The 81,558-nt window shown below is 45.4% G+C and carries 76 protein-coding genes, 1 pseudogene and 1 riboswitch (1 of these 78 cut by a window edge); of the genes and pseudogenes, 65 read left to right on the forward strand and 12 right to left on the reverse strand.

Annotated features, from left to right (window positions below; translation table 11 throughout):
* Nucleotides 1-870: the 3' portion of an aminotransferase class I/II-fold pyridoxal phosphate-dependent enzyme gene (locus tag RTR76_RS10180; RefSeq protein WP_312520124.1), read on the forward strand. The gene continues 312 nt to the left of window position 1, outside the view; 870 of the gene's 1,182 nt are visible here — the last part of the coding sequence; its start codon lies off the left edge, out of view; it ends in the stop codon at nt 868-870.
* 54 nt (nt 871-924) lie between these two features.
* Here the strand turns inward: RTR76_RS10180 and RTR76_RS10185 are convergent, their stop codons facing one another.
* Complete coding sequence (locus RTR76_RS10185; RefSeq protein ID WP_312520127.1) at nt 925-1,842, reverse strand: phosphotransferase; 918 nt, start codon at nt 1,840-1,842, stop codon at nt 925-927.
* A gap of 420 nt (nt 1,843-2,262) precedes the next feature.
* Between RTR76_RS10185 and RTR76_RS10190 the strand changes: the two genes are divergently transcribed.
* The 29 genes and pseudogenes from RTR76_RS10190 (at nt 2,263) to RTR76_RS10330 (ending at nt 27,054) form a co-directional block, all read left to right on the forward strand.
* Entirely contained in the window at nt 2,263-2,562 is a 300-nt protein-coding gene (locus RTR76_RS10190) for a BMC domain-containing protein (RefSeq protein ID WP_312520130.1), read from the forward strand.
* Nucleotides 2,563-2,591: 29 nt separating this feature from the next.
* Nucleotides 2,592-2,882 carry a BMC domain-containing protein gene (locus tag RTR76_RS10195; RefSeq protein WP_312520132.1) on the forward strand — a complete coding sequence of 97 codons (291 nt, stop codon included), beginning with the start codon at nt 2,592-2,594 and terminating at the stop codon, nt 2,880-2,882.
* Between the two features lie 47 nt (nt 2,883-2,929).
* Nucleotides 2,930-4,417: an acetaldehyde dehydrogenase (acetylating) gene (locus tag RTR76_RS10200; RefSeq protein WP_312520135.1), complete on the forward strand. Its 1,488-nt coding sequence runs from the start codon at nt 2,930-2,932 to the stop codon at nt 4,415-4,417.
* Nucleotides 4,418-4,485: 68 nt separating this feature from the next.
* Nucleotides 4,486-7,029 carry a choline trimethylamine-lyase gene (cutC, locus tag RTR76_RS10205; RefSeq protein WP_312520138.1) on the forward strand — a complete coding sequence of 848 codons (2,544 nt, stop codon included), beginning with the start codon at nt 4,486-4,488 and terminating at the stop codon, nt 7,027-7,029.
* Between the two features lie 69 nt (nt 7,030-7,098).
* Nucleotides 7,099-8,115, forward strand: coding sequence for an EamA family transporter (locus RTR76_RS10210; RefSeq protein ID WP_312520141.1), 1,017 nt, complete (start codon nt 7,099-7,101; stop codon nt 8,113-8,115).
* Nucleotides 8,116-8,430: a hypothetical protein gene (locus tag RTR76_RS10215; protein ID WP_312520144.1), complete on the forward strand. Its 315-nt coding sequence runs from the start codon at nt 8,116-8,118 to the stop codon at nt 8,428-8,430.
* A 9-nt stretch (nt 8,431-8,439) separates the two neighbouring features.
* Nucleotides 8,440-9,429, forward strand: a complete 990-nt coding sequence (cutD, locus tag RTR76_RS10220; RefSeq protein WP_312520147.1) for a choline TMA-lyase-activating enzyme — start codon at nt 8,440-8,442, stop codon at nt 9,427-9,429.
* Nucleotides 9,430-9,452: 23 nt separating this feature from the next.
* On the forward strand, nt 9,453-9,806 hold the full coding sequence (locus RTR76_RS10225; RefSeq protein WP_312520149.1) for a BMC domain-containing protein: 354 nt from the start codon (nt 9,453-9,455) through the stop codon (nt 9,804-9,806).
* Nucleotides 9,803-10,258, forward strand: a complete 456-nt coding sequence (locus RTR76_RS10230) for a EutP/PduV family microcompartment system protein (RefSeq protein WP_312520151.1) — start codon at nt 9,803-9,805, stop codon at nt 10,256-10,258. Before RTR76_RS10225 ends, RTR76_RS10230 begins: the two co-directional genes overlap by 4 nt.
* Nucleotides 10,259-10,345: 87 nt before the next feature.
* Nucleotides 10,346-10,984: a hypothetical protein gene (locus RTR76_RS10235; protein WP_312520154.1), complete on the forward strand. Its 639-nt coding sequence runs from the start codon at nt 10,346-10,348 to the stop codon at nt 10,982-10,984.
* Nucleotides 10,972-11,814, forward strand: coding sequence for an ethanolamine utilization protein EutJ (gene eutJ, locus RTR76_RS10240; RefSeq protein WP_312520157.1), 843 nt, complete (start codon nt 10,972-10,974; stop codon nt 11,812-11,814). Before RTR76_RS10235 ends, eutJ begins: the two co-directional genes overlap by 13 nt.
* Nucleotides 11,815-11,831: 17 nt before the next feature.
* A complete protein-coding gene (locus RTR76_RS10245) occupies nt 11,832-12,143 on the forward strand; it encodes a BMC domain-containing protein (protein WP_312520159.1) in 312 nt (103 codons plus the stop codon).
* Nucleotides 12,140-12,400 carry a EutN/CcmL family microcompartment protein gene (locus tag RTR76_RS10250; protein WP_312520162.1) on the forward strand — a complete coding sequence of 87 codons (261 nt, stop codon included), beginning with the start codon at nt 12,140-12,142 and terminating at the stop codon, nt 12,398-12,400. Before RTR76_RS10245 ends, RTR76_RS10250 begins: the two co-directional genes overlap by 4 nt.
* Nucleotides 12,401-12,421: 21 nt before the next feature.
* Nucleotides 12,422-13,759: a 4Fe-4S dicluster domain-containing protein gene (locus RTR76_RS10255; protein ID WP_312520165.1), complete on the forward strand. Its 1,338-nt coding sequence runs from the start codon at nt 12,422-12,424 to the stop codon at nt 13,757-13,759.
* Nucleotides 13,752-14,300 (forward strand): BMC domain-containing protein, encoded by a 549-nt coding sequence (locus RTR76_RS10260; RefSeq protein ID WP_312520167.1) that lies wholly within the window; start codon nt 13,752-13,754, stop codon nt 14,298-14,300. Before RTR76_RS10255 ends, RTR76_RS10260 begins: the two co-directional genes overlap by 8 nt.
* 37 nt (nt 14,301-14,337) lie before the next feature.
* On the forward strand, nt 14,338-14,994 hold the full coding sequence (locus tag RTR76_RS10265) for a cupin domain-containing protein (protein ID WP_312520170.1): 657 nt from the start codon (nt 14,338-14,340) through the stop codon (nt 14,992-14,994).
* Between the two features lie 11 nt (nt 14,995-15,005).
* Nucleotides 15,006-15,269, forward strand: a pseudogene (locus RTR76_RS20895) (BMC domain-containing protein); the annotation flags it as partial.
* Between the two features lie 423 nt (nt 15,270-15,692).
* Nucleotides 15,693-17,198: an acetaldehyde dehydrogenase (acetylating) gene (locus tag RTR76_RS10275; RefSeq protein ID WP_312520174.1), complete on the forward strand. Its 1,506-nt coding sequence runs from the start codon at nt 15,693-15,695 to the stop codon at nt 17,196-17,198.
* Nucleotides 17,191-17,832 carry a phosphate propanoyltransferase gene (locus RTR76_RS10280; RefSeq protein ID WP_312520176.1) on the forward strand — a complete coding sequence of 214 codons (642 nt, stop codon included), beginning with the start codon at nt 17,191-17,193 and terminating at the stop codon, nt 17,830-17,832. Before RTR76_RS10275 ends, RTR76_RS10280 begins: the two co-directional genes overlap by 8 nt.
* Nucleotides 17,833-17,858: 26 nt before the next feature.
* On the forward strand, nt 17,859-18,149 hold the full coding sequence (gene eutM / locus RTR76_RS10285) for an ethanolamine utilization microcompartment protein EutM (RefSeq protein WP_312520178.1): 291 nt from the start codon (nt 17,859-17,861) through the stop codon (nt 18,147-18,149).
* Nucleotides 18,150-18,494: 345 nt separating this feature from the next.
* Nucleotides 18,495-19,688, forward strand: coding sequence for a histidine kinase (locus tag RTR76_RS10290; RefSeq protein WP_312520180.1), 1,194 nt, complete (start codon nt 18,495-18,497; stop codon nt 19,686-19,688).
* A 2-nt stretch (nt 19,689-19,690) separates the two neighbouring features.
* A complete protein-coding gene (locus RTR76_RS10295) occupies nt 19,691-20,443 on the forward strand; it encodes a response regulator (protein ID WP_312520183.1) in 753 nt (250 codons plus the stop codon).
* Between the two features lie 226 nt (nt 20,444-20,669).
* Entirely contained in the window at nt 20,670-21,173 is a 504-nt protein-coding gene (locus RTR76_RS10300) for a hypothetical protein (RefSeq protein ID WP_312520186.1), read from the forward strand.
* A gap of 185 nt (nt 21,174-21,358) precedes the next feature.
* On the forward strand, nt 21,359-23,020 hold the full coding sequence (locus RTR76_RS10305; protein ID WP_312520188.1) for a LytS/YhcK type 5TM receptor domain-containing protein: 1,662 nt from the start codon (nt 21,359-21,361) through the stop codon (nt 23,018-23,020).
* On the forward strand, nt 22,998-23,762 hold the full coding sequence (locus RTR76_RS10310; protein ID WP_312520191.1) for a LytTR family DNA-binding domain-containing protein: 765 nt from the start codon (nt 22,998-23,000) through the stop codon (nt 23,760-23,762). The genes RTR76_RS10305 and RTR76_RS10310 overlap by 23 nt, the downstream gene beginning before the upstream one ends.
* 346 nt (nt 23,763-24,108) lie before the next feature.
* Nucleotides 24,109-24,540: a biotin/lipoyl-containing protein gene (locus RTR76_RS10315; protein ID WP_312520194.1), complete on the forward strand. Its 432-nt coding sequence runs from the start codon at nt 24,109-24,111 to the stop codon at nt 24,538-24,540.
* A 58-nt stretch (nt 24,541-24,598) separates the two neighbouring features.
* Nucleotides 24,599-25,756: a sodium ion-translocating decarboxylase subunit beta gene (locus RTR76_RS10320; RefSeq protein WP_312520197.1), complete on the forward strand. Its 1,158-nt coding sequence runs from the start codon at nt 24,599-24,601 to the stop codon at nt 25,754-25,756.
* 14 nt (nt 25,757-25,770) lie between these two features.
* The gene (locus RTR76_RS10325; protein WP_312520199.1) at nt 25,771-25,914 is read left to right on the forward strand and encodes a hypothetical protein; all 144 of its coding nucleotides are present in this window, start codon (nt 25,771-25,773) and stop codon (nt 25,912-25,914) included.
* A 174-nt stretch (nt 25,915-26,088) separates the two neighbouring features.
* The gene (locus RTR76_RS10330) at nt 26,089-27,054 is read left to right on the forward strand and encodes a hypothetical protein (protein ID WP_312520202.1); all 966 of its coding nucleotides are present in this window, start codon (nt 26,089-26,091) and stop codon (nt 27,052-27,054) included.
* Nucleotides 27,055-27,483: 429 nt separating this feature from the next.
* Here RTR76_RS10330 and RTR76_RS10335 read toward each other — a convergent pair whose 3' ends face one another.
* Nucleotides 27,484-28,386: a LysR family transcriptional regulator gene (locus tag RTR76_RS10335; protein ID WP_312520204.1), complete on the reverse strand. Its 903-nt coding sequence runs from the start codon at nt 28,384-28,386 to the stop codon at nt 27,484-27,486.
* 136 nt (nt 28,387-28,522) lie between these two features.
* Here RTR76_RS10335 and RTR76_RS10340 point away from each other — a divergent pair, with 136 nt between their 5' ends.
* The 5 genes from RTR76_RS10340 (at nt 28,523) to map (ending at nt 34,033) form a co-directional block, all read left to right on the forward strand.
* Nucleotides 28,523-29,065 carry a 4Fe-4S dicluster domain-containing protein gene (locus RTR76_RS10340; protein WP_312520207.1) on the forward strand — a complete coding sequence of 181 codons (543 nt, stop codon included), beginning with the start codon at nt 28,523-28,525 and terminating at the stop codon, nt 29,063-29,065.
* 3 nt (nt 29,066-29,068) lie between these two features.
* The gene (locus tag RTR76_RS10345; protein WP_312520209.1) at nt 29,069-30,463 is read left to right on the forward strand and encodes a [FeFe] hydrogenase, group A; all 1,395 of its coding nucleotides are present in this window, start codon (nt 29,069-29,071) and stop codon (nt 30,461-30,463) included.
* A 39-nt stretch (nt 30,464-30,502) separates the two neighbouring features.
* A complete protein-coding gene (locus tag RTR76_RS10350; RefSeq protein ID WP_312520212.1) occupies nt 30,503-31,027 on the forward strand; it encodes a 4Fe-4S dicluster domain-containing protein in 525 nt (174 codons plus the stop codon).
* A gap of 29 nt (nt 31,028-31,056) precedes the next feature.
* A complete protein-coding gene (fdhF, locus tag RTR76_RS10355; protein WP_312520214.1) occupies nt 31,057-33,189 on the forward strand; it encodes a formate dehydrogenase subunit alpha in 2,133 nt (710 codons plus the stop codon).
* A 97-nt stretch (nt 33,190-33,286) separates the two neighbouring features.
* A complete protein-coding gene (gene map / locus RTR76_RS10360; protein WP_312520217.1) occupies nt 33,287-34,033 on the forward strand; it encodes a type I methionyl aminopeptidase in 747 nt (248 codons plus the stop codon).
* Nucleotides 34,034-34,081: 48 nt separating this feature from the next.
* Here map and RTR76_RS10365 read toward each other — a convergent pair whose 3' ends face one another.
* The 5 genes from RTR76_RS10365 to RTR76_RS10385 are packed head-to-tail and all read right to left on the reverse strand — an operon-like array spanning nt 34,082 to nt 36,621.
* Nucleotides 34,082-34,540: an ATP-binding cassette domain-containing protein gene (locus RTR76_RS10365; RefSeq protein ID WP_312520335.1), complete on the reverse strand. Its 459-nt coding sequence runs from the start codon at nt 34,538-34,540 to the stop codon at nt 34,082-34,084.
* Entirely contained in the window at nt 34,465-34,773 is a 309-nt protein-coding gene (locus RTR76_RS10370; RefSeq protein ID WP_312520220.1) for an ATP-binding cassette domain-containing protein, read from the reverse strand. The genes RTR76_RS10365 and RTR76_RS10370 overlap by 76 nt, the downstream gene beginning before the upstream one ends.
* 12 nt (nt 34,774-34,785) lie before the next feature.
* On the reverse strand, nt 34,786-35,985 hold the full coding sequence (locus RTR76_RS10375) for an ABC transporter permease (RefSeq protein ID WP_312520223.1): 1,200 nt from the start codon (nt 35,983-35,985) through the stop codon (nt 34,786-34,788).
* A complete protein-coding gene (locus tag RTR76_RS10380; RefSeq protein ID WP_312520227.1) occupies nt 35,986-36,393 on the reverse strand; it encodes a DUF4418 family protein in 408 nt (135 codons plus the stop codon).
* Between the two features lie 48 nt (nt 36,394-36,441).
* On the reverse strand, nt 36,442-36,621 hold the full coding sequence (locus RTR76_RS10385; protein ID WP_312520230.1) for a hypothetical protein: 180 nt from the start codon (nt 36,619-36,621) through the stop codon (nt 36,442-36,444).
* A gap of 344 nt (nt 36,622-36,965) precedes the next feature.
* On the opposite strand from RTR76_RS10385, the gene RTR76_RS10390 reads away from it, so the two are divergent.
* The 11 genes from RTR76_RS10390 (at nt 36,966) to RTR76_RS10440 (ending at nt 49,675) form a co-directional block, all read left to right on the forward strand.
* Nucleotides 36,966-37,751: an ABC transporter permease gene (locus RTR76_RS10390; protein WP_312520233.1), complete on the forward strand. Its 786-nt coding sequence runs from the start codon at nt 36,966-36,968 to the stop codon at nt 37,749-37,751.
* Between the two features lie 36 nt (nt 37,752-37,787).
* Complete coding sequence (locus RTR76_RS10395; RefSeq protein ID WP_312520235.1) at nt 37,788-38,966, forward strand: PatB family C-S lyase; 1,179 nt, start codon at nt 37,788-37,790, stop codon at nt 38,964-38,966.
* Nucleotide 38,967: 1 nt separating this feature from the next.
* Nucleotides 38,968-40,134, forward strand: a complete 1,167-nt coding sequence (locus RTR76_RS10400; RefSeq protein WP_312520238.1) for an aminotransferase class I/II-fold pyridoxal phosphate-dependent enzyme — start codon at nt 38,968-38,970, stop codon at nt 40,132-40,134.
* A gap of 173 nt (nt 40,135-40,307) precedes the next feature.
* Entirely contained in the window at nt 40,308-41,714 is a 1,407-nt protein-coding gene (locus tag RTR76_RS10405) for an FAD-binding oxidoreductase (protein ID WP_312520241.1), read from the forward strand.
* A gap of 160 nt (nt 41,715-41,874) precedes the next feature.
* Complete coding sequence (locus RTR76_RS10410; protein WP_312520244.1) at nt 41,875-43,044, forward strand: MFS transporter; 1,170 nt, start codon at nt 41,875-41,877, stop codon at nt 43,042-43,044.
* 28 nt (nt 43,045-43,072) lie between these two features.
* Nucleotides 43,073-43,978, forward strand: coding sequence for a DMT family transporter (locus tag RTR76_RS10415; RefSeq protein ID WP_312520247.1), 906 nt, complete (start codon nt 43,073-43,075; stop codon nt 43,976-43,978).
* A gap of 111 nt (nt 43,979-44,089) precedes the next feature.
* Nucleotides 44,090-45,217 (forward strand): CCA tRNA nucleotidyltransferase, encoded by a 1,128-nt coding sequence (locus RTR76_RS10420; RefSeq protein ID WP_312520250.1) that lies wholly within the window; start codon nt 44,090-44,092, stop codon nt 45,215-45,217.
* Between the two features lie 14 nt (nt 45,218-45,231).
* Nucleotides 45,232-46,341: an iron-containing alcohol dehydrogenase family protein gene (locus tag RTR76_RS10425; protein WP_312520253.1), complete on the forward strand. Its 1,110-nt coding sequence runs from the start codon at nt 45,232-45,234 to the stop codon at nt 46,339-46,341.
* 72 nt (nt 46,342-46,413) lie between these two features.
* Nucleotides 46,414-46,497: riboswitch (cyclic di-GMP riboswitch) on the forward strand.
* A gap of 24 nt (nt 46,498-46,521) precedes the next feature.
* Nucleotides 46,522-46,878, forward strand: a complete 357-nt coding sequence (locus RTR76_RS10430; RefSeq protein ID WP_312520256.1) for a response regulator — start codon at nt 46,522-46,524, stop codon at nt 46,876-46,878.
* Between the two features lie 167 nt (nt 46,879-47,045).
* On the forward strand, nt 47,046-48,278 hold the full coding sequence (locus tag RTR76_RS10435; RefSeq protein WP_312520259.1) for a GDSL-type esterase/lipase family protein: 1,233 nt from the start codon (nt 47,046-47,048) through the stop codon (nt 48,276-48,278).
* A gap of 44 nt (nt 48,279-48,322) precedes the next feature.
* Nucleotides 48,323-49,675 carry an MATE family efflux transporter gene (locus tag RTR76_RS10440; RefSeq protein ID WP_312520262.1) on the forward strand — a complete coding sequence of 451 codons (1,353 nt, stop codon included), beginning with the start codon at nt 48,323-48,325 and terminating at the stop codon, nt 49,673-49,675.
* A gap of 141 nt (nt 49,676-49,816) precedes the next feature.
* Here the strand turns inward: RTR76_RS10440 and RTR76_RS10445 are convergent, their stop codons facing one another.
* Nucleotides 49,817-50,575 carry a DeoR/GlpR family DNA-binding transcription regulator gene (locus RTR76_RS10445; RefSeq protein ID WP_312520265.1) on the reverse strand — a complete coding sequence of 253 codons (759 nt, stop codon included), beginning with the start codon at nt 50,573-50,575 and terminating at the stop codon, nt 49,817-49,819.
* Between the two features lie 378 nt (nt 50,576-50,953).
* On the opposite strand from RTR76_RS10445, the gene RTR76_RS10450 reads away from it, so the two are divergent.
* The 14 genes from RTR76_RS10450 (at nt 50,954) to RTR76_RS10515 (ending at nt 70,862) form a co-directional block, all read left to right on the forward strand.
* Nucleotides 50,954-52,108, forward strand: a complete 1,155-nt coding sequence (locus tag RTR76_RS10450; protein WP_312520268.1) for an iron-containing alcohol dehydrogenase — start codon at nt 50,954-50,956, stop codon at nt 52,106-52,108.
* A 25-nt stretch (nt 52,109-52,133) separates the two neighbouring features.
* Entirely contained in the window at nt 52,134-52,979 is an 846-nt protein-coding gene (locus tag RTR76_RS10455; protein WP_312520273.1) for a class II fructose-bisphosphate aldolase, read from the forward strand.
* Between the two features lie 15 nt (nt 52,980-52,994).
* Nucleotides 52,995-54,014, forward strand: coding sequence for a 5-dehydro-2-deoxygluconokinase (gene iolC, locus RTR76_RS10460; protein ID WP_312520276.1), 1,020 nt, complete (start codon nt 52,995-52,997; stop codon nt 54,012-54,014).
* A 23-nt stretch (nt 54,015-54,037) separates the two neighbouring features.
* Nucleotides 54,038-54,847: a 5-deoxy-glucuronate isomerase gene (locus RTR76_RS10465; protein WP_312520279.1), complete on the forward strand. Its 810-nt coding sequence runs from the start codon at nt 54,038-54,040 to the stop codon at nt 54,845-54,847.
* Nucleotides 54,848-54,864: 17 nt separating this feature from the next.
* Nucleotides 54,865-56,727 carry a 3D-(3,5/4)-trihydroxycyclohexane-1,2-dione acylhydrolase (decyclizing) gene (gene iolD / locus RTR76_RS10470; RefSeq protein WP_312520281.1) on the forward strand — a complete coding sequence of 621 codons (1,863 nt, stop codon included), beginning with the start codon at nt 54,865-54,867 and terminating at the stop codon, nt 56,725-56,727.
* 16 nt (nt 56,728-56,743) lie between these two features.
* Nucleotides 56,744-57,640 (forward strand): myo-inosose-2 dehydratase, encoded by an 897-nt coding sequence (gene iolE / locus RTR76_RS10475; RefSeq protein WP_312520284.1) that lies wholly within the window; start codon nt 56,744-56,746, stop codon nt 57,638-57,640.
* Between the two features lie 164 nt (nt 57,641-57,804).
* A complete protein-coding gene (iolG, locus tag RTR76_RS10480; RefSeq protein ID WP_312520286.1) occupies nt 57,805-58,809 on the forward strand; it encodes an inositol 2-dehydrogenase in 1,005 nt (334 codons plus the stop codon).
* 134 nt (nt 58,810-58,943) lie between these two features.
* Nucleotides 58,944-60,695 (forward strand): pyruvate kinase, encoded by a 1,752-nt coding sequence (gene pyk / locus RTR76_RS10485; protein ID WP_312520289.1) that lies wholly within the window; start codon nt 58,944-58,946, stop codon nt 60,693-60,695.
* Between the two features lie 174 nt (nt 60,696-60,869).
* A complete protein-coding gene (locus tag RTR76_RS10490) occupies nt 60,870-62,249 on the forward strand; it encodes an MFS transporter (RefSeq protein ID WP_312520292.1) in 1,380 nt (459 codons plus the stop codon).
* A 34-nt stretch (nt 62,250-62,283) separates the two neighbouring features.
* Complete coding sequence (locus tag RTR76_RS10495) at nt 62,284-65,187, forward strand: metallophosphoesterase (protein WP_312520295.1); 2,904 nt, start codon at nt 62,284-62,286, stop codon at nt 65,185-65,187.
* An 89-nt stretch (nt 65,188-65,276) separates the two neighbouring features.
* The gene (locus RTR76_RS10500; protein WP_312520298.1) at nt 65,277-66,236 is read left to right on the forward strand and encodes a protein tyrosine phosphatase; all 960 of its coding nucleotides are present in this window, start codon (nt 65,277-65,279) and stop codon (nt 66,234-66,236) included.
* A 151-nt stretch (nt 66,237-66,387) separates the two neighbouring features.
* Nucleotides 66,388-67,341, forward strand: a complete 954-nt coding sequence (locus RTR76_RS10505; RefSeq protein WP_312520301.1) for a protein tyrosine phosphatase — start codon at nt 66,388-66,390, stop codon at nt 67,339-67,341.
* A gap of 20 nt (nt 67,342-67,361) precedes the next feature.
* The gene (locus tag RTR76_RS10510; RefSeq protein WP_312520303.1) at nt 67,362-68,759 is read left to right on the forward strand and encodes an aldehyde dehydrogenase family protein; all 1,398 of its coding nucleotides are present in this window, start codon (nt 67,362-67,364) and stop codon (nt 68,757-68,759) included.
* Between the two features lie 99 nt (nt 68,760-68,858).
* The gene (locus tag RTR76_RS10515; protein WP_312520305.1) at nt 68,859-70,862 is read left to right on the forward strand and encodes a methyl-accepting chemotaxis protein; all 2,004 of its coding nucleotides are present in this window, start codon (nt 68,859-68,861) and stop codon (nt 70,860-70,862) included.
* A gap of 116 nt (nt 70,863-70,978) precedes the next feature.
* Here the strand turns inward: RTR76_RS10515 and RTR76_RS10520 are convergent, their stop codons facing one another.
* The 3 genes from RTR76_RS10520 to RTR76_RS10530 form a co-directional block, all read right to left on the reverse strand.
* Nucleotides 70,979-72,106 carry a phytase gene (locus RTR76_RS10520; protein ID WP_312520307.1) on the reverse strand — a complete coding sequence of 376 codons (1,128 nt, stop codon included), beginning with the start codon at nt 72,104-72,106 and terminating at the stop codon, nt 70,979-70,981.
* Between the two features lie 62 nt (nt 72,107-72,168).
* Nucleotides 72,169-73,122 carry a protein tyrosine phosphatase gene (locus tag RTR76_RS10525; protein WP_312520309.1) on the reverse strand — a complete coding sequence of 318 codons (954 nt, stop codon included), beginning with the start codon at nt 73,120-73,122 and terminating at the stop codon, nt 72,169-72,171.
* Between the two features lie 60 nt (nt 73,123-73,182).
* Nucleotides 73,183-74,226, reverse strand: a complete 1,044-nt coding sequence (locus RTR76_RS10530) for a hypothetical protein (protein WP_312520312.1) — start codon at nt 74,224-74,226, stop codon at nt 73,183-73,185.
* Between the two features lie 530 nt (nt 74,227-74,756).
* Here RTR76_RS10530 and RTR76_RS10535 point away from each other — a divergent pair.
* From RTR76_RS10535 to RTR76_RS10550, 4 genes are all read left to right on the forward strand, one after another.
* Entirely contained in the window at nt 74,757-75,881 is a 1,125-nt protein-coding gene (locus RTR76_RS10535; RefSeq protein WP_312520315.1) for a hydrogenase small subunit, read from the forward strand.
* A 1-nt stretch (nt 75,882) separates the two neighbouring features.
* Nucleotides 75,883-77,763: a nickel-dependent hydrogenase large subunit gene (locus RTR76_RS10540; RefSeq protein WP_312520318.1), complete on the forward strand. Its 1,881-nt coding sequence runs from the start codon at nt 75,883-75,885 to the stop codon at nt 77,761-77,763.
* 13 nt (nt 77,764-77,776) lie between these two features.
* Entirely contained in the window at nt 77,777-78,496 is a 720-nt protein-coding gene (gene cybH / locus RTR76_RS10545; RefSeq protein ID WP_312520321.1) for a Ni/Fe-hydrogenase, b-type cytochrome subunit, read from the forward strand.
* A gap of 179 nt (nt 78,497-78,675) precedes the next feature.
* The gene (locus RTR76_RS10550; RefSeq protein WP_312520324.1) at nt 78,676-80,226 is read left to right on the forward strand and encodes a class I adenylate-forming enzyme family protein; all 1,551 of its coding nucleotides are present in this window, start codon (nt 78,676-78,678) and stop codon (nt 80,224-80,226) included.
* Nucleotides 80,227-80,293: 67 nt separating this feature from the next.
* On the opposite strand, the gene RTR76_RS10555 is transcribed toward RTR76_RS10550, so the two are convergent.
* Nucleotides 80,294-80,887 (reverse strand): methyltransferase domain-containing protein, encoded by a 594-nt coding sequence (locus tag RTR76_RS10555; protein WP_312520327.1) that lies wholly within the window; start codon nt 80,885-80,887, stop codon nt 80,294-80,296.
* 202 nt (nt 80,888-81,089) lie between these two features.
* Between RTR76_RS10555 and RTR76_RS10560 the strand changes: the two genes are divergently transcribed.
* On the forward strand, nt 81,090-81,558 hold a 469-nt coding region (locus RTR76_RS10560), incomplete at its 3' end, for a hypothetical protein (protein ID WP_312520329.1).

The following is an 81,558-nucleotide window of genomic DNA, read 5'->3' on the forward strand; positions in this document are numbered from 1 at the left end:
GTATGCAGTAATGTTTCTTACATCGCCGTTTACCGGTTGCTGCAAGAGTATTTTCCTGATAAATATGATATAGAAACTACATTAGTTGATACGGCTGATCCTGAGCAGGTTAAGGATGCGATTCGTCCTAATACCAGACTTATACATATTGAAACTCCGGGAAATCCAACAACCCGGGTAACCGATATTGCTGCCATTTCCCGGATCGCTAAAGAAGCAGGTGCTTTGCTTACTGTTGATAGTACGTTTGCGTCACCGTATTTGCAGCAGCCCCTTACTCTTGGTGCCGATTTGGTTATTCATAGTCTAACCAAATATATTAATGGTCATGGCGATGCAATGGGTGGTGCGGTTATTGGACGGAAAGAACTGGTTGATAAAATCAAGCGCCAGGCAATGGTCAATCTGGGAGGTGCGATTAGCCCCTTTAATGCCTGGATGATTATGCGCGGTGTGGTGACCTTGCCGCTGCGTATGCGGCAGCATAGTGAAAGTGCGCTCAAGATTGCTCAATTCCTGGAGAATTCTCCAGCAGTTTCCTTTATTGCATATCCCGGTCTTGCCAGCCACCCGCAGCATGAAATTGCCAAAAAGCAAATGTCCATGTTTTCCGGAGTCATTGCTTTTGGCCTGAAAGCTGATGTAGCAACTCATAATCAATTTGTTAACGCTCTTGCATTAATTGTACCTGCTGTTTCGATCGGACATGATGAGAGTTTAATGGTCTATACAGGACCAACCGATGAGAGAAATCACTTTTACCCGGCCGAGTTTCAAAATGGTCACCTTCGGTTTAGTGTAGGCCTGGAAGATGCAGACGATATCATTGCTGATCTCAAACAGGCTTTTAAAATTTGTGGTTTATATTGATAGTAAAAAGATCCCCCAATTCGCAATAATCGCGAATTGGGGGATCTTTTTCATTTAACCGTTTGTAACCATATCAGCAAGAGAACATTGCGATGATTGACTTGTAAGTTTACTGTTTTTGCGGAAGCGTTCATAACGGAGACAGCAGTATTCCAGAAAATCATCACCATTATAATGCCGGATTAAGGCCCAGGCAGTCCAAAGTAAATCCTGAGCCATCATGAAGCTTTTGAGTTTTAACTCTTCAACGGGGGTCAGTGGATGGCCAAAGTAGGCCTGGATTAAAAATTGAATAGCATCATCGGATAGTTTAGATTCCAGTATGTAGGCCGCCACATCCCAGCAGGGGTCGTTCATTCCGGAATACTCCCAGTCAATCAGGTAGGTTTTGTCCGCATGATCAATCATAAAGTTTTCCGGCACGGTGTCATTGTGACAGGGGACTAAAATTGTACTTTTAACATTTTCTTGTACAAAATTGACCAATTGATTTTTTAAGGGTTGATAATCAAAGAATAGATCGCCGTGCAGCTGCCCAATAAGCATTTCATATTTGGACAGCTCTTTTTGCCAATCAAAATGATTGGCAAAAGGAGTTGGGATTGAATGAATTTTTTTCATTACCAGCGAGACCGCTTCCAGGTTTTTTGGTGATCCTGGATCAGCAGCAGCCATATTTTGGCTGTTGGTTATGTAGGTACTGATTTTGATGCCGCTGTCTTCATCAAAGTAAATGCAATTTGAATTTACTCCGCATGCGGAGGCAATGTTATTATTGACCTTTTCTTGTTTCCGGTCAATGATTTGTTCCGTCATGCCACCGGGCTGGCGAATAACGTATTCGATACCTGCAATGTCCATTATATAGTTGTAGTTGGTAAGCCCGCCGGCAAAACGAGATTTATCAAATACAATACTTTCGTCTTTAAACACGGTGCGCAGCTTTTCCTGTACTACTGTTTCTATTCTCATATATAAGCTCCACCAAGCAATTAAAAACTTGGATTTTAGGATTTTTGATAATTTACTATAGCAAAAAAAAATAACAAAATCAATGCACAAAGCCTGGTGCAGCTAAGTTACCAATTGCTTAAGGCATTGGTAAGAACGAGAAACTGCAATAATCTTGCATTCGGAGAAAGAATGCACAAACGAGAGCAACAGAGGACAATATTTTTAAAATAAGTCATTAAATTGCAATTGGTTGTTCCTAGTAAGAACAATAATGCTAGCATTATATATTGATTTTTCAAAAAATAAAATTATGTATGTGATATTATAAAAAACGAAATTATCAATCAATTAGACGAAACAGAAAAGCTTATAGGTATTGAATGATGCGTTGACGCTAACTAAGAAATAGAAAGCTTACATAAAAAGGGAGGTGCACGAATGGAATACTTTGGAGAAGAGGCTTTAGGGCTTGTTGAAACAAGAGGAATGGTACCGGCAATTCAGGCAGCCGATGTGATGTGTAAAGCAGCGGATGTTGTGCTTGTTTCGTATGAGAATGTAGGCTCCGGACTCGTAACAGTTATGGTAAAAGGGGATGTTGCCGCTGTGCGGTCAGCCGTAGAGCAGGGAGCAGCAGCCGCTGCTGCAATCGGACAAATGACAGCTGCTCATGTTATGCCTCGTCCTATCAGCAGGGTAGGGAAAATAGTCTCGCAGCATGATATTGACAGTGTCTAAGCGTTAGGTAGTTAGAAAGGGGAATCTGTGTGGAGAGAAATGATGCGTTGGGATTCATCGAAACCTACGGCCTGGTTTCCGTTCTGGAAGCTGCAGATGCGATGTGCAAAGCTGCGGATGTAGAATTAATTGGCTATGAAAATGTGGCATCAGGGCTGATTTCGGTTGTAGTTCGCGGGGATGTGGGTGCAGTAAAAGCAGCTGTCGCTGCCGGTGTTAAAGAAGCCACAAAGGTGGGGCCAATCTATAGCTCTAATGTTATTGCCCGGCCCCATGCCGACATACAAAAAATTATTGCCAGATATGTTCTTGACTGGTGAGCATTCCCACATCATTTCAGCTATGTTGGGCACGGAGGTGATGGGAAATGAACAGAATCGACCATGATTTGCTCTCCATCCAGGAAGCTCGCATTCTTGTGGAAAATGCCCGGGAGGCGCAAAAGCTACTGGCTGCTTATCCACAGGCAAAGCTGGACAAAATTGTGGGACGCATGGCTGAGGAAGTGAATCAATATGCACGGGAACTGGCCGTTATGTCTCAGGAAGAAACAGGCTTTGGTAAATGGCAGGATAAGCTTGTTAAAAATGTTTTTGCAAGTGAGTTTCTGTATAAAAAGATCCGGGATATGAAAGTTGTCGGTATTATTAGGGAAGATAAAGAAAATAAAACGATGGATATCGGCGTACCGGTCGGTGTTATCGCTGCATTGCCTCCTGCAACTAATCCTGTTTCTACCACGATATATAAAACGCTGATTGCCATAAAATCAGGTAATGCCATTGTTTTCTCGCCCCATCCGAAAGCCCGGAAAACAATTGGGAAAGTGCTTGATATTTTAATACGTACGGCTGAGGGGTGCGGGCTGCCCCCCGGTGCTATCGGTTATCTGCGGACGCTGGCTGCGGACGGTACGGCTGAATTGATGAATCATAAGGATACTGCGCTGATTTTGCTTACAGGTGTTCCCAAGCTGGTCAGGGCAGCATATGCATCGGGAAAACCGACTATCTATGGCGGTCCTGGTAATGGACCGGCTTTTATTGAGCGCTCTGCAGATCTAAAAAAGGCGGTAACCGACATTATCGCCAGCAGGACTTTTGATTATGGAATTGTCTCAGCATCGGAACAGTCTATTGTTGCCGAGGACTGCATTGCTGAAGAAGTGCGGCAGGAGCTCAGGCGAAATGGTGGTTATTTTATGTCGCCTGAGGAATCAGAACAACTCGGCAAATTATTTTTCTTGCCTGATGGCAGGCTGAATCCGGAGTTCGTCGGCAGGTCAGCGGAAGTACTGGCTCAATGCAGCGGTTTGTCCATTCCTCAAGGTACGAAAGTATTACTATCTGAACAAAAATATGTATCAGCTGCCAATCCGTATTCACGGGAAAAGTTATGCCCCGTTCTGGCCTTCTATGTAGAGAAGGACTGGATGGATGCCTGTGAAAAATGTATAGAGCTATTGGTGAATGAAGGGCGGGGCCATACACTGGTGATTCATTCGAATAACGAAAGTGTAATTCGGGAGTTTGCTTTAAAGAAACCGGTATCCAGAGTGCTTGTTAATACTCCTGCCACCTTAGGGGGAATAGGGGCTACTACCAATCTCTTTCCGGCGCTTACCTTAGGGTGCGGTGCAGCGGGCGGCAGTACTACATCAGACAATGTTACGCCTATGAACTTAATCAATATCCGCAAAGTCGGCTATGGTGTGCGGCAAATAGAAGAGATATCTTCAGGCGTTATTGCGAAAGAAGCAACTGCTGCAAATAGGACTGCCGGCTTGAGCCAACAGTCGGTTGAAACGCAGGATTTACGGGAGCTGCTGAAACAATTACTTGAGCAGCTAACCTAGTACTCTGGATCAAGAAGGGAAGACCTAGCAGAGAATGTTCTGTTGATAGGGAAAGGATGGGCAAAAAGTTGAATATTCAAGAGTTTTCTCATAAATTTGCGGATGCAACAAAAAATTTGTCCCAGGAAGAAACGGCTGTCATTATGAAACTGTTCCAGGGCATTTCCCGGGAACTGTCTGCAAATAGCTCGAAAGCAGCCAGCACGGCTAAGTCGCCCGTATATGAAGGAGAAATTACTGGTCTGACACCGCGATTGGAACGGCTGAAGGAGGCCTATTTAAAGGTTAGGCCCAGTGTCAGTACATACCGGGCAAGAGCCTTTACCCAGGTGACTAAAGAAAATGCGGGACTGCCTAAGATTCTACTCAGAGCAAAATGCTTCAAAAAGGCCTGTGAGACTGCACCGCTGCTGATACAAAAAGACGAACTGATCGTCGGACATCCCTGCGGTAAGCCCAGAGCTGGTGCCGTGTCGCCCGATATTGCCTGGCGGTGGATCAGGGATGAACTGGATACAATGGCAACAAGGCCGCAGGACCCTTTTGAAATCAGCGAAGAAGATAAGCGGATTTTGCGGGAAGAGATTTTTCCTTATTGGGAAGGTCGAAGTTTGGATGAAATTTGCCAGACCCAATATGAAGAAGCGGGTGTATGGTCATTTTCCGGGGAAGCCTTTGTCAGTGATCTTTCCTATCATCAAATCAATGGCGGCGGTGATACTTGCCCTGGCTTTGATGTTATTTTAATTAAAAAGGGTATTGCAGGTGTCCGCCAGGAAGCTGTAGACAGACTAAGCAAGCTATCCATGGAAAATCCAAACGATATTGATAAGATCTACTTTTATAAAGCGGAGATTGAAACTTGCGACGGTATTTTAGCTTATGCTAAACGGCTCTCTGGCTATGCGAAAGAATTGGCTGACCAAGAGAGAGACATAACCCGGCAACATGAGCTTTATAAGATTGCTGAAATGCTGACTTATATTCCGGCTAACCCTCCCCGCACTTTTCACGAGGCCCTTCAGTCCGTCTGGACGCTCGAGTCCTTGTTCGTGGTGGAAGAAAACCAGACAGGTATCTCCGTAGGCCGTCTTGATCAATACATGTATCCCATGTTCCAGGCCGACCTGGAGGCGGGGCGTATCAATAAGCTGGAAGCCTTCGAGCTTTTAAGCTGCTTTATTATTAAATGTTCAGAAGTAATGTGGCTGTCCAGTGAACTGGGTGCCAAATATTTCGCCGGTTATCAGCCGTTTATCAACTGCACGATAGGCGGGCAGAAGCGAACTGGCGGCGATGCAACCAATGATCTGACTTATTTGATTATGGATGCCGTCCGTTTTACTAAGATGTACCAGCCGTCGCTTGCGTGCCGCATCCACAATCAATCTCCGCAGCAGTACTTAAAGAAGATTGTTGATGTAGTGAAAGCGGGACTGGGATTCCCTGCCTGCCATTTTGATGATACGCACATCAAAATGATGCTGTCCAAAGGCTTCTCCATTGAAGATGCGCGGGATTACTGCTTGATGGGCTGCGTTGAACCGCAAAAGTCCGGGAGGATTTACCAGTGGACCTCCACCGGCTATACCCAGTGGCCTATTGCCATTGAATTTGTTTTAAACCGAGGCAGGATGAAGTGGCACGGGACTACGGAAGGACTTGATACCGGCGATCTGGATACGATCAAGACTTACGCTGAATTTGATGAAGCTTGCAAAAAACAAATAGAGCATATTATTCGCTTATCTGCTGTGGGAACGATCGTCAGTCAGCGGGTACACCGTGATCTCGTTCCGAAGCCGCTCATGTCACTGCTAGTTGAAGGCTGCATGGAAAAAGGCACTGATGTAACAAATGGCGGAGCGCTTGTCAATTGCGGACCCGGTTTGATCTTCTCTGGTCTGGGAACCTATGCAGACTCTATGGCGGCTATTAAAAAGCTGGTTTTCGATGACAAAAAATATACGTTGAAACAAATCAGGGATGCATTGGATGCCAATTTTGCCGGCTATGAAACGTTGCGGACCGATTGCCTGAATGCTCCTAAGTATGGTAATGATGACGACTATGTTGACGGTATTGCCTCAGACATTGTCATCTGGACAGAGCGGGTACACAATACGTTTAACATGCTGTTTTCCCACTTCAGCCATGGTACTCTTTCTATTTCCAATAATACGCCTATTGGAGAGATTACCGGTGCTACAGCAAATGGCCGTTTTGCCTGGACGCCTCTCTCAGACGGCATCAGCCCCACACAGGGGGCCGATAAGCTGGGGCCTACAGCCATCATTAAGTCGGTAAGCAAATTAAGCAACGAGTCTATGAGTATCGGAATGGTACACAATTTTAAATTGCTGCGTGGCATTCTGGAAACACCGGAAGGTGAGAATGGGCTCATTACCTTGCTTAGAACAGCATCCATTCTGGGCAACGGTCAAATGCAGTTTAGCTATGTTGACAATGAAGTTCTGAAGAAGGCGCAAACTGAACCTGAAAAATACCGGGATTTGATTATTCGCGTAGCCGGTTACAGTGCTTACTTTGTTGAGCTGTGCAAGGAAGTGCAGGATGAAATCATTAGCAGAACAATGCTGGAACATTTTTAAATAGACTTGCATGTACGGAATATTTGGAGACGATGCTCTTCAGGTATTCCGTAAATATGGAGGGAGCACATGAATATAAACATACCGGTAAATCAGACGGCCCTTGTGATGAAACGGAAGCTGGATGCTCAGTTCGACCGGAAGGGAGTATTAATCGGCCTATTCAGCGGAGGTACCTGGGGCATTAACAATGTTGTTCTGGGTTTGGCTTTGACTCTCGTGCCTGCCCTGGGGGATAATGCTGCCCTGTATGCGATACCATTGGCCGCAGCCTGTCTGAATGACACGCTTGCCGGTCTCTGGCTGCTACTCTATAACGGCTGGGCCGGGCGGCTGCAGGAAATCATCCGCAGTCTTAAAACAGTACCGGGTCTTATGGTTTGCCTGGCGGCATTGCTGGGAGGCCCGGTGGCCAATAGCGGCTATCTTCTGGGAATTTCAATGGCAGGTCCTGCTTATGCACTGACAATCACCGCGTTATACCCCATCGTCGGAGCTATTCTTTCCCGTGTTTTTCTCAAGCAACATATTTTGCCCCGTGTTTGGTCCGGAATGCTGCTCTCCGTTGTTGGAGCTATTGTTATTTCCTATGTCCCGCCTGAAGGGGGAAACAGTGAACATTTTTATCTCGGTCTTATGTTTGCCGCATTAGCTGCTTTCGGCTGGGGGGCCGAAGCTGTTCTGGCCGTATTCGGCATGTCTATGATTGATCCTAAAGTCGCTATTAATATTCGTGAGCTAACATCCGGTTTGTGTATTGCCATTTTTATACTTCCTCTTGTCGGTGGCTGGGCGGTTATTTCCGAAGTTATTCTCCTGCCGGAAACAATTGGTACTTTTGCTCTTGCCGGACTGGCTGCAGGCGTATCCTACCTTGCCTGGTATACGGCAAACAGTAAATGCGGTGTAGCCAAAGGAATGGCGCTTAATGGAACCTACGTTATGTGGGGCGTTATTCTGTCAGTCATATTTTTGAGCCAGCCGCTTACCCAGAATTTAGCCATCGGCAGTCTCCTGGTACTAATTGGTGCGACGCTTGTGGCGATTAATCCAAAAGAATTCTTTAGTAAGGGTGGGGTGGAATAAATGATGGCTCCAGTATTACCATTGCGTTTTCGAATGCTCCATTATATTTCTACCGTTGACAAAACTTGCGCCGATGACATTATGGCGGCGCTAAAACCGGAATATGGCACGGAAAAACAGTTTACGAAAAATGTCTTTATCGAGCATCTCTTAGATATGAAAGCTAACTTTGTTATTGATGATCATGACGTGATGCTCAATAGCAAGGGGGAATTGATCATTTATTATTCCATCAATGAAGAAGGGAAAAGGCTTCTTGCAAAATATCTTCCCCAAAGCTGGCACCGGTCAAATACGATTTCTGCAGGCTGCTAAGGATGGTACATGATGAACAGGGAAACCGGCAGCATTTTGGAAAGGAAAGCTCGCATCTTTAATGTCCAGAAATACTCCATCTATGATGGACCGGGCATAAGAACGCTGCTGTTCTTTAAAGGGTGTCCGCTAAGATGCAAATGGTGTTCAAATCCTGAGGGACTGGAACGAAAATATCAGGTTATGTTCAGTGCAGATTTGTGTATTAACTGTGGCTGCTGCAACTCGGTTTGTCCGGTTAAGATTCACCGTTTTCGCACGGGGGAACTGGATGGGAAACAACTGACTGACCACCAGGCAGGCGTACACCACATTGATAGAAGCATTGACTGTGTAGGTTGCCGCAAATGCGAAACGATTTGTCCCAAGCGGGCATTATCAATTGCCGGTGCTGACAAAACCATTTCTGATGTATTGGATATCATTGAACAGGATGCGCTCTTCTACCTTAGTTCAGGTGGAGGAGTCACTCTTGGCGGTGGAGAGGTCACCGGACAGCCCGAATTTGCTGCAAACTTGCTGATGGAATGCAAGCGAATGGGAATTCATACAGCGATTGAGACCTGCGGCTATGCGAAATTGGACGCTCTGCTCATGGTAGCACCGTTTACCGATTTGTTTCTTTATGATGTAAAGCATATTGACCCGGAGCGGCACTTTGAACTGACGGGAGTGCGCAATGAGAGCATACTGGATAACTTAAGCGAGATTATTCGCCGTAAGTTTACTGTAAAGGTGCGCATGCCGCTCATTAGAGGCCTAAATGACAGTGCCGCCACCATTGTCCGCACATTGGAGTTTCTAGAAGCCTTTAAGGAATATAAGAACTTTCAGGGCATTGATTTACTGCCCTATCACAAACTGGGAATTAACAAATACAGACAGCTGGATATGCAATATGCTATCACAGAAGATGTCAGCTTTACAGATTCCCAATTAGAAGCAATTGAAAAACTGATCCAGAATTATGATTTGCAGGTCAAAGTGATCAGGCATTAATCGTCACCGGACGGAGGGGTACTATGAATCGAGCCGATGAAGGTGAGAAGAAACGAATTATCCAGGAGTATGTGCCTGGCAAGCAGGTTACACTGGCTCATATCATTGCCTCGCCTGTACAAGACATCTATGAGCGTCTGGGAATAGAGGGAAAAGGAGCGATTGGAATTTCAACGCTTACTCCCTGCGAGACGGCAATTATTGCTGCAGATATTGCGACAAAGACATCTAATGTGGAAATCGGTTTTCTGGACCGTTTTACAGGCTCGCTGGTCATCGCCGGTGATGTGGCAAGTGTTGAAGCCGCGATGATTGCTATTAACGATACGCTGGAGAAGATGCTCGGCTTTACTCCCGCCAGGATAACCAGGACATGAAAAAGCGGATTATGATTATTGGCCCCGGTCAATCCGGAAAATCCAGTATAAGCAATGTGTTAAACGAATCTGACAGGCCGCTGAAAAAAACGCAGGATGTCATATATGGAAAAAATACCATTGATACACCGGGAGCGTATATTGAGAATGCTTCCATGTACAAGTATCTCATAGCGACAGCGCAAACCGCTTCTTGTGTACTTATTCTTGTGGATCAATCCAGGCCGGTTGAAGTATATCCGCCCAGGTTTGCCAAAACCTTTACCTGTCCCGTCCTTGGCGTGATTACTAAGATGGATCTGGTTCCCGGTAATGAGGACTGGAGCCGCCGGCAGCTCCAAAAAATCGGCGTTTATGAACCATACTTCCTGATCTCTTTACTAGATAATACAGGCGTAAAAGAGTTGAAGGACTACTTATTTGGAAAAAAAGAAAGCTCTGAAGAAGACTGAGTTTCTTCATTATATATCAGGACGTTTGCTTCCTTGATATTACCGGGAAATATACGGGAAGGAATTTTTAGGAGAGGAGGATGTGCGGTGAAATTTGTTACAGAAATGGAATTGCGCAGTTTATACAAGACTGCCCCCTTTGCTGAGTATGTAATGGAACCTGCTAGTAAGCTGACACCGGGAGCACGTCAGTTTCTTACCGACCGGCGGATCGTACTTGAGCAGGCAGAAGATACCGGCAGTCAGGCAGTTAGCTGCCAAACCAAACCACTGGTGGCGCAGGAGAACTGGTCTATACTGAAACTTCGCAGCAGGATGGAAGGAATCCATTCTTTGTTTCTACTCACGGCTGCTGAAGTGCTGCATGCCGGTGATATTGCTTTATCAGAAGAAGTCCTGGCTGCTGCCAGAGGGTTTCGCAATGTCCAACAGGCTGAACTGGATCAGCTATCTCCAGAAATTAGTCAACAGGTTCTCAATCATTCTGAAAGCCGTCTCGATATTTGCGATTTTCATGTTGGGCTGAAAAATGGCAAAGTAATACTCCTCTTACATCATCTGCGAGCTTCCCTCCATGAACTTGAACCGGTACTACAAGAGTGTTACTGGAGTGAAGATCAGCAAAGCTGTATACGGCAAGAGCTTGTGGATGGGCTCAAACAGATTAGTACAATACTCTGCACAATGATGAAAAAGTGCCTGGGAGGACAGCAATGGAATCCGTAAATTCAGCTTTTCAATATTGCGATCAATTTGTTCATGATTTTGAGCAAGCCATTTCGTACCCGAAAGTGAAGAAATCCTCTGTTTACTACACCGGAGTAGATCTGGGAACCGCGTATATTGTACTGGCCGTACTTGATGAGCACTATCAGCCTGTTGCCGGGGCTTATCGGTTTGCCAATGTTGTAAAAGACGGCATGGTAGTCGATTATATTGGCGCAATTCGCATCGTCAGAGAGTTAAAGGATGAGCTTGAACAAAAGCTTGGCGCTGAACTGATTTACGCAGCCGCAGCACTGCCGCCTGGTACTTTCACGCTTGATTCAGGTGCGATTAAGCATGTGGTACAGGGAGCTGGTTTTGAAATAACGGCTCTGCTTGATGAACCGACGGCTGCTAATGCCGTATTGAAAATGCGCGATGGAGCCATAGTTGATATCGGCGGCGGAACCACAGGCATTGCTGTTGTAAAAGATGGTGAAGTCATATATGTAGCTGATGAAGCAACAGGTGGAACCCACTTTTCTCTGGTCATCGCGGGAGCCTATAAGCTTAGCTTTGATGCAGCCGATGAATATAAACGGGATTTCAAAAACCACAAGGAATTGCTGCCTGTCCTGCGGCCTGTTATTGAAAAGGTTTCATCCATCATCAGCCGCCACATTAGCCAATATGAGGTAAAAGAGCTTTATCTTGTTGGCGGTACCTGCTGCATGAGTGGAATCGAAGAGATTATTGCCAAGCAAACGGGTGTGCCTACGTATAAGCCGCTAAACCCTATGTTTGTAACACCTCTGGGTATTGCACTTAATTGTACCCGGGAAATTCTGTAGAAGGGAGTGCCTTTGACATGGAATACCGGATGATTAAATCCCCTTCTCAAGGCGCTATGGAGATACTGATGCGGCGAAAAAGCTCTCCCTCAGCCACTACGATTCAACGTTATGATGCGGTAGGCTTGATCCAGGGTAGATTGATTGATATGGTTTTTGCTGCTGATATTGCCGAAAAGGCAGCCGGAGTAATAGTAGAAGATATTAAAGGCCATTGCCCGCAAAACATGATTATGCTCGCCATCTTTGGTGATACGGCCTCAGTCGAAGCAGCCATGCAGGATATTCAAGATAAATTGAAACAACCCAAAGCGGGTGAAAAATTATGATAGCTGCCAAGATCATTGATAATATTTGGGCAACAAGAAAAGCGGATTCCCTTGTTGGGCTAAAATTTATGCTGGTGGAAGTCCTTGGCGGACTTGATGCCGGTCGACTCATGATTGCTGCCGATACGATTGGGGCCGGTATTGGTGAGCGGGTACTTGTCTGTACAGGCAGCTCGGCCCGTAAAATGCTGGACAGAGACAATATACCGGTTGATGCAGTTATCGTCGGCATCATCGATGAGGACTGTGTGTTTTAAACAACAGGGAGGTGGAGAAATTTGGATCTGCTGAACGTAATCAAAGCTGCCGGAATTATTGGAGCGGGAGGGGCCGGATTTCCTACTCATGCTAAACTGACTTCCAAAGCGGAGTATATATTGCTGAATGGGGCGGAATGTGAGCCGCTCTTACGTGTAGACCAGCAGCTGCTTGAACAATTCCCCGATCGAATTATCAAAGGCCTGGAAGCGGCGGGAAAAACGATTGAAGCCCGCAAAGCCGTAATTGGAATTAAGGGTAAGCATAAGGCGGCAATAGCTGTCCTCCGGCAAAGAATTGCCGCACTGGGACTTTCCGGTTATGTGGAGATTATGGAGCTAAGAGATTTTTATCCTGCCGGTGACGAGCAGGTTCTCGTTCATGAACTGACACAAAGAATCGTACCCGAAGCGGCGATTCCACTTAAGGTGGGCTGTGTGGTTATCAACGCGGAGACGGCACTGAATATATCCTGTGCTATGGAAGGCAGTCCTGTAACAGAAACGTATCTCACGATTGCCGGTGATATACCCTGTCCGGTAACAGTCAAAGTGCCGGTAGGTACCGCAATCAGGGAGGTAATCAGGCAATGTGGTGTGACAAATATCGAGGACTATGCCGTAATTGACGGGGGACCGATGATGGGGCCGGTTATGAAAGACATAGACGGATATGTCACTAAAAAAAGCAAAGGCTACATTTTGCTCAAGAAAGAGCATTTTCTTATTCGGAAAAAGTCAGTAGGTGTGGAGCAGGCAAGAGTAATCGGCAGGACGGCCTGTGAACAATGCCGCATGTGCACGGACTTATGCCCTCGTTATCTACTGGGACATAATATTCAGCCTCATAAAGTGATGCGGGCCCTGAGCTACAACCTGGAAGACCTAAAAGAGCAGCAAATTGCTCAGCTTTGTTGTGAATGCAATGCGTGCGAGCTGTTCTCCTGTCCGGCCAATCTTCATCCGAAATCGGTCAATATCCTATACAAGAAAAAGCTGGCTGAAAAAGGGTTAAAATATCAGCCATCCCAACTGGAACCGGTAACGCGGTCGGCTAGAGAATACCGCCTTATTCCCAGCAAGCGGCTGATTGCTAAAATCGGGTTGACTGCTTTCGATAGACCTGCTCCGCTGACGCAGATTGTGTTTCAGCCTCCCCAGGTCCGCATTGCTCTCAGCCAGCATATCGGAGCACCGGCTATAGCTGTGGTCACCGTCGGTGAGCAGGTAAAAGCCGGACAGGTGATCGGGAAAATCCCCGACGGCAGCCTCGGTGCGGCAGTTCACTCCAGTTTCGATGGAACTGTTGTTGAGCAGTCAGGCAACTCTATTGTGATAAAGGTGGGTTCCTATGTATAACGCAATAGGCATGATTGAGCTTACGAGTATTGCCAGAGGAATATATGCAACAGACCTGATGATCAAAACAGCTTATGTGGAAGTAGTTAGTGCGACGCCTGTATGTCCGGGAAAGTATATTGCGATTATCCGGGGCGATGTTGCCGCCGTTGAAAGCTCAGTTGCTGTTGGCGTGGAAACGGCAGCTGAATATCTGGTAGACAGCTTTATTCTGCCCAATGTTCATCCGGCTGTTTTTCCGGCTATTACAGCTACCACTATGCCTGACGGAATGGGAGCATTGGGTATTATGGAAGCATTTTCTCTGGCATCCATGATTATTGCGGCTGATGCGACTCTTAAAGCGGCTGATGTACAGGCGCTGGAACTTAGGTTGGGCAGCGGCCTGGGAGGAAAGGCATACTTTACTTTTACCGGGGATGTTGCTGCCGTTCATGCAGGGATTGAGGCCGGAAAAGCCACTGTTCTTGAAAAAGGGCTATTGGTCGATATTGAGGTAATTCCCGCGCCGGCCGAAAAATTATGGACAGCGCTATTCTAATATTACAAATACAAATCCGGTACAAGGAGGTGCTAACATGAAGAAACTTGTTTGTGCAAGTGAGGTGGAAGCAGCGGCAGAAAAGGGGCAAAAAACATTCTGCATAGACTGCAATACAATTATTACACCGGCCGCTAAGGATACGGCTCGGGAACGGGGCGTGGCGTTTACAACGGCTCCGGCAAGCAAAGAATCTGTTCCTCAGCAGGATAAAAGACAGGAGCAGGAGCTTGATAAAGCGGTAATCTATCAGGTTGTAAAAGCGGTGTTGGCCAGCCAATTACTGACTGGAGGTCCAGTTTGTCCTCCGCCTTTTCTTGTGGAAACTGAGCCCCAAAGCGGCTTGAAAGTGGTTCGAGGCAGAACGGTGCAATTTGAGAACTTTGATACAGGTAAGCCCGGTACTAACGTAGCGTATCGTGAAGTAATCAGTAAAACCGACTCTCAAATGAGCGCAGGCTTTCTGACTATTGAGCAATCCAGTTTTGACTGGGAGCTGAGCTATGAAGAAATTGATATTGTTCTCGAAGGAAGCTTGTCTGTCACCATTAATGGCGAAACGCATCATGCTACGCAGGGCGATGTCCTTTTCGTTCCCAAAGGGTCTACTGTTACCTGGAGCTCCTCGGGATATGTCAAGCTGTTCTACGTAACCTATCCGGCAAACTGGGCAGAGCTTATGCTCGGCCAATAGGAGGGTAAGATATGCTGGCGCTTGGCTTACTTGAAACCAGAGGACTCGTGCCTGCGATTGAGGCGGCTGATGTTATGCTTAAGGCGGCACAAGTGGAGCTCATAGGAAGAACCTTAACGGGCGGCGGTCTTGTAACGATTACCGTAACCGGTGACGTAGGTGCCGTTAAAGCTGCCGTAGAGGCGGCAGTAGCTGCGGTTGTAAAGAGGGAGCCCTTGTTGCTGGTATCTCATCATGTCATTCCCAGACCTCATCAGGAGCTTGAAAGCATACTCGTAAGGCCAGGCATTGCACCAAGGGAGGCAGCTTTGGTGGAGGAAATAGTATGGGCTCCGGTCGATGATGCAATAGGCAGTGGTGATAGGCTGGTAGATAGCGAGACTAGTCAGGAGAGCGAGCCTGTTCCAAAGGATGCGTTGCAGAATTTTTGCAAAGCAGAAGCGGATGATCTTAACCGGAAGTTTGGGCTCAACGAACTAATGGATGCACTGCACCTGCTATCTGTGGTCAAACTTCGTAACCTGGCAAGAGAATATAGAGAACTAGGGATAGCGGGCAGGGCTATATCCAAAGCCAATAAAGACTTGCTTCTTGAGCAGTTGAAGGAATATTACGAGAGGAGGAGTGAACGGTAATTTGTGTGCAATATCATGAATATGTAGCTGCTATACCGGTGTAACCGGTATGGGAGATGGAGGGTGACTACAAATTTGGAAAACTATGATTATGATTTACAGTCCGTGCAGGAAACTAGAAATTTAGCACGGCAGGGCAAACAGGCACAAGCTGAGCTTGCAAAATTCAATTGTGAGCAGATTGATAAAATTATCCGGAATATGGTGAAAGTGGCAGAAGAAAACGCTGTTCTGCTAGCGAAAATGGCTGTCGAAGAAACCGGCTTCGGTAAAGTAGAAGATAAGATTTTTAAAAACCGCTTTGCTTCTACTGAACTTTACGAGTTTATCAAGCCTATGCAGACTATTGGCGTCATTACAGACGACAAGGTTAAGAAAACGATGGAAATAGCCGAACCGGTAGGATTGCTGATGGGGATTGTTCCCTCAACAAATCCCACATCAACGGCTATCTATAAAGCAATTATTGCGATTAAATCACGCAATGGTATTGTCTTCTCACCTCATCCTTCTGCAGTAAAATGTACTTTGCAGGCTGCCAGACTCATGAATGATGCAGCAGTAGCTGCCGGTGCGCCGCCCAATATTATTGGCTGCATTTCGAAGCCTTCGATGGAAGCGACTAATGAACTGATGAAATGCAATGAAATTGCCCTGATCATTGCAACAGGCGGTTCCGCCATGGTCAAAGCTGCGTATAGCGCAGGGAAACCGGCGCTGGGAGTAGGCCCAGGCAATGTTCCGGCCTATATCGAAAAAAGCGCTAACATAGCGAAGGCAGTTAAAAATATTATGGCTAGCAAAACCTTTGATAATGGCACTATATGTGCATCTGAGCAATCGGTTATTGTTGAAGAATGCATTCGTGAGCAAGTGATAGAAGAGTTCAGACGCCAGGGCGGTTATTTTATGACTCCTGCCGAAACGGAACAGGTTGCTAAGAAATTGTTTGTTCGTGGGTCTGCTATGAATGCAAAAATGGTTGGCAGATCTGCCGAGGTCATTGCAAGCAGTGCAGGTGTTGCTATTCCTGCGGGCACAAAAGTTTTGTTAGGTGAGCAAAACGGCGTAGGGGAAGGCTATCCCTTGTCTTATGAAAAGCTGACGACCGTATTGGCCTTCTATACCGTGCAGGACTGGCATCAAGCATGCGATTTGTGTATTGCTTTATTAAATAACGGTGGTGTGGGGCACAGTCTTTCGATTCATACCGAAAATCCTGAAATGGCAATCAAATTTGCTGAGAAGCCTGTATTCAGAATACTGGTTAATACCGCATCCAGTCAGGGGGGCGTCGGTGCAAGCACCGGACTTTCCCCAGCCTTTACACTTGGCTGCGGGACCTGGGGCGGAAGTGCTACCTCTGATAATGTAACGCCCCTGCACTTAATCAACATTAAACGCATTGCTTATGGAATTAAAGATTTTACTGCAAGCACAAATACCGTTCCTTTAGCCTGCTCAGTGCAGCGCAGCAATCCGGGCGACATCAGTGACGATCAGATTATGACGGTTGTAAATGAAGTCATTTCGCTATTGAGAAAAAAAGGTGATTACCAGCATGGGTAAATATGATGCTTTAGTAGAGCTGCTGGTGGCAGCAATCAAAGAAGGGAGGGATGTAAAGCGGGATGCCAACTCCATACCGGTAGGCATATCCAACCGTCATGTTCATATTTCTCAGCCTGATTTGGACACTCTCTTTGGCAGGGGCTATCAATTGACAAAAATGAAGGATTTGTCCCAACCGTTGCAATATGCCTGCAAAGAAACGTTGACTATATGCGGTCCTAAGGGCGCCATTGAAAAAGTTCGTATTCTCGGTCCGGTAAGGCGAGAAACACAGGTGGAAATACTCCAGGCTGATTGTTTCAAGCTCGGTATAGCTGCTCCAGTAAAAATGTCAGGAGATTTGCGGGGAACTCCGGGAATTACGCTTATTGGGCCCCAGGGCAGTATCTTGCTAATGCAAGGAGTTATCATTGCTCAGCGGCATATCCATATGACTACGGAAGATGCCGCTTGCCTTGGTGTCGCTGATGGAGACCAGATAGCAATTCAAGTCAGTGGCCATCGCGGCGGGACTTATACGAATGTTGCCGTTAGGGCTAACAGCACATCGGCTCTTGAGTGTCACCTGGACACGGAAGAAGCGAATGCAATGAATCTTACAGCCACTTCGACAATAACAATAGTAAAATAAAATAAAAATTTTGGGAGGCAATAACAATGAGTAAAACAGAAGCTTTAGGATTAATCGAAACAAAAGGTCTGGTAGGGGCAATTGAAGCAGCAGACGCTATGGTCAAAGCGGCCAATGTGTATCTTATCGGCCGCGAATTCGTCGGCGGTGGCTTGGTAACCGTTATGGTACGAGGTGATGTTGGTGCAATAAAAGCGGCAACTGATGCCGGTGCTGCTGCTGCTCAGCGAGTGGGTGAGCTAATTTCCGTACATGTTATTCCTCGGCCTCATGGTGATGTAGAAATGATCCTTCCCTCTGCTAACAAACAGGCATAAGCATAAATCAGACAGACATACAGCAAAGGTCAAAATCTTTATTAAAGATTTTGGCCTTAGGCTTTTCTGCTTCCATACAACGGTTGTCTTAACGTAGGCAGGGCCTTCTGCTATTTACATTTTAATGAGGGTATTATAAAATTAATTTAATATTTTATATTTTGGAAAAACACTAAATAAGCGACAACTCTTTGGGTGTTTCTTTTTAAGTAATTCTGCGAACTTGATGGAATAACTTAATATTTATGCACGGTTAGTTGCTTACTAACTAATGAATTGACAGTAGTTGATTCTTTTTTGATATTAGGCAGATTGCAAGTTGGAAAAGGAATTTTGGCGGAACGTATGAATAAGACGGAAAAAAAGTTAAAAAAAATAATGGATGCTAACCTGTACTCTCGATATAGCGGGTTGTTAGCTTTGTCCAATATTTCACTACAAGTCATTGATACTAAGGGAGATATTCTGCTTGAATTTAATCCGGCTCCCGATTTCTGTAAATTAATTTGTCAGCCGGAAGAAACCTGCATTTGTGAAGACTACATTTCTCGGCTAAAGCCCGGCGAAAAAGACCGTTTTGTCTGTCGGTACGGACTGATCAATATTCTGCTGCCCATCGCCAGCAATAACCAAACTTTGGGGTATGTTGTAGGAGCGCAGGTTTATTCACCGGAAAGTGAATATCGCAAGTATCTGATTGATATCATGACAATTGCTAAAGAGCGAAAAATTGAACCTGAATTTATTGCTAAGTCAATTGCGGCATTAAAAACTGTCGAAGAAAATAAAATTGAAGTTCACGAACAACTGTGCAATCATATTGCGCAAAATGTATTTTATGATATTTCCGAAGACATTCCTACAAGTGATCCTGTTATAGCAAGGTTATCGATTGAAAAAGAAATGCTAGAAAAAAAGATTATTGATCTGGAAGCAAAAAATATGTCATTAGTCATTAATCCGCATTTCCTCTTTAATACGTTAAACTCAATTGCGCGGATTGCTTATTTTGAGAAATCCCATAAAACGGAAGAGTTGATTTATTGCCTTTCTGATTTATTGCGCTACAATTTAAAACAGGATGATGATCTGCATACTATCGGAGCCGAAATGGATAATATTGAAAAATACCTTTATATTCAGAAAACCAGATTTAAAAATCGCTTGGATTATGTGATTGATATTGCAGAGGATATCAAACCCCATCGAATACCGAATATGATTATTCAGCCTATCGTGGAGAATGCAGTTATTCATGGAATAACTCCTAAACGGGGCGGTGGGGCAATCACTATCTGTGCGGAAAAATATAAAAACGAGATTACGATTTCCGTTATTGATAATGGGAATGGGTTTCCCAAAGAAATTTTGCAAAGTTTACACCAGCCGGAGAATAAGCTAGGCATAGGCTTTCGCAGTACGGACCAGCGATTAAAGCGTTATTTTGGAGAGCATTATGGATTACGTGTGGTAAAGTCGGATTATAGTGGCAGTACCGTTACCATCTCGATTCCCACCAAACCCAATGTGAGGCGATAGTAATGAGCGTAGTTTTAATTGTGGAAGATGAATTACTGGAACTGGAATTCCTGGAGTCAATAGTGACTGACCTTCTTCCTAATGATCAAATTCTTACCTGTGAGAGTGGCATACAGGCTGTACAACTGGCAAAACAATATCGACCGGACATTATCGTAATGGATATCCTAATTCCTGAAATGAATGGATTACAGGCTATTCAAGAAATAAAGAAATTTCTTCCCCGGGTAGGTGTAATGATTTTATCCGCCTATTCGGATTTTTCCTATGCACAAACAGCAATTCGCTTGGGCGTTCAGGAGTATCTCTTGAAGCCCATAAAACCTTCGATTATTAATCAGGCAGTACATGACTTGCTGGCTGCTGCCACTGCATGTGAGGACGAAGCTTTTATAGAACCTAAGATCAATCAGATCTATTTCATTGAAAAATCGATAAAATACATTCATGACAACTTTAAACAAAAACTTCCTCTACAACTGGTCTCCTCTTACATTTATGTAAATCCGCAATATTTTAGCCGCATCTTTAAGAAAGAGGTAGGCGTCAATTATATAGACTATGTAAACAATTTAAAGATTGAGTATGCCTGTAAGCTGCTGGAAACAACTAGTTACCCTGCTTATCGCATTTCCAGTGAATGCGGCTTTACGGATCCTTCTTATTTTAACCGCGTTTTCGTACAACAGATGAAAATGACCCCTCATGCATACAGAAGAAAGCATTTATGTGAGAATGCAGAAAGCAATGGATGAGTTCACAGCATCATAAACAGCGAGGACGAAGAACCGGTACTTCATCTGCAAAGAGGAAAGACTGGTTTTTTTATTTGTGAGTGTCACGGGGACGGTTCTTTTGACAGCAATGAGGATGCTTGTTATAATAAACGTGCAATGCGGTTTGATGATACGCAAAAAGTGTGTGTCACTGGAACCGTCCCCGTGACAGTGTTGCGGGATTGTTAAAAACGAGGTGAATTACGTGACAAAGCATTGGAAACCGTTTGTAATAGGCGCGACGACTATGCTGGTGCTTTTTGCAGGCTTTTATATGTTTTTCATGGCATCACAGAACAAGCTGATTCATCAACAACCCTCTCCAACTAGCAATGCAGCTGTTCAGCCCGATGCAGTTACCATTACTCCATTGCCAACGCTGCGCCTAATCCGGGGCAATGAGGTTCCTTTTGAAGGGAAAGTGGAGCTCAAGCAAGCTATTGCCGGGCGTTTTGCCCAAAATGTGACGGTAGTAAGCTTTCAGGCTACCGGTGAGCATGCTGACAAATCAGTACTTAAAATTATTTGGGAAAACGGGGAAGAAGATAAGCTTTCTCCAGGCACGCAAAATAAAACATTTTCCCCTGATAAACGGGCGGTTGAAATATCGGTAAGCGGTTATAGTGTACATGAGAGGCGATTGTTTAAGGATTCTAACCGCAGCGGCACATTAACATGGGAAATTCGCTATGAACCTGTTGAGCAGTAACTAACTGAATGAATCATGGTTTGAGGGACTTGCTGATTAGCTGGCAAGTCTTTTTGCTTATTATGTTCAGTAGATCTTTTTTTCAAATTGTGATAAGGTAGAAATAAATTTCTAATAGAGGATGAACCGCTATTTTTGAAACATGGGTACCTAATTTAAACGAATTATTTGTTGGCTTATCCGTTATGCTGATCCTGGTATTTGGCCTTAGTAAAACGGCAATGTTTCGGCGCATTGTGATTAATAAAGGCACATCACTGACAGAGAAATGCGCTTTGGCGGTTTTCTTTGGTTTGTCAGGTATTCTGGGAACCTATATGGGGGTCTCTGTAGGAGATGGGTTTGCCAATACCCGGGCAGTTAATGTTATTGTTGCCGGACTGGTAGGCGGTAAAATTGCGGGCTTGGGCGCAGGCGTAATCGCCGGACTCCACCAAGGGTATCTCGATAATTTTAGCGCTGTTGGAAGCTCTGTCGCTACAATTCTGGAGGGATTATTTGCCGGTATAGTGGGTAATAATATTGCCCATGGTAAAGACAAATGGGCTTGTGCCTTAGCTGTGGGGATTATTCTTGAAGCATTTCATATGCTACTGCTGCTGCTGATTAATTGGCCTATTGATCACGGGCTGCTTTTTATATCACATATCGCTTTGCCCATGCTGGTAATAAATCCGCTGGGTATTTTAGCTCTGATTGCTATATTGGAAAGTGTCTTTCGTGAACAGGAGATGGTCGAAGGTTCAGCCGCCAGGTTAGTGCTGCAGATAGCTAGCAATACGATTACTCATTTGCGAAAAGGGTTAAATCGCGAATCAGCTGAAAAAACAACGCAAATCATTTTCGCCAGGGTGCCTGATTTAGCGGGTGTGGCAGTTACTAACCTCACCGAGGTATTAGCTTTCACCGGCAGAGAGTCAGAGTCGCATTATCCGGACAGCATAACAAGAAATATTCAACAATCCCTGGAGACCGGCGAATCGGTTTTAGCTCAGACGCATCAGGAAATTGGCTTTATAAGTCCTGACAGTCCGATTGGTTCTAAAATTGTTGCGCCGTTAAAGGATAAGGATGATGTAATCGGAACAATTGTAATATTTAAATTAGAAGAAAGAAGTATTACGCCCTTTGAAATTGAACTGATCAATGGGCTGGCACAACTTATATCCACTCAGCTTGAGGTCAGCAAAAGCGAGCATCAGTCGGCACTGCTTGCTCATGCAGAAATAAAGGCATTACAAGCACAAATTAATCCTCACTTCTTATTTAATGCGCTGAATACAATTCGCTATTATTGCCGCAAGCAGCCTGAGACAGCAAGAGAACTTTTGGTGCATTTAGGAAAGTATTACCGGGATAATATTGTGGCTCACGACGGGCTGGTGGATTTAGCAACGGAGATTAAGCATATACGGGATTATGTAGTCATCGAAACTGCCCGCTTTCAGGACAAGCTGCAAGTTATTTATCATGTTCCTGATGAATGCAATTGCCTGTTACCTCCTTTATTGCTGCAGCCCATTGTGGAAAATGCGATTAAACATGGATTGTATCCTAAGCGGGAAGGTGGAACTGTTACAATTGCCGCACAATTATGGGAAGATAAAATAGTGATTACCATAGAGGATAACGGAGTGGGTATGACACAGGAGCAGATCAGCGAAGTACTTAAACCCGATCCTGCACGGAATAATATTGGTCTTAGTAATGTCTATAGCCGCTTAAAAAGTATATATGGTGACGAATGCGGTTTCTTGATTGAAAGTGAACCAGCAAAAGGGACAAAAGTTACAATCACACTTCCAGTCGAGGGGGAGACAAAAGATGATAAAGATAGTCATTGTTGACGACGAGTATCCTGCTCGCGAGGAACTAAAGGATATGCTGGCAGAGATAGAAGGCGTAGATATTATAGCCGAGTTTGAAGACGGCATGGAAACCATTGATTTTCTGCGGAAAAATGATCATGCAGATGCTGTGTTTTTAGATATTCGCATGCGCCACAAAGATGGCATTGTTACTGCCTGGGAGATTTTACAATTACCTAAGCCTCCCCAGGTTGTTTTCATTACCGGATATGAAGATTATGCTGTTAAAGCCTTTGAATTAAATGCAGTAGACTACGTTCTCAAGCCTTACAGTTTGCAGCGATTGGAGCAGACTGTTGGTAAGCTGCGCAGCATGGCCTCTGTGAATCAGCTTGCTAATGAAAATACATTTGAGTTTCTCAGAAACAATCTTACAAATGAGCAGATGCGGTTATTTGTATGGGTCGGCGAGAAAATGGTTGTATTGCATGCGGATGATATTGTTTATATTAAAACAGATGAAAAAGGGAAACCAATGATTTATAGCAGTAAAGGTATCTTTATGACACGGTTAACCTTAAAGGAAATTGAGAAAACACTTTCACCTGTTCAGTTTGTCAGAACACATAGAAGTTATTTGGTTAATCTCAATAAAGTAAGTGAGGTTGTTCCGTGGTTTAATAATACGTATATGATTTCACTAGATGGGTATAAAGAGGAGCAGGTGCCTGTTGCCCGTCATTACTTGAATGATTTTAAAAGTGCCTTTAAAATTTTGTAGACATTGTTTATTTTTGGGGGGGCATCGCGAGCGCAGCGTGGCGATCTCCTTTGCAGAATTTACTTTTGTCGATAGTCAGACAGTTAGCTTAAGCAGCTAACTGTCTTTTTATTTGTTTACAGTATAAAATATGCATCTAACTGCCTGTTTTTATCATGTTATAGTGAAATGTATCCAAAATGAGCGAAAAATCGCTATAATTTTAATGCAATTCAATCGTAGTCTTTATGCAATCAAGCTCTTAATTGCAAAGGAGGTGCTGAATAAAATACGGGTGATATCGAACAATAACGATAATACCGCTGTTAGTTTGCGTAAGCAATAGTAAGATTGGAGGAAGCGAAACGTGAGAGTTTTCAAAGTAAATGTTAATGGTGTAGCTTACAATGTTGAAGTGCAAGAAGAAGGGGTCGCTATTGCCGCCGCTGCTGCTCCTGCCGCCGCTCCCGCACCAACGTCAGCTCCAGCCCCAGTTTCTGCTCCTGCAGCAGCACCTGTTGCCGCTGCAGCACCTGTTGCCGCTGCAGCACCGAAAGCAGCTGCTGCTGAAGTTGCTGCCGGTGATACCCCTATCAGTGCGCCTATGCCGGGGAAAGTAAGCAAAGTGATTGCTAAAGAAGGCTCAACTGTTAAGAAGGGCGATGTTATCATGCTGCTGGAAGCAATGAAGATGCAAAATGAAATCGGCGCTCCTGCTGCCGGTGTGATCAAGTCCGTAAACGTTGCTGCCGGTGAAAGTGTAAAACCTGGTCAGGTGCTGGCAGTTATTCAAGGTTAACTCAATACAAATCTGATTATCATAACAATCGCTATATTGCATTAGGAGGAAAATACCAATGGAAGCTTTATTTATACAATACCCATGGCTTAATGAATTGCTTATGGGCTTTATGGGCTTATCTTTTAAACATATCGTTATGTGGGCGATCGGTGCCATTCTGATCTGGCTGGCAGTAGCAAAAGACTATGAGCCTGCTCTGCTGTTACCAATGGGCTTTGGCGCTATTCTTGCCAACATTCCTCACTCTTCGGCAGTTTCTCAACATCCTGGTGAGGAAGGTTTCCTAGTTGTTCTTTATAAAATGGGTATTGCTAATGAACTTTTTCCTGTATTGATATTTATCGCTATTGGTGCTATGTGTGACTTTTCACCGCTTATTCGCCGTCCGTCGGTTATGCTGTTTGCAGCGGCCGCCCAGTTCGGTATCTTCACAACCGCTATTGGAGCAACTCTTGTAGGGTTTAGCTTCCCTCATGCAGCTTCTATCGGTATTATCGGTGCTGCTGACGGCCCGACTACTATTTATGTAGCTAGCCGCTATGCTGTTGATTTACTTGGACCACTTTCTGTTGCTGCTTATTCTTATATGTCACTTGTTCCGGTTATTCAACCGCCTGTTATCCGCGCTATTACCACTGAAGCAGAACGTAAAATCAGAATGGGCTTCGAAGGGGAAGAGCCAGTATCTAAAACAACAAAATTCCTGTTCCCTCTCATGATTGTTATCATTGCCGGTATCGTAGCACCGATTTCGGTTGCTCTGATTGGCGCGCTTATGTTTGGTAATTTGTTGAAAGAATCAGGAGTTACTGAAAATCTTTCCAATTGCGCACAAAACGAATTAGCTAACCTGGTCACTTTATTGCTTGGTATTACCGTTGGTGGTACTATGAGCGCAGACCGCTTCTTAACTTTTGATGTTGCATTGATTATGGCCCTCGGTGCAGTTGCCTTCGTATTTGATACTGTTGGCGGCGTACTGTTCGCTAAACTTCTTAACCTTCTCAGCTCCACTAAGATCAACCCGATGATTGGTGCCTGCGGTATTTCCGCATTCCCAATGTCCGGCCGTGTTATTGCTAAGATGGCATTAAAAGAAGATCCCAGTAATTTCATCGTTCAGCACGCAATTGGCGTTAACGTTGCCGGTCAGGTTGCATCTGTTGTAGCCGGTGGTCTGGTATTAGCGCTTATTCCGGCACTGAGCAAATAAAGGAGGTAATGTAAGTGAGTAATGCTACTAGCTCTGCAATTACAATGTTATTTGTCGCTTTACCTACGATGTTTTTCGTAATAGGCGTATTTATTCTTTCCACAAAGGCTCTTCATGCTGCATTTCCTGCACCTGTAGAAGCTGACGACGAAGAATAAGATTCTTCCCATATAGAAGAGAACTTTCAACAAATAAACACCGAATGGATTCGGTGTTTATTTGTTTATATAGCTGATTATCCATAAATTACATAGCCTATTAAATAGGAATAGCAGCCGCTGTTCGAGAATATTGTTACTGGCTTATTTACTGCAATTATGGAGGCTGTTTTCTTGCAATTATCAATGATAGTTAAAGCTGCTGGTCTAAGTGCATTTTTATTAACCATTACGGGCTTATCATCAGCCGCTGTTACAACCCCAGAGGATGGTACTACGGAAGTTTCGTTCAGTTCCTATCGCAGCCACGATCATACATTTTCACAGAACCGGAATGTCTCTGCATGGCAAAATATTAGCGGTTCCACAAGAGCCATGGTTCAAACAAGTGAAATCCAGCTAGGCGATGATAATACAAAACAATACGGCGCTATAAGAAAATTTGCTGCAGGTTTTTATTTTAGCAGCCTGAAATCCAGTACCAGCATATGGCTGGATCAATACGAAAGCGCCCGGGCTTCTGGTGGGTTTCGTATTGACAGCCGTTATTATGCAGATCGAAAAACCAGCATTGTTTGTGCAATCACAAAAATGCCGGTGATTGACCTGGATACTTTAGGTTTTCAGGGAAAGCCGCTGTTAACGACAGATAGCTATACCGTAAAGGCGGAGAGGGTTCTAACCGCGGACAAAGACTTTGCAATTGGTTTGACGCGAGGGTTGTATAGTGACGATAATAAAAATACTGCCTATTCCTTGCAATACGGGCAGACTGTATATGACCGGGGCCGGGACAGACTGCGAATCGGCGCCTATGGTTACAAGGTTAACTGGGATACTGTCAGCCAGTGGTATGGCAATCCTTTAAGCAGTAAGTCCTATGGCGTGACTACTGCCTATGGAGTACGCGATGGTAAGGGGCGTTGGACAACCACTTTTACCGGTGCATGGGGTGCCGACAATGATAATCCTATTGAGTTTTGGCCTTCGCTGCAATTGCAGTACCGGTATCAAGCTTCTGCCAAAGACAGTGTTATGATTGGTTTTGCCAGTGGGCTGCGTACAGATAAAGCAAGTGAATTAGAAGGTCTGCGCCATAATTATCGTCAGATCAATGCAGCTTATCAGGCAAATTGGTAGAATAGGGGCTGTCGTACTAAGAAATTAGTACGATGGCTTTTTTGTAAAAAAGATAATGGGGCTGCCTCAAATAGATGTTAAAAACCTTTTTGAGACAGCCCTCTTGTAATATGGGGAAAAATCTCGGGTTGTCCTTTTGTCATCGCCACAAAAGGACCAAAAAGGCTAGGCCTAGTCTTCCAATAGCCTTGGAAAAATGCCGACTTACTAAAATTCGTAAAATCGCTGTCGCTCAAACAGTACGAATTTCTTAACGTAAGCCGGCATTTTTCCATCCTTCGGACCGGCTATTTCCAGAAGGGCCAAAAGAACGGGAAAAAATTACGTAGGGACGGAAATCATTACTGAAATTGCCCTCTCGCAGATGTTTGGCTGTGGGCATAAACGGGGGCCGCATTGCTCTTTTTCTAAAAGACAATGCGGCCCCTTTTATAGGACAGACGGGGGACTTTGGCTGAGGGTAGTGAATAAGGTAAGAAAGTGGCGTGCGGCAGCTGACAACTGGCGGTTGCGCATCCAGATAACAGCGGCTGATATTTCAATAACAGGATCGACAATTGTTTTGAACACAAGATTAGTGCTGGGGATAAGCCCTATTGCGGCCCGGGGGACTACTGCAATGCCTACATCGGCATCTGCCCAGGCTAAGATCGGCATGATATCATCGCTCTTGCAAAGAAATTGAGGATTGAAATTAGCCTGTTGACAATGAGCTGTAATCATTGCTTCGTATTTGCGGTGAATCATCAAGGGCTTATCAGCAAGCTGGGAAAGGAGAATACAGTCTTGCTGCATTTCTGATGGATCGAGGCGATTCTGATGTATAGCGGCAACCAGAGGTTCCTTTGGCAGTTGAATGGATTCGTAGGTATCGGTGTCAAAAGAAAACCGGACTAACCCGATTTCAATCAAGCCCCCGTTTAGCAGCTCAATAATCCGGATCGACTCACCTTCCCATAACTCAAAATTTAAATTAGGATAGTGCGTATGGAAAATCCGGGCTACTTTAGGCAGTATGGTTGTGCCTGAAGAGGAGGCAGTTCCAATTGAAAGTGTTCCGTGTGTACCTGTTTCAATTGCTTTAATTTCTTTTTCCGTATTATCCATTAATTTAAGTAATTGTTCAGCCCGGTTTCGGAGCAGACAGCCAGCTTCGGTAAGTTGAATTCTGCGATGTCCCCGGATGAAAAGTCGAGTGCCTAAACTCTCTTCCAGTTGTTTCATCTGCCTGCTAAGCGGAGGCTGGGCAATATTCAGTCGCTGTGCGGCAGTTGTGATATTACCCTCCTGGGCGACTGCCAGAAAATATTGCATTTCGCGGATACTCATCATACTGATAGCCTTCCTTATCAAGTTTGCATACCTTTAAAGTATGGTAAATGAATATTTTTAGTATTATTAGTATAGCAGTAACTTTGCTATAATGGAAAGCAGAAAAAATATTTGTTATAGGGATGGAGGATATCAATTGAGTAGGCCTTTGAATTCATTTGTGATAGCAGATGCTAAAGCGTGTATTGGCTGCCGGGTCTGTGAAGTAGCCTGCGCTGTTGCCCATGCAGAAAAAACAGTAAAAACGGTAGGAGATTTTGATGCGCCTCTATTGCCGCGCCTTTACCTCGTTAAAACGCCAGAAGTGACCGTTCCGGTCCAATGTCATCACTGTGAAGATGCTCCTTGTGCTAAATGCTGCCCGGCTGGAGCAATTGGGAGGCAAAACAACAAAGTGATTATAAACGAGAAGACTTGTATTGGCTGTAAAAGCTGTATGATTGCTTGTCCATTTGGTGCAATAGAGCTGATTGTATCGCCTAGAACCCTAGAAAATCCAGAATTGCCGTCAGTTGTTGCCAGTAAATGTGATTTGTGCAATAACCGGTCCACGGGACCAGCATGTGTACAAGCCTGTCCCAGGCAGGCACTCACCCATGTTAATTTAGAGCAAGCAAGACGGCAGCGCCGTATTAAGGCAGCAAGCACAGCTGGTGAGCTCATTGGGTGGGAGGAGTAAACTGTGAAACAAAATAAATATGTTACAATAGATGCTGAAATTTGTACCGGTTGTCAGCGATGCTGTGAAATATGTCCTGTAGATGCAATTGAGGGCGAACAAGGAAAACCACAGACAATTAACAGTGATAAATGTGTTATGTGTGGACAATGTGTACAAGTTTGTAGTGCTTATGCGTCCTGTTTTGAGACGTATCAGGATTCCCCCCTCCACAGATTACAGGAACGCCGCATGCCGGAGATTGTCAGAGAGCCTTTATTTGCTGCTTACTATATTGGTGATATTCCTCAGGTTAAGCAGGCATTAGCCAATCAATCGCTGTTCACGATGGTGCAGTGTGCTCCGGCGGTACGTGTTGCAATTGCCGAGGATTTTGGTATGGAGCTTGGGAGTCTGGTACCTGGTAAATTAGCTGCTGCTCTCAGGCGCTTAGGGTTTAAGCGGATTTATGATACGAATTTTGCTGCTGATTTAACCATCATGGAAGAGGGCAATGAATTAGTTAAGCGCATTACGCAAGGGGAAGCTTTACCGATGTTCACTTCCTGCTGCCCGGCGTGGGTAAAATATGTCGAAGATGAGTATCCAGAACTGATAAAGCACCTGTCCAGCTGCAAATCACCGCAGCAGATGGCTGGAACCATGTTTAAAACGTATGGGGCAGCACTTGATTCGGTGGCTCCTGAAGCAGTTTATAGTGTAGCAATAATGCCTTGTACGTGTAAAAAAGCAGAAGCACTTCGGCCGGAAATGCAGTCTAGCGGTTTTCGCGATGTAGATGCAGTATTGACGACTAGGGAATTAGCCTATTTGATTAAAGAGGCGGGCATTGACTTTAACAGCTTGCCGGAAGAAAGCTTTGATGATCCACTAGGCTGTTATTCAGGTGCCGGTCATATTTTTGGTGTTACCGGCGGCGTTATGGAAGCCGCCATTCGCACAGCCTATGAGCTCATAACCCACAAGCCGCTGGCTGATATTAATGTGACCACAGTACGTGGTGGACAAGGTATTAAGAAAGTAACAATCAATGCCGGTCCGGTACAACTGAAGACAGTAGTTGTCGCAGGCCTTAAAAATGCAATACCATTGCTGGAAGAGTTAAAAAACGGAAAAGCGGATTTTCATTTTATGGAAGTAATGACCTGCCCGTCAGGATGTATCAGTGGCGGGGGCCAGCCTAAGCTGCTATTGCCTGAAGACCAGATAACAGCCCGGGAGCTGCGGGCTTCCAGTATGTACCACCATGATGAAGAACAGAAGTTTCGCAAGTCTCACGATAACCCGGCAATTAAAGAAGTATATGAAAAATTTCTGGGTGAGCCGCTGGGGCATCATGCCCATAAGCTATTGCACACTCACTATGGAGACAGAAAAAATCGGCACGAGGCTAAATAGCTGATATTATGCTGCCTAGAATGATGGGGAGGTAGGAATATGAATGATTTTGTAGTGGCAGACCCGAAAAAATGCATCGGCTGCCGTACCTGTGAAGTTGCCTGTGCGATGGCTCATGCCGGTGAAAATGCACTTGACCATTTGACCACAGATACGTTTTCTCCCAGACTGCAAGTAGTTAAAACGGCTAAAGTCAGTATGCCGGTGCAGTGCCGGCACTGTGAAGACGCCCCCTGTGCGAGAGCCTGTACTGTTCAGGCCATTGTGCAAAGCGGCAATTCGGTGCAAGTTGTTGAGGGGCGGTGTGTGGGCTGCAAGGCCTGTTTAATAGCTTGTCCTTACGGAGCAATTGAACTGATTGTTTCTGATACAGACGAAACCAATACGAGAGTTGAAGCGCTAAAGTGCGATCTTTGTGTGAAGAACGATAGTGGACCGGCCTGTATAAAAGTATGTCCGACAAAAGCGCTGCACAGAGTCGAGGGAGCGCAAATAGCTGGACGCTTGCGGAATAAGCGCCTGAAGGCAGCTCTGGGAGCAATCAATACGATTGGGTCAAACTAGCAGACCTATTTGCAGATGGAGGTTGTAAAATGGCGAAGAAAGTGTTAACTGTATGTCCCTATTGCGGCAGCGGCTGCCAAATTTATCTTTCCGTAGAAAACGGCAGTATTATTGGTGCTGAGCCAGGGCCGGGACGTACCAATGAAAGCGAATTATGTTTAAAGGGTTATTATGGGTGGGATTTTTTGAAAGATACCAAGCGACTGACGGCAAGGCTGACTAAACCGCTGATCAGGCGCACTCGTTCGGAGCAATTTGAAGAAGTATCCTGGGAGGAAGCAATTGAATTTGCCTCTTCCAGACTACAAAAGATAAAAGAGCAATACGGCCCTGATGCTATTATGGCTACGGGTTCAGCCCGGGGACCGGGTAATGAAGCGAACTATGTCATGCAAAAGTTTGTGAGAGCTGCATTAGGAACGAACAATATAGACCATTGTGCCCGCGTATGTCACGGTTCCTCTGTGGCTGGGCTGGCAGCAACTCTGGGAAATGGCGCTATGTCCAACTCTATTCCTGAGATTGAAGACACGAAATGTGTATTTATTTTTGGCTATAATGCGGCAGACTCCCACCCGATAGTTGCCCGTCGTATCTTGAAAGCGCAGGAAAAGGGGGCCAAAATAATTGTAACTGACCCCCGTTTTACCGAGCAGGCCCGGGTTGCCGACTTATGGCTGCCGATAAAAAATGGTACGAATATGGCTTTGGTAAATGCTTTTGGCAATGTATTAATTGAGGAAGGCTTGATTAAAAAAGACTACATAGCCAATTATACGGAAGGGTTTGAGGAGTATAAGAAAACGGTAGCTAAGTATACTCCGGAATATGTTGAAAAAATTACGGGAATACCGGCTAATGACATCCGTATGGCAATTCGCATGTATGCGAAAGCTCCCAGTGCCTTTATTCTCTGGGGAATGGGAGTGACCCAATTCGGGCAGGCGGTGGATGTAGTCAAAGGGCTGTCGTCGCTGGCGCTGCTTACCGGCAATCTGGGACGCCCCAATGTGGGAGTGGGGCCGGTTCGGGGACAGAATAACGTGCAGGGAGCTTGTGATCATGGGGCATTGCCTAATATGTTTCCTGGCTATCAGCCTGTAAAAGATAAAGCAAGCAGAACTAAATTTGAAAAAGCCTGGGGCGTGTCTTTACCGGATAAACAGGGCTATCATCTTACCGAGGTGCCACATCTTGTTAAAGAAAACAAGCTGAAGGCATATTACATCTTCGGTGAAGATCCGGTACAGAGCGATCCCGATGCGGCAGCAGTCCGGGAGTCGCTGGATAATATGGAACTGGTGATTGTGCAGGATATCTTTATGAACAAGACGGCTCTTCATGCCGATGTTATTTTCCCGGCCACATCCTGGGGAGAGCATGAGGGCGTGTATTCCTCAGCTGACCGCGGGTTTCAGAAATTTAATAAAGCAGTCGAACCCAAAGGGGATGTAAAGCCTGACTGGGAGATTATTTCGCTTATGTCAACTGCGATGGGTTACCCCATGCACTATAATAAGACTGAAGAAATTTGGGAAGAGCTGCGTCTATTATGCCCTATTTATGAAGGCGTGACATATGAGCGGCTCGAAGAGCAGGGGAGTATTCAGTGGCCGTGCCCAACTGTTGGCCATCCCGGCACACCGTATTTGTACGAAGGAAATAAATTTGATACGCCAAGCGGCAAAGGACTGTTGTTTGCGGCAGAATACCGTGCACCGAAAGAGCGCCCTGATGAGAACTATCCCTTAATCCTGTGTACTGTGCGGGAAATTGGTCATTATTCGGTACGAACCATGACAGGTAACTGCGCAGCCCTGCAGGTACTGGCCGATGAACCAGGATTTATTCAGATCAGCCCTGCTGATTTGATGAAGCTAGGTGTTAAAGATCAGGAACTGGTATGGGTATCTTCGCGGAGGGGTAAAGTTATCGCCAGAGCGCTGAGTACTGAACGGGTAAATACCGGCGCTGTTTACATGACATATCACTGGTGGATTGGTGCCTGCAATGAGCTGACGATTGACCATCTTGATCCTATTTCTAAAACACCGGAATATAAGTATTGTGCTGTTAAGGTTGAAAAAATTGATGACCAGGCAGATGCTGAAGAGTATGTACAGCGCGAATACAGCAAGCTCAAAAAGAAAATGTTTTGCTAAAAATGTGTATTTTACTCGCATTTCAAAATAAAGATGGTGTACACTAGGAGGGGTGACTATATATTATATACCGTAAGAGTAAAGTTGGAGGGGAACTATGATTATATTTAAATCAGCAAGAGAATTAGCAATCATGCGTGAGGCCGGATTGATTGTGGCCGAGTGTCATGCGCTTCTTGGTGAAAGAATAAAGGCAGGAGTATCCACTCTCGAATTGGATGAACTTGTAGAAGGTTACATCAGAAGAAAAGGAGCCATTCCCAGCTTTAAAGGCCATCACGGCTTTCCTGCTTCTATTTGTGCGTCAGTGAATGATGTGATCTGCCATGGGATACCGAATGGGCAGCCGCTGCAAGACGGGGATGTCATAACCATTGATATTGGTGCGAAGGTGAATGGTTATCATGGTGATTCTGCCTGGTCGTATGCGGTAGGGGAAGTATCGCCTGAAATTGAGAAGCTGATGAAAGTAACCAAGGAATGTTTATTTCTTGGCATTGAGCAGGCTCAGCCGGGCAAGCGCATCGGTGATATCGGGCATGTTATTCAAACGTATGCGGAAAGCCTGAAGTATGGAGTAGTAAGGGACTTCTGCGGTCATGGTGTGGGGCGGGAACTATGGGAAGATCCTGAAATTCCTCATTATGGTCATGCAGGCAAGGGCGCGCCAATTAAAGCGGGCATGACAATTGCGATTGAGCCGATGATCACCATGGGGCGGTGGCAGGTGAAAACAGATCCCGACGGGTGGACGGCCCGGACAATTGACGGCTCGATCTGCGTCCAATATGAGCATACGCTTGCGGTAACGAAAGAAGGGCCGGTAATTTTAACTCAGCTATAATAAAAAACGTATTACCTGAATATGCGCAGGTAATACGTTTTTTTATTTTTAGCCGCTGGCTGCTGCCGCTTGTCCGGTGCAGCTCGCTGCAGATAACCGGCCCTGGTGCAAATGCACGGTAAAGTCTGCCCGGGCCGCTAAATGCGGGTCGTGAGTGACGATAATAACGCTGCTGCCATTGGTACGTGCTTGCAGTAAGGAGTCGGCAACGCTGGCGGCCAGTGCCGGGTCAAGATCATTTGTTGGTTCATCAGCAAGCAATATTGCAGGTTTAAGTACTAAGGCTCTCGCTAAGGCCACCCGGCGCATCTGGCCCAGGCTGAGTTCCTGCGGCCGGTGATTCATCCGGTGTGTCAGTTCAAACCTGGCTAATAAACTGCGGGCGTATTTTTCAGCGTCTTTGCCGGACCTGGCAAACCAGGCAGGAAGCATCACGTTTTCCAGCGTTGTGAGCGAAGATACAAGGCGGGAACGCTGAAAGACAAGCCGAAATACTGGGCCCGTAATTTCGCTTGTTCTTCGGCAGAGGACTTTGTTATATCACGGCCATTTACAACCACTTTGCCGGATGTTGCCTGCTGCAGCAAGCCGATGATCGAGAGTAAGGTGGTTTTCCCGCTGCCTGATTGTCCGGTAAGTGCCAGCGCTTTTCCGGCTTCCAGCGTCAGGGAAATCTCTGATAGAATGGTATCTGTGCCATAGACCTTTGTAATCTGTTGAATTTCCAGCAAATGTCCCATATGTTCCCCTCCTTAATCGAATTCACCCCGGGTCATAGTCGTACTTGGATCAATTTGCCGTCCCCGGTATGATGGTAACCAGGCAGCCAGTGCTCCCATCAGCATATAAACTCCGGTAAGGGTGAGGGACAGCAAGGTCAGGAAGAACCAAGAAGGTGCTATGAAGGGAAAGGATTGATAGGCAGCGAGAACAATCAGCCCTGTCTGATATAAGGCTTCACCCAGAATAAGGCCGGTAAGTCCTCCTGCAAGCGTTATGAAAATTGCCTCACCGACAATAATGTAGGTTATATCACGGACGGAGGCTCCAATAGCTAAATAGAGGCCCCACTCGGCTTGCCGGTCCCACGTCAATGTGTAAAAGCGGGAAAAGAGCTGAAAAAGTGATGCGATAGCAGTCAGCGCGGCTGCACCGCCTAAAAGCAGCAGCAGTACAGTAAATTGATCATTAATGCGTTTCTTTACCTCTGCTGCCACAATGGTCTGAACGTAGCCAACTTGCTGAATTGTGCTCACAATTTCGTTAACATTGGCAGTGTCACTGACTTTTACCAGAACGGCAGATATGAGCCCCTCGGGAGGCCCCTGCTTCTCCCACACCGGTTTTAACTGCTTATTGGCACTGACTACCCGCCGGGCCTCGTCCATACTAACAAATAGGGAATAATCCAGAGTTGTACCCGTTTCCTCAGCAATAGCGACGATGTTGTACCATTTGCCGAGAATCGCAATCTTATTTTTAACCCAGGTGGGAATTTTGGCCCCGAGGATCACTTCATCTGCACTTAATTCGTTTTTGTGTATCTTTTTAAGCCATGGTCCGACAATCCAGTCACTTGCCGGATCATAACCCAGCATCCGGTTATTAGTACCGATATCATGGCAGTCTGCCGTCAGCGTATTAGTGAAAAACTGGGGTGTCGCAGTTGTGACACCCGGAATACTTCTTACGGCATCGAGGGTGTCTTTCGGCATATACGTATTGGCAATTGCTCCGCCGAATAAATAAAGACTGGGCTCGATTGTTAACCCACCTGGTATAATCACAATATCAGCACCCATGCGCTGCCTGGATATTTCCATGCCTGAATGAATACCTTTGTAAAGAGCGGTTATGCAAAAAATAATGGCGATGCTAATGGCTATCGCTATAATAATGGACAATGCTTGCAGCTTACGGTGGAGCAGGCTTTTCCAAATTAAAAAAGTCATTTAGCCGTCCTCCCGGGAGTTGCGAACCTGCAACCAGATAAGCAAGGCGCCCGTTACTGTAAATAAGCCACCGCCGAGTGTAACGAAAAATGTAGTTTTGTGGCAGGCGCCGGCATCGGGGCATATGCCGATAACCCAAGGTTGAGGCAACAGGAGGATGGTACTTCCCAGAAGCAAAATAACGATACCGTTCAGTAAACGAGCTTCTGTGCCGGTCAGCACAAAGAGGCTGCCTGAGAAAATGACTGCCAGCAGGGTAACGATAAACTCAGCCTGATAAGCATAATGGCAGAGCATAGGCTGTGAGCTGCCGGTAAGTCCTGTACAAACCGGAATTATTTTCGGCAAGGCTAAGAGCATAAGGCTGATCAGAAGTGCCACCCATGATAGAGTTTTGTAATGATTCATGTTAGTACCTCCTTGAAATAGGCAATTTACTCATGAGCCCTATTTACTTTATAGAGAGCAAAGCACTGACGCAGTTTGCGTTTGTTCAGGCAGCAGCTGACCATGCTGTGTCGGATTACCATGGTTAGGAGTTTGCCTGAAGGGAGCGCGGTTAAAGCCGGAATACAAAATGAGAATACCTGCTAGAAATAGTCCAATTGCAAAAACAGTGTAGCGCAAAAGTGTCATCGTAAAACCTCCTTTCAAAATAATAAAAGGCTAAGATTGCCCTTGAAGGGAATCTTAGCCTTTAGATTTGATCGTCTAATCAGCCAATAGCTTAGCACTATTATTTATAGGGTTGCTTGAATTGTTCTCATCCTAGCACATTGGCTGAAACCGTGTCAAGAAGAAATTGTAGAAGATCATGATTGACATGATAAATGCTATTGTGATACCATATTACCAAATTTCATTGTGCCGTTTAGCGCTGATCAGGTAACTGAAGGCGGATACTTTTCATTTCGGTGAAAAGTATCCGCCTTATATTTTCTCACAATTCTTTGTAGAGTCTGCTAGAATGGAGGAAGAACATGTTTCATGATGTCATTTGGAAAACACTATTTACACTACAGCGACTGCTGGCAATATTTCTTTTTCTGGCTCTTTGGGAGGCCCTGCCGCGCTTTGGCTTTGTTGATCCATTTTTTCTCCCGCCGTTGTCGCACGTTATTCAGGCTATCATAAAGATGGCGCAAACAGGCGAATTATTTCAGCATTTGGCAATCAGTCTGCGCCGGACACTTACCGGCTTTACACTCGGGCTCCTGGTTTCCGTGTCGTTAGGACTGCTTATCGGCTGGTTCAGCAGAGTGGAGCGCTTTGCTGATCCTTTACTGCAGGCTTTTCGCCAAACTTCGGCATTGGCCTTATTCCCAGTATTTATTCTGTTTTTTGGAATTGGAGAGATGTCAAAGGCTGCTATTATTTTTTGGGGTGTCCAATGGCCGATCTTGCTTAACACGATTTCCGGTGTAAAAAATGTAGATCCTCTGCTGATTAAATCGGCCCGTTCCATGGGGGCCTCACAACTGGTTATTTTCCGTAAGGTAGTACTCCCGGCGGCATTACCATCAATATTCACGGGAGCCAGGTTAGGCGCTACTTCAGCCATTCTCTTGCTGATTGCAGCAGAAATGGTAGGAGCAAAAGCCGGTTTGGGTTTTTTAATATTTGATGCTCAGCAGAAATTTCAAATTCCCCGGATGTATGCGGCAATTTTACTTATGTCTGTCATTGGCTATTTTGCAAACTATACACTGGTGAGGCTTGAAAAAAAATATACCGCATGGAAAGAAGAGCTTCGTCCAGGTAATTAATCTAACTAACATATATATGGAAAGGTGGTCATTATTTTGACAGCAAATCATTTTGATACGAAAATTAACCGTCATCAATCAGGCAGCGTAAAATGGGATGATGCTGATTTTTTGTTCGGAGCCGAAGGCGTGTTGCCTTTATGGGTGGCTGATACGGATTTTCTTGCTCCTGCTCCAGTGCTGGAAGCCATTCAAAAGCGGGCAGCTCATGGCGTTTTTGGTTATCCTTCACCCCGGCATCAAGGATTTAAGGCACTACAGGGGTGGCTGAAGAAGCGGCATAACTGGGAGCCGGATGAGGCGTGGATGGTGAGTACACCCGGCGTTGTTACAGCTCTATCCGTTGCAATCCAAACTTTTACGCAGCCAGGAGATAAAATTATTATACAACCGCCGGTCTATCCACCATTTTTTTCATCAGTACAACGCAATGGGCGGCAGATTATTGAGAATCCGCTTATCAATGAAGGTGGAAACTACCGGATTGATTTTGACGATCTCGCCCGCAAAGCGAAAGATGCAAAGCTGCTTATTTTCTGCAATCCCCATAATCCGGTGGGAAGGGTTTGGTCTAAAGAAGAATTAAAAGAATTAACTGCTATTTGCCTGCAAAATAATTTGCTAATTGTGTCCGATGAAATTCATAGTGACTTGATTTTACAAGAGCATCGTCATATCCCATTGAGTTCGCTGTCACAAGAATTAGCTGCCCGGATTATTACTTGCATGGCACCTAGTAAAACCTTTAATACTGCAGGCTTGTATACATCAACTGTGATCATTTCTGATGCGGAAGTACGTAAGCAATTTACGGACAGCGTGCAGACGCTGGGGATTGCAAAGAATAATGTTTTCGGTATAGCAGCGCAGGAAGCGGCTTATCTTTATGGCGAACCCTGGCTGGAGCAGTTGTTAGTTTATCTGGAAGGAAATGCCGATTTTTTAACCGGCTTTGTTGCTGAAAAATTACCGAAAATTAAAATCAAGAAGCCTGAAGGTACTTACCTCGCTTGGCTCGATTGCCGTGAGCTTGGGCTTACAGCAGATCAACTTGGCAGTTTTTTTGCTAATGAAGCCAAAGTGGGACTCAATAATGGTGCTACATTCGGTCAACAGGGGGAAGGCTTTATGCGTCTGAATTTTGGCTGCTCCCGTGAAGTGCTGCGCGAAGCCTTGGAGCGGATTGAACAGGCGTACAAAAAGGAGCGCTTCTAGTATGACAGAGTCTCTTTTAGCAGCCAGAACCGGACAAATTCAGCTGCCTGTATTTCGTGAAATCGCCGCTCTGGCTGCACAGCATAAGGCGATTAATCTGGCAGGAGGGACACCGGATTTTCCGGCGCCGGCCGTTGTGAAGCAGGCCGCTGCTCAGGCTATTGAGGCTGATCTGAATCAATATGCACTCTCCCATGGCGTAAAAGAATTGCGTGAAGGCATTGCGGCCAGGATACAACAGGAGCATCGTATAAGCGTTGATCCGGATACGGAAATCACCGTTTGCTGCGGCTCTACCGAGGCAATGACGGCAGCCTTACTGGCAGTAATTAATCCCGGAGATGAAGTCATTATTATAGAGCCTGCTTTTACCATTTATGCACCGGGGGTTATCTTAGCCGGCGGCCGGCCTGTGCCCGTCAAGCTGGAAGCGCCGGAGTTTAAGCTTGATTCGGGATTATTGGAACAAGTTGTTTCTTCCCGGACAAAAGCGGTTATTTTTAATTGTCCTCATAATCCTACTGGAAGAGTTTTTTCGAAGGAAGAGGTAGCGGGTGTTGCCGAGGTTTGTCTTAAGTATAATTTGGTGGCTCTTACCGACGAAATTTATGACGAAATTTTCTTTGACGGACTTGCTCCAGTACGATTATGGGCTCTGCCCGGTATGCGGGAACGAACGATACTGATTAATGGCTTATCAAAAACCTACAGTATAACCGGCTGGCGGTTGGGGTATGTAATTGCTCCGCCGGTGTTTACGCAGGCGATTAAAATTACGCATAACTACTTGTCACTCAGTGCGCCTGCCCCGCTGCAAACGGCTGCTGTTACGGCAGTTTGTTTACCTCAAAGCTATTATGAGGAATTGCGCAGGACATACCAGGAGAGGCGTGATTTGCTGTTAGCAGGCTTGAATCGTTTAGGATTTTCTTGTCTGAGACCGGAGGGCAGTTATTTTATTATTGCCCGCTTTGATCAGTTCTCCCGTCAGGATGATCTGGCGTTTGCGAGATTGCTGGTTAAGCAGGTTGGCGTGGCAGCTGTGCCGGTATCGGGCTTTTATACTCAGCCTGAGTCGAAGGACCGTTCCTTTTTACGGTTTGCTTTTTGTAAACAGGCAGAGACGCTGGTTGCAGCATTAGAGCGGCTGCAGCAATTAGTGTCTTGACCAAGTTAAATCTTAGTTTAGCCAGCGTATCTTTTTCCGCACTGCTGCGTTGTCGTCGCCTTACATATTCTCGATATGCGCGGACTCCTCCGCCTTGCATTGCAAAAAAATCTACACTGTCTAATTCTAATTCACAACTTTGTCAAGACACTATCAGGAAGGGAGGGGAACTGATGAAGCAGTACGGGATTGTATCTCCCTCAATAATTGAGGAATTGGCAGAAATAGTCGGCAGTGAATACCTGATCGGCGCCTCTTCTATTCCCGGGAAATATGGCTATGATGCGGGAACGCAGTCAGGAAGGCATTATTTGCCGGAGGTTGTGGTGTATCCTGCTGATACAAGGGACGTTGCGGCTGTTATTAAGGTTGCCAACCGTGAAAGAATTCCTGTTACACCTCGCGGCGGCGGCACCGGACTTGCCGGTGGTGCCGTAGCAGTTTATGGAGGAATTCTACTTGATCTTGGACGGATGAATCGCATCATGCATATTAATAAATCCGAGAAATATCTAATTGCTCAATCGTCGGTACCCACTATTGAAATACAACAAACTGCCTATCAGCAGGGGCTGTTATACGCCGGAGATCCCTGCAGCAGCGACGAATGCGTTATTGGCGGCAATATTGCTACGAATGCCGGCGGCAATTTAGCAGTCAAGTATGGAGTAACTGCTGACCAGATATACGAACTGGAAATCGTAACCGCCCAGGGAGAGATTGTCACTTTAGGCGGTCATTTGAAAAAGAATTCGACCGGCTACGGGTTGGTAAAAATATTTGCAGGTTCGGAAGGGACGCTGGGCATCATTACGCGGGCTACTCTTAAGCTGCAGCCACTGGCGCCCATTATTGTTAATTATGTAGCTGTATTTGCTGACTTAGCGGCTGCACTGGCTGCAGTTACCGCCATTCTGGATAAGAAAGTACCTGATATTATTTCATTGGAACTAATGGATCGCGGCACTGTTTTTGCGCTTGAGCGTTACCGTAAGGAGCTGCTTTTACAAGGACATAAGGGTGATGCGCTGATTATTCAGATAGAAGCACAGGATCAGGCTGAACTACAGATAAAATATAAGCTCCTCACACAAATCCTCGGCACAGTAGAGCATATTGCTTTTTTTGAAACGGATGGGACTCGCATTTGGCAGGCCAGGCGTATGTGGGGAAAGGCTAATCAAGCCGAAAAGCCAGTTAGCGTATCGGAGGATATTGTCGTCCCTGTTCATTCCGTTCTGCCGTTTATTGAGAGCTTTCAAACCTTTATTGCTTCTGCCGGATTTGAGTTTCGCATAGCCGGTCATGCCGGTGACGGTAATCTGCATTTGCGCATCATGCCTAATCGGGTAGCGCTTACGGAATGGGAAGATGCACTAGTCGAGTTTCGAAAAAAACTATATCAAGAGGTTTATCGTTTGGGAGGCCGTTTATCAGGAGAACATGGTATCGGTTTAAAGCGCAAGGCGCACTTAGCCGGTCTAATTGATCCAGTTGAGCTGACACTGATGAAAGCTATGAAGCAGGCATTTGATCCTAACAATATCTTAAACCCCGGAAAGATTTTCGATTTAGATTAAAGGAAAAAATAAGGTAATAGGTATAAAAACCCGCAAAATGCGGGTTTTTTGTTCTGATTTGAGTAGGATAGTGGCAAGGTTGTTTGTTGTAACTTAAAGAATATGGAGATATAATTAAATTTTAATCTTCTATTAGCCTATTTATTGTGAGGCGAAAAAAATGTCCGTCCTGGTACAACTATTTTCAAACAGGCAATTTCAAAGTATTGCTTTTGTACAGATGCTGACTGTTTTCAGCACTAATTTGTTGGCTCCCATTTTACCTGTCCATTTTAAACTGCAAGGACTAAGCGAATCGGAAATTGGTTTTATTATGGGGATTGTTTCCCTTGGCGCTTTGGTAGTCAGACCCTGGTCAGGGATGAGTGTTGACTTACGTGGCAGCCGCTGGACAATTCTTTTTGGCCAGATTTTGACGCTTATCGGCATTGCCGCTTTTGTATGGACGACTAGCTTTTGGCCGCTTCTATTACTGCGCTTTTATCAAGGAATTGCGATGGCTTTTTATGGAACCGGGTCCATTACCTTTGCCAGCTGCGTGGAAACACCGGAAAATACTTCAGCTGCGATTGCTTATTTTTCCTTATTTACGATGATTGGTTTGGGGATTGGTACAAGCGTTGCTCCTCTTGTCTATGGCAGCTTGGGATTTACACCGGTAATTGCAATTAGTCTGACTGCCGTACTGGGGGCACTGCTGTTTATGAAGGCTTACTCCAAACCGGTACCGCGCTGTGAGAGTGACCTGCGGGCACCTTTTCGGACAGTTTTAACAACAAAAGTAGTATTAGCTCCTTCTGTTTGCCTCTTTGCTTCCAATTTTGCGCTGGGAACAGCTTTTACCTTTGTACCTCTTTTATCGCTGACACAGGGGATTACTCATTATTTTGTGTTTTTTGTAGCCTTCAGTATTGCCGTAGTGTGCGCACGACTAGGGGTTCAAGCTATCAATAGCCGCTGGGGACCGGAACGAACCTCGATTGGTGCCAGCCTGCTCAATGCGCTTAGTGCGCTCCTGCTGGCAGTTTTGCCATCTATAGGTACCTATGCTGTAGCAGGGATTTTAATTGGTTTCGGATTCGGAATTGTTTATCCAACGTTAGCCGGATATTTAGTGCAGCACGTCAATCCTGCCAACAAAGGAACTGCACTTAGTATTCTGTCGGGAGCTGGCGATATTGGCAATGCTCTTGGCGCTTCCGTGCTGGGAATTGTGGCACAGACCATGGGCTTTACAGCTGTATTCGCAGGGGCGGCGTTGGTTATTATAGCCTGTACATATTATTTTTACAGCACTTTACTGATAAGACGACAGGCTGGTATGCACTAAAACAAGCAAGACAAGTGAGGCAAGACATATGAGAAACTGGCAGATATTGATTTTACTGGTACTTTGTAATTTGTTTTGGGCCGGCAATTATGTGTTTGGCAAATATGTTATTTCTGAAATAACTCCTTTATGGATTACTTTTTCGCGATGGGTATTAGCACTTTTTTTCTTGTTTCCTATAGCTTATTACTTCGAAAAAATGGAATGGAAATCGATCAAAGAAGAGTGGCTGTTATTAACCAGTATGGGGGTTCTCGGGATTATCGGCTATAATCTGCTGCTTTACTCGGCGTTGGCCTATACAACAGCAACGAATGCTGCGCTGGTAAGTGCTTTAAACCCGGGTATTATTGTTTTAGTTTCCGTTTTTCTTACAGGTGAGCGGGTTTCAAGATTACAGGCGGCAGGTTTTTTTCTTTCTCTTACCGGTGTGCTTATTATCTTGACAAACGGGGAATTAGCCCGCTTACTCCAGGCAAATTACAACCAAGGCGATTTACTCATGCTGGCAGCAGTTCTTATTTGGACGGCATATTCGCTGATCAGTAAAAAAATACAAACTCCGCCAATTACCGCCACAGCAGTGTCGTCGGCAATAGCCGTATTATTGATGGCACCGTTTGCTGTTTCACAGGGGATCAATTTTGCTGCTATTAAGCCATTAGCATTAGGCGGGATTCTTTACATCATTCTGTTCCCCTCTGTATGTTCCTTTGTATTCTGGAACTTGTCCGTCAAGGCAATTGGCGCCAGTAAGTGTGGTGTTTTCCTTAATTTAATTCCTGTTTTTACGGCGATAATCAGTGTAATACTTGGAGAGCGAATAACGCTTGCCCAGGTGCTCGGAGGCTTATCAGTCTTTATAGGGGTTTACCTGACAACAGGAATGCTGGACAGGCTATTGATTAAACAAGAAAAAGTGACAGAAAACTAGGACGTGTCTGCAACCTAGAGCACTGACCAATGACGAGTGATTTTTCGCCACCGTCAGTGGGTGGTCAAGACAGTCAGCAGATACGCCCTGGGTAAAGAGGTGGCAGGACAAATGTTAACAGAGCAAACTTTTGCTGAGACAGTAGCCGCAAACGGTGGGCGAGTTTATCGGGTTGGCGGATGCGTTCGTGATACCTTAATGGGAGTTGTTCCGAAAGATATCGATTTTTGTGTCGCAGGTATGGTAAAGAAAAACTTTAAGGTACTTTTTCCTGAAGTAGAAGAAATCGGCAAAAGTTTCCCGGTTTTTCGCCTGTTGATTGATGGTAAGAAATGTGAAGTCGCTTTTGCACGGACTGAGCGGAAAGAGGGCAGCGGCTATAAAGGTTTTAAAATTTCATCCAATCCCAAAGTAACAATCCAGGATGATCTATATCGGCGGGATACGACAGTGAACTCGATGGCAGTAGATTGTTTAACCGGAGAGTTGATTGATCCTTTTCAGGGGCGCCAGGATATTAAGGCCGGTATATTGAGGGCAACGAGCGGGCACTTTTCGGATGATCCGATGCGGGCTTTGCGGTTGGCAGGACAGTCAGCCCGTTTGGGCTTTACGGTAGAAGAAAATACGCTGGCTCTCGCCAGAGCTGTTCGCGATGAGCTTGCGGAAGAACCTTCCGAGAGGCTGATAGCCGAATTGACTAAGGTGCTGGAGGGAGCCCGGCTCCCTGCAGACTTTTTCAAGGTGCTGCATAAGGCCGATTTGCTGCAAATTGCCTTTCCGGAAATTGCGGAATTGTCTAGTCCGGTGTTTGACGAGACTATGGAACAGCTGGACCTGGCTGCCCAGGCAACACACGAGCCCAAATTGCGTTTTGCAGCTTTGGGTTTTACCTTAAGCAAAGAAACTTTGCTGCGATGGAACCACAGTATGACTTTACCTGGAGACTGGGTAGAGGCGGCAGCTATGGCCGGTAAGATAAAAGGGCTGCTGTCACAGCCTACCCCGGAAAATGTGGTGGCCGCAATTAATCAGTTAAGGCGTGGTTCACTTAGTATAAGCGAATTTGATATCCTTGCAAAAGGAGTGCGCTTGAATGTACCTGAATTAGGCCCACTGCAAGCTGCTATCTCGCTGCTGCCGGGTGAGGCGGTACCTAAGGACCTAAAGGGGAAGGAAATTGGTGAATGGTATAAAATTAAGCATATTGCCGCTATCCGGCAGATGCTCAACTTATAAAGGGAGGGTATAACATGGAGTTCAAATTTTTAATGCCAACAAAAGTTCTGTTAGGGGTTGGTTGCGTTGCGGGCAATAAAGAAGAGTTCAGCAAGCTGGGCCAAAAGGCACTGATTGTTACGGGGCGTAATTCTGCTAAGGCCAGTGGCGCATTAGCAGATGTTACCACTGTGCTCGATGAGCAGGCGATTGTCTGGGAATTATTTGACCAGATTGAAGAGAACCCGACATTCGCGGTGGTTGAAGCAGGTGGAGCAGCAGCCCGGCGGTTTAAGCCCGACATGATTATCGCGATTGGGGGAGGGTCTCCTTTAGATGCTGCTAAAGCGATTGCTGTGCTTGCAGTAAATTTCATTAGTGCCTCTGAGCTGTATAAAGGAGATTTTCAAGCCGCTCCGCTGCCGATAGCGGCAATTCCGCTCACAGCAGGGACCGGCAGCGAAGTTACACCCTATTCGATTTTGACGGATAGCGAGCGTCAGACGAAACGCAGCTTTTCTGATGTTCGTATTTTTCCGCAAATCGCATTTCTTGATGCCCGCTATACTCATACTCAGTCCAGAGCGGTTACTGTTAATACTGCGGTTGATGCGCTTTCCCACGCTATTGAAGGGTATCTGTCTAAACGTTCAACAGCGGTAAGCGATTGTCTGGCTCTTGAAGCCATCCGCTCCTTTGGGCGGGCTTGCAATGCTTTGGTTTTAGGAGAGTTTGACATATCCGTGCGGGAAGAATTGCTGTATACCTCACTGTTGGGGGGCGTTGTCATTGCTCAGACGGGAACGACGGCTGTTCACGCTTTAGGCTATTCTCTCACTTATTTTTATCAGGTTCCTCACGGCAGAGCCAATGGATTGCTGCTGGGAGAATATCTGCGCTTTAATGAACCGGTGGTACCGCAAAAGGTAGAAGCCGTTTTAGCTGCATTAGGGCTAAAGACAGTGGATGAAATGAAAGTGTTAATGAGCAGGCTGCTGCCAAGCAGGGAAGTTTATTCGCAGGAAGAGTTACATAAGTTTGTTGCTATTGCCAGTGAAGCAGCTAATATTGTCAATACTCCCCGGCAGCCCGGCAAAGAAGATCTATATAACTTATTGCTGCAGTCATTAACTTGTAAAGCTTAATAGACTAAATTTAGAAATTTTAGAAATTAATTGACTTTGTCTTTTAAAGACCGGATAATAGATTACAGATAATACCAGAATCGGCAAACTTATCGAAAGGTAAGGACGCAAAGCTATGGGTCTAAGGGTGCTGCCTATGATTGCCAGGTTGCCATCACTTATTGTAAGGTGGTGCTAATAATGTCTTGTCGTGTACTAGTCGTTGACGACTCGGCTTTTATGAGAGTGCGATTGCGCGAAATTCTAGAGTCTTCCGGTGCGACTGTAGTCGGAGAAGCGGCAAATGGGATAGAAGGAATTAAGAAGTTTCAAGAGTTAAAGCCCGATTTGATGCTGCTTGATATTACGATGCCTGACATAGACGGACTTACGGTACTAAAAGAGGTTCTGCAATTCGATTCTCAAGCTAAAATTATTATGGTTTCTGCTTTATCGCAAAAAAGTATTATTATGGAAGCTTTACAATCAGGCGCGAGGGATTACATTATTAAACCTTTGGATTTGCATAAGGCTAAAGAAGTTTTATCTAAGGTTTAACGCAGAAAGCTGTAATTTTAAATAAGCAGAGAAAAATAAGCTTTTTCTCTGCTTATTTTTATTTTGTTAGCTAATAACAACTTGAGCCTGCAAAAAATGCTGTAACGCTAAACGTTAGTCCCGGTAATATGATATACTGATCAAGAGGCTGGCAAGGAGGAGATAAGATGAAGATATTACGAATTTTACTAGTATGCATGTTCTTGTGTGCCGGTGCAAGTAATGGCTACGCACAGGAAAATAAGATACAACTACGTTGGGCAAGTGCCGAGGATGCTGTCATGTACGAGCTGGAAGTAGCTACAGTTCCGGTGCTAAAAGACCGGAAGGCACCGCAAGATAAAATTGCCTATCAAACGACAGCAATTTATACTCCAGGTGTTGAGCTTGATTCAACATTAGTCTCCGACAAAAAGTTATATTATCGAATTCGTCCATTGGATCTGGACAAGAAGGCTGTAGGACGGTTTTCTGTTCCGGTTCCTTTAGACCATGGCATTGTCAATCCCCAGTATCCAGCAGTGACGACTTACGGAAAAAAGAAGGTGCTTACGCCTCTGTATCCCGTTTATGCCTGGATTCCAGTATTACATGCGACGCGATATGAAGTGGAAGTTACCAACAGGCTGCCGGAGAATCCCCATGGGACAATGTCCTCAAGCTATCGCATCCGGAATTATTCGGTAGAGTCAGGTTTTGATTATTATGACACTGAAGCTTACCGGGTGGATGGTACATACTATTGGCGAGTAATTGCCTTTGATGGTGAAGGGGAAGCTATTGGTGGGTATTCCGATGCTGTTCCCTTCCAGGTAAAAACGGGAATACATAAATGGGCGGTTTTTGGCGATAGTATTACCCATGGCGGAGGGGCTGTTTCCAATCCGCCATCGGATGAAAGATTTGATTACTCGTCTTATCTACCCTTTCCGGTAAAAAATCTCGGCAAAAGCGGTGATACGGCATGGGCTCTGGCTGAACGTTTTGAAAGGGATGTCTTGCCTTTTCAGCCACAGTATTTGTTTATCTTAGGCGGCAGCAACAGTATCCGGGGAGGCACTACCGCAGGTGAGGTTATCGAATCACTGGACCTAATTAAACAAAAATGTCAGGATAATGGCATTACGCCAATTTTTCTTACCTTGCCACCGGTTAATCCTGAAAGGATAGAGCGGGTATTTAATCAGCCAACTGCTGATAACTGGCAGACAGAGTTACAACAAGTCAATGCATACGTGAAAAGGCAGCCTTACTATGTCGATATTTATGCCGGTTTGGCAGATGAGCGGGGCTTATTACCGGTTAGATATGCGCAAGACGGGTTGCACCCTGATATTTCGGGTAAAAAAGTAATGGCCCGTGCGGTGCAGTCTTTCGTAAAAAAATATAAATTCAAGTAATCTGCCAGTGAGCATTAACGCAGCTCACGGATTAGAGGGATACGATGAAACAAACCCATTCGCTACAGCAAAAAGCAGGGCAGTTATTAATCATATTACTGCCTATTTTAATCACCCAGCTTGCTTTATGTGGAATGAACTTTTTTGATACAATGATGTCCGGCCATGTCAGCCAAAATGACTTGGCCGGAGTAGCTATTGGCACGAATATCTGGATGCCGATTTTTACAGGAATTAATGGGATTCTCATAGCGGTTACGCCGATTATGGCTCAACTCTATGGTGCAGGGCGCAAAACAGAGATCCCTTTCGTCGTCTTGCAAGGCGTATATCTTGCTGTTGCCTTAGCAGTCACAATTATTATCTGCGGTATTTTTACAGTGAATCCGATTTTGATACTCATGCATTTGGAGCCTGCTGTTCAGTCGATTGCTTATCAATTTTTAAAAGCCCTTGCATTAGGGATTGTTCCTTTTTTTATATGTACAGTTTTACGCAGTTTTATCGATACTTTGGGCTATACCCGTGTGACAATGCTGATTACACTTAGCGCATTACCCATTAATGTTTTGTTTAATTACCTGTTGATTTTTGGAGTTCATGGGTTTCCAAAACTTGGTGGTATTGGAGCAGGATATGCAACTGCAGTTACATACTGGTACATCGCAATTGTTAGCTTTTTTATTATCAGCTATATGTCGCCGTTTAGGGAATATCGCATCTTTGCTACCCTTTACCGTCTTTCTATGCATGCTTGGAAAGAGCAAATTCGCATTGGCGTACCGATCGGTCTGGCTATTTTTTGTGAGACGAGTATTTTTGGTGCGATGGCATTTCTCATGGCCAAATTCGGTACAGTAACGATTGCTGCCTATCAGGCGGCACTGAATTTTGCATCCCTGGTTTATATGCTGCCACTCAGTATTGGGATGGCACTTACTATCGTTGTCGGTTTTGAGGTTGGTGCCAGACGTTTGCAAGATGCGCGGCAATACGGATATTTAGGTCTTGCTATGGCTGTTAGTCTAGCCGGGTTCTGTGCAGTGGGGCTATTCCTTTTTAATGCGGAGGTGGCCTCCTGGTATAGTACAGATGCTGAAGTACTTCAGTTAACGAAGCATTTTCTGATTTATGCGGCTTTCTTTCAACTCTCTGATGCTTTAGCAGCTCCTATTCAAGGTGTATTGCGCGGATATAAGGATGTAACGGTGACCTTTGTTATGGCGATGATCTCTTATTGGGTAATTGGTTTGCCAACGGGCTTTATTTTAGCCAATTACACTGAGTATGGTGCAACAGGCTATTGGATCGGGCTTATTCTGGGGCTGGCAGTTGGTGCAATTGCATTATCTGCGAGGCTGATAAAACGGCAGCGAAAGGAAATGCTGCTGCAGTGAAAAAAGGGGACTGCCGACCGACTTTAGCGCTCATTTACCAGAGGGAAAAGCTGTATTGCGTTACCTTACTAATAAAAAATGTCTTAGGGGATTTATTACCCTAAGACATTTTTTATTAGTAAAATATTTTTCATGGCGCGATTATGGCGGCGTAATTAGCTTAATGTTATTACTGTCAAAGAACTCTACAAATTCAATGCCTGGCTTTTCATTTGTAATAAAAACATGAATATCCTTTAAATCGCAATAGGTAGTTAAGGAAACCTTACCCAGTTTGGTGTTATCCGCTAATACGATAACAGTATCGCAGTTTTCTACCATGTGTTTTTTTATATCATATTCAAAGGACGATGAATTAGTGATGCCCTTGGCAATGGAAATCCCGGTGGAAGCCATAAAGGCTTTGGAAATATTGTATTTTTTTAGTGAGTTTACGGCATCCATGTCAACAAAAGAATTGGTTGTTCTAAATAATACGCCCCCTGTACAAAGAATGTTCAGGTTTGGATACGGCAGGGAGCTCATGATTACATTGAGGTTATTGGTAATAATGGTTAAATTTCGCACTTCTGCCAAATGAGGCATCATATGCATGGTTGTCGTTCCGGAATCAATATAAATGATATCGCCGTCCTGGACAAAATTACTGGCTAATTTGGCAATGATCTGCTTGGCGCTGATATTTTTTTCTTCCCGCGATTCAAAAGGCTCAGTGGTCTTCTTATCATTCAGGACGATGCCTCCATAAACCTTCTTAATAATCCCGGTGCTTTCCAGTTCATTAATATCCCGTCTCATGGTGTTTTTGGAAACATTGAATAGATTGCACAAATCTTCTAAAGAGGCTCGCTCATTTGCAACAATGTAATTCTTTAGGTCCTGGATTCTATTTTCCTTCAAACTCTCACTCCCATTCTATTTCTCCATTGGTACTGTGTCCAATTACTCCTAGATTATATATTGGATTTCCATTTTTTTCAAATAAAATTATTGAAGTCGCTTTAGACATGTTTATTATATAACAAACAAAATATAAAACAATAAAAATATGAAAAATAGCATAAAAATAAAACAATATTAATATAGATGTTACCAAAATATAATCAAGAAATAACAACAAAATTACCAAAAAGACAAATAAAATGTTGAAATTGTTTGAAAAGCATATTATAATACAAAAAGGAAAGGCAGATGATAGGACCGTATAGAGAAAGATGATCAAAATGTGATCAGAATGAAACAGAGTCAAACTGATTGAGGAAAAGAGGCGGTTTTAATTTGGCTAATTTGTTTTTATCTCCTCCGAAAATAATATCCGGCAGTAATGCATTAGAGCAATCGGGTGCCTTTTTACAAGGTTTGGGCAGTAAAGCATTAATTGTTACTGATGAAATTATGCTTAACATTGGAAATGTGCAAAAGTTAACCAAAGTATTGTGTGACAATGGCATTGAGTTTCAGGTGTTTGCTGAAGTTAATACTGAGCCTACCGATCAAATGGTCAGCCGGGGCGTTGCCGTATATCGTCAAAGTAACTGTGATTTTCTGATTGCCATTGGAGGGGGCAGCCCGATTGATGCAATGAAAGCAATTGGCGCAATGATAACCAATCAGGGTGCACTTGCTGACTATATGGGAAAAGAAATAAGCAATTCACCTCCCGGACTGGTTGCGATACCAACAACTGCCGGTACCGGTTCAGAAGCTACGCAGTTTACCATTATATCGGATACAAAAAACAATATAAAAATGCTCCTGAAGGGAGCCGTATTGCTTCCGAAGCTGGCAATTGTTGATCCGGCGCTCACCGTGTCGGCTCCGCCGCAGGTTACCGCAGCGACCGGACTTGATGCCTTAACTCACGCTATCGAAGCGTACACCTCCAGGAAAGCACAGCCGTTGTCAGACAGCTATGCGCTTTTTGCCTGTAAACGGATTTTTGCAAATTTACGTCAAGCTTATTCTGATGGTAATAATATTGCGGCAAGGGAGCAAATGGCACTGGCTTCCCTGGAGGCTGGTATTGCTTTTAATAATTCGTCGGTCACCATTGTCCATGGCATGAGCCGCCCTATCGGTGCTGTATTTCATGTGCCTCATGGAATTTCCAATGCAATGCTGCTGGGGGCATGTCTTAGTTTTGCCCAGACAGGAGCAGAGGCCCGGTTTGCCGGGATTGCCAGGACAGCAGGCTTTTGCCGGAAGGGGATGAGTGATAAAGAGGCGGCGGAAGAACTTATCAAAGAAGTTGTAAAATTGTGTGTTGATTTACATATTCCTAGTTTGGCCGAGTTCGGTATTGACCGGCAGGAGTTTCTGAAAAATACAGATAAAATGGCCGATGATGCTCTGCAGAGCGGCAGCCCTCAAAATACCTGGCGTGAAGTGAATAGAGCAGATATTATTGCGATTTATAAGAAGTTATGGGAATAAGAAGTTGTTTTAGGGAGGTAGCCAAGTGCCGTTAGTTACAATGAAAGAGGTAGTAGCAAGAGCAGATCATGCCGGCTACGGAGTAGGGTCCTTTAATGTGGTGAGTATGCAGACCATCATGGGCGCTATAAAAGCGGCCGAAGATGCCAATTCGCCGATTATTCTGCAGGCTGCAGAAGTAAGGTTAAAACATTCTCCCTTAAATTTGCTGGGACCTATGATGGTAGAAGCTGCCAGGAAAGCCAAAGTACCTGTTGCGGTACATCTGGATCACGGATCACAGCTGGAAATCATTAAACAAGCCTTGGCTATGGGATTTACTTCCGTAATGTATGACGGCTCTCATCTGCCGCTGGAAGAAAATATCAAAAAAACACGGGAAGTTATCAAACTGGCCAAAGAATACGGTGCTTCCACCGAAGGCGAAATCGGCAGAGTGGGCGGGAGCGAAGACAGTTCGGAAGACATAGAAATGGTGATCACCCAGGTGAAGGATGCGAGCAGTTTTTTTCAGCATACCGGAGTGGATACTTTGGCGGTGGCAATCGGTAATGTTCATGGCATCTATAAAAGTGAGCCTAAACTGCAGTTTCAGAGGTTGATGGAGATTAAGCAGGCCGTAGGCATACCGCTGGTTTTACACGGGGGCTCAGGCTTGACAAACAGTGATTTTCGCCGGTGCATAAGCTGCGGGATAAAAAAAATCAACGTACAAACGGCAACCTTAACGAATGTGGTAAGAAAAGTACGGAGTTTATTAAGTGAAACAAAGGAAGTTGATTATTTCACCTATCATCAGTGTGTAATTGATGCCGCTTATGAAAGTGTAGGCAGTCATATCGAAGCATTCCAAAGCGGTAACCAGGCTTAAAAGGAGTGGAAGAAGATGAAAACTATTCAGTTTGATGAAGCAAGAAAGCGGGACATTATTCCCCTGGGCAGAATCGCAATAGACTTTAATCCGGTGGATTTTAACCGCCCGCTGGAAGAAAGTACTACCTTTAAAAAATACCTGGGCGGATCACCGGCCAATATCGCTGTTGGCATGGCCCGGCTGGGGAAACGGGTAGGCTTTATCGGCAAGGTTTCCAATGACCAGTTTGGCAGGTTTGTTACCGGTTACTTTAAGCGGGAAGGCATTGATATTTCCCGGATTGCGATTGCCCAAAAAGGCGAATCACTAGGGCTGACCTTCACTGAAATATTGAGTCCTGCTGAAAGCAGTATTCTGATGTATCGCAATGGCGTAGCTGATTTGGCGCTGACGACAGAAGAGGTTGACGAGAATTATATAAAGGATTCAAAAGCTATTATTATATCCGGTACTGCCCTGGCAGCCAGTCCTTCCCGGGAAGCGGCCCTGCTAGCGGTAGAGTATGCAAAAAAGCATGGCACCGTAGTTATATTTGATGTTGATTATCGCAGTTATACCTGGCAGTCACCAGCTGAGATGGCTATATACTACGCAGCCGTAGCCCGGTTAAGTGATATTATTCTGGGATCAAGAGAAGAGTTTGATTTAATGGAAAGCCTAACAGCGCCTTTAGGCAGCAGTGACAGGGAGACAGCTGACAGGTGGATGGCCTATGACAATAAGATTGTTGTTATCAAGCACGGCAAGGCTGGCTCAACGGCTTATACAAATGACGGAGGCGTCTATAAGATCAAGCCTTTTCCTGTACAGTCATTAAAATCCTTTGGCGGCGGCGATGCTTATGCGTCAGCCTTTCTTTATGGTTTAATGGAAGGCTGGGATATCGTTGATTGTCTTGAGTTTGGCAGCGGTGCCGCATCTATGCTCGTTTCGGCTCACAGCTGCTCTGATGCCATGCCGAAAGCGGAAGAAATCCGTGAGTTTATCCGTAAGAAAAAAGAAGAGTTTGGTGAAATGGTGGCCCGCGGCTAATCAACTATTGAGGAGGGCAAGAAATGCTTAGAATCAGGCAGGAAGGGCCTTTTAAGTATGGCTATAATCCAATCACTGCAATGGATGAAATGAAAGAAAACACGCTGATGGATTTCGGAATATTGCGACTTGCCGCCGGCCAGACAGAGCAGATTTTCGATGCCAACAAGGAAAGCGCTGTTTTGCTTATCCAAGGAGAAGTTACCTTAGGCTGGGCCGGTCAGGAAAGAACAATCAGACGGTTGTCCTGTTTTGATGAGAATCCCTGGGTTTTGCATGTACCGAAAAACATGACAGTAAGAATTCATGGCATAGCAGGCGATTCCGAACTTAGCATAACCCAAACCACTCACAAGACCATGTTTGAACCGAAGCTGTATACGCAGGCTGAATGCCAGGCGGAAGAACGGGGCAAAGGAACGCTGCAAGAGGCATCAACGCGGATTGTACGTACCGTTTTTGACTACACCAATGCTCCTTACTCCAATCTGGTGGTTGGCGAGGTTATCGATTTTCCCGGTAAATGGTCTAGTTACCCACCGCATCACCACCCCCAGCCGGAAATATATTTCTATAAATTTTATCCTGAACAGGGCTATGGATTTTCCGAGTTAGGCGAAGAGGTCGTGAAACTTCGCAATAATGATACGGTGAAAATACTGGATGATGTCACTCACCCCCAGACTACTGCCCCCGGCTATGCGATGTATTATATCTGGGTGATCAGGCATCTTGCCGAAAATCCGTATAAAAGCCCGGAATATCCCGTGTTTAATCCGGAACATCTCTGGGTCACGGACAAAAATGCGAGAATATGGCCTGATAAAGTATGAGCAGAAAGGAGTACACCATGAAAACGATACGGCTTACCATGGGGCAAGCCCTACTCAGGTTTCTTGACAATCAATATGTGGAATTTGACGGACTGGAAAACAAGTTCGTTAAGGGCGTATTTACTATCTTTGGTCATGGTATCGTAGTTGGTTTTGGTGAAGCTCTGGAACAGTATCAGGGCGATATCATAGCTTACCAGGGAAAAAATGAGCAAGGCATGGCTCATGCGGCAATTGGTTATGCCAAGCAGAAGAACAGGCGCGAAATAATCGCCTGTACCTCCTCGATCGGACCTGGTGCGCTTAATATGATTACCGCTGCCGGGACTGCGACGGTAAACCGGATTCCGCTGCTGCTTTTGCCGGGAGACACATTTGCCTGCCGGCAGCCTGACCCGGTTCTTCAGCAAGTGGAAAACCCTACCAGTATATCCATTACAGCCAATGATGCCTTTAAGCCTGTTTCGCGGTACTGGGACAGAGTGGTGCGCCCGGAACAGCTGATGACAGCGATGATCAATGCCATGCGGGTATTGACCGACCCGGCCGATACCGGGGCAGTTACTATTTGCCTTCCTCAGGATGTGGAGGGCGAAGCTTATGATTATCCGGTAGAATTTTTTGCTAAGCGCGTTCATCATATAAACCGGCGAATTGCTTCACCAGGAGAAATTGCAAGAGCGGCAGCCGCGATTGTAAGTAAGAAAAAGCCTGTTATCATCTGCGGCGGCGGAGTGGTGTATTCCGAAGCGGGAAAACAGCTAAGCGACTTTGCCGAAAAATTTGGCATACCAATCGGGGAAACACAAGCGGGCAAAGGTATCATTCCCTGGAACCATGCGTTGAATTTAGGGGGCATCGGCGTTACCGGAGGCTATGCAGCCAATACGATTGCCGCACAGGCTGATCTGGTCATTGCGGTAGGTACGAGGCTTTCCGATTTTACCACAGCATCCAAATGGCTATTCCAAAATCCGAATGTTGAGTTCCTGTCAATCAATGTTAATTCTTTTGATGCTTATAAAATGAACTCGATGACGGTAATCGCCGATGCGAAGGAGGCGCTGCAGGCACTGACGGCGGTCTTGGAAAAGGATGGTTATCAGTCGCATTATACGGAGGAAATTGACAAGGCCAAGGCCGTCTGGGATGAAGAGGTTGATAAGTTATTTACCGCTGAATCAGCACAGGGGCTTTCCCAGACCCGGGTTCTGGGCGAAATAGCCAAGCGGATTGATGCAGATGCGGTTATTGTTGGCTCTTCCGGAAGCTTACCCGGTGATTTGCAAAGACTGTGGCGGCCGGTTCAGCCGAAAACGTACCATATGGAATATGGATTTTCCTGCATGGGCTATGAAGTCAATGCCGCACTTGGGGTAAAAATGGCAGAACCTCACAAAGAAGTATATTCGATGGTCGGTGACGGCAGCTTCCAAATGCTGCATTCCGAACTGGTGACAAGTATCCAGGAAGGCTGCAAAATCAATGTGCTGCTCTTTGATAATTGTGGATTTGGCTGTATCGAGAATCTACAGAATTCTCAGGGAATACCGTCTTTCTGTACCCAAACAAAATTTCGCGATCCCCAAACAGGGCGGTTAACCGGTAAGAATGTTCCGGTTGATTATGCGCAATGTGCCAGAGGATATGGTGCCGAGGCTTATACCGTAACGACGGTTGAAGAATTGGCGGCAGCGCTGGAAAGTGCGAAAAAGGCTGCTGTATCCACGCTTATTGATATAAAAGTGCTTCCCAAGACAATGACAGGCGGGTATGAGTCCTGGTGGCGGGTTGGTGTTCCGGAAGTATCGGAAAACAGCCAGGTCGTGAAGGCTTACGGACAGCTTGTAAAGGAAGTTGGTAAAACAAAAAAATTCTAGGTCCGGAGGTTTTGATATGTTTGATAAAAGCAAAGTAGCTTTAGGGATAGCTCCTATAGCATGGACGAATGATGATCTGCCTGAACTTGGCGGTGAAAACACCTTTGAGCAATGTGTAAGTGAAATGGCGCTTGCCGGATTTACGGGCAGTGAAGTCGGTAATAAATATCCCCGCGATACGGAAGTTTTAAAAAAAGCCCTGTCGCTGCGTGGTATAGCAATAGCCAGCGCCTGGTTCAGTTCCTTTTTAACCATCAAGCCGTATGAAGAGACGGCCGAAGCCTTTATCAGGCACAGGGATTTCCTGCATGAAATGGGCGCTAAAGTTATTGTTGTTGCTGAGCAGGGCCACAGTATTCAGGGAATTGCCGATGCGCCGGTCTTCGAAAAAAAGCCTTTTTTTACAGAAACCGAGTGGGAACGGCTGGCCCGGGGTCTGGAGAGCCTGGGAAAACTTGCCGTCGAGAAAGAGATGAAGCTTGTTTATCATCACCACATGGGGACTGGTGTCCAGACAGCAGCGGAAATTAACCGGCTGATGCAGATGACAGATCCCAGTCTGGTATACCTGCTATTTGATACGGGGCACCTGACATTTTCCGGGGAAAATCCGGAAGAAGTTTTGCTTACGCATGCAGGCCGGATTAAACATGTTCATTTAAAAGATATTCGCCGCGATGTTTTACAAAAGGTAAGCAAAGAGCAGCTCAGTTTCCTGGAAGCGGTAAAAGCAGGTGCGTTCACTGTGCCGGGAGATGGCATGATTGATTTTGAACCGTTATTTAACATACTCTGCAAAGCAAATTATCAGGGCTGGTTTATCGTTGAAGCGGAGCAGGACCCGGCTCTTGCCAATCCGCTGGAGTATGCGATCAAAGCAAGAAAATATATCCATGAGAAAACAGGCCTGTAAGCTGGAGCTGCTATTGCGTTAAGCAGTGGCCGTTTTAGGTGACAAGCCTGTTGCCGCATGAATAGCGATTTGTATAACAGCAGCTAGGAAAGGGGCAATTAGGAAGCTTGTTTTTAAATACAGCGGCCACTTGAAGGTAAAGCAAATTTTTAGGAGGTCAAAAGATGGGACAAAAGATCAAGGTAGGGGTAATTGGTGCCGGAAGAATTGGCAAAATTCACGCAAGCAATATTATTAAAAATTTTGCCGATGTTGAAGTAAAGGCAGTAGCGGATATCTATGCCGATGCCATCAAGGATTGGGCAGCAGAGCTAGGCATTCAGCATGTATATGCCGACTACAAAAAAATTATTGAAGATAAGGATATTGACGCCGTAATCATCTGCTCGTCAACCGATACGCATTCGCAAATCACCATTGAAGCCGCTCAGGCGGGTAAGCACATATTTTGTGAAAAGCCCATTGATTATGATATTGCCCGCATTCACCAGGCACTGGAAGCGGTAAAACTAGCTGGTGTTAAGTTTCAGGTCGGCTTTAACAGGCGTTTTGATCATAACTTTAAGAAGGTTAGAGAGTTAATACAAAACGGATCAATCGGCGATGTGCAGATTGTTAAAGTTATCTCCCGCGATCCCGCTCCGCCGCCTGCAGAATATGTAAAAGTATCGGGTGGAATGTTTCTGGATATGACCATTCATGATTTTGATATGGTGAGATACCTGACCGGCAGCGAAGTAACCGAAGTATATGCTAATGCCGCAGTTCTTGTAGATAAAGCAATCGGCGAAGCAGGCGATGTTGACACTGCGCTTATCAGTCTGAAATTTGCCAATGGCGCTATTGGGATGATTGATAATTGCCGGCAGGCTGTATATGGCTATGACCAGCGGGTAGAGGTGCTTGGAACAAAGGGCGGCATAACGGTAACGAATGATACGCCGACGACGGTGGTCGTAAGCACTGAGTGTGCAGTTACGGCAGATAAACCGAAATACTTCTTCCTGGAAAGATACATGGAGTCATTTGAAGCGGAGATGAAAGAGTTCTTCCAGAGCATTGTAACCAATACCGAACCGGTGGTGACCGGGATAGATGGATTAAAACCGGTGCTTATCGGATTGGCTGCCAAAAAATCGCATGAAGAAGGCAGGCCGGTTAAACTATAAGCTGCCTTTAATGACTGGCAATATCGCAGTATGGCTGGCAGACCTGGCGTAGATGTCCCGGACACTGTGAGCTGGCAGCTGCTAGCTGTACGGCGGACGGCAGCGGACTTTATAAGCAATAATGAGGTGAATGCTTGAAAAAAACGAAAATAGTTTGCACGATGGGACCGATGACCGATAAACCTGAGGTCATTGAGCAGATGATTACAGCCGGAATGAATGTAGCACGGTTTAACTTTTCCCACGGCACTCATGCTGAGCAAGGCTCCCGTATGAATTTGGTAAGGAGTGCAGCCCAAAAGGCAGGCATTCCAATCGGATTGATGCTCGATACAAAGGGGCCGGAAATGCGGCTGGGGTTGTTTGCCGGCGGCAAGGTTGATCTTATCGAAGGTAATTCGTTTGTATTAACAACCCGGAATGTAGCAGGAACAGCAGAAGTTGCTTCCGTTAATTTTTCCCGCCTGCATGAAGAAGTAAAGCCTGGTGACCGGATTCTGCTGTCTGACGGTCTTATCGGGCTGAAAGTGGAGGCAGTTGTTGGCGATAACATCACTACCAGCGTGCTCAACAGTGGTGTGATTGGTGACCGCAAGCGGGTTGCCGTGCCTGGAGTGGCGATTTCTTTGCCGCCGCTGTCTGAACAGGATATCCGGGATATTCAATTCGGAATAGACCAGAATGTTGATTTTATTGCCGCTTCCTTTATTCAACGTGCGGCTGATGTTCTTGCTATCCGCAGGATAGTAGAAGATGCTGCAGCAGATATAGCCATTATTGCAAAAATCGAAAATGCTGCCGGTGTAGAAAATATTGACGAAATACTGCAAGTAGCAGATGGAATTATGGTAGCCCGCGGAGACCTGGGCGTGGAAATTCCGGCCGAAGATGTACCATTAATTCAAAAGCAGCTGATAAAAAAAGCCAATGCTGCCGGTAAGCCAGTTATAACGGCAACCCAGATGCTGGAATCAATGATTCATAATCCCCGTCCTACCAGAGCGGAAGCAAGTGATATCGCCAACGCCATATTTGACGGAACGGATGCCATTATGCTCAGCGGCGAGACTGCCAACGGAAAATACCCGGTAGAAGCGGTTCAGATCATGGCAACAATTGCCCTGCGGACAGAAGCGGCGGTACTGCTTGATTATCAGACTGCAGTACAGGGGAGTTTCCAGGTGCGGTCAACAACAGATGCAATTAGCCACGCTACTGTCCAGCTTGCCTTTGAACTAGGTGTATCAGCCATTGTTGCAGCAACTGTTTCGGGGCAAACAGCCCGTATGGTATCCAAATACCGTCCGGCAGCAGTCATTGTAGCCCAAACACATAACATAAAAACTTTTCATAAATTATTATTATCCTGGGGGGTATACCCTGTTTTAGGACAAGAGGCTTTTTCCGGCGATGATATGGTTGCTGCTGCAGTTGCAAGTGCCTTACGCAGCGGCATTGTAAAACAGGGGGATTTGATTGTTATTACTGCCGGATTGCCTGTAAGCAGGAGTGGAACAACGAATATGATCCGCGTACATACCGTGGGGACTGTTCTGGCACAAGGTGTAGGCATCGGTAATAAAACAGTCAGCGGCCGGGTGTGTGTGATCCGGGACAGACAGGATATGCAGACTAAAAAAATTGCCGGGACTATTCTGGTGCTGACGAGTGTGGATGAAAGCATAGCTGCTCGGGCTGCTGAAGCTGATGCTATCGTGACGGAAGAGGGCGGTTTAACTTCACAGGCGGCAATCATTGGTATTTGTAAAAGCATACCGGTAATTGTGGGCAGTGAAAATGCGGTCGCCTTGCTGACCGATGGCATGACGGTAACAATTGATGCAGAGCATGGTTTGATTTATGAGGGAATTGTACAGGTCCGATAACCGGTAACAGGCATACACGACAACCCCGATATTCTGCAGAAAGGCTGAAAAGAATTCCGAATAGTCCAATTAGCCCGAATAGTAACATTTAATTTATTTGTGGATGAAATTAGCAATTTCCTCAGGTGAAATGCGCGCCAGAGGCGCGGATAGAATTAAGAAGGAGTGCGAAATATGAAGTTCTTAAAATGGTTTTTAACGGGTGAAGAAAAACCCCGGATTCAAGACCCTGAAACAATAAAACGAATGTTTACCAAAGCCCGCTGGCAGGGGCTTAGTGCGATGATAATCGGGTATGGAATGTACTATGTAGTTCGTATGACACTGGGAGTCGTAAAAAAACCAATGATTACGGAAGCCGGATTTACCGCCTCCCAATTAGGGACAATTGGCGCATGCATGCTGATTGCAATCGCTTTTGGCAAGTGCTTTAATGGTTTTATTGCCGACCGCTGCAATGTAAAGAAAATAGTGCCCCTTGGACTGCTGGGGGCAGCTGTAGTAAATATTATTTTAGGTTTTACACCTTATTTTTGGGTATTTGCATTTTTATGGTTTGTTAATGGCTGGTTTCAGTCCATGGGCTCGGCACCATGTATTGTGTCGCTGACCCAATGGTTTTCCAAGCGCGAGGTAGCGACACAATACGGTGTATTCAGCATTGCTCATTATCTTGGCGAAGGGGCGACATTTATAGGAACGGCATTGCTGGTAGTTCATTTTGGCTGGCGTTCCGCTTTTTTAATACCAGGTCTGATTTGTTTGTTTCTGGCATTTATTATGTATAAATTTATGTATGATCGTCCCCAGGCGTATGGCCTGCCTTCGGCCAATGAATATAAGGGCGAGGCCATCGAAGTAAAAAAAGAAAAAACCAAGACAACGAAGGAAGCGCAGTTAGAAGTAATCAAAAATCCTTATATCTGGTTAATTGCTCTGAGTGCTACCTTTTTGGGAATTGCCCGTTACTCGATGAACAGCTGGGGAGTCATCTTTCTGCAGGAAGCAAAAGCATATGATCTGGTCGCAGCCGGCAGTGTTCTGGCGATCACACCATTGATGGGCGGTTTGGGTTCTTTTGTATCTGGTTTTATCTCCGATAAGTTCTTCAAATCGAATCATGCCCTGACAACAATCGTCTTTGGCCTGATGATGCTGGCAGGCATAGTGGGCTTTTGCTACACTCCGCCAGGTCATCAGCTTTTGGATACAATCTGGGCGGCAGTTTTTGGCTTTGGCCTGGGTGTTATTCTTTGCTTTATCGGCGGCATGCTGGCAGTTGATCTTTGTTCGCAGAAAGCAGCCGGTGCGGCAATGGGGACAGTTGGCCTGCTGTCGTACGGCGGGGCGGCAGCACAGGATTTTATCAACGGGTGGATGATGGATGCCAGCATTAAAGTAATAAATGGCAAGACCATCTATAATTTTGACAATATTATTCTGTTCTGGATGGGGTCGGTTGCATTAATGGTTGTATTGATCATACCGACATTATGGGCTAAAAAAGCAGGGGCGAAGAATTTCGCAGAAGACGCGACAGGCTGTCAGCAATAATTTTTACTGACAGAATAGACAGGGGGAACTAACTTTGACCGGTCCTTATTTGCTTGCACCTACGCCAACAGGCATAACGATTGTATGGGAAACTGCCATGCCTGTACAAAGTAAGGTCTGCTACGGCAGCAATAATAATTTTGATAAAAAACTGGCTGTACAATGTGAGCGGGGAACCCCTTGGCAAGACAATAGCGAAGGAATTTGCCTATACCGTGCTGTCCTTACTGATTTGCAGCCTGATACCTTATATAACTACCGGGTAGAACTGGCAACAGGCGAAGTACAGCAGGGCACGTTTCAAACACTCAAAGTCAAGCCGGATAAAATTCATCTTTATACTATTAGTGATTCTCACGCTTTTGCAGTACATAATTACCTTACGGAGAGTGTGTTTGCATCACGGCCGGATTTTATTATCCATGCCGGTGATATTCCGATCGGTACAGGCTATCAAAAAGAAACCTTTGCAGATTTGTGGTTTAAGCCGGGGGCAGAACTGTTGAAGCATATTCCTGTTGTATACATTGATGGAAATCATGATGCAGGCCCTTATTTTAATGACTATTTTATGACGGCACAAAGAAATACCTATAAGGCATCTCCTAATGGGCTTCATTATTCCTTTGGTTATGGTAATGTTCATATTGTCATGATGAACAGCAATCCCTGGGGTCTTGCTGAAATGAATGCCGTCATGTCTAATCTGCCGGTGCCCGAAGATACCGTCATAACCGTTAAAGAGTCTTTACAGTGGCTGGAGGAGGAGCTGAAATCAGCTGCCGCAGTGCAGGCCAGGTGGCGCATCGTGATTATGCATCATCCCTATACAGATAATTTTTCCCATAAGCATATTGCCGGAATTGTGGAAAGGAACAATGTTAATCTCATGATCGGGGGCCATCTTCATTTTTACCAGAAAGGGGTCTCCATCAATCCGGCAGTAGGGGCTAACATTCTTTATATCACGCAGGGAAGCGCCCAGGACCTGGCCGGTGTAATTAATTACGGTCTGCCGCAGGAGCGAATATTGTCCGAATACCCGGAAATAATCGCGATGGGCAAGGGAATATACAGCACGCTGGATATCACCGATGATAAGCTGGTATATAAGACATACGGCATACCTGAAGGCGAAACGCAGCCTTGTGTGCTTGATGAAACTACGCTGGTACAGGAAGAGTGCCCTGTTTTATTAGCGAATGTGAGGATTAACGTCAGTCCGGACAAAAGAACAGTTTCTTTTGCCGGGACCGTTCAGAATACCGGCAAAGGGTTAGCTGCAGTTGCCGTAAAAGTGCTGGATAACCAACAGGAAAGAATAATTAATTTATTTGGTTTACCAGGTAGGGAACGGGTAGTTACGTTAAATGCCGGTGAAAAGAAAGAAATAGCCGGGACTGTTATGCTGCATAAGGCAGGCAAGCACGGCATTCAAATCGGTGGTGTGCTGCAGATGGTTGATGTGCCCGAAGCCAGCGCTGCTTTGCAACTGAAACATATGACTGCCCGTATTGGCCAGGGCGAAGCTGCTAATGTTGTTTTTGCTGCAATAGAAGTTAATAATCCGCACAATAGCAGGCAGCAGGCCGGGCTTGACTTTTATGTCAATGAAGCAGTTGCCGGTACCCGGCAAATCAGTTTGGCACCCTATGAAACTAAGCTTGCTGAGTTTGCTTACCGGTTCTCACAGGGCGGGGAATACCAGGTGAGAATAGGCGATGCAGCCGGTATGAAGATTCAAATTGAAGGTGCTATGAAAGTAACTCCGCTGGTCAAGGATTTGTCCGGCAGAGGCAACCACGGTATTATCAGGGGCAATCCGCAATTTATCAGCTTGCCCGATGGGGCAGTTGCATTAGCGCTGGAGCATGACGGCGATTATATTGAGATTCCTGACCATCCCAGCCTGCATGTCCGCAATGGCTTTACCGGCATGGTGTGGGCCAATATGCAGCATTTAGCCCGGGACGGCGAAAGGGATCATAATCCGCTGATGGTTAAAGGACCTGCTGTGGGCTGGGGCGTTAACTATTTACTCCGGATGGTCATTAAGAAAATCGGCGTGGCAGCCTGGGGCACTTGTCACGGTATTACCGAGTATGCCTGGGACGGGGGTAAAGTGCCGGTAGGACAATGGGCTCAGTATACCTCGGGCTTTGACCGTACAGGCGGCGGTACATCTTATATCAATAATGAAAAAGTGGCTGAGATTGCCGGTATCGGCATGAAAGCGGAATTGCGCTGCTGGGAAGGTTATCCGCTGTTTATCGGATATGCGGGAATGGGACACGTAATTAAGGAACTGAAACGGCCTAAATATTTCACTCATTTTCCCGGACAGGTGAGCCAAATCCGTTTTTACGCTGCGAAACTGTCGGCAGAGGAAAACAAATATGTAAATGACCATCCGGGAGAGCTCGGTCCGAAGGCTGAAGAGCTGCTGGTATGGCTTAACTTCAAGGATATTGAAACAAAGGGAGCACATACAACAGAGTGGCGCCGGCCGGCTCATTTTATACCTGATTACCGGGCAGACAAAAGACTGTGGAATTTCACTACTCTGACTGTAAATGCCCATATACCGGGAGCGGCTTCCATAACAGCCATCGTTGAGGTGTCGGACGACCAGGAGACCATCAAGAGCTCCAAACAAGTGCTGCTGGCTGACGGAGAAACAAGCTTTTCACTTGCTGATTTACCGCAGGCACAGTTCCTGCGAATAATAAGCTGCTTTTGCGCGGCCAGCGGTTCCGGCACAATGGAAATACCGGAATTGAATTGGTACAAAGTGACGGCCCGGTTGGAGAAGGAAGTTGTTCAGTTAAGCTGGGGAACCCGTGCCGAGTGGGAACAGGGCAGTTTTGCCGGAGCTGTCGGCTTTGAACCGCTAAACCGTACCAAGGTGATTGAAGAGTATACAGATGTAATTCACTAGCCTGCGCTTTTGGTCAACAAAAGTGGAAAGGAGGGGATGGCAGCAGCGAGGGCTTTCCCGGGATACTCACTAAAATGAGGAGGGGTCTTATGCACAGGATTTTATTTCGGAAAAGGGCCGGTCTTACCCTGTTTTTAACATTGCTGTTACTTTGTCAGATTTCATTCTTAGCAATGGCAAACGAAGCTCCGAAGGGGCCGGTATTAAAGGTTGACCGGCAGGATATTTCCCAATTGCCAAGAAACTTTAGAATCTCCAATGATCCGTTTAAAGCAACCTTAAAAGACGGCAGCATACCATCGCGAGCGGGTATGGATAAAGTCAGAGCATCTGCAAGCAGCATCTTTTCGGAAAAAGAATTTGAACAGGTTTTGGCAAAGCTTCCTGTCGCCAGTAACAAGGTTATTGTTGTGGATTTGCGTCAGGAATCGCATGGTTATCTGAACGGTACGGCAGTAAGCTGGTATGCCCCCAATAACTGGGGCAATGATGGTAAAACGCTTGCGCAGGTAAAACCAATTGAAAGGGAACTGCTTAATAATGCGTTAGCTAATTCACCGGTCACGATCTATAATTTTGACGATGATAAGAATGTGCTTACTACCAGCTTTCAAATGACGGTCAATAGCGCACGCACGGAAGAGGAAATGGTTAGATCTCATGGCGCCGGTTATTACCGGCTGGCCTTATCGGACCATTTCCGGCCGGAAGATCAATATGTAGATGAATTTGTTGAGTGGTACAAGCAACTGCCCAAAGATGCCTGGCTGCACATTCACTGTTTTGCCGGAATGGGCCGGACCACTATCTTTATGGCAATGGTTGATATATTGCAGAATGCCAAAAAGGTCAGCTTTGACGATATTGTTGGGCGGCAGGCGCTGATTGGTATTGTCGATCTTCGCGATATCGGGAATAAACAAAACTGGAAGCGTAAGGCTTATATCGAACGTCTGCAATTTACCAAGCATTTTTATGAGTATGTAAAACAAAGTCCTAAAGAATTTCCGGTGAAATACTCTGAATGGGCTAAAAATCATGACTATTAATATAAAATAAACTCTCTACAAGACTGTCGTTTGGCGGATAAAAGTGGCGGAACTCTTTTTACTCAAAGGAGTATACGCCATTTTTGTCCATTGGGGCTTATTGTTGCACCGTGCAAGGCCAGCGGAATTTAAAAAGGAAGGAATAGATAGTATGCCAAAAGGAGTATTCAGTAAAAGGTTAGTTTTGACAATCCTGTTCGTTGTGCTGCTGCTCTGCCAGGCTGCTTTGACGGCGTTGGCTGACGAGCCGCAAAACGGTGAAGTTATTTTAAAACTCGACAGGCCCGATGTTTTGCAGCTGCCCAAAGATTTTAGAACATCCAATGATGCCTTTGCTAAGCCGGGAAAAGGAAAAATGCCGGTATTAATGCCGTCACGGGTAGGCATGGATAAATTGAATATCTCCGGAAGCAGTACTTTTTCGCAGCTGGAATTGGCGAAAATGCTTACGCAGCTGCCGGCAGACCGTTTAATCATCGTAGATTTGCGTCTGGAATCACATGGCTATTTGGATGGCAGGGCAGTTAGCTGGTATGGTGCTTTTAACCGGGCTAATGTTGGCAAAAGTCCCGCTGAAGTAGAAACAATGGAAAGAGAGCTATTATATCAAACTTTGCTTGGGCCTGTTAAAGTAGCCCGGCTTAATCCCGATAAGTCAATCGGCTCGACTATAGAGCTAAACGTTACTCATGCCTTAACTGAGGCCGAAGTAACCAATCTCTTTGGCGTAAAATATTTCCGGGTTCAATCGCCGGATTACGTGAAGCCGACAGATGAGAATGTAGACCAGTTTCTTGCATTTTACAAAAAGCTGCCGAAAGATGCCTGGCTGCATTTTCACTGCCATGCCGGAGAAGGGCGGACAACGGTGTTCATGGCAATGACCGATATGCTGCGCAATGCCCAACAAGTGAGCTATGAAGATATTATGACCCGCCAATGGTTAATTGGGGGACAGGATATCCGTACGGCAACGTCGGCCGATCCCTGGAAAAAGGAAGTTTATGCAGAGCGTGCTCAATTTACGAGAGATTTTTATGACTATGTAACACAAAGAGCTAATGAGACCATAACCTGGACGGAATGGGCTAAACAACATAAGTAATAGCATAAGGGGGAATGGCAGTGACACAAGGCAAACTGAAATGCCAGGAATATATCGCTAATCTAGTCAGCAGAGCCGGAAAAGCACAGGCAATTGCCGAGTCTTATAGCCAGGAGCGGGTGGATGAGCTGGTTGCTGCTCTTGTGTGGAATATTGTAAAAGAGGGACCGGCCCGGACTATCTCGCAAATGGCAGTTGATGAATCCGGGATGGGCAATATAGAGTCTAAGTATGTTAAGCTTATGACCAAATGCAAAGGGACGCTCCGGGATATGAAAGGCGAAAAATCGGTTGGTATAGTTGAAACAGATGAAAAAAAGGGGCTTTTTAAAGTTGCCAAACCGGTAGGGGTGGTAGGCGGAATTTTGCCCTGTACCAATCCGGAAGCTACGCCAGTCATCAAGGCTATTATGGCAATAAAAACGCGCAATGCAATTATTCTTGCACCGCATCCGCGCACGAAAAAAACCAATACCTATATTGTAAATCTGATGAGAGCAACGCTTAAACAATATGAGGCGCCGGAGGATTTGATTATCGGTATCGAAGAACCTTCGCTCGAAGCAACCAGCGAGCTGATGAAGCAGTGTGATTTGGTTGTGGCAACCGGTGGCGGGGATCTGGTAAGGGCTGCCTATTCATCGGGGACACCGGCCTATGGTGTGGGGCAGGGTAACTCGGTGGTCGTGGTGGATGAGACGGCGGATCTAAAGGATACTGCCAATAAGGTAATGCGCAGCAAGAGCTTCGACTTTGCCACTAGCTGCTCCACCGAGAATTCGCTGGTAATTCATACAAGCGTTTATGGCGAGCTGGTGAAATGCCTTATTGAGGAAGGCGGTTATTTGGTTAACGCCGCAGAGAAAGTCAAGCTGCAGCAGGCTATGTGGCAAAATGGCCATTTGAATGGAGCAATTATTGCTCAATCTGTACAGACAATTGCCGGCATAGCCGGGCTGGACATACCGGCAGATCGCAAGTTTATTATGGTAGAGGAAACGGGAATTGGTGCTGACTATCCGTTTTCCGGGGAAAAACTATCCATGGTAGTTGCCTTATTTCAGTATGAGGAGTTTCAGGAGGCAATTGACAAGGTTAATGCAATTACCAGCTATCATGGCAGGGGGCATTCCTGCGGCATTCACTCCTTTGATGAAGAGCATATTAAGCAGCTGGCGTTAAGCACGAAAACCAGCCGGATCATGGTGCGCCAGCCGCAGTGCCTGGCTAACAGCGGTGCCTGGACGAATGGCATGCCGATGACATTAACCTTAGGCTGCGGGACTTGGGGCGGAAATATTTCTTCAAGCAACATTACCTGGAAGAACTTACTTAATATTACCTGGGTTTCATCACCAATCGAGTCAACTATGCCAACTGATCGGGAGTTATTCGGTGAAATAATGGCAGCAGAATAGCTCAGCAGCTTGCTTTTCTTGAGTCAGGCATTGGAATCAGGCAGAATCCAATGCCTGATTTTTTTTAAAGAGTTTAAAAATTTTTAGGTGGAGAAGGATATGATGGGAAAATCATTACGGTTGCGCACCAAGCTGTTACTTATGCTCATAGTTCCCATGCTGCTTATTCTTGGGGTGATGAGTTTTTATGCTTTCTATGGTTCGCGCAATATACTCAATGAGCAAATCGTTCAGACCGCAAGTTATATGGTTGATAGTAAAAGCAGTGCTATTAATGCTTCGTTAAAAGAAAAAGAAGCGTTAGTTGCCCTGATTGCTAAAGTATTAGGAGAAAGGCCAATGACGCAGGCCGAGGAAATTGCTTTTTTAAAACAGGTAAAAGCTTCCCGGCCGGGAATCCAGTCGGCATATACAGGTTATGAAGATAAAAGCTGCGCCGATTCCCAGGGAGTTACGGAAAAAGAAAAACCGGCAGGTTATGATCCCCGGACAAGAGAGTGGTATAAGACGGCATTGAAAACTAATGAGGTCGACTATACCGAAATCTATGAGTCCACCGCCAAGCAACTGTCAGCCGGAGTTGTCAAGAAAATTGTACGGGATGGGAAGGCTATCGGTGTTGCCGGGATTGGCATAGATATTCAGCCCATCCATCAACTGGCCAAAGAGTTTGCGATAGGTAAAACCGGCTATGCCGCAATACTGGATGAAAAAGGAAATTTTGTTTATCATCCTAATTTCGGACTAAAAGACAATATCCTAAAGGTTGAGAATGGTGCTCTAGCCGAATATGGCAGAAGCCTGATGAAGCGAACGACAACAGTCCAAACCGGCAGCATAAGCGGCGTAGAAATGCTGATTGCATCTTCACCAATTGGCGATACGGGCTGGACTTTTGCCGTTTTTGTACCTAAGGTGGAAATGCTTGAACAGGTGTATGCTCTGGGAATGCATTCGCTGGTTTCCAGTGTGGTCGGTCTTGTCTTGTTAGGAATTATTATTTTGCTCATCACCCTGCAAATTGTACGGCGGATCAAAGGGGTGGAAGATATGGCCGAAAAGGTGGCCCAAGGTGATTTGACGATGGATACGCAAACCACCGCCGGAATAATTGACGGAGATGAAATTGATAATTTAAAGCATAGCTTTATTCGTATGACCATAAATTTGCGCAATCTCATTGCACATGTCCATTCGTCCGCTGGTCAGGTCACTACTTCGGCGGAACAATTTAGTGAAAGCTCCCGCCAGTCTGCCGAAGCAGCCAGTACGATGGCAGCAGCAATCAGTACGGTAACGCAGGGCTCTGAAGCGCAGGTACAGGCATTGGATCAGGTTTCTTCTGTTGTTGCAGAAATGTCGGCAAATATGGAAGAGCTTGCCACAACAGCCAATAGTATGGCTAAAGTCGCAGAAAAGGCTACCTTGGCAACAGATGCCGGGCAGCGGGCGATCGGCAATGCTGCAAAACAGATGGATAGTATGGTTAAAGCGGCCGGCAAGGCGAAGACTGCTTCCGGTGAGCTTGAAGACAGTTCCAAACAAATTGGTGAGATTGTCCAACTCATTTCCAGCATTGCCGGGCAAACAAATCTGCTGGCACTGAATGCTGCTATTGAAGCAGCCCGGGCGGGAGAGCAGGGCCGGGGATTTGCTGTTGTGGCGGAAGAGGTAAGAAAACTGGCTGAACAATCGGAGCGGGCAGCGCAGCAAATTACCGGGCTTATTCAAAAAAATCATCATAATATAAACAATGTAGCTGAATCAATTGAAACAGCCATTGCCAATGTTGATCAAGGGGTTACTGTAGTGGGGGCGGCAGGTGCCGAATTCCAGCAAATCGCCTATTTTGTCAAAGAAGTGGTCAGTCAGGTACGAATGATTTCTGCCTCGTTAGCCCAGTTGGCCGCAGGCAGTCAGCAGATTGTAGCTTCGGTAAATGAGGTTGAAAAAATTTGTCAGGAAGCGACCGGTGAATTGCAGACTGTTTCGGCAGCAGTACAGGAGCAGTCCGCCTTCACTGAGGAAATTGCCGCAGCCTGCACGGTGCTTTCACGGCTGGCAGAACAGTTGAAGGCGCAGGTGAGCATCTTTAAAATATAACTAGCGGTTGCAAGGAAGGCGGCAAGCTCATGAGCCTGCCGCCTTCCGTTTGTATGAGGCCGCCTGTCAAAAACAGAACGCGCTCCTGAATTTACTCCAGGAGCGCGTTCTGTTTTTTAATGTTTCTTCAATTTGCGCGGATTAACGGTATTGTCCATTTCGAGGTTAAGGGCTTTGGCGATTTTTTCCCAGCGCACTATTTTGAAGTTTTGGTTTAGTTTTTTAGTGCCGTCCATATTTTCACCGTCCTGGGCAATAAACAGGCCGTAAGGAAAGTCCTTGCCAAGATTAAGGCCAATCACATCAATGCCGTCAGTATCATTGGTTCCGTCAATCAGGTCGTCGTCAATGGAAAATCTGCCGATAAAGGCATTGTTTCCGCCCCGTTCATAAACGGTGTAGCTGTTGTTGCCCTGGCTGGAGGCCAATAAGTAGCCCTTGCCGTTCTTGGCATAGTAAATTGTCAGGCCTTCAACATCGGCAATCAAATTTCCCGGCCCGACAGAATCAACCAATATGCGGCTGGCACCGGTATTTGGCTCGGCACCGTACTTCCAGATGCCTACATTTTCTTCTGAAACGTAGAAATTACCAAATTCATCGTCTGCTACCATGCCTTCGGAAATGCTGCCGATTTCGAAGGAGCGTACCAGCTTAGCATCAATTTTGCCGCTGCCGTTATCGAAAAGCTCATATTGCTCAAATTCTCCCTTGTGTCCCGAAACAAGAGCGTAAAATTTATCATTAATCAAACTGTGATATAAAGAGAAGCCGTAGACTACTTTCATTTTGGCGAAGATATCCCGGGCTGCGATATTAGTCAGCTCTCCCGTGTCGCGATTGATGGCATAAATGAGAATACCGTTGTTTTTGGCTCTGTCGGTAGCGGCTGCTATGTCAACTTTTTCCTTGCCAAGCGGAAAGTTGTAGCGTACATCGACGTTGTTGGGTTTGCCGACTTTGACGGAAGATAATTCTTTGCCCTTCAAGTCATAAACCAGCAGACCGCCTTGCTTGTTGGTGGCAATGATCTTGCTTTTGGAAACATCCCTGGGATGGACCCAGACTGCAGGGTCATCGGCGGCATCTTTACCTGACACCACAACATCGGTTTCATAATCAGCCTGAACGGCAACATCGTGATAGTGTTTAGCTGCTTCCGACAGCGAATAGCTTGTTGTCCAGCCGGCAGTTAAGAAGGATACGGCCAGAACGGCTGCGCATAGTTTTTTTGTTGGTTTCATAAATGCAATCACCTCATGTGAATTTTATTAACTCAACTGACTGTCATTTCGCTTTACACTACTTACTCTTTATGCTCTTTGATCCATTTTGACCAGGAGACGGGTAAGTCATCAGGGCTTGTTGTTACATATTCGTAAAATTTGGTTAGCAGCTTGGCTTTTTCTTTATAAAGAGGGACCTTATAAGCATCTTTTTCCTTAGAAGCAGTGACTTTCATGGAGTCATTGCCGCCGATCAAATATTGACGTTTGACAATATCTTCAAAACTTACCTGTTTTCCATTGCGGAGAATGTCATACATAACCATGGCCTGAGTGGTGCGGCCTTCACCGGCGAAACAGTGGAAATGCAGCCAGGCATTTTTAGGTAAATTTTTATAAAACTTGACGAAATCATCTACGGCGTCATTGTCGAAAGAAGAGTGGTCGGTGCCTTGCATACGGAAGTAATTCACACCACGGGAAGTAATAAATTCCAGTTCGGTAAGCGCGGTATCTACTACTATTTTATAGGTTTCAGAAGCTTTCTTATCGTCATCCAGAACGGAAATTTCGATAGGTGCCTGTAAAGCAGTCCGCAGCCAGGCTTTTTCATCTTTTTCAACCTGCGCAGTTGATTTGCCTTTATTGATCCAGTTACGGTCAATATAAGAGCTGACGGCGGTGCCATTGACAAAGCCGTGTGATTCCTGACGCAAATCCAGTATATAAATAGGGCCGGAAGTTAAGGTTTTGATCTTGGCGATCATTTTGTCAAACTGGGCAGCTCCGAACATACCGCTGCCTGATATTTGTAAAGTATCCAACCCCTCCCTGGAGGGTAATTCGCCTTTAAGTTTCTTGCTTTGAAAGGGATCCAGTGATGTTCGAAAGCTTGCGGGAAATTCGGCAATGTTTTTACCGTCAATTCGCCATAGCGGCACTTCCTGCTTGGCTTGCAGAGCAGCAGCAAAAAGGTTTGACTGGCAGATAAGTAAAATAGATAAGATCAGCAGTACCGATATTGTTTTTCTCATTTACATAGCCCCCTTTTTTATTTGTAATGTAACCGTCCACACTTAGAAGATATGAGACAATTAGAATTTAGCAGTGATTTTTATCCCTGTATTTTGCCAGCTGTCGCCAGTAGCTTTAAATTCGCCCCAGAAATGCTCCAGCTGCAGGACGGTTGATTTGCTGATTCGATGATTGATAGTCGCACCAATACCTTTAAAACCGGTTTCTTCATTATAGTTATCATCCCAGGCGGTGTAATCGGCTGACACAAAAACTCCCGGGTCGGAATCCAAGTAGGTTGCCACATATTGCGTATCGCCAACTTTTTTCGTTTTGCCCAGTTTGAGTTCGGCAACCTTAGAAGTTGTATTCTTGTCATTGTATTTAACGCCAATATTTTTTACATATTCAGTAGTGAATACCAGGTTATTGGTAAGTGCGTAAGAAGCAAAGGCGCCGCGGTATTTGCTGACATCCTGCCGGCCGACATAAAGGCCGTAGTTTCCTTTGGTGTATTCGTGATCCCAGGCAACGGCCTGAAAGATGGAAGTTGAGCCTTCCGTTACATAGTTAAGTTTTGTTCCCGTGACTTTATCCGGTTTACTTGGATCGCCATAGACAGGGGATACTGATTTTATGGTTTTTACAGTATCTTCCTGGCTGTCCTTGCCGGCAACTACATAGAAGGTATTAGACTGATCTGGTTTCCAGGTAGCGCCGAGACCGGCTAAACCGTCACCGTCCATCCACAGTCCAGGCCCTATTGAGAGAGGCATGCTGCCGACGCGGGCAGTAAAGGTGTCGCTGATTTTCCGCTCCAGCCATACATCTTCCAGAGTGATTTTGTTTGATTCGGTAAGCTTGTCATTATTGTTGGATTGTTTGAATTTAAGCTGCATGCCAAACATGGTTTCAGGATCAGGCCTTGCAGTTATAAGCGTTTTGACTTCGGTTTTGTTTTTCATCTCGTCTGATTCGACCCACTCATATTTGGTTTTAGTCGACCAGGTGATGTCAAAGATATCGTCTTTGACTTTGGCGGCAGCTACATCAGCTGCAGATAGGCTTACTACTGCACAGGCAGCAGCCGCAATAGCGATGGCTTTTTTCTTCTTTACGTTCATTTTCATTCCCCCAATAAATTTTTTAATTTACTATGATATGACCAATCGATTGGGCACTGCCGTGAACCGTATTGGTATATACACCTTATGGAAGAGCGTAATGAATACTAAATTTGAGCTGTAATCGTAGCTTAGTAGATATAGTCTGTTAAGAAAAATAACCAATGGATACATTTTGATTAAATTATGATTATGTTTTAGTTAATAGTATTATTTTATGGTCATATTATAATATGAAAAATACATAAATTCAATAAATATATTAATAATTTTGAAAATATAGTTAGCAATTTGATAATATTATTGTGATGTGTTTAGGATGTTGAGAAGACGATAATAAGTGGCATGATTAAGAAAGTTGAGTAATAAACTAATAAAAAGACTTGGTGGAAAGCCAAGTCCTTTTTAATGACTAGCAGTAAAAAGTCGTTTTCTTTGAATATTCATTAAATGCAAAGAAGGTTTTAGTAGTAATTTAGCGAATTTTGCAAATAAATAGCTAGAAAATTTTGGCTATAGGAGGGATTTGAATGATATACGGTCAATCACTTTGGGAAGCTTTTCAGAAGCAAAAACTGACACGCCGTAACTTTGTGAAGACCTGTATTGCACTGACTGGTGCAATGGGGCTATCCCATAACCTTTTGCCAGAGGTTATTGCGCGAGCACAAGAGCGTCCGCTAATTCCGGTAATCTGGATGCACGGATTAGAGTGTACCGGCTGCTCCGAGTCTTTCATCCGTTCAAAAGCGCCCTTGGCATCAGATGTTATCCTTAAAATGATCAGCTTGGAATACGACGATACATTGTCAGCCGCCTCTGGTATGGATCTTGAGCATCACCGGGAAAAGATAATCAAAGATTATAGCGGGAATTATTTGCTTATCGCCGAAGGCGGAGTACCGCTTGACCATGATGGATATACCTGCACGGTTGGCGGCATTCCGTATGTTGATGCTCTAAAAGAAACTGGGAAGTCGGCTGCAGCGGTTCTGGAGTTCGGCTCCTGTGCAGCCTGGGGGGGCATTCAGGCTGCTAAACCCAATCCAACGAATGTAGTATCTGTAAGTGATGTAATAACAAATAAGCCCATTGTAAAAGTCCCTGGTTGTCCGCCCATTCCCGAAGTGATGACGGGAGTAGTGATGCATTATATATTGTTTGGCCAATTGCCTCCGCTTGATAGCGCAGGACGTCCAAAACAATTTTTTGGCAACCGTATTCATGATACTTGTTATCGTCGTCCTTTCTTTGATTCGGGGATGTTCGTAGAGCGTCTGGATGATGCCGGCTCTAAAGCTGGCTGGTGCCTGTATAAAATGGGATGCCGTGGACCGATGACGTATAATTCCTGTGGCAACATGCGCTGGTGGCAAGGTCTGTCTTATCCGATTCAGTCTGGTTCCCCCTGCATCGGCTGCAGCAGTAAGGGATTTTGGGATAATGATCCATTCTTTGAAAGATTGCCTAACGTGGTGACACCTAATACCATCAGCAATGCGGATCAAGTCGGGGCGATTGCTGCCGGGGCAACGGCAGTTGGCATTGCAGTACATGCCGGAGCGAATATATTACGTCATAAACTCTCTGATGATAAGGATAATCAGAACCGTAATAGCGATGGAAATAACACTACGATCGGAGGAGACCTATAAGATGAAACGGATTGTTGTAGATCCGATTACACGCATTGAAGGACACTTGCGATTGGAATTGATGCTGGATGACAATGGAAAGGTTCAAGATGCCTTGTCAAGCGGTACCGCCTGGCGCGGAATTGAAGTTATCCTTAAAGGCCGGGACCCAAGGGATGCCTGGGCATTTACCGGAAGAATATGCGGAGTATGTACATCAGAGCATTCCAATGTTTCACTAAGGGCGGTAGAAGATGCACTAGGCATTGAGATACCGAGGAATGCCAACTACATCCGCAATATTATGGCCGGTGCAATTATGGCACATGACCATTTAGTGCATTTTTATCATCTGCATGCACTTGACTGGATTAGTCCGGTGGCGGCGCTTAAGGCTGATCCGGCAGCAGCAGCCCGGTTGCAGGAAAAAATATTAGCTGAATATCGCTTACAAGTGGCTGACCCTCTGAAGCATGATTTTAATGCATACTCTAAGGAGACACCCCGGGGCAGTGCTCATTACTTTTCAGAGATTCGGACAAAAGTGAAAGAAATCGTAGACAGTGGTAAGCTGGGGATTTTTGCAGCTCATTGGTGGGATCATCCCGATTACGATTTGCTGCAACCGGAAGTACATCTGATTGCAATCTCTCATTACTTGACAATGCTGGATCGGCAGACCGATATTATGGTGCCTCATGTAGTATTTGGCGGGAAAAATCCACATCCTCATTATGCGGTCGGCGGAATGCCCTGCGCGATATCCATGAATGATATGAATGCTCCCATTAATAGCAATCGACTGGCGATGGTCGATAATAGCATTAGTATGACCCATGCATTAGTTGAAGAGTATTATGTGCCTGATGTGCTGGCAATTGCCCATATGCACTTGTCGCAGGGAAGGAAGGACGGCGGAGGGTTAGCTAAACAACGGGTGCTGGGTTATGGCGATTATCCGGATCATACCTTCAATGGAATTGATGATTTCTACAAGAAAATATTGCTGCGTTCCAATGGGATTGTTGAAAACTTTGCCGATGGAGTTGAGAAAGCAACATTTTATCCATTTGGAGCTGGTGATTTGACCGATATGTCGGTTATTAAAGAAGCAGTGGATCATTCGTGGTATAAATATCCTGAGGGTTCGCAAGAATTGCACCCTTGGCAAGGTGTATCGGAAGGACATTTTCAATTTAGCGGACAGAAAGAAGGACGACAGTGGAAGCAGCTTGATGAACAAGGGAAATACTCATGGCTGAAAACACCAACCTGGCGCGGCAAAACAGCAGAAGTTGGTCCGCTGGCACGGTATATTATTGTCTATACGAAAGTGAAACAAGGCCATATCCAGCCAAACTGGGTTGAAACATTCATGGTAGATCAGATTGAAGCTGCTTCGAAGCTGTTTGAGCTGCCGCCGCACGTTTGGCTGCCGACAACTGTGGGTAGAACCGTTGCCCGTGCCTTAGAGAGTCAGGTTTGCGTGGCCCTGGAACGCTATTTTTTCAATAAATTGGTTCAAAATATCCGCAACGGTGACACAACCGTGATGAACAATGAAAAATGGGAACCTGGCACCTGGCCTGCTAAAGCGCAGGGGGTGGGTGTCCATGAAGTCCCCAGGGGCTCTTTAGGGCATTGGATTGTTATTGAAAAAGGTCTTATTAAGAATTATCAGGCCGTAGTACCAACAACCTGGAATGCCTGTCCCCGGGATGCTCAGGGGCAGCATGGCGCTTTTGAGCGCTCAATGATAGATACAAATGTGACAATTGCCGAAAAGCCGCTTGAAATTCTCCGGTCTATCCATTCTTTTGATCCTTGTCTGGCCTGTGCAGCGCACTTATATGATGCAGAGGGAGAGCAAATTTCTTTTGTCCATACAGATCCGTATATATAGGAGGTGAGTGACATTGGACACCTACCGTCTGTTCAGTATCGGGCTCCGCCTTTGCCACTGGATATGGGCGCTGTGTATTGTCGTCCTGTTTTTAACCGGTATATATATTGGCAATCCTATGTTCATTGGTACTCAGGGAAAAGAACCAACAGTGGCGGTTGTTAGTCTGCTGTCCATGGAAGTCATCAGACAAGTGCATTTTACGGCAGGATTTATTCTTTGCGCCTGTGTGCTATTGCGCTTTTACCTCTTTTTTACTTATCGCGGCAACCGGTTATATCCAAACTTTTTATCCCGCGCATATTGGCAGAGTGTTGGGGAAATGCTTGCGTACTATTCATTGATCCGCACTCGCCACCGGTTATATTTGCGTAATCCCCTTGCGGCAACGGTGTATGTGATGGTTTACATTCTAATGGTACTGGAAGCGATATCAGGATTAGCTATGTACAGCATGATTCAGCCTAACTCTTTTTTGGCGGCGATTTTTGGACCTGTTCATCATTTGTTGGGGAATGAATATAATACGCACTTTGTACACCATGTGATAGCCTGGGGATTTATGATATTTTTGCTAACCCATATTTATATGGTTGTTTTTAATGATATTACGGAAAAAAGCGGTGAACTTTCTTCCATTGTTTCAGGGCGCAAGCATTTTGCCGAAACACCGGTAGATGTTGGCAGTTTTATGCCTGAATCTACGACTGCTTGCAGGCAGCGGAAGCTGTAGGAAAAAACAGCTTGCAAGAGCAGTATTTTTGGTATATGATAATAGTTATTATGAGCAATGGCGCTCCATAAACATAATCGTTTATGGAGCTTTTTGTTTAAGTTCAAATCGGGAGCAAAGAAGCTCCGCAACCTTTATTAAGGTGTGCGGAGCTTCTTTTTTGATTATAGAAAGGACTGATGATATTGTTAATGCATCAACTATTGTTACACGGTGCAATGAGGCAGCCTGATAAGACTGCTTTTCGCTGGGTGGATCGCAATACGGAACTAACTTATAGCGAGGCAGTAGAGCAGATGGAGCGCTTTTCCGGTGCCCTTCACTATCTTGGAATCGCCAAAAGAGAAAGAGTTACGATTTTTGCACACAATAGTTTGGATTATTTGATTGCCATGTTTGCCTGTTGGCGAATTGGCGCAATTGCTTCATTAGTTCCCGTACAGTTTGCCGATGATTTAGAATACTATTTAGACGATCATCTACCTAGTGTAGTGATCTATACGCAGGAACAGGCGGAACAAGTCAGCAGGGCAGCGGCACAGGTGCGCAGTGTCCGTCACCTGGTCTGTATGGAGGGAGCACAAATCGGATCTGAAAGTCTGCCAGCTTTGCTGGCAGCAGGATTTCCGACTCCGATTGATCCGGGCAATGAACTGGCAATAACTCATTTGTCATATACTGCAGGAACGAGTGGACGGCCGAAGGGTGTTTGCCTGATGCATGAGCCGACAATGAAAGCTGCTAATTGTATTGCTGAAAGGCTGCAATTAACGCTTGAGGATAGCTCCTTTGGTGCGACCCCTCTTTCCGGTACCTATCAATTGGTAGGCAATTTACTGCCGTTCTTGCATCGAATGGGTACTGTCAATATTATGTCAAATTGGACACCAAAGCTAGGCTGGAAGGCAATTGAGGATACAAAAGCTACTGTTTTAGTTGCTAATCCGCTGGTATTGTCGGATGTAATGGAAGAAGCAAAAATTCGCGGAAAAATACCTGGGGCATTGCGAATGGGCATTTCAGGTGGTGGACCTGTTGCTCGCTATTTTAAAAGGTCCTGGCGCGATGAAATGGCTATTCCTTTAATTGAAAGCTATGGACAAAGTGAACTGGGAGGATTTGCGGCATTAGGTTGTCCCCAGGTTGAGCCTGAGCGCCGATTCGGTGCAATTGGCCCAGCTCAACCGGATAAAGAAGTGAAAATTATGGATGCTGCAGGAAAAGAAGTACCCGTAGGGCAGGTAGGTGAAATTTGTTTGCGCGGCGGTTTCATGTATGGCTATTGGGGGAAAGCAGATAAGACTGCAGAGGCACTGCGCGGTGAGTGGCTGCATACCGGAGATGCCGGTTGGGTCGATAATGAAGGCTATATCACCGTGAGGGGCCGATTGGATGAAGTAATTACTGTTGCAAACAAAACCTGGTTTCCAAGGGATATTGAAGAAGCAATTGCCGAAATACCGGGAGTTAACTATACTGCAGTAGTTGGCATACCAGATGCTCGATTTGGGCAGCGGCCCATTGCCTATGTTGTTTTACAGCAATCAAGAGTAGATCTTGCTGCTATGAAAGCAGCGATTAAAGAAAAAGTTGATTACGATATTTCTCCATTAAGTATTCAAAAGATTGCAGAACTGCCAAAGACGCCGAACGGTAATATTGCGAAAGCGCAGCTGCGAGCCCTGGCAATTCGGAATCATAAATTAGCTGTTGTAAGTGAAAACAATTAATCTGATTTAGGCAAATACAAATAGAGATCCTCTAACCGCCTGCGGTTAGAGGATCTCTATTTGTTATTTAGACGAATTCATAGAGTATGGTAGGGGCTGTCTGTAATTCTCTTTTTGGCTCGCGAGCCGGTTTAACTGCTGTTAGCTCTATATACATTTCGGTAACAACATTACGCAGCGTCATAATATCATTCATGATATCTTGCGTTAATCGACCGCTATGTTTAGCTGCAGATATGCTTAAAACAATTGTTTCGATTTTCCAATCGCCTCGATAGCCATAATCTGCCCGCCAATAATAGGGCTGTGAAAAGTATCCAAAAGAGTTTAAAAAATAAGGGCGAACATGTGTGGGATCTTCAAAAGCATCATCACTTGAGCCGTAAGGCAAATAAAAAATTGCCTTAGCATCCGGCTTGGCAATGCGGTGTAGTTCCTGCATCATGGGTAGGGGATTGACAATGTGTTCTATTAAATGACTGGCCAAGATTACTTCGATGCTGTTATCGGGAAGCGGAAATGGATTTGTGCTGCATGTATCCAGGTCGAACACTAAATCGACACCAGGAGAATCTACGCAATCAACGTTCAGCCAATCGGGCAATATATTTTTGCCGCAACCAAGGTGTAGCTTATCAGATATCGTAACGATTAAACTCACTCCCTTAACCTACTCGTTCATTTTCATTACTCTATTCTATTCTTCATGATGTGCTTTGTGAACAAAAATATATATAGGCAATGTTGTCACAAAAAAGTAATTAGTTGCCCAATAAGGAGTTCCCTCTCACTAGATAGCTACATATTCTATTATGTAATAGTCCACGCAAAAAAGAGTACTAATGGGAGGTGTGGAATTCTGAATGGATCAGTCAGAATTGGATAATTCGAAGGACATAAAAAGATCAAAAAGAGGGCGCCGGGGCCGTCGCTATCATCGTAAGCGCAAGCTTGTAATTAAAGATATTTCCATTAATAAGTCTCAATGTGCAGAATGTTCGGCCAAAGAAGAAGGCTGCTCTGATAAGGGGTGGAAAGAAAAGGACTGCACTAAGAAAGGTTGGCCAGAAAAGGAATGCTCCAAGCAGGGCTGGCCGGAAAAGGGCTGCACTAAGAAAGGTTGGCCAGAAAAGGAATGCTCCAAGCAGGGCTGGCCGGAAAAGGGCTGCACTAAGAAAGGCTGGCCAGAGAAGGAATGCTCCAAGCCGGGTTGGCCGCAGAAAAACGAATCAAATTCAGGTTGGCCAGAGAAGGAATGCTCCAAGCCGGGTTGGCCACAGAAAAACGAATCAAATTCAGGTTGGCCACAGAAAGAATGCTCTAAGCCGGGTT

Origin of the sequence: Anaerospora sp. (assembly GCF_032013335.1) — a bacterium.
Taxonomy (GTDB): Bacteria; Bacillota; Negativicutes; order Sporomusales; family DSM-15969; genus Anaerospora.

What these genes read in the sequence shown, in the direction of transcription:
- RTR76_RS10185 (WP_312520127.1), bottom strand. Translation starts at nt 1,842, where the DNA reads ATGAGAATAGAAACAGTAGTACAGGAAAAGCTGCGCACCGTGTTTAAA.
- RTR76_RS10190 (WP_312520130.1), top strand. Translation starts at nt 2,263, where the DNA reads ATGGAATACTTTGGAGAAGAGGCTTTAGGGCTTGTTGAAACAAGAGGA.
- RTR76_RS10200 (WP_312520135.1), top strand. Translation starts at nt 2,930, where the DNA reads ATGAACAGAATCGACCATGATTTGCTCTCCATCCAGGAAGCTCGCATT.
- RTR76_RS10210 (WP_312520141.1), top strand. Translation starts at nt 7,099, where the DNA reads ATGAATATAAACATACCGGTAAATCAGACGGCCCTTGTGATGAAACGG.
- RTR76_RS10215 (WP_312520144.1), top strand. Translation starts at nt 8,116, where the DNA reads ATGATGGCTCCAGTATTACCATTGCGTTTTCGAATGCTCCATTATATT.
- cutD (WP_312520147.1), top strand. Translation starts at nt 8,440, where the DNA reads ATGATGAACAGGGAAACCGGCAGCATTTTGGAAAGGAAAGCTCGCATC.
- RTR76_RS10225 (WP_312520149.1), top strand. Translation starts at nt 9,453, where the DNA reads ATGAATCGAGCCGATGAAGGTGAGAAGAAACGAATTATCCAGGAGTAT.
- RTR76_RS10230 (WP_312520151.1), top strand. Translation starts at nt 9,803, where the DNA reads ATGAAAAAGCGGATTATGATTATTGGCCCCGGTCAATCCGGAAAATCC.
- eutJ (WP_312520157.1), top strand. Translation starts at nt 10,972, where the DNA reads ATGGAATCCGTAAATTCAGCTTTTCAATATTGCGATCAATTTGTTCAT.
- RTR76_RS10245 (WP_312520159.1), top strand. Translation starts at nt 11,832, where the DNA reads ATGGAATACCGGATGATTAAATCCCCTTCTCAAGGCGCTATGGAGATA.
- RTR76_RS10250 (WP_312520162.1), top strand. Translation starts at nt 12,140, where the DNA reads ATGATAGCTGCCAAGATCATTGATAATATTTGGGCAACAAGAAAAGCG.
- RTR76_RS10260 (WP_312520167.1), top strand. Translation starts at nt 13,752, where the DNA reads ATGTATAACGCAATAGGCATGATTGAGCTTACGAGTATTGCCAGAGGA.
- RTR76_RS10265 (WP_312520170.1), top strand. Translation starts at nt 14,338, where the DNA reads ATGAAGAAACTTGTTTGTGCAAGTGAGGTGGAAGCAGCGGCAGAAAAG.
- RTR76_RS10280 (WP_312520176.1), top strand. Translation starts at nt 17,191, where the DNA reads ATGGGTAAATATGATGCTTTAGTAGAGCTGCTGGTGGCAGCAATCAAA.
- eutM (WP_312520178.1), top strand. Translation starts at nt 17,859, where the DNA reads ATGAGTAAAACAGAAGCTTTAGGATTAATCGAAACAAAAGGTCTGGTA.
- RTR76_RS10290 (WP_312520180.1), top strand. Translation starts at nt 18,495, where the DNA reads ATGAATAAGACGGAAAAAAAGTTAAAAAAAATAATGGATGCTAACCTG.
- RTR76_RS10295 (WP_312520183.1), top strand. Translation starts at nt 19,691, where the DNA reads ATGAGCGTAGTTTTAATTGTGGAAGATGAATTACTGGAACTGGAATTC.
- RTR76_RS10305 (WP_312520188.1), top strand. Translation starts at nt 21,359, where the DNA reads ATGCTGATCCTGGTATTTGGCCTTAGTAAAACGGCAATGTTTCGGCGC.
- RTR76_RS10310 (WP_312520191.1), top strand. Translation starts at nt 22,998, where the DNA reads ATGATAAAGATAGTCATTGTTGACGACGAGTATCCTGCTCGCGAGGAA.
- RTR76_RS10320 (WP_312520197.1), top strand. Translation starts at nt 24,599, where the DNA reads ATGGAAGCTTTATTTATACAATACCCATGGCTTAATGAATTGCTTATG.
- RTR76_RS10335 (WP_312520204.1), bottom strand. Translation starts at nt 28,386, where the DNA reads ATGATGAGTATCCGCGAAATGCAATATTTTCTGGCAGTCGCCCAGGAG.
- RTR76_RS10350 (WP_312520212.1), top strand. Translation starts at nt 30,503, where the DNA reads ATGAATGATTTTGTAGTGGCAGACCCGAAAAAATGCATCGGCTGCCGT.
- fdhF (WP_312520214.1), top strand. Translation starts at nt 31,057, where the DNA reads ATGGCGAAGAAAGTGTTAACTGTATGTCCCTATTGCGGCAGCGGCTGC.
- map (WP_312520217.1), top strand. Translation starts at nt 33,287, where the DNA reads ATGATTATATTTAAATCAGCAAGAGAATTAGCAATCATGCGTGAGGCC.
- RTR76_RS10370 (WP_312520220.1), bottom strand. Translation starts at nt 34,773, where the DNA reads ATGGGACATTTGCTGGAAATTCAACAGATTACAAAGGTCTATGGCACA.
- RTR76_RS10375 (WP_312520223.1), bottom strand. Translation starts at nt 35,985, where the DNA reads ATGACTTTTTTAATTTGGAAAAGCCTGCTCCACCGTAAGCTGCAAGCA.
- RTR76_RS10380 (WP_312520227.1), bottom strand. Translation starts at nt 36,393, where the DNA reads ATGAATCATTACAAAACTCTATCATGGGTGGCACTTCTGATCAGCCTT.
- RTR76_RS10385 (WP_312520230.1), bottom strand. Translation starts at nt 36,621, where the DNA reads ATGACACTTTTGCGCTACACTGTTTTTGCAATTGGACTATTTCTAGCA.
- RTR76_RS10390 (WP_312520233.1), top strand. Translation starts at nt 36,966, where the DNA reads ATGTTTCATGATGTCATTTGGAAAACACTATTTACACTACAGCGACTG.
- RTR76_RS10400 (WP_312520238.1), top strand. Translation starts at nt 38,968, where the DNA reads ATGACAGAGTCTCTTTTAGCAGCCAGAACCGGACAAATTCAGCTGCCT.
- RTR76_RS10405 (WP_312520241.1), top strand. Translation starts at nt 40,308, where the DNA reads ATGAAGCAGTACGGGATTGTATCTCCCTCAATAATTGAGGAATTGGCA.
- RTR76_RS10410 (WP_312520244.1), top strand. Translation starts at nt 41,875, where the DNA reads ATGTCCGTCCTGGTACAACTATTTTCAAACAGGCAATTTCAAAGTATT.
- RTR76_RS10415 (WP_312520247.1), top strand. Translation starts at nt 43,073, where the DNA reads ATGAGAAACTGGCAGATATTGATTTTACTGGTACTTTGTAATTTGTTT.
- RTR76_RS10420 (WP_312520250.1), top strand. Translation starts at nt 44,090, where the DNA reads ATGTTAACAGAGCAAACTTTTGCTGAGACAGTAGCCGCAAACGGTGGG.
- RTR76_RS10425 (WP_312520253.1), top strand. Translation starts at nt 45,232, where the DNA reads ATGGAGTTCAAATTTTTAATGCCAACAAAAGTTCTGTTAGGGGTTGGT.
- RTR76_RS10430 (WP_312520256.1), top strand. Translation starts at nt 46,522, where the DNA reads ATGTCTTGTCGTGTACTAGTCGTTGACGACTCGGCTTTTATGAGAGTG.
- RTR76_RS10435 (WP_312520259.1), top strand. Translation starts at nt 47,046, where the DNA reads ATGAAGATATTACGAATTTTACTAGTATGCATGTTCTTGTGTGCCGGT.
- RTR76_RS10440 (WP_312520262.1), top strand. Translation starts at nt 48,323, where the DNA reads ATGAAACAAACCCATTCGCTACAGCAAAAAGCAGGGCAGTTATTAATC.
- iolC (WP_312520276.1), top strand. Translation starts at nt 52,995, where the DNA reads ATGAAAACTATTCAGTTTGATGAAGCAAGAAAGCGGGACATTATTCCC.
- RTR76_RS10465 (WP_312520279.1), top strand. Translation starts at nt 54,038, where the DNA reads ATGCTTAGAATCAGGCAGGAAGGGCCTTTTAAGTATGGCTATAATCCA.
- iolD (WP_312520281.1), top strand. Translation starts at nt 54,865, where the DNA reads ATGAAAACGATACGGCTTACCATGGGGCAAGCCCTACTCAGGTTTCTT.
- iolE (WP_312520284.1), top strand. Translation starts at nt 56,744, where the DNA reads ATGTTTGATAAAAGCAAAGTAGCTTTAGGGATAGCTCCTATAGCATGG.
- iolG (WP_312520286.1), top strand. Translation starts at nt 57,805, where the DNA reads ATGGGACAAAAGATCAAGGTAGGGGTAATTGGTGCCGGAAGAATTGGC.
- RTR76_RS10490 (WP_312520292.1), top strand. Translation starts at nt 60,870, where the DNA reads ATGAAGTTCTTAAAATGGTTTTTAACGGGTGAAGAAAAACCCCGGATT.
- RTR76_RS10500 (WP_312520298.1), top strand. Translation starts at nt 65,277, where the DNA reads ATGCACAGGATTTTATTTCGGAAAAGGGCCGGTCTTACCCTGTTTTTA.
- RTR76_RS10505 (WP_312520301.1), top strand. Translation starts at nt 66,388, where the DNA reads ATGCCAAAAGGAGTATTCAGTAAAAGGTTAGTTTTGACAATCCTGTTC.
- RTR76_RS10515 (WP_312520305.1), top strand. Translation starts at nt 68,859, where the DNA reads ATGATGGGAAAATCATTACGGTTGCGCACCAAGCTGTTACTTATGCTC.
- RTR76_RS10520 (WP_312520307.1), bottom strand. Translation starts at nt 72,106, where the DNA reads ATGAAACCAACAAAAAAACTATGCGCAGCCGTTCTGGCCGTATCCTTC.
- RTR76_RS10525 (WP_312520309.1), bottom strand. Translation starts at nt 73,122, where the DNA reads ATGAGAAAAACAATATCGGTACTGCTGATCTTATCTATTTTACTTATC.
- RTR76_RS10530 (WP_312520312.1), bottom strand. Translation starts at nt 74,226, where the DNA reads ATGAACGTAAAGAAGAAAAAAGCCATCGCTATTGCGGCTGCTGCCTGT.
- RTR76_RS10535 (WP_312520315.1), top strand. Translation starts at nt 74,757, where the DNA reads ATGATATACGGTCAATCACTTTGGGAAGCTTTTCAGAAGCAAAAACTG.
- RTR76_RS10540 (WP_312520318.1), top strand. Translation starts at nt 75,883, where the DNA reads ATGAAACGGATTGTTGTAGATCCGATTACACGCATTGAAGGACACTTG.
- RTR76_RS10550 (WP_312520324.1), top strand. Translation starts at nt 78,676, where the DNA reads ATGATATTGTTAATGCATCAACTATTGTTACACGGTGCAATGAGGCAG.